This is a genomic window from Streptomyces sp. NPDC096136 (assembly GCF_044763325.1).
Classification (GTDB): domain Bacteria; phylum Actinomycetota; class Actinomycetes; order Streptomycetales; family Streptomycetaceae; genus Streptomyces.
Window position 1 is genome coordinate 1 of the sequence record NZ_JBIWFZ010000008.1, and the last position, 113,699, is coordinate 113,699.

General features: G+C 73.0%; 92 protein-coding genes, 1 tRNA gene and 1 riboswitch (1 of these 94 running past the window's edge). Of the genes, 37 read left to right on the forward strand and 56 right to left on the reverse strand.

Features of this window, described 5'->3' with window-relative positions; genetic code table 11:
* Nucleotides 1-825, reverse strand: an 825-nt coding sequence (locus ACIRBY_RS18400; RefSeq protein ID WP_403901655.1) for an adenosylhomocysteinase, incomplete at its 3' end; no start/stop codon positions are given.
* A gap of 392 nt (nucleotides 826-1,217) precedes the next feature.
* Here ACIRBY_RS18400 and lepB point away from each other — a divergent pair.
* A complete protein-coding gene (lepB, locus tag ACIRBY_RS18405; RefSeq protein ID WP_403901656.1) occupies nucleotides 1,218-1,961 on the forward strand; it encodes a signal peptidase I in 744 nt (247 codons plus the stop codon).
* Nucleotides 1,962-2,070: 109 nt separating this feature from the next.
* On the opposite strand, the gene ACIRBY_RS18410 is transcribed toward lepB, so the two are convergent.
* The 6 genes from ACIRBY_RS18410 to ACIRBY_RS18435 form a co-directional block, all read right to left on the reverse strand.
* A complete protein-coding gene (locus tag ACIRBY_RS18410) occupies nucleotides 2,071-3,021 on the reverse strand; it encodes a cation diffusion facilitator family transporter (RefSeq protein ID WP_403901657.1) in 951 nt (316 codons plus the stop codon).
* 75 nt (nucleotides 3,022-3,096) lie between these two features.
* Complete coding sequence (gene manA, locus ACIRBY_RS18415) at nucleotides 3,097-4,269, reverse strand: mannose-6-phosphate isomerase, class I (RefSeq protein WP_403901658.1); 1,173 nt, start codon at nucleotides 4,267-4,269, stop codon at nucleotides 3,097-3,099.
* A gap of 45 nt (nucleotides 4,270-4,314) precedes the next feature.
* Nucleotides 4,315-5,448, reverse strand: a complete 1,134-nt coding sequence (locus ACIRBY_RS18420) for an SIS domain-containing protein (RefSeq protein WP_403901660.1) — start codon at nucleotides 5,446-5,448, stop codon at nucleotides 4,315-4,317.
* 53 nt (nucleotides 5,449-5,501) lie between these two features.
* Nucleotides 5,502-5,687 carry a Trm112 family protein gene (locus tag ACIRBY_RS18425; protein WP_403901662.1) on the reverse strand — a complete coding sequence of 62 codons (186 nt, stop codon included), beginning with the start codon at nucleotides 5,685-5,687 and terminating at the stop codon, nucleotides 5,502-5,504.
* Nucleotides 5,688-5,916: 229 nt separating this feature from the next.
* Complete coding sequence (locus ACIRBY_RS18430; protein ID WP_403901664.1) at nucleotides 5,917-7,287, reverse strand: phosphomannomutase/phosphoglucomutase; 1,371 nt, start codon at nucleotides 7,285-7,287, stop codon at nucleotides 5,917-5,919.
* Between the two features lie 78 nt (nucleotides 7,288-7,365).
* Nucleotides 7,366-7,740, reverse strand: coding sequence for a DUF3499 domain-containing protein (locus ACIRBY_RS18435; RefSeq protein ID WP_042818885.1), 375 nt, complete (start codon nucleotides 7,738-7,740; stop codon nucleotides 7,366-7,368).
* Nucleotides 7,741-7,957: 217 nt separating this feature from the next.
* Here ACIRBY_RS18435 and ACIRBY_RS18440 point away from each other — a divergent pair, with 217 nt between their 5' ends.
* Entirely contained in the window at nucleotides 7,958-8,434 is a 477-nt protein-coding gene (locus ACIRBY_RS18440) for a metallopeptidase family protein (protein WP_403901665.1), read from the forward strand.
* A 29-nt stretch (nucleotides 8,435-8,463) separates the two neighbouring features.
* Here ACIRBY_RS18440 and ACIRBY_RS18445 read toward each other — a convergent pair whose 3' ends face one another.
* From ACIRBY_RS18445 to ACIRBY_RS18455, 3 genes are all read right to left on the reverse strand, one after another.
* Entirely contained in the window at nucleotides 8,464-9,951 is a 1,488-nt protein-coding gene (locus ACIRBY_RS18445) for a DUF5719 family protein (protein WP_403901666.1), read from the reverse strand.
* Nucleotides 9,948-13,565, reverse strand: coding sequence for a glycosyltransferase (locus ACIRBY_RS18450; protein WP_403901667.1), 3,618 nt, complete (start codon nucleotides 13,563-13,565; stop codon nucleotides 9,948-9,950). The genes ACIRBY_RS18445 and ACIRBY_RS18450 overlap by 4 nt, the downstream gene beginning before the upstream one ends.
* A 256-nt stretch (nucleotides 13,566-13,821) precedes the next feature.
* Nucleotides 13,822-14,085, reverse strand: a complete 264-nt coding sequence (locus ACIRBY_RS18455) for a WhiB family transcriptional regulator (protein ID WP_403901668.1) — start codon at nucleotides 14,083-14,085, stop codon at nucleotides 13,822-13,824.
* Between the two features lie 649 nt (nucleotides 14,086-14,734).
* On the opposite strand from ACIRBY_RS18455, the gene ACIRBY_RS18460 reads away from it, so the two are divergent.
* The 3 genes from ACIRBY_RS18460 to ACIRBY_RS18470 all read left to right on the forward strand — a co-directional run bounded on the left by ACIRBY_RS18460 (nucleotide 14,735) and on the right by ACIRBY_RS18470 (nucleotide 17,609).
* Nucleotides 14,735-15,289, forward strand: a complete 555-nt coding sequence (locus ACIRBY_RS18460; RefSeq protein WP_403901670.1) for a cysteine dioxygenase — start codon at nucleotides 14,735-14,737, stop codon at nucleotides 15,287-15,289.
* A gap of 68 nt (nucleotides 15,290-15,357) precedes the next feature.
* Nucleotides 15,358-16,317, forward strand: a complete 960-nt coding sequence (gene cofD, locus ACIRBY_RS18465; protein ID WP_403901671.1) for a 2-phospho-L-lactate transferase — start codon at nucleotides 15,358-15,360, stop codon at nucleotides 16,315-16,317.
* A complete protein-coding gene (locus ACIRBY_RS18470; protein ID WP_403901672.1) occupies nucleotides 16,314-17,609 on the forward strand; it encodes a coenzyme F420-0:L-glutamate ligase in 1,296 nt (431 codons plus the stop codon). Before cofD ends, ACIRBY_RS18470 begins: the two co-directional genes overlap by 4 nt.
* Nucleotides 17,610-17,651: 42 nt before the next feature.
* Here ACIRBY_RS18470 and ACIRBY_RS18475 read toward each other — a convergent pair whose 3' ends face one another.
* Both ACIRBY_RS18475 and ACIRBY_RS18480 read right to left on the reverse strand, forming a co-directional pair.
* On the reverse strand, nucleotides 17,652-18,644 hold the full coding sequence (locus tag ACIRBY_RS18475) for a DNA-3-methyladenine glycosylase family protein (RefSeq protein WP_403901673.1): 993 nt from the start codon (nucleotides 18,642-18,644) through the stop codon (nucleotides 17,652-17,654).
* Nucleotides 18,645-18,724: 80 nt separating this feature from the next.
* Entirely contained in the window at nucleotides 18,725-20,143 is a 1,419-nt protein-coding gene (locus ACIRBY_RS18480) for a peptidoglycan recognition protein (RefSeq protein ID WP_403901675.1), read from the reverse strand.
* 140 nt (nucleotides 20,144-20,283) lie between these two features.
* Here ACIRBY_RS18480 and ACIRBY_RS18485 point away from each other — a divergent pair, with 140 nt between their 5' ends.
* From ACIRBY_RS18485 to ACIRBY_RS18500, 4 genes are all read left to right on the forward strand, one after another.
* Nucleotides 20,284-21,033: a TIGR03089 family protein gene (locus ACIRBY_RS18485; RefSeq protein WP_403901676.1), complete on the forward strand. Its 750-nt coding sequence runs from the start codon at nucleotides 20,284-20,286 to the stop codon at nucleotides 21,031-21,033.
* 258 nt (nucleotides 21,034-21,291) lie between these two features.
* Nucleotides 21,292-22,548, forward strand: a complete 1,257-nt coding sequence (locus tag ACIRBY_RS18490; RefSeq protein ID WP_403901677.1) for an LCP family protein — start codon at nucleotides 21,292-21,294, stop codon at nucleotides 22,546-22,548.
* A gap of 222 nt (nucleotides 22,549-22,770) precedes the next feature.
* Entirely contained in the window at nucleotides 22,771-24,516 is a 1,746-nt protein-coding gene (locus ACIRBY_RS18495; RefSeq protein WP_403901679.1) for an LCP family protein, read from the forward strand.
* Nucleotides 24,517-24,671: 155 nt separating this feature from the next.
* Complete coding sequence (locus ACIRBY_RS18500) at nucleotides 24,672-26,384, forward strand: LCP family protein (RefSeq protein ID WP_403902028.1); 1,713 nt, start codon at nucleotides 24,672-24,674, stop codon at nucleotides 26,382-26,384.
* Between the two features lie 80 nt (nucleotides 26,385-26,464).
* On the opposite strand, the gene ACIRBY_RS18505 is transcribed toward ACIRBY_RS18500, so the two are convergent.
* Nucleotides 26,465-27,490: a glycosyltransferase family 2 protein gene (locus ACIRBY_RS18505; protein ID WP_403901680.1), complete on the reverse strand. Its 1,026-nt coding sequence runs from the start codon at nucleotides 27,488-27,490 to the stop codon at nucleotides 26,465-26,467.
* A 261-nt stretch (nucleotides 27,491-27,751) separates the two neighbouring features.
* Between ACIRBY_RS18505 and ACIRBY_RS18510 the strand changes: the two genes are divergently transcribed.
* Complete coding sequence (locus ACIRBY_RS18510) at nucleotides 27,752-29,149, forward strand: LCP family protein (protein ID WP_403902029.1); 1,398 nt, start codon at nucleotides 27,752-27,754, stop codon at nucleotides 29,147-29,149.
* A 100-nt stretch (nucleotides 29,150-29,249) separates the two neighbouring features.
* Here the strand turns inward: ACIRBY_RS18510 and ACIRBY_RS18515 are convergent, their stop codons facing one another.
* From ACIRBY_RS18515 to ACIRBY_RS18525, 3 genes are all read right to left on the reverse strand, one after another.
* Nucleotides 29,250-30,776, reverse strand: coding sequence for a glycosyltransferase family 39 protein (locus ACIRBY_RS18515; protein WP_403901681.1), 1,527 nt, complete (start codon nucleotides 30,774-30,776; stop codon nucleotides 29,250-29,252).
* Nucleotides 30,773-31,984, reverse strand: coding sequence for an acyltransferase family protein (locus tag ACIRBY_RS18520; RefSeq protein ID WP_403901683.1), 1,212 nt, complete (start codon nucleotides 31,982-31,984; stop codon nucleotides 30,773-30,775). Before ACIRBY_RS18520 ends, ACIRBY_RS18515 begins: the two co-directional genes overlap by 4 nt.
* 116 nt (nucleotides 31,985-32,100) lie before the next feature.
* Complete coding sequence (locus tag ACIRBY_RS18525) at nucleotides 32,101-32,640, reverse strand: acyl-CoA thioesterase (protein ID WP_403901685.1); 540 nt, start codon at nucleotides 32,638-32,640, stop codon at nucleotides 32,101-32,103.
* Nucleotides 32,641-32,747: 107 nt separating this feature from the next.
* On the opposite strand from ACIRBY_RS18525, the gene ACIRBY_RS18530 reads away from it, so the two are divergent.
* Together ACIRBY_RS18530 and ACIRBY_RS18535 are read left to right on the forward strand one after the other, a co-directional pair.
* Nucleotides 32,748-34,130 (forward strand): LCP family protein, encoded by a 1,383-nt coding sequence (locus ACIRBY_RS18530; protein ID WP_403901687.1) that lies wholly within the window; start codon nucleotides 32,748-32,750, stop codon nucleotides 34,128-34,130.
* Between the two features lie 189 nt (nucleotides 34,131-34,319).
* The gene (locus ACIRBY_RS18535) at nucleotides 34,320-35,468 is read left to right on the forward strand and encodes an acyltransferase family protein (protein WP_403901689.1); all 1,149 of its coding nucleotides are present in this window, start codon (nucleotides 34,320-34,322) and stop codon (nucleotides 35,466-35,468) included.
* Between the two features lie 73 nt (nucleotides 35,469-35,541).
* Here the strand turns inward: ACIRBY_RS18535 and ACIRBY_RS18540 are convergent, their stop codons facing one another.
* The gene (locus tag ACIRBY_RS18540) at nucleotides 35,542-36,351 is read right to left on the reverse strand and encodes a polyprenol monophosphomannose synthase (RefSeq protein WP_042812864.1); all 810 of its coding nucleotides are present in this window, start codon (nucleotides 36,349-36,351) and stop codon (nucleotides 35,542-35,544) included.
* Between the two features lie 24 nt (nucleotides 36,352-36,375).
* Nucleotides 36,376-37,458, reverse strand: coding sequence for a sugar phosphate nucleotidyltransferase (locus tag ACIRBY_RS18545; RefSeq protein ID WP_390690452.1), 1,083 nt, complete (start codon nucleotides 37,456-37,458; stop codon nucleotides 36,376-36,378).
* A gap of 745 nt (nucleotides 37,459-38,203) precedes the next feature.
* Here ACIRBY_RS18545 and ACIRBY_RS18550 point away from each other — a divergent pair.
* From ACIRBY_RS18550 to ACIRBY_RS18575, 6 genes are all read left to right on the forward strand, one after another.
* Nucleotides 38,204-38,461, forward strand: a complete 258-nt coding sequence (locus tag ACIRBY_RS18550; RefSeq protein WP_331798277.1) for a hypothetical protein — start codon at nucleotides 38,204-38,206, stop codon at nucleotides 38,459-38,461.
* Nucleotides 38,436-38,966, forward strand: a complete 531-nt coding sequence (locus tag ACIRBY_RS18555) for a DUF6879 family protein (RefSeq protein ID WP_344332682.1) — start codon at nucleotides 38,436-38,438, stop codon at nucleotides 38,964-38,966. Before ACIRBY_RS18550 ends, ACIRBY_RS18555 begins: the two co-directional genes overlap by 26 nt.
* Nucleotides 38,967-38,992: 26 nt before the next feature.
* Entirely contained in the window at nucleotides 38,993-39,841 is an 849-nt protein-coding gene (locus tag ACIRBY_RS18560; RefSeq protein ID WP_403901692.1) for a helix-turn-helix domain-containing protein, read from the forward strand.
* Between the two features lie 302 nt (nucleotides 39,842-40,143).
* Nucleotides 40,144-40,356 (forward strand): hypothetical protein, encoded by a 213-nt coding sequence (locus ACIRBY_RS18565; RefSeq protein WP_403901693.1) that lies wholly within the window; start codon nucleotides 40,144-40,146, stop codon nucleotides 40,354-40,356.
* A gap of 277 nt (nucleotides 40,357-40,633) precedes the next feature.
* Nucleotides 40,634-40,858, forward strand: a complete 225-nt coding sequence (locus ACIRBY_RS18570) for a DUF397 domain-containing protein (RefSeq protein ID WP_403901695.1) — start codon at nucleotides 40,634-40,636, stop codon at nucleotides 40,856-40,858.
* Nucleotides 40,859-40,938: 80 nt separating this feature from the next.
* On the forward strand, nucleotides 40,939-41,406 hold the full coding sequence (locus tag ACIRBY_RS18575; RefSeq protein WP_403901696.1) for a hypothetical protein: 468 nt from the start codon (nucleotides 40,939-40,941) through the stop codon (nucleotides 41,404-41,406).
* Here ACIRBY_RS18575 and ACIRBY_RS18580 read toward each other — a convergent pair.
* A complete protein-coding gene (locus tag ACIRBY_RS18580; protein ID WP_403901697.1) occupies nucleotides 41,316-41,939 on the reverse strand; it encodes a hypothetical protein in 624 nt (207 codons plus the stop codon). The two genes, ACIRBY_RS18575 and ACIRBY_RS18580, sit on opposite strands and share 91 nt — an antisense overlap.
* Before the next feature lie 134 nt (nucleotides 41,940-42,073).
* Between ACIRBY_RS18580 and ACIRBY_RS18585 the strand changes: the two genes are divergently transcribed.
* Nucleotides 42,074-43,249, forward strand: coding sequence for a tyrosine-type recombinase/integrase (locus ACIRBY_RS18585; RefSeq protein ID WP_403901699.1), 1,176 nt, complete (start codon nucleotides 42,074-42,076; stop codon nucleotides 43,247-43,249).
* A 191-nt stretch (nucleotides 43,250-43,440) separates the two neighbouring features.
* Here the strand turns inward: ACIRBY_RS18585 and ACIRBY_RS18590 are convergent, their stop codons facing one another.
* Nucleotides 43,441-44,598, reverse strand: a complete 1,158-nt coding sequence (locus ACIRBY_RS18590) for an acyl-CoA dehydrogenase family protein (RefSeq protein ID WP_365146144.1) — start codon at nucleotides 44,596-44,598, stop codon at nucleotides 43,441-43,443.
* A gap of 241 nt (nucleotides 44,599-44,839) precedes the next feature.
* Between ACIRBY_RS18590 and ACIRBY_RS18595 the strand changes: the two genes are divergently transcribed.
* Together ACIRBY_RS18595 and ACIRBY_RS18600 are read left to right on the forward strand one after the other, a co-directional pair.
* A complete protein-coding gene (locus tag ACIRBY_RS18595; protein WP_403901701.1) occupies nucleotides 44,840-46,183 on the forward strand; it encodes a UDP-glucose dehydrogenase family protein in 1,344 nt (447 codons plus the stop codon).
* 197 nt (nucleotides 46,184-46,380) lie between these two features.
* Nucleotides 46,381-47,598, forward strand: coding sequence for a glycosyltransferase 87 family protein (locus ACIRBY_RS18600; RefSeq protein WP_403901702.1), 1,218 nt, complete (start codon nucleotides 46,381-46,383; stop codon nucleotides 47,596-47,598).
* Here ACIRBY_RS18600 and ACIRBY_RS18605 read toward each other — a convergent pair.
* From ACIRBY_RS18605 to ACIRBY_RS18620, 4 genes are all read right to left on the reverse strand, one after another.
* Nucleotides 47,595-48,668: a dipeptidase gene (locus ACIRBY_RS18605; protein ID WP_403901704.1), complete on the reverse strand. Its 1,074-nt coding sequence runs from the start codon at nucleotides 48,666-48,668 to the stop codon at nucleotides 47,595-47,597. The genes ACIRBY_RS18600 and ACIRBY_RS18605 overlap by 4 nt on opposite strands.
* Before the next feature lie 182 nt (nucleotides 48,669-48,850).
* Nucleotides 48,851-50,029 carry a dipeptidase gene (locus ACIRBY_RS18610; protein WP_403901705.1) on the reverse strand — a complete coding sequence of 393 codons (1,179 nt, stop codon included), beginning with the start codon at nucleotides 50,027-50,029 and terminating at the stop codon, nucleotides 48,851-48,853.
* Nucleotides 50,026-50,553 carry a 5-(carboxyamino)imidazole ribonucleotide mutase gene (gene purE, locus ACIRBY_RS18615; RefSeq protein ID WP_403901706.1) on the reverse strand — a complete coding sequence of 176 codons (528 nt, stop codon included), beginning with the start codon at nucleotides 50,551-50,553 and terminating at the stop codon, nucleotides 50,026-50,028. The genes ACIRBY_RS18610 and purE overlap by 4 nt, the downstream gene beginning before the upstream one ends.
* Complete coding sequence (locus ACIRBY_RS18620; protein ID WP_403901708.1) at nucleotides 50,550-51,689, reverse strand: 5-(carboxyamino)imidazole ribonucleotide synthase; 1,140 nt, start codon at nucleotides 51,687-51,689, stop codon at nucleotides 50,550-50,552. The genes purE and ACIRBY_RS18620 overlap by 4 nt, the downstream gene beginning before the upstream one ends.
* A 232-nt stretch (nucleotides 51,690-51,921) precedes the next feature.
* On the opposite strand from ACIRBY_RS18620, the gene ACIRBY_RS18625 reads away from it, so the two are divergent.
* A complete protein-coding gene (locus tag ACIRBY_RS18625; protein WP_403901709.1) occupies nucleotides 51,922-52,455 on the forward strand; it encodes a GtrA family protein in 534 nt (177 codons plus the stop codon).
* Nucleotides 52,456-52,503: 48 nt separating this feature from the next.
* Here ACIRBY_RS18625 and ACIRBY_RS18630 read toward each other — a convergent pair whose 3' ends face one another.
* Complete coding sequence (locus ACIRBY_RS18630; protein ID WP_403901711.1) at nucleotides 52,504-53,769, reverse strand: ATP-binding protein; 1,266 nt, start codon at nucleotides 53,767-53,769, stop codon at nucleotides 52,504-52,506.
* 58 nt (nucleotides 53,770-53,827) lie between these two features.
* Nucleotides 53,828-54,505 carry a response regulator transcription factor gene (locus ACIRBY_RS18635; RefSeq protein ID WP_042812873.1) on the reverse strand — a complete coding sequence of 226 codons (678 nt, stop codon included), beginning with the start codon at nucleotides 54,503-54,505 and terminating at the stop codon, nucleotides 53,828-53,830.
* A 471-nt stretch (nucleotides 54,506-54,976) separates the two neighbouring features.
* Between ACIRBY_RS18635 and ACIRBY_RS18640 the strand changes: the two genes are divergently transcribed.
* Nucleotides 54,977-56,494 carry a peptide MFS transporter gene (locus ACIRBY_RS18640; protein ID WP_403901713.1) on the forward strand — a complete coding sequence of 506 codons (1,518 nt, stop codon included), beginning with the start codon at nucleotides 54,977-54,979 and terminating at the stop codon, nucleotides 56,492-56,494.
* A gap of 72 nt (nucleotides 56,495-56,566) precedes the next feature.
* On the opposite strand, the gene ACIRBY_RS18645 is transcribed toward ACIRBY_RS18640, so the two are convergent.
* From ACIRBY_RS18645 to hutU, 8 genes are all read right to left on the reverse strand, one after another.
* Nucleotides 56,567-57,931 carry a hypothetical protein gene (locus tag ACIRBY_RS18645; RefSeq protein WP_403901715.1) on the reverse strand — a complete coding sequence of 455 codons (1,365 nt, stop codon included), beginning with the start codon at nucleotides 57,929-57,931 and terminating at the stop codon, nucleotides 56,567-56,569.
* Complete coding sequence (locus tag ACIRBY_RS18650; protein WP_403901716.1) at nucleotides 57,928-59,067, reverse strand: hypothetical protein; 1,140 nt, start codon at nucleotides 59,065-59,067, stop codon at nucleotides 57,928-57,930. The genes ACIRBY_RS18645 and ACIRBY_RS18650 overlap by 4 nt, the downstream gene beginning before the upstream one ends.
* A complete protein-coding gene (locus ACIRBY_RS18655) occupies nucleotides 59,064-60,083 on the reverse strand; it encodes a hypothetical protein (RefSeq protein ID WP_403901717.1) in 1,020 nt (339 codons plus the stop codon). Before ACIRBY_RS18655 ends, ACIRBY_RS18650 begins: the two co-directional genes overlap by 4 nt.
* A 15-nt stretch (nucleotides 60,084-60,098) precedes the next feature.
* Nucleotides 60,099-60,773, reverse strand: coding sequence for an LPXTG cell wall anchor domain-containing protein (locus ACIRBY_RS18660; protein ID WP_403901718.1), 675 nt, complete (start codon nucleotides 60,771-60,773; stop codon nucleotides 60,099-60,101).
* Nucleotides 60,774-60,938: 165 nt separating this feature from the next.
* Complete coding sequence (gene hutI / locus ACIRBY_RS18665; RefSeq protein WP_403901720.1) at nucleotides 60,939-62,117, reverse strand: imidazolonepropionase; 1,179 nt, start codon at nucleotides 62,115-62,117, stop codon at nucleotides 60,939-60,941.
* A 26-nt stretch (nucleotides 62,118-62,143) separates the two neighbouring features.
* Nucleotides 62,144-63,484 (reverse strand): formimidoylglutamate deiminase, encoded by a 1,341-nt coding sequence (locus tag ACIRBY_RS18670; protein WP_403902031.1) that lies wholly within the window; start codon nucleotides 63,482-63,484, stop codon nucleotides 62,144-62,146.
* Nucleotides 63,484-64,674, reverse strand: a complete 1,191-nt coding sequence (locus tag ACIRBY_RS18675) for an allantoate amidohydrolase (RefSeq protein WP_403902033.1) — start codon at nucleotides 64,672-64,674, stop codon at nucleotides 63,484-63,486. The genes ACIRBY_RS18670 and ACIRBY_RS18675 overlap by 1 nt, the downstream gene beginning before the upstream one ends.
* Nucleotides 64,675-64,799: 125 nt before the next feature.
* Nucleotides 64,800-66,464, reverse strand: a complete 1,665-nt coding sequence (gene hutU / locus ACIRBY_RS18680; RefSeq protein ID WP_403901721.1) for a urocanate hydratase — start codon at nucleotides 66,462-66,464, stop codon at nucleotides 64,800-64,802.
* Nucleotides 66,465-66,568: 104 nt separating this feature from the next.
* Between hutU and ACIRBY_RS18685 the strand changes: the two genes are divergently transcribed.
* The gene (locus tag ACIRBY_RS18685) at nucleotides 66,569-67,933 is read left to right on the forward strand and encodes a diaminopimelate decarboxylase (protein ID WP_403901722.1); all 1,365 of its coding nucleotides are present in this window, start codon (nucleotides 66,569-66,571) and stop codon (nucleotides 67,931-67,933) included.
* A 28-nt stretch (nucleotides 67,934-67,961) separates the two neighbouring features.
* Here the strand turns inward: ACIRBY_RS18685 and ACIRBY_RS18690 are convergent, their stop codons facing one another.
* Nucleotides 67,962-68,804: a MurR/RpiR family transcriptional regulator gene (locus tag ACIRBY_RS18690; RefSeq protein ID WP_403901724.1), complete on the reverse strand. Its 843-nt coding sequence runs from the start codon at nucleotides 68,802-68,804 to the stop codon at nucleotides 67,962-67,964.
* 472 nt (nucleotides 68,805-69,276) lie between these two features.
* Nucleotides 69,277-70,659 carry a cystathionine beta-synthase gene (locus ACIRBY_RS18695; RefSeq protein WP_403902035.1) on the reverse strand — a complete coding sequence of 461 codons (1,383 nt, stop codon included), beginning with the start codon at nucleotides 70,657-70,659 and terminating at the stop codon, nucleotides 69,277-69,279.
* A gap of 125 nt (nucleotides 70,660-70,784) precedes the next feature.
* Between ACIRBY_RS18695 and ACIRBY_RS18700 the strand changes: the two genes are divergently transcribed.
* From ACIRBY_RS18700 to ACIRBY_RS18710, 3 genes are all read left to right on the forward strand, one after another.
* A complete protein-coding gene (locus ACIRBY_RS18700; RefSeq protein ID WP_403901725.1) occupies nucleotides 70,785-71,792 on the forward strand; it encodes an SGNH/GDSL hydrolase family protein in 1,008 nt (335 codons plus the stop codon).
* A gap of 152 nt (nucleotides 71,793-71,944) precedes the next feature.
* Nucleotides 71,945-73,165 carry an acetyl-CoA C-acetyltransferase gene (locus tag ACIRBY_RS18705; RefSeq protein WP_403901727.1) on the forward strand — a complete coding sequence of 407 codons (1,221 nt, stop codon included), beginning with the start codon at nucleotides 71,945-71,947 and terminating at the stop codon, nucleotides 73,163-73,165.
* Between the two features lie 328 nt (nucleotides 73,166-73,493).
* Nucleotides 73,494-74,324 (forward strand): hypothetical protein, encoded by an 831-nt coding sequence (locus ACIRBY_RS18710; RefSeq protein WP_403902036.1) that lies wholly within the window; start codon nucleotides 73,494-73,496, stop codon nucleotides 74,322-74,324.
* On the opposite strand, the gene ACIRBY_RS18715 is transcribed toward ACIRBY_RS18710, so the two are convergent.
* Nucleotides 74,308-74,652: a hypothetical protein gene (locus ACIRBY_RS18715; RefSeq protein ID WP_403901728.1), complete on the reverse strand. Its 345-nt coding sequence runs from the start codon at nucleotides 74,650-74,652 to the stop codon at nucleotides 74,308-74,310. The genes ACIRBY_RS18710 and ACIRBY_RS18715 overlap by 17 nt on opposite strands.
* A gap of 101 nt (nucleotides 74,653-74,753) precedes the next feature.
* On the opposite strand from ACIRBY_RS18715, the gene ACIRBY_RS18720 reads away from it, so the two are divergent.
* On the forward strand, nucleotides 74,754-74,984 hold the full coding sequence (locus tag ACIRBY_RS18720) for a DUF4287 domain-containing protein (RefSeq protein WP_403901729.1): 231 nt from the start codon (nucleotides 74,754-74,756) through the stop codon (nucleotides 74,982-74,984).
* A gap of 100 nt (nucleotides 74,985-75,084) precedes the next feature.
* On the opposite strand, the gene ACIRBY_RS18725 is transcribed toward ACIRBY_RS18720, so the two are convergent.
* Complete coding sequence (locus ACIRBY_RS18725) at nucleotides 75,085-75,939, reverse strand: Bax inhibitor-1/YccA family protein (RefSeq protein WP_403901730.1); 855 nt, start codon at nucleotides 75,937-75,939, stop codon at nucleotides 75,085-75,087.
* A gap of 168 nt (nucleotides 75,940-76,107) precedes the next feature.
* Nucleotides 76,108-76,189: transfer RNA gene (locus ACIRBY_RS18730), tRNA-Leu, on the reverse strand.
* A 407-nt stretch (nucleotides 76,190-76,596) separates the two neighbouring features.
* Here ACIRBY_RS18730 and ACIRBY_RS18735 point away from each other — a divergent pair.
* Nucleotides 76,597-77,364 (forward strand): ABC transporter ATP-binding protein, encoded by a 768-nt coding sequence (locus ACIRBY_RS18735; protein ID WP_366450990.1) that lies wholly within the window; start codon nucleotides 76,597-76,599, stop codon nucleotides 77,362-77,364.
* A gap of 56 nt (nucleotides 77,365-77,420) precedes the next feature.
* Nucleotides 77,421-79,970, forward strand: a complete 2,550-nt coding sequence (locus ACIRBY_RS18740; RefSeq protein WP_403901731.1) for an ABC transporter permease — start codon at nucleotides 77,421-77,423, stop codon at nucleotides 79,968-79,970.
* Between the two features lie 97 nt (nucleotides 79,971-80,067).
* Here the strand turns inward: ACIRBY_RS18740 and ACIRBY_RS18745 are convergent, their stop codons facing one another.
* The 9 genes from ACIRBY_RS18745 to ACIRBY_RS18785 form a co-directional block, all read right to left on the reverse strand.
* Nucleotides 80,068-81,444 carry a class I SAM-dependent methyltransferase gene (locus tag ACIRBY_RS18745; RefSeq protein ID WP_403901732.1) on the reverse strand — a complete coding sequence of 459 codons (1,377 nt, stop codon included), beginning with the start codon at nucleotides 81,442-81,444 and terminating at the stop codon, nucleotides 80,068-80,070.
* A 230-nt stretch (nucleotides 81,445-81,674) separates the two neighbouring features.
* Nucleotides 81,675-83,060, reverse strand: a complete 1,386-nt coding sequence (locus ACIRBY_RS18750; RefSeq protein ID WP_403901734.1) for an NAD(P)/FAD-dependent oxidoreductase — start codon at nucleotides 83,058-83,060, stop codon at nucleotides 81,675-81,677.
* 559 nt (nucleotides 83,061-83,619) lie between these two features.
* On the reverse strand, nucleotides 83,620-84,561 hold the full coding sequence (locus tag ACIRBY_RS18755) for an exopolyphosphatase (protein WP_403901735.1): 942 nt from the start codon (nucleotides 84,559-84,561) through the stop codon (nucleotides 83,620-83,622).
* Nucleotides 84,558-85,142 (reverse strand): DUF501 domain-containing protein, encoded by a 585-nt coding sequence (locus tag ACIRBY_RS18760; RefSeq protein ID WP_403901736.1) that lies wholly within the window; start codon nucleotides 85,140-85,142, stop codon nucleotides 84,558-84,560. The genes ACIRBY_RS18755 and ACIRBY_RS18760 overlap by 4 nt, the downstream gene beginning before the upstream one ends.
* A 51-nt stretch (nucleotides 85,143-85,193) precedes the next feature.
* Complete coding sequence (locus ACIRBY_RS18765) at nucleotides 85,194-85,682, reverse strand: septum formation initiator family protein (RefSeq protein ID WP_042812168.1); 489 nt, start codon at nucleotides 85,680-85,682, stop codon at nucleotides 85,194-85,196.
* A 90-nt stretch (nucleotides 85,683-85,772) separates the two neighbouring features.
* Nucleotides 85,773-87,059, reverse strand: coding sequence for a phosphopyruvate hydratase (eno, locus tag ACIRBY_RS18770; protein WP_366450809.1), 1,287 nt, complete (start codon nucleotides 87,057-87,059; stop codon nucleotides 85,773-85,775).
* 418 nt (nucleotides 87,060-87,477) lie between these two features.
* The gene (locus tag ACIRBY_RS18775; RefSeq protein ID WP_403901738.1) at nucleotides 87,478-88,215 is read right to left on the reverse strand and encodes a transglycosylase family protein; all 738 of its coding nucleotides are present in this window, start codon (nucleotides 88,213-88,215) and stop codon (nucleotides 87,478-87,480) included.
* A 2-nt stretch (nucleotides 88,216-88,217) separates the two neighbouring features.
* A riboswitch (cyclic di-AMP (ydaO/yuaA leader) is annotated at nucleotides 88,218-88,386 on the reverse strand.
* 274 nt (nucleotides 88,387-88,660) lie between these two features.
* On the reverse strand, nucleotides 88,661-89,737 hold the full coding sequence (locus ACIRBY_RS18780) for a transglycosylase family protein (RefSeq protein ID WP_403901739.1): 1,077 nt from the start codon (nucleotides 89,735-89,737) through the stop codon (nucleotides 88,661-88,663).
* Nucleotides 89,738-89,864: 127 nt separating this feature from the next.
* Nucleotides 89,865-91,139, reverse strand: coding sequence for a cytochrome P450 (locus ACIRBY_RS18785; protein ID WP_403901741.1), 1,275 nt, complete (start codon nucleotides 91,137-91,139; stop codon nucleotides 89,865-89,867).
* A gap of 121 nt (nucleotides 91,140-91,260) precedes the next feature.
* On the opposite strand from ACIRBY_RS18785, the gene ACIRBY_RS18790 reads away from it, so the two are divergent.
* Nucleotides 91,261-92,463, forward strand: a complete 1,203-nt coding sequence (locus tag ACIRBY_RS18790; RefSeq protein WP_403901742.1) for a globin domain-containing protein — start codon at nucleotides 91,261-91,263, stop codon at nucleotides 92,461-92,463.
* 80 nt (nucleotides 92,464-92,543) lie between these two features.
* Here the strand turns inward: ACIRBY_RS18790 and ACIRBY_RS18795 are convergent, their stop codons facing one another.
* Nucleotides 92,544-93,593: a nucleoside triphosphate pyrophosphohydrolase gene (locus ACIRBY_RS18795; protein WP_403901743.1), complete on the reverse strand. Its 1,050-nt coding sequence runs from the start codon at nucleotides 93,591-93,593 to the stop codon at nucleotides 92,544-92,546.
* 28 nt (nucleotides 93,594-93,621) lie between these two features.
* Nucleotides 93,622-94,248 carry a SurA N-terminal domain-containing protein gene (locus ACIRBY_RS18800; RefSeq protein ID WP_403901744.1) on the reverse strand — a complete coding sequence of 209 codons (627 nt, stop codon included), beginning with the start codon at nucleotides 94,246-94,248 and terminating at the stop codon, nucleotides 93,622-93,624.
* Between the two features lie 177 nt (nucleotides 94,249-94,425).
* On the opposite strand from ACIRBY_RS18800, the gene ACIRBY_RS18805 reads away from it, so the two are divergent.
* Nucleotides 94,426-96,852, forward strand: a complete 2,427-nt coding sequence (locus tag ACIRBY_RS18805; RefSeq protein ID WP_403901746.1) for a YfhO family protein — start codon at nucleotides 94,426-94,428, stop codon at nucleotides 96,850-96,852.
* A 90-nt stretch (nucleotides 96,853-96,942) separates the two neighbouring features.
* Here the strand turns inward: ACIRBY_RS18805 and ACIRBY_RS18810 are convergent, their stop codons facing one another.
* Nucleotides 96,943-98,460: a serine/threonine-protein kinase gene (locus ACIRBY_RS18810; protein WP_403901747.1), complete on the reverse strand. Its 1,518-nt coding sequence runs from the start codon at nucleotides 98,458-98,460 to the stop codon at nucleotides 96,943-96,945.
* Nucleotides 98,457-99,131 (reverse strand): hypothetical protein, encoded by a 675-nt coding sequence (locus ACIRBY_RS18815; protein WP_403901748.1) that lies wholly within the window; start codon nucleotides 99,129-99,131, stop codon nucleotides 98,457-98,459. Before ACIRBY_RS18815 ends, ACIRBY_RS18810 begins: the two co-directional genes overlap by 4 nt.
* 281 nt (nucleotides 99,132-99,412) lie before the next feature.
* Here ACIRBY_RS18815 and ACIRBY_RS18820 point away from each other — a divergent pair, with 281 nt between their 5' ends.
* Nucleotides 99,413-100,111: a hypothetical protein gene (locus ACIRBY_RS18820; protein ID WP_403901749.1), complete on the forward strand. Its 699-nt coding sequence runs from the start codon at nucleotides 99,413-99,415 to the stop codon at nucleotides 100,109-100,111.
* Between the two features lie 67 nt (nucleotides 100,112-100,178).
* On the opposite strand, the gene mfd is transcribed toward ACIRBY_RS18820, so the two are convergent.
* Nucleotides 100,179-103,712: a transcription-repair coupling factor gene (gene mfd / locus ACIRBY_RS18825; protein WP_403901750.1), complete on the reverse strand. Its 3,534-nt coding sequence runs from the start codon at nucleotides 103,710-103,712 to the stop codon at nucleotides 100,179-100,181.
* A 281-nt stretch (nucleotides 103,713-103,993) separates the two neighbouring features.
* Between mfd and ACIRBY_RS18830 the strand changes: the two genes are divergently transcribed.
* Nucleotides 103,994-105,478: a DUF2079 domain-containing protein gene (locus ACIRBY_RS18830; RefSeq protein WP_403901751.1), complete on the forward strand. Its 1,485-nt coding sequence runs from the start codon at nucleotides 103,994-103,996 to the stop codon at nucleotides 105,476-105,478.
* Nucleotides 105,479-105,632: 154 nt separating this feature from the next.
* On the opposite strand, the gene ACIRBY_RS18835 is transcribed toward ACIRBY_RS18830, so the two are convergent.
* Together ACIRBY_RS18835 and ACIRBY_RS18840 are read right to left on the reverse strand one after the other, a co-directional pair.
* The gene (locus tag ACIRBY_RS18835; protein WP_403901753.1) at nucleotides 105,633-108,206 is read right to left on the reverse strand and encodes an ABC transporter permease; all 2,574 of its coding nucleotides are present in this window, start codon (nucleotides 108,204-108,206) and stop codon (nucleotides 105,633-105,635) included.
* A complete protein-coding gene (locus tag ACIRBY_RS18840) occupies nucleotides 108,203-108,979 on the reverse strand; it encodes an ABC transporter ATP-binding protein (protein ID WP_403901755.1) in 777 nt (258 codons plus the stop codon). Before ACIRBY_RS18840 ends, ACIRBY_RS18835 begins: the two co-directional genes overlap by 4 nt.
* A 376-nt stretch (nucleotides 108,980-109,355) precedes the next feature.
* Between ACIRBY_RS18840 and ACIRBY_RS18845 the strand changes: the two genes are divergently transcribed.
* The 3 genes from ACIRBY_RS18845 (at nucleotide 109,356) to ACIRBY_RS18855 (ending at nucleotide 112,764) form a co-directional block, all read left to right on the forward strand.
* Nucleotides 109,356-110,945, forward strand: coding sequence for an MDR family MFS transporter (locus ACIRBY_RS18845; protein ID WP_403901757.1), 1,590 nt, complete (start codon nucleotides 109,356-109,358; stop codon nucleotides 110,943-110,945).
* A 74-nt stretch (nucleotides 110,946-111,019) separates the two neighbouring features.
* Complete coding sequence (locus ACIRBY_RS18850; protein WP_403901759.1) at nucleotides 111,020-111,916, forward strand: hypothetical protein; 897 nt, start codon at nucleotides 111,020-111,022, stop codon at nucleotides 111,914-111,916.
* Nucleotides 111,916-112,764, forward strand: coding sequence for an alpha/beta fold hydrolase (locus ACIRBY_RS18855; protein WP_403901760.1), 849 nt, complete (start codon nucleotides 111,916-111,918; stop codon nucleotides 112,762-112,764). The genes ACIRBY_RS18850 and ACIRBY_RS18855 overlap by 1 nt, the downstream gene beginning before the upstream one ends.
* A 106-nt stretch (nucleotides 112,765-112,870) precedes the next feature.
* On the opposite strand, the gene ACIRBY_RS18860 is transcribed toward ACIRBY_RS18855, so the two are convergent.
* A protein-coding gene (locus ACIRBY_RS18860) for a cellulose-binding protein (protein ID WP_403901761.1) crosses the window boundary here: on the reverse strand, nucleotides 112,871-113,699 show its 3' portion. 59 nt of this gene lie beyond the right edge of the window; the window shows 829 of its 888 coding nt (coding positions 60-888); the start codon falls outside the window, past its right edge; its stop codon occupies nucleotides 112,871-112,873.

Genomic DNA, 113,699 nt, shown 5'->3' on the forward strand with positions numbered 1-113,699 from the left:
CTCCGCACAGCCCTTGCCCACGTCGCCGTAACCGCACACGACCGCGACCTTGCCGCCGATCAGCACGTCGGTGGCACGGTTGATGCCGTCGATCAGCGAGTGACGGCAGCCGTACTTGTTGTCGAACTTCGACTTCGTCACCGCGTCGTTCACGTTGATCGCCGGGAACAGCAGGTCACCGGACTGCATCATCTCGTACAGGCGGTGGACACCCGTCGTGGTCTCCTCCGTCACGCCGCGGATCTCGGACGCCAGCTGGGTCCACTTCTGCGGGGTCTCGCCGAGGGTGCGGTTGAGCAGGGTGAGGATGTGGCCGTACTCCTCGGAGTCAGCCGTGGACGGGTCCGGGGCCGCGCCGGCCTTCTCGAACTCGACGCCCTTGTGGACGAGGAGGGTGGCGTCGCCACCGTCGTCGAGGATCATGTTCGGGCCGCCGGTGGGGGTGTTCGGCCAGGTCAGCGCCTGCTCCGTGCACCACCAGTACTCCTCCAGCGTCTCGCCCTTCCAGGCGAAGACCGGAACGCCCTGCGGGTTCTCCGGGGTGCCGTTCGGGCCGACGGCGATGGCGGCGGCCGCGTGGTCCTGGGTGGAGAAGATGTTGCAGGAGGCCCAGCGGACGTCGGCGCCGAGCGCGACCAGGGTCTCGATCAGGACGGCCGTCTGCACGGTCATGTGCAGGGAGCCGGTGATGCGGGCGCCGGCCAGCGGCTGCGCCTCGGCGTACTCCCGGCGGATCGACATCAGGCCCGGCATCTCGTGCTCGGCCAGGGTGATCTCCTTGCGGCCGAAGGCGGCGAGGGAAAGGTCGGCGACCTTGAAGTCCATGGGTGCTGCTCCTCATGGGTCGAGAGGTGGGTACGGCTGAGCCGCGCACGGGCGAGCCGGTGCGCCGAGCACAGTCCGCCGCGGGGCCCTCTCTCCCCTCGGCCGGTCGCGAGGACCGCCCGACCGCCATCAGCAGCGACGCCTGACACTGATGACGAATCTACACCGGTGGGCGCGGCCTCCCCCAGCCCGCAGGGGAAGGAGTACCGCTCGGTTTCCGGACCGCACGACGGAGTGTTCGGGGCCTTTCGGACTTTTGATCACCTCCTCGTCGGCGGCGTGCGGGCAGTGTCCGAATCGGTATGTGCGGACTTGGTGCACCAGGGCCCCGGCGGCGTCCGCCGTGCCGGCGTCGACCTACGATGCAAGGCAGGTACATCGGAAGGGACGAAATGACACACAGGCCAGGGCGCAGGCGCGGGATCGCGGCGATCGTCCTGCTGGTGCTCGGGGCGGTCATCCTGGGAGGGGTGTCGGCGGCGAAGGCCGTCAACCCTCCGGCGCGCTACTCGGAGGGCAGGGCGGCCGGCTGGCAGATGGCGCCGACCTACACCGACGGGGAGAGCATCTACCTGGAGCCGGTGGCCGCAGGGAAGCTGCGCCGGGGTGACATCGTCCTCGCGTCCGTTCCGTGGTCCTTGCAGAAGACGCAGATGAACCGGGTCATCGCCGTGGCCGGGGACCGCATCCGCTACAAGCCGAGCAGCAAGATCGCCGGCCAGTACCGCCTGGTGCTCAACGGGGAGGCGCTGGACGAGCCGTACCTGGAGCAGTGGAAGAACCCGTCGGCGGTGGCCTTCGACGTGACGGTGCCCGAGGGGTCCGTGTTCCTGATGGCCGACAACCGGATGAACTCGGACGGCTCGCAGTACGCGAACAACGGGCCGGTCGCGGCGGACAGGGTCGTCGCCAAGGTCGTGATGTACCCGATGGCGAAGCTGGCCGTGTGGGGGCAGCTGGCCGGTGTGCTGGTGATGGTGGTCGGCGCGGTGCTGGCGTTCACGGCCCGGCGGGCGGGGCGGCGGGCCCGGGCGGAGGCCGCCGTCCCCGCTCCGGCGGCCGCGCCCGTGGCCGTGGCGGCCGCGCCGGCCCAGGCTACGGCGGCGTCCGGTGAGCGCGCGGACGCGCCGTCGTAGCGTCCCCTCCGCAGGGGCGGAAGACGGGTGAAGGCCCCCGCGGCTCGTGATGAGCCGCGGGGGCCTTCGTGTGCCCGGTACCGGTCCGGCCGGTCAGCCGTCGGTCTTGTCAGCCGTCGGTCCCGGCCGCCTTGGAGGCCTTCGCGGCCTCGGGGTTGTAGATGTCCGGCTCCAGGTAGATCACGCGGGCGATCGGGACGGAGGCACGGATGCGGGCCTCGGCGGCGTTGATGGCGTTGGCCACCTCGGTCGCGGTGTCGTCGTGCTGGACGGCGATCTTGGCGGCGACCAGGAGCTCCTCGGGGCCGAGGTGCAGGGTGCGCATGTGGATGACGCCGGTGACGGTGTCCCCGTCGACGAGCGCGGCCTTGATCTTCTCGACCTCCGCCGCGCCGGCGGACTCGCCCAGGAGCAGGGACTTGGTCTCCAGGGCCAGGACGACGGCGATGACGATCAGCAGGGTGCCGATGCAGACGGTGCCGATGCCGTCCCACACGCCGTTGCCGGTGAGGAGGGCGAGGCCGACGCCGAACAGGGCGAGGACGAGGCCGATGAGCGCGCCGAGGTCCTCCAGCAGGACCACGGGGAGCTCGGGCGCCTTGGCGCTCTTGATGAACTGGCCCCAGGACTGCTGGCCGCGGGTCTCGTTCGACTCCTTGATCGCGGTGCGGAAGGAGAAGCCCTCCGCGACGACCGCGAAGACGAGCACGCCGACGGGCCAGTACCAGGCCTCGATGGGGTGCGGGTCGTGGATCTTCTCGTAGCCCTCGTAGAGGGCGAACAGGCCGCCGACCGTGAAGAGGACGATGGAGACGATGAAGGCGTAGATGTAGCGTTCGCGCCCGTACCCGAAGGGGTGTTGCGGGGTGGCCTCGCGCTTCGCCTTCTTGCCGCCGAGCAGCAGCAGGCCCTGGTTGCCGGAGTCGGCGACCGAGTGGACGCTCTCCGCGAGCATCGACGAGGAGCCGCTGAAGAGGAATGCCACGAACTTGGCCACAGCGATGGCCAGGTTGGCGGCGAGTGCCGCCACGATCGCCTTGGTGCCGCCCGACGCGCTCATGGGTGCTGGATGTCCTTTCCTGGCCACTGGCTACGGCCGCACATTGTTGCAGCTGCCCGTGCGGCCGTTGCCGGGTCAGACGACGACGGTGGCCCGGAAGACGGTGCCGTTTCCGGACAGTTCGACCGTTTCGCCCGCCGGGACGAACACCGACTCGCCCGGAACCAGGGCCAGTTCGCCGGTCCGCGCCGAACGCGCCGTGCACTGCCCGGCGGTGCAGAGCAGGATCTGCGGGGTGGTGTCCGGGAGGGCCTGGGCGGCGCCGCCGGGGGCCAGGGCGAAGCGGGAGAGGCGGAACTCGTCGATGGGGGTCTCGTAGACCTCCTCGCCGTCGGCCTCGGGGCGCAGGACGCCGGGGGCGCTGGGCTCGAAGACGACGACCTTCAGCAGCTCCGGGACGTCGACGTGCTTGGGGGTGAGCCCGCAGCGCAGGACGTTGTCCGAGTTGGCCATGAGTTCGACGCCGAGGCCGTCGAGGTAGGCGTGCGGGATGCCGGCGCCGAGGAACATGGCCTCGCCGGGCTGGAGCCGCACGTGGTTGAGGAGCATGGCCGCGATCACGCCCGGGTCGCCGGGGTAGTCGTGGACGAGGCCGGCGTACGGCGCGTACGGGCCGCCGAGGCGCTCGGCGGCGGCCGCGGTCTCGGCGACGGTGTGGGCCGTCTCCGCGCGGTCGGCGCCGAGGACGGCGGTGAGGACCTCGCGCAGGGCCGCCTCCTCGGGGTGGGCGCGCAGGAGGTCGACGTACGGCTTCAGGGAATCGACGCCGAGGCCTTCGAGGAGGTCGGCGGCCTCGGTCGGCGGGCGGAAGCCGCACAGGCCGTCGAAGGGGGTGAGGGCGCAGATGAGTTCGGGCTTGTGGTTGGCGTCCTTGTAGTTGCGGTGGCCCGCGTCGATGGGGACGCCGCGCCGCTCCTCGTCCTCGAAGCCTGCCTTGGCCTGGGCGAGGTCGGGGTGGACCTGGACGGAGAGGGGGGCGCCGGCGGCGAGGACCTTCAGGAGGAACGGCAGGGACGGGCCGAACTTCGCGACGGCGGCGGAGCCGAGCTCGCCCTCGGGGTCGGCGGCGATGACGGCCGACAGGGTGGTCTCGCCGGCTCCGCGGTCGAGGCGGGAGGGGGCTCCGGGGTGGGCGCCCATCCACATCTCGGCCTGGGGCTCACCGGTCGGCTCGACCCCGAGGAGGGCCGGGATCGCGGTGGTGGATCCCCACGCGTAGGGGCGGATCGTGTTCGTCAGGCGGTCCATCGTCGTCTTTCTGGATCTGGTGCGGTGCGGGCACGGGTGTGTGCCTCAGCTCTGTCCCCGGGACGCCAGCGCCAGGTAGGCGGTGGCGAAGTCGGTGACGGCGAGGAGTTCGGCGAGCTGTTCCAGTTCTCCGCCCTCCTCCGGTTCGAGCTCGCTGATGGCCGTGTCGTGGCTGAGGGCGAGCTCGCGCGCGGCCGGTGCGGCGGTGAGCCCGCCGGTGGGCCGGTCGCGCAGCAGTACGACGCGGGCGCGCAGGGCCTGGGGCTCCTCGACGCGGTCGCGGAAGAAGTCGTCGGGGTCGGCTCCGGCGGCGAAGGAGCCGGCGAGCAGCACGCCGTGCCGGGGCAGGGCCTCGGGGAGGTCGGCGGCGAGCGCGGGGCGGCCGGCGAGTTCGGCGAGGGTCGCGGCGAAGCGGCGGCCGGCCGGGCCGGCGCCGGTTCCCTCGCTCCAGATGAGGGGGAGGGAGTCGGCGAGTTCGGCGGCGAGGGTCTTGGCCGGGTTGGAGTACGTGGCGATCGCCGGGCCGCAGCGTTCGGCGGTGCGGTCGAGGCGGTCGGCGACGCGCTGGAGGGTGTCGGGGGCGGCCGCGATCAGCCCGACCTTGTCGAGGAGCAGCAGCAGCGGGGTGAGCAGGGCCCACAGGGCGCCGGGTCCGGCGGCGGCGGATTCGTCGTACTCCTGGTACGGGGCCTTGGCCATCGGTACGAGGAGTCCGTGGGCGCCGTCGACGTTCTCGCTGAGCGGCGAGCGCTCGGGGGCGACGGCGACGACGGTGCAGCCGCGCCGGTAGGCCTGTTCGGCGAGGACGCCGAGGCCGGGTTCGGTGCCGTCGGTGGTGGCGATGAGCAGCAGGTCCACGGGGCCGGCCCAGCCGGGCAGGGTCCAGCGCAGCGCCCCGGAGGCGTGCGCGACGCCGGTGGGGTGGAGGCGGGTGACCGGGGCGGAGGCCCCGGCGAGGGCGCCGAGGAGGTCGGCGACGCCGGTGGCGGCGGTGCCGGGGCCGGCGATGAGCACGGCGCGGGGGCGGCCGTCGGGGCGCAGGTCCGCGAGGCCGGCCTCGGTGGCGTGCCGGGCGGCGGTGCGCACTCTGGCCCCGGCCTCGGCGGCGCCGCGGAGCAGGCCGCGGCGGTCGGCACGGGCGAGATCGTCCGGTGCGTCGAGGAGTGACTCGTCGAGCATGGGGGCCTCCGGCGGTGTTGACGGATCCAGGCTGGTCGAGCGGTGGGGCCGGGTCAGGCGGGGCGGCGGGCCTCGTCGACGAGGAGGACCGGGATGCCGTCGCGGACCGGGTACGCGAGGCCGCAGTCCTGGCCGGTGCAGACCAGCTCGGGGGTGGCCTCGTCCGCCGAGTTGTCCTGGAAGGGCGCGTGGCAGGCGGGGCAGGCGAGGATCTCCAGCAGGCCGGCTTCGAGCGGCATGGGGCGGTTTCCCTTCGGGGGTGCGGGTTGGGCGAGGTCAGCGTACCGCCGAGTCACCGGGCGTGCGGCTCGGCGGGGGGCCGGGGGCCTGGCGGGCTGTGCCCGGCCCCCGGGGCTGCGCGCCGGACCCGGTGCCTCGAACGCCGGCGGGGCTGGATTCGGGCTCCGCCGGCGGGGCCGGTTCTCGGGCGGCGGGGCGGGGCGCGCCCCGCCGCACCGAAGGGTGTCGCTAGGCGCGGACCAGGGCCAGGACCGCGTCGCGGATCTTGGCGAGGGTGGCCTCGTCGCGGGCCTCGACGTTGAGGCGCAGGAGCGGCTCGGTGTTCGAGGGGCGGAGGTTGAACCACCAGTCGGCGGCGGAGACGGTGAGGCCGTCCAGCTCGTCGAAGGTGACGCCCTCCTGGCCGGCGTAGGCGGCCTTGACCTCGGCGGTGCGGGCGGCCTGGTCGGCGACGGTGGAGTTGATCTCGCCGGAGCCGACGTAGCGGTCGTAGGAGGAGACCAGCTCGGAGAGCGGGCCGTCCTGGCCGCCGAGGGCGGCGAGGACGTGGAGCGCGGCGAGCATGCCGGTGTCCGCGTTCCAGAAGTCCTTGAAGTAGTAGTGCGCGGAGTGCTCGCCGCCGAAGATCGCGCCGGAGGCGGCCATCTCGGCCTTGATGAAGGAGTGGCCGACGCGGGTGCGGACGGGGGTGCCGCCGTTCTCGCGGACGACCTCCGGGACGGACCAGGAGGTGATCAGGTTGTGGATGATCGTTCCGGCGCCGCCGTTGCGGGCCAGCTCGCGGGCCGCGACCAGGGCGGTGATGGCGGACGGGGAGACGCCCTCGCCCCGCTCGTCGACGACGAAGCAGCGGTCGGCGTCGCCGTCGAAGGCGAGGCCGAGGTCGGCGCCCTCGGCCTTCACGCGGGCCTGGAGGTCGACGATGTTCTTCGGGTCGAGGGGGTTGGCCTCGTGGTTCGGGAAGGTGCCGTCCAGCTCGAAGTACATCGGGACGAGGTCGAGGGGCAGGCCGTCGAAGACGGTGGGGACGGTGTGGCCGCCCATGCCGTTGCCGGCGTCGACGACGACCTTCAGCGGGCGGATCGCCGTGAGGTCCACCAGGGACTTCAGGTGCTCGGCGTAGCCGGCGAGGGTGTCCTGCTCGGTGACGGTGCCCGGGACGGTGCCGGCGGGGATCGCGGGGGCGCCCTCGTCGGTCCACTTCTCGGCGAGCTCGCGGATGGTGGCGAGGCCGGTGTCCTGGCCCACGGGGGCGGCGCCGGCGCGGCAGAGCTTGATGCCGTTGTACTGGGCCGGGTTGTGGGAGGCCGTGAACATGGCGCCGGGCAGGTCCAGCTTGCCGGAGGCGTAGTACAGCTGGTCGGTGGAGCACAGCCCGATCAGCGTGACGTCGACGCCGCGGGCGGCCGCGCCGCGGGCGAAGGCGGCCGACAGGCCGGGGGAGGAGGGCCGCATGTCGTGGCCGACGACGATGGCGCTCGCACCGGTGACCTCGACGAACGCGGCGCCGAACAGTTCGGCCAGCGGCTCGTCCCACTCGTCCGGTACGACGCCGCGTACGTCGTAGGCCTTGACGATGTTCGAAAGATCTGCGGCCACTGCCTGCCCTCCTGAGGATTACGTGCGGTGGGGCAAACCTACCTTGTACGGAGAGTGGCTTTTCAGACGATCCGGGTGTCAGGAGTCGGGCGAGCGCAGGACGCGCAGGTGTCCGCGACGCGTCTCGCCGGGCGTCGGCGCGCTCCCGGAGGAGCCTCCCGCCTCGGCCGCGCGCTCCGGCGGACGGGCCGCCTCACGGACGGCGTTGGCCAGGGCTTCGAGGTCGTCGCCGCTGGGGCGGGACGGCCCGGAGCCGTCCGACAGGCGGACGACCTCCCAGCCGCGCGGGGCGGTCAGGCGCTCGGAGTGCTCGGCGCACAGGTCATAGCAGTGGGGTTCGGCGTAGGTGGCGAGCGGGCCGAGAACTGCGGTCGAGTCGGCGTAGACGTACGTCAGTGTGGCGACGGCAGGGCGGCCGCACGCGGTGCGCGAACAGCGACGTACAAGGCTCACGACGTTGGACGGTACCGCACTCTTGACCGGGCCGCGACGACTCGCCCCCCGGCCACTCCCCCGTGTCGTGTCCGCGGGGCGGTGACGAACAGGGGCACCGAGTCCGTAATGGTGCGCGATCTTGCCCGGATCGTTCGGGGCGCGACACCGCCGCGACACCAGGTCGTGACCGGATCGAGGCCGTGGCGCGCCCTTCCGCGCGGGCTACCCTGCCGGGGTGACGGACAGTTCGCTTCCTCCTCGCCCCGGATCCGACGCCCAGGCCCCCCGGGAGCCCAGAATCCGGCGGCGCGACCGGCACGGCCGCGGGATGCGCGGGCCGCTGGCCCCGCCCCAGGTGCCGCTGTCGGCGAGCCGGGCGGAGCTGTTCGGCGACCTCGTGCGGGATTCCGTGGAGCGGCTGGAGCGGCGCTGGCCGCAGCTGGACGAGGTGGAGTTCGTGATCGCGGACGTGCCCGGGCCGCCGGGCGGTCCGGACGCCGGCTGGAACGACGAGGCCGTGCCGCTGGGCGGGCTGGTGGAGGCCCGTGACGGGCGGCCGCCGCGGATCGTGGTGTTCCGACGGCCGGTGGAGATCCGTGCGAAGACGCGCGACGAGCGGGCACTGCTGGTGCACGAGATCGTCGTGGAGCAGGTCGCGGAGCTGCTCGGGCTCTCGCCGGAGACGGTCGACCCCCGGTACGGGCAGGACTGAGGTCCGCCGCGCCGGGGGCCGGCCACCGCTCAGCGGACCAGGATGGAGGGGTCCTCGACGGCCTTGGGGACGGAGACCCGCGAGCGGTCGTCCCCGAAGGTCTGGACGGTGAACATCGGGATCCCGTCCTGCGGCAGGGTCAGCGTGCGGGCCGCGTACACCGGGCCGCCCGAGAGGGTCTCGACGGTCAGCGCGTACGGGCCCTTGCCGCCGGCGGGGGCCGGGGTGGGGGCCAGCGCGCGGGTGGTGCCCGCCTTGAGCGCGAGTTCCTGGACGGCGGCCCTGCCTCCCTCGGTGCCCGGGGACGCGGTGATGCGGACCCTGGCGTCGGCGCCGGCGGCGGTGAGCGTCAGGGTCGTGGCCTTGTCCTCGGGGCGGTTGTCGGCGACGGTGGCCCGTTCCCCGGCCGGCGGGCTCGCCGGGATGAAGGCCACCTCCTGCTTGGCGCCCGTGCCGCGGACCACCCGCAGCGCCGCCACCACCGGGACGGGCTTCTTCGGGTCGGCGGGGGCCAGCAGCAGCGAGCCGGCCTCGCCGCGGGTGAGGTCGGCCAGCTCCAGGGAGGCGGTCATCCCGGCCTTGACGTGCAGCTGCTCCTTGCCCGCCGGGCTGATGGACCCGTTCGGGCCGGACAGCTTCACGGTCAGGTCGGCGTCGTCCTCGCCGGGGGCGAAGGCGACCAGCCGGACCGAGGCGGCGTCCGCCGGGATGCCGGGCAGGACCAGGGACCCGGCCGGGCCGGCGGCGGCCGGCAGCCAGTCGGAGCCGACGCCGTCCTCGGCGATCTGCGTGGAGGCCCCGACCCGGCCGGAGCTGGTCGTCACGTGCGCGGTGACGTCCGGGAGCTGGGCGTCGGCGGCCAGGGGGGCCAGCCACACCTTGGTGGTGGAGTGGGGTTCGACCGTGATGACGGGGTCGGCGGTGCCCGGCTTGGGCTTGAGCAGGCCTTCGGGGCCGTAGAGCTTGATGCCGACCTCGGCGACGGTGTCGTCGGGGTTGGTGAGGTGGACGTAGTCCTGGCGGCCCTTGGCGGTGCTGACGCCGGGGAACCAGAAGTCGGTGCCGGGCGCGGTGCAGGCGAGGCCGAGCAGGCCGCGCGCCTGGCCGACCGCGACCTTGGTGGTCTGCTGGGCGGTCCAGCCGGGGGCCATGGCGCCCTGGGCGGAGCCCGTCAGCGCGGGCGCCTCGGCGCCGGAGGCGGTGGCCGCGACCGGTGTGCCGGGCACCTTGGGCTCCAGGACGGCCTTGCCCTCCTTGGTGGCCAGCCGGGCGGAGCCCTTGCCGGCGGCTTTCCCGGGGGTCTGCGGGGTGACGGAGGTGTAGGTGGTGTCGGCGATGTCCGAGGAGCTGGGCGCCGGGCAGACCAGCACGGAGCGCTCCACGGGCATCCGGGCGGCGGCCGCGCGCCGGGCGTCGGCGGCCGGGGCCGCACCGGGAGCGGTGGCGAAGGCCAGGCCGCAGCCGGCGGCGAGGACCGCCGTCACGGCCGCGAGCGTCAGGGGGGCGCGCTGCTTCACGGCTGGTGGCTCCCGTCCGGACGCGGGTGGTGCTGTCCGTAGGTGTCGTACTGCTGGGGCTCGTACTCGTACGGGTAGGGCTGCTGCTGGTGCGGGAAGGGGTACTGCTGCCCGGGCTGGGCGTAGGTCCCGTCGTACTGCGGGTACTCGGGGTACGGCGGGGCCTGCGGGTACTGCGGCGCGCCGGGCGGCTGCTGCTCGTGGCCGGGCCCGTACGGGGGTTCCTGGGCGGGCTCGTACGCGTAGGGCTCCTGGTAGGCGTACGACTCCTCGCCGTACACCTGCTGGGCGGGGATCTGCGCGTACGGGTCGACGACGGCCTCGGCCGGGCCGGCCTCCGGCTCGGGTGCGGCGGCGGGCGCGCCCCGGCGGCGGGCCCGGCGGCCCTGGCCGGGCCCGCCGTCCGCCGCGGCGGGGGCGGCCTCCTCCGGGAGGTCGTCGTCGAGGCGGGCGGGCCGGCCCGGCAGGGCCATCACCAGCAGGACCACGGCGAGCAGGCCCTGCGCCCAGTGCCAGGCGTCCCGGGCCGCGGAGTCCTCGTGCACGAGGTCGAGCCGGCCGCCCTCCCGGGGCAGCTCGAAGCCCTGCGCCCAGCCGTCGACGGTGACGGGGGTGAGGGGCTTGCCGCCGAGGGTGGCCTTCCAGCCCGGGTCGGCGCGGTCGGCGACGCGCAGGGTGCGGCCCTCCTCGCCGGCCGGGATCTTCGCGTGGGCCTCGACGGGTCCGGCGTCGACGGCGATGGGGGCCTGGCCCTGCTTGGCGGGGACGATCGCGACGCGGGCGGGGAGGCGCTGGACCTCCCAGACGGCGGTGCCGTCGTCCTGGTGGTGCTGCTTGAGGCCGGGGGTGCCGTCGAGGATCTGCCGCAGCCCGGCGGGCCCGCCGGGCGGGATCATCACGTACCGCACGGCGAAGGCGCTGAGCTGCTCGGACTGGTCGGCGCCGGAGCCGGAGACCAGGCTGGAGACGGCCTGGGTGAGGCGGGGCTGGGCGCCCGCCCCGGCGAGGACCTCGGCGTCGCCGAGGAGGACGCCCCCGCCGCGGACCAGGGTGTAGGAGACGGTGGCGGGCGAGTCGCCGCCGAGGACGAGGGTGCGGGTGCGGTTGCTGTCGTCGGACTGGGCGGCGACGAAGGCCGGGACCCGCACGGGGTCGCGGCGTCCGATCGGGCCGTCGGCGCCGGCGACCGTCCAGACGGCCGCCGCGAGCAGCGGTCCGGCGGCCGCGGCGAGGGCGGTGAGGGCGGCCAGCGGCTGGCGCCAGCCGAAGCTGCGGGCCGCGACGCGTTCCCGGGCGCCGTCCGCGCCGATCACGGCGGCCGCGATCAGGCCGAGCCCGTAGAGGAGGGTGCCGGGGCCGGCCCAGCCGGTGCGGTTGAGGAGGACGGCGAGGAGCAGCCCGGCCAGGGCCGCGGTCCAGGCGGTGGCGAGGGCCGGGCGGCGGTCGGCGCGGAGCAGGGCGGCGAGGGCGGCGAGCAGGGTTCCGGCGAGGAGGAGCCCGCCTGCGGTGCCGGGTCCGCCGGGGTCGGCGGTGAGCAGGCCGAGGGGGGTGGCGGAGCCGCTGCCGTAGGGGAGCCCGGCCTCGCGCAGGAGGCGTTCGGGGTGGGTGAACAGGCCCAGGGACCAGGGTGCGAGGACGAGGACGGGGACGGCGAGGGCGGCGAGCAGCCGGGGGGCGTACGTCTTCCAGCGCGCCCGGCGCACCAGCAGCGCGCCGGCGGCGAGGGCGGCGGCGAGCGGCCAGACGACGGGGGTGAAGGCGGCGGCCAGGGTCAGCAGCAGGGTGTGCGTCCACACCGCGCGCCAGGTGCCGGGGGCGTCGCGGTCCGCGAACCCGAAGGCGGTGACGGCGGAGCGGGCCAGCAGGGGCAGGAGGACGGCGAGGACGGCGGTGCCCAGGCGGCCCGCGGCGAGGGCTCCGGTGACGGCGGGCAGGAAGGCGTAGGCGACGGCGGCCCACGCGCGCAGCAGCCGGGACTCGACCAGCGGCCGGGAGGCGAAGTAGGCGGTGAGGCCGGCGAGCGGGACCGAGCAGACGAGCAGCAGGGCCAGCGCGGCCTTGGTGGAGCCGAACAGCAGGGCGGAGAGGGCGGCCAGGACGGCGAGGTAGGGCGGCGCCCCGGCGGTGGTGCCGGTGCCGGCGGGCTGCCAGTCGGTGGTGTAGCGGTGCCAGAGGTCCAGGGCGCTCGCGGGGGCGGGGAGCAGGGCGCCGCCCATGAGGCTGCCGCCGCCGACGAGGGCGCGGCACGCGGCGAGGGAGACCAGCAGGAGCAGGGCGAAGAGGACGGGGGCGGGCCTGCGGGCGATCCGCTTGAGCCGGGAGAACTGCTCGATCTCCAGGTAGTCGGCGTCGTCGCCGCCGGGCCCGGACTCGACGGCGCCGCCGTGCCGTCCGGTGGGGGCGGTGTCGGTGTCGCGGCCGGAGCCGAGGTAGGCGGCGAACTGTTCGGCGCTCGCCCGCAGGGTGGCTCCGGGCGGGGGGAACAGGGGCCGCAGTTCGGCGGCGGGCACGGTGCTGCGGCGGGCCTTGCGGGCGGCGAGGATGCGGCCGGGGCGCAGCAGGGTGGCGAGCAGGCCGGTGAACTCGGCGGCGGCCTGGGCGGGGGCCTTGCCGACGAGGTAGCCGAGGGTGCGCAGGAGGGTGCCGAGGACCAGGCGCAGCAGGACGTAGGGCAGGGCGCGGCCGGGGGTGTTGGCCAGCAGGGTGTGGACGGCGCCGGCCTTGTCGACGCGGTGGGGGTCGACGGCGGAGCGGCCGGCGCAGTCGACGGTGCGGCGCTCGCGGGCGGCGGCCTCGGCGTGGCGCAGGACGGCGTCGGGGGCGACGAGGACGGTGTGGCCGGCGCTGTGGGCGCGCCAGCACAGGTCGACGTCGTCGCGCATGAGGGGCAGGCGGCGGTCGAAGCCGCCGAGGTCGTCGTAGACGTCGCGGCGCACGAGCATGCCGGCGGTGGAGACGGCGAGGACGGGTCGGACCTGGTCGTGCTGGCCCTGGTCCTGTTCGCGGCGGTCGAGGCCGGTCCAGCGGCGGCCGCCGCGGGCGATGGTCACGCCGGCTTCGAGGAGCTGCTTGCGGTCGTACCAGCCGCGGAGCTTGGGGCCGATGACGGCGGCTTCGGGGTTCTGGTCGGCGACGCGCAGGAGTTCGGTGAGGGCGTCGGGTTCGGGGGCGCTGTCGTCGTGGAGGAGCCACAGCCACTGGACGGGCTCGCCGTGGGGGAGGTCGGGGAGGTCGTAGGTGTCGTCGCGCCAGGTGCGGCTGACGGGGTCCCAGCCGCTGGGGCGCTTGAGGTAGGGCAGGTCGTCGGGGGTGAGGGTCCCGGCGGTGCGGGCGGCCTCGTCGACGGCGGCGCCGAAACCGGTGCGGCGGGCCAGGTGCAGGACGCGTTCGTCGCCGAGGGCCTCGGCGAGGAGGCGGGCGGACTCGTCGGCGCTGCCGGTGTCGGCGGCGACGTGGGCCTGCGCGGGGCGTTCCTGGGCGAGGAGTCCGGCGAGGGTCTGGGGCAGCCAGCGGGCCCCGTCGTGGGCGACGAGGACCGCGGTGACGACGTGCCGGGGGAACTCGGGGGTGGCGGCCGCCTGGTGGGAGACCGGCGAGTTGCTGTGCGGGGACATCGCGGTACGGGCCCTCCGGCCTGGGGATCCGGGGGTGGTGTGCCCTCGGAGGCTGCTGGACAGCGCCCCACACTAACGGCTGGGAAGGGGCGGGTCCGCCTCCTGCGGGGAAGGCCCTGAACGCGACGGTCCGCCTCCTGCGGGGAAGGTGCGGGAGGCGGACCGTTCGCTCTGTCTGCTGGGCTGTGCGGCGCTCCGCGGAGCGCGGTTGACCAGGTGGTCTGCGTGCGGTTCTGCGGGCCGTCGGGCGGCCGGGTCAGACCGCTGCCTTCTTCAGGCGGCGGCGTTCTCTTTCGGACAGGCCGCCCCAGATGCCGAATCGCTCGTCGTTGGAGAGGGCGTACTCGAGGCATTCGGAGCGGACCTCACAGGCGAGGCAGACCTTCTTGGCCTCGCGGGTGGAGCCGCCCTTCTCGGGAAAGAAGGACTCGGGGTCGGTCTGGGCGCACAGAGCGCGCTCCTGCCATCCGAGCTCCTCGTCCGCCTCCTCGACCAGCAGTTCCTGAAACAGCTCGGTCATGTGCGCCCCTCGCTCTGTCTGTGCGTCCCCGTGGTGTCGCCGTTACCCGGTCACCAGGTAACGACACGAGTGAAATTACAAGTGTGTGGCTTCTGCCCAGTCAAGCCGAGATCTGCTATTGGGCGCCTTATTCACTCTGCGGAACCAAACGTATGCAGAAAGTGTTCATATCGCCAAAAATCGTGACAGAAGCCACCGGCCCCGGCGAGCGACACCCTCTCCCCTGGGCCGACGCTTCACTCCGTGGAGGGGTTGCAATCCGGCCGAAGATGCGGTGCGGATCACATTCCGGTCACGACTTGGCGTCGAGAGGTTTGAGCGCGGCTCCCACTGGATCCGTGGAGCGGCACATCCCCCGGCACGGACTGCACAAACCTTTCTCCGCGCACAGTAACCGGATGAGGTGAAAGTTTCCGCTCAAAACGGACATTGGGTTGACAGTCCGGCCCTCGGCCCGGTCTCCTTGTCTCCATGTCAGCGCCCGCAGCCACCACCCGGACCCCCATTCGTGGGTTCCTGTGTGCTGCCCAGGTTCGCTGTTGCTGTTGCAGCTGTTGATGCCCCAGGAGCACCGCCTCCTCCGCGCACCGGCCACTCCCCCCACAGCAACCGCCCCGCACGACTGACACACGTCGAGGACACCCCCACGATGAACAGCGCCCCCGCCTCCAACGTCGCCTCCTCCACCGCCGCCTCCTCCGCCGCCCCCGCCGTCGTCGAGAGCGACCTCCAGATCGCCGGCGACATCCTCGCCGTCCAGCACCTCCTCCAGCCCGCCCGCGAACACCCGGCCACCGTCGCCGAGTTCGTCGGCCTCGCCCGCTCCATCGCCGAGGACCGCGCGAGCTGGGAGCACCTCGTCCAGTACGACGCCACCACCCGCTGGTACCACCGCCTGCGCACCGGCCCCGGCTATGAGGTCTGGCTGCTCAGCTGGGTCCCCGGCCAGGGCAGCGGCCTCCACGACCACGGCGCCTCCTCCGGCGTCCTGACCGTCCTCGACGGGGAGCTCACCGAGCACACCCCCCGCGGACGGCTCACCCACCGCGCCGGCGCCCAGCGCGTCTTCGCCCCCGGCTACGCCCACGAGGTCGTCAACGACGCCCTCGAAGGAGCCGTCAGCCTGCACGTCTACTTCCCCGGCCTCACCGAGATGCCGATGCACAGCTGCTCCCCGGCCCACCAGGAGCACGTCCCGGCCTGACGGCCCGGCCACCGCCCCGCGGCGGACGCCCGCGCCGGACGCCCCGCGGCTGCTGACAGACTGTCCGCATGCGCATTGTTGTTCTGGCCGGCGGTATCGGCGGCGCCCGTTTCCTCCGCGGACTGCTGTCGGCGGTCCCCGACGCGGACATCACCGTCATCGGCAACACCGGTGACGACATCCACCTGTTCGGGCTGAAGGTCTGCCCCGATCTGGACACGGTGATGTACACCCTCGGCGGTGGCATCAACGAGGACCAGGGCTGGGGCCGCACCGACGAGTCCTTCACCGTCAAGGAGGAACTCGCGGCGTACGGGGTCGGACCCTCCTGGTTCGGCCTCGGAGACCGCGACTTCGCCACCCACATCGTCCGCACCCAGATGATCGACGCCGGCTACCCGCTCAGCGCCGTCACCGAGGCCCTCTGCGACCGCTGGCAGCCCGGCGTCCGCCTGCTGCCCATGTCCGACGACCGCGTCGAGACGCACGTCGCCGTCAACGACCCGGAGACCGGCGAGCGCCGCGTCATCCACTTCCAGGAGTACTGGGTCAAACTGCGCGCCTCCCTCGACGCCGAGGCCGTCGTCCCCGTCGGCGCCGAGCAGGCCAAGCCCGCGCCGGGCGTACTGGAGGCCATCGCGGCCGCCGACGTCATCCTCTTCCCGCCCTCCAACCCGGTCGTCTCCATCGGCACCATCCTCGCCGTCCCCGGCATCCGCGAAGCGGTGGCGCAGGCCCCGGCGCCCGTCGTCGGCCTCTCCCCCATCGTCGGCGGCGCCCCCGTGCGCGGCATGGCCGACAAGGTGCTCGCCGCGGTCGGCGTGGAGTCCACGGCCGCCGCCGTCGCCCTGCACTACGGGTCCGAGCTGCTCGACGGCTGGCTCGTCGACACCTCCGACGCCGACGCGGTCGACGCGGTCACCGCCGCGGGCATCGCCTGCCGGGCCGTGCCGCTGATGATGACCGACCCCGCCGCCACCGCCGCCATGGCCCGCGCCGCACTGGACCTCGCCGGGCAGAGCCGGTGAGCACGCCCTCGTACGAGGTGCGCGCCCTCCCCGGGATCCCCGAGGTCCGGCCCGGCGACGACCTCGCCGCGCTGATCGCGGGCGCGGCGCCCGACCTGCGCGACGGGGACGTCCTGCTGGTCACCTCCAAGATCGTCTCGAAGGCGGAGGGGCGGATCGTACGGGCCGACTCCCGCGAGGAGGCCATCGACGCGGAGACCGTCCGCGTCGTCGCCCGCCGGGGCCCGCTGCGGATCGTCGAGAACCGGCAGGGCCTGGTGATGGCCGCGGCCGGCGTCGACGCCTCGAACACCGAGCCCGGCACCGTGCTGCTGCTCCCCGAGGACCCCGACGCCTCCGCGGCCGCCCTGCGGACCGGGCTGCGGGCGCTGCTCTCGGTCGACGTGGGCGTGGTGGTCACCGACACCTTCGGCCGGCCCTGGCGCTCCGGGCTCACCGACGTCGCCATCGGCGCGGCCGGGGTGCACGTCCTGGACGACCTGCGCGGCGGCACCGATGCCCACGGCAACCCGCTCAGCGCGACCGTCGTGGCGACCGCGGACGAACTCGCGGCCGCCGGGGACCTCGTCAAGGGCAAGGCGAACGGGCTCCCGGTGGCGGTCGTCCGGGGACTGGGGCACCTGGTGGGCGGCGCCTCCACCGCCCGGGACCTCGTGCGGGCACCGGCCGACGACATGTTCCGGCTGGGCACCTCGGAGGCCGTACGGGAAGCCGTCACGCAGCGCCGTACCGTCCGCGCCTTCACCGACGAGCCGGTCGACCCCGGCGCGGTGCGCCGCGCGGTGGCGGCGGCGGTGACGGCCCCGGCCCCGCACCACACGACGCCGTGGCGGTTCGTCCTGCTGGAGTCGGCCGCCGCCCGGCTGGAACTGCTGGACGCCATGCGGGACGCGTGGATCGCCGACCTGCGGCGCGACGGCAGGTCCGAGGAGTCCATCGCCCGCCGGGTACGGCGCGGGGACGTGCTGCGCAACGCCCCCTACCTGGTGGTGCCGTGCATGGTCACGGACGGCGCGCACGACTACGGGCACGCGCGGCGCGACGCCGCCGAGCGGGAGATGTTCGTGGTCGCCACGGGCGCGGGCGTGCAGAACTTCCTGGTCGCCCTGGCCGGGGAGCGGCTGGGCTCGGCGTGGGTGTCGTCGACGATGTTCTGCCGGGACGTGGTCCGCAAGGTGCTCGGGCTGCCGGAGGACTGGGACCCGATGGGGGCCGTCGCGGTGGGCCACCCGGCCGCGGCCCCCGCGCAGCGGCCGGGCCGGGCGGCGGAGGAGTTCATCGAGGTCCGGTAGGCCGGACCCGGACCCGCCCGTCGCCTCCCGCCCCCGCCCGTCTCAGAGACGGCTGATGTCGCTCCGGTACATGCGGGGGGCGCGGCGCGGCGGCGTGCGGCCGGCCAGCAGGACGAGGCGGGCCGCGCGGTGGCGCTGGCCCGCGTACGGGGCGAGGAGCTCCAGCATCTCGGCGTCGCCCGCGTCCCGGTCGCCCGTGAGGGCGTAGCCGATGATCCCGGGCAGGTGCAGGTCACCGGTGGTGACGGCGTCCGCGGCGCCGTTGCTGCGCTGGAGGGTCTCGGCCGAGGTCCACGGCCCGATGCCGGGCACCGCCTCCAGCCGTGCGGCGGCCTGCGGCAGCTCCATGGCGGCCGCCTCCTCCAGCCGGGCCGCCACCCGGGCGGCCCGCACGATGGTGGCGGAGCGCTTCGCGTCCACCCCGGCCCGGTGCCAGTCCCAGGAGGGGATCAGCGCCCAGTCCCGGGCGGAGGGCATCACGTACAGGCCGCCCGGCCCCGGGGCCGGCTCGCCGTGCCGGTGGACCAGGCGGCGCCAGGAGCGGTAGGCCTCGTCGGAGGTGACCTTCTGCTCCAGGACGGTCGGGATCAGCGACTCCAGGACCAGCCCGGTGCGGGTCAGGCGCAGGCCGGGCCGGCGGCGGTGGCTGGCGTGCACGAGGCGGTGGCGGGGCACGAAGGCGGAGGGGTCGTCGTCGGCGCCGAGCAGCGCCGGGAGCCCGTCGAGGACCCAGTCGGCCCCCGCCCCCCACGCCTCGGCCTCCGCCCCGTCGGGAGTGGCGGAGATCCGGAGGGCGGCGGGCCCGTCGGGGGTCCGCGTGGCCCGCCAGACCGACCCGTCGGGGGTGGTGCGGAAGGTGGGGTCGGCCGGCCCCCGGCGCAGGGGGCCGAGGACGAGCCCCAGGTCGACGGGCCGGCCGGGGCTCCAGGAACGCCGCTTCGCCCCGCCCCCGGCGGGCACCCCGGGCCCGGCGGGCACCGGCGTACGACCGGCGCGGAGGTCGGTACGGGTGAGGGGGTCGAAGCGTCCGGCCATGCTTCGAGGGTAGCGGCGGGGGGTGACGGCCGGGGCGGGCCCGCCCCGGCCCCTCGCGGGGGCGACGGCGGGCCCGCGCCCTACCGACCCTGGAGCTTGGCCGAGGCCGTGCGGGTCGGGGGGAGCTGGTTGTAGAGGAGGCGGCCCGGGCATTCTGTGGCGAAGCCGTCGCGGTGGCCCGAGATGACGTTCAGCTTGACGTTCGAGCCCTTCTTGTACCGGTTCCCGCCGCCCGACCTCAGGGTGGTCTTCGCCCGCGGGTCCGCCCCGAAGAGGCCGAGCTTCCAGGCCGTGAGGCGGGCCACCGCGTCCACCGCCGCCTTCGGCGGGGCCGCCGAGGAGTAGGTGCCGATCACCGCCACGCCCATGCTGTCCGCGTTGAACCCCATGGTGTGCGCGCCGAGCACCGGCTTGGCGACTCCGCCCGCCCGGCCCTCGTACACCGTCCCGCACTTGTCCACGGCGAAGTTGTAGCCGAAGTCCCGCCAGCCGCTGCTGACCACGTGGTAGCGGTACAGGCTGCGCAGCACCGCCGGGGCGTCCTTGCAGGCGTAGTTGTTGCCGGAGGCGGTGTGGTGGACGAAGGCGGCCTTGACCGTGCTCGTGTAGACGAAGCCCGGCTCGCGCAGGGACTCGTCCGCGCCCCAGCCGCGCCGGGTGACGATCCGCGGGCGCGGGCCGATGTACGGGCGGGCGGCCGCGGCGAGTCCGCCGTCGGCGGCGATCGCGTCGGCGGTGGAGTCGGCCTTGTTGAGGGCGCTGATCTCCAGTGCGCCGAGCGGGGCGTGCGGGACGTTCGCGGAGGAGGACTCCGCCGCGCCCATGGACAGCTCGGGGAGGGTGGCGGCGAGGTCGCCCTTGTCGTCGTCCGGGGGGAGGCCCGGGGAGGAGCCCGGGGACGCGCCGTTCTTGCCGTCCGGGGAGGACGGCGGTGCCGATCCCGGGTCGACGAGTTCGATGCGCAGGCCCGACGGGAGGCGGCCCGGGCGGGCGGCGGAACGGGTGGGGGCGGAGCCGTGCTCCGCCTGGACGCGGATCTCCACGCCGTCGGACGGGCCGACCCACAGCGGGGCGGTGGCGCCGCGGACGCGGCCGGTGCCGCGTTCCACCGCGTCGGGGTCGGCCGCGTGCTCGCCGTTGTGGGTGTCCACGTCCTGCCAGCCCGACCAGGCGCCGGTGGCCACGGAGCGGGTGCGGACCTGGACCCGGCCGGAGAGTTCCGCCGCCGCGTCGTCCCAGACGACCCCGACCAGGGAGAACGTCGTGACGTCGCGCGGAGCCAGGCCCCGGGTCTCGGGCAGGTCCGGGGAGGCGCTCATGCCGGGGACGCCGGGGATCCGGGCGGCGGTGGAGGGTCCGAGGGGGACGAGGGGCAGCGACTGGGTGGACCCCGGCACGACGGGGACCGCCTCGGCCAGGGCCGGAGTGGAGAGCGCGAGCGGCAGGGCCAGTGCGGCGGCCGTCACGACACCGATCGAGGAAGCAAGGAATCCGCGCATGGAAGCGATGCTGGGCACACCCACCGCGGAGCGCCATCGGAGAACTGACGCACCGTCCGACGGCGCGCCGGGCGCGCCTCCCCTGGACGGGCGAGCCGCCGGCCCCCGTACGGGGGAGGGGCCCGCGTACGCTGGGGCGGGTGAACGCCACTGACCGCACCCCTGCCGACCTGCTGCGATCCGCGCTCGCCGCCGATCCGGGCCGCCCGCTCGTCACCTTCTACGACGACGCCACGGGCGAGCGCGTCGAATTGTCCGTCGCCACCTTCGCCAATTGGGTGGCCAAGACCGCCAATCTGCTCCAGGGCGACCTGGGCGCCGAGCCGGGCGACCGGCTGGCCCTGCTGCTGCCCGCGCACTGGCAGAGCGCCGTGTGGCTGCTCGCGTGTGCCTCCGTCGGGGTGGTCGCGGAGATCGGCGGGGATCCCGGCGACGCCGACCTGGTGGTGAGCGGGCCCGACACGCTGGAGGAGGCCCGCGCCTGCTCCGGTGAGCGGGTCGCGCTCGCGCTGCGTCCGCTGGGCGGGCGGTTCCCGCAGGCGCCGGCCGGGTTCGCGGACTACGCGGTGGAGGTGCCGGGGCAGGGTGACCGGTTCGCACCGTTCGCGCCGGTGGACGCGGACGGGCCGGGGCTGGTGGTCGGCGGCGCGGAGCTGTCGTACACGGCGCTGGTCGGACGGGCCCGCGAGGACGCGGCGCGGCGGGGGCTCGGCGGGGGCGCCCGGGTGCTGTCGGGGCTGGGCTTCGACAGCTGGGAGGGGCTGTCGGCGGGGCTGTACGCGCCGCTGGCCGCGGGCGGCTCGGTGGTGCTGTGCCGCAACCTGGACCGGCTGGCGCCGGAGGCGCTGGCGCAGCGGGTCGAGAGCGAGCGCGTCACCCACACCGTCTAGCCCGCCGGCCGGTCCGGGCCCGCCCGACCCTGCCGGGCGCGGTTCGACCGCCCCCGTGCGCCGGTCGGAGGCCCGCCCCCGGAGGCTCGCCGGCGCCCCGGGTTCCGGCGATCTGTCACCCGCATGGGTCTAGACAGGCCCCCGCCCCCGGGCCGCGCGCCCCCGCCGGGGGGAGTATCGCAGCAGGCCGTGCTCACCCGTACGGCCCGTTGCCGGTGCGGCGCGGCCGTGGCGGTACGGCGAGGGGACGGTGCGCGAGTGAGGGACGGCGCGGGCATACCGGACGGCGCTGGAGCGGCCGCGGGCGGCGGAAGGCCCCCGCGCGGCCGCCGGCGGCGCCGGCTGCTGCGCTGGATCGGGCTCGGGGCCGTGCTGCTGGTCCTCGCGGGGACGGCGGCCGGCTGGTGGCTGTACGCGAAGCTCGACGGGAACATCACCGAGGACACCTCGGCCGCGGCCGAGCTGCGGCGCTACGAGCGCGAGCGACCGGCGCACTTCGCGTCCGGCGCCCAGAACCTCCTGCTGATCGGCTCGGACTCGCGCTCCGGCACGGGGAACGCGGGCTACGGGCAGGACGGCGGCACGCAGCGTTCGGACACCGTGATCCTGCTGCACCTGCCGGCCGACCGCCGCAGCGCGACGGCGGTGTCGATACCCCGGGACCTGATGACGGAGGTGCCGGAGTGCCTGGGGGCCGACGGCTCCCGCACCGGGGACCGGTTCGCGCAGTTCAACTGGGCCTTCCAGTGGGGCGGAGCCGCCTGCACGATCCGGACGGTGGAGAAGATGACCGGGATCCGGATCGACCACCACATGGTCGTGGACTTCGGCGGGTTCAAGAAGATGGTCGACGCGGTCGGCGGGGTGGAGGTCTGCCTGCGGCGGCCGGTGGACGACGCCGAGGCGCACCTGCGGCTGCCGGCGGGCCGGCAGGTGCTCCGGGGGGAGCAGGCTCTCGGGTTCGTCCGGGCCCGCTACAGCCTGGGGGACGGCAGCGACACCGAACGGATGGAGCGCCAGCAGGAGTTCCTCGGCTCGCTGTGGGAGAAGGTGAGCAGCAACGGGGTGCTGTTGAACCCGGGGAAGCTGTATCCGCTGCTGGACGCGGCGACCTCCTCGGTGACCACCGACCCGGGGCTGGCCTCGTTGCGCGGGCTGTACGAACTCGTCCGGGGCGTAAGGGACATACCGGCCGCCCAGGTCAAGTTCCTGACCGTGCCCCGTCGCCCGTACGCGGCCGATCCGAACCGGGACGAGCTGGTGGAGCCGGACGCGGCCCGGCTGTTCGAGCGGCTGCGGGCGGACCGGCCGGTGACGGTGACCGCTCCCGAATCGTCGCCGAGCCCGGATCCGGAGTCGACGCAGGCGTCGCCCGGCGGATCCGCGGAGGGCTCCGGAGAGGCCGTGGGCGAGGGTTCGGGCGGGCCGTCGCCGTCGGGAAGCGGAACCCCTGCGGCGCCCACACCGGCCCCCACCTTCACAGGAACCACCGCGGGCACGGCAGACTGCCGGTAAAGCAATCCAAAAGCCGGGGGCCCGGCCGAGCCGGATGAGCGCTTTGGCCCGTTATAGGGGGAGTGGATTTTGTCACCGGCATGGTTTGCGGCTGACCTGGCCGGATAAGGTGAGCGATCCGGTGCACCGGCTGTGAAGAGGCCGTGCACCAGCAGCCGGATCGTTGACCGCGCGCCTGGGGGGAGGCGCGTCGCGAAGCACCGACGGAGGATTCGAGCAACCGTGGATGCGCAAAGCCGTGGGCGGGCGGACGAGATCGACCCCGCCGACCAGTGGGTCCTCAATCCCCGCACTGGCAACTACGAACTGCAACTGGGCCGTTCCGCTGCGCAGCAGCGCGTGGCCCCGGCCCCCCGCAGACTGCGCAGATCCTCCGCTTCCACGGCCGCCGCCCCGGCGCCGGCCGCCCCCTCCCCCGCCGTTCCCAAGCCCCGGCGCGGCGAGGGCCCGCCCGGCGGGCGGCGCGGCGGCGGGCGCTCCCGCAAGGGGGGCGGAGCTCCGGACCGGCGCAAGCGGCTCCTGGCGGTCACCGGCGGCACCCTGGCGTTCCTGCTGGTCGGCGGCGGGGTGGCCTCGTACCTCTACTACGAGCACCTGAACGGCAACCTGAAGGTCATCGACACCGGCGGCGCGGGCGGCGGCTTCAAGAAGGACCAGCCGATCAACGTCCTGGTCATCGGCACCGACAAGCGCAGCGGCAAGGGCAACGAGGGCTACGGGGACGCCGAGAGCGTCGGCCACGCCGACACCACGATCCTCTTCCACGTCTCCAAGGACCGCAGCAACGCCACCGCGCTGTCGATCCCCCGCGACCTGATCACCGACGTCCCGGCCTGCCCGACGAAGATCGACGGCTCGGTCAAGGAGATCCCCGGCACCCGCGCCACCCGCTTCAACAACAGCCTGGGCCAGGAGGGCCGCGACCCCGGCTGCACGATGCGCACGGTCAAACAGCTGACCGGCCTCGACGTCGACAACTTCATGATGGTCGACTTCAACGCGGTGAAGAACCTGAGCACGGCCGTGGGCGGGGTGCCCGTCTGCCTGGCGAAGGACGTCAACGACCGCGATTCGAAGCTGAACCTGAAGGCGGGCGAGCACCGGCTGGAGGGCGAGCAGGCGCTGGCCTTCGTACGGACGCGGCACTCCTTCGGCAACGAGAGCGACCTGGACCGGATCAAGACCCAGCAGCAGTTCCTGGGTTCGATGATGCGCGAGATGAAGTCCAAGGAGACGCTGACCAGTCCGAAGAAGTTCTTCTCGCTGGCCGAGGCGGCGACGAAGTCGCTGACGGTGGACCAGGGGCTGGGCTCCATCGGCAAGCTCACCGCGCTCGCGGGCGAGTTGAAGGACATCAACCCCAAGAACGTCACGTTCACCACGCTGCCGGTGGTCGACAACCCGGCCGAGCCGGCGAACCGCAAGGCGACCGTCGTCGTGAACTCCGCGCAGGCGGACCCGCTGCTCCAGATGATCCGGGGGGACGTGTCCCTCACGGAGGTGGAGAAGAAGGAGCAGGCGGCCAAGGACGCGGCCGAGACCGACGCCAAGAGCAAGCAGGACGCGCTGCTCCAGGGGAACCGCGCCCCCGCCGGCGACATCCGGGTCGACGTGTACAACGGCGGCGGCCCTCCGGGGTCGGCGTCCACCACCCTGACGTGGCTGCAGAACAGCAAGGGCGTCTACAAGGCCGGCAACCACGGCAACGCCTCCGCCCGGCTGGCCGCCACACAGCTGGAGTACGCCCCCAACCAGGCCGACCAGGCCAGGGCGCTGGCCGACATGATGGGGCTGCCGGCCTCGGCCCTGAGGCCCGGCGCGGTCGACGCGGCGCCGAGGACCCCGATGAAGCTGACCCTGGGCTCCGACTTCAAGGAGCCCGGCACACCGCTCGGTGCCGCGGTCCCGCAGCAGGCGCCCGAGGGCGTCCAGCGGGTCGAGGCGGACAAGGCGGTCTGCGCCAAGTGACCGGCCGCCCCGGCGGACGCCGGCGCACGGGGCCGCGCAGAGGACCGGGCGGCCGTCGGGCCGCCCGCGGCACGTCCACAGACCGCCGATGGGGCGGTAGCCGGCAGGACCGGCACAATACCGACCAGTAAAGATTCTTGAGGGGGGTACGCGTGATGCACAGCAGCGTGCGGGGGGAGGGGGCGCCCGAGAAGGCCACCGACGGCATATCCGACGGCGGCAAGAAGAAGGCGTCCGGCGCGGTGCCCCCACCCCGGGAGGGTTCGGGCGGCAGCGCCCGGCCCCCGGGCGGTGGCATCCCCGTCCGCCGGCGCCGTCGGCGGGTGCTGTTCTGGGTGGCGTCCGTCCTGGCGTTCCTGATCCTGGGAACCTCGGCGGCCGGGTACCTCTACTACCGTCATCTCGACGGCAACATCCGCAGCGGGCAGCGCCTGAGCGGCGAGAGCGGCGTGGAGAAGACCCACGCCAACGCCAAGGGCCAGCGCCCGCTGAACATCCTGCTGATCGGCTCCGACAGCCGCAACAAGCCGGAGAACGTGGAACTCGGCGGCAGCCGCGACACGGTGGGCAACCCCCCGCTCGCGGACGTGCAGATGCTGCTGCACGTCTCGGCCGACCGGGAGAACGCGTCGGTCGTGAGCATCCCGCGCGACACCCGGGTCGACATACCCGAGTGCACGGACCCGAAGACCGGCGAGAAGTTCAAGAAGACCAACGCGATGATCAACGAGTCGCTCGGCCGCGGCGGCCCCGGCTGCACGCTGGCCACCTGGGAGAAGCTGACCAACGTCTACATCGACCACTGGATGATGATCGACTTCTCCGGTGTCGTGAAGATGGCCGACGCGGTCGGCGGCGTCCCCGTCTGCGTCAAGGACAACGTCTGGGACCGGCCGCTGCCCACCTCCGGCGGCGGCTCCGGCCTCAAGCTCCAGAAGGGCACGACCCGGGTCAAGGGCGAGCAGGCGCTCCAGTGGCTGCGCACCCGGCACGCGTTCAGCAGCGACCTGGGCCGGGCGCAGGCCCAGCACATGTACATGAACTCGATGATGCGCGAGCTCAAGAGCCAGAACGCCTTCACCGACGTCGGCCGGATCACGGACCTGGCCGAGGCGGGCACCAAGGCGCTGGAGGTCTCCGAGGAGATCGGCTCGGTCAAGAAGCTGTACAACCTGGCCATGCAGCTCAAGGACGTCCCCACCAACCGCATCACGATGACGACGATGCCGACCTTCCAGGACCCGCGGGACGAGAACCGGCTCATCGTGAACCCGGCGGACGCCGACCGGCTGTGGACGATGCTCCGCAAGGACATCGCGTTCGACAAGAACGGCGAGCCGCAGACCCCGCAGAGCCCGTCGGCCTCCCAGCCCGCCGCCGACGCCTCGCAGCCCGCCCCGGCCGGTTCGCAGCCGCCGGCGCAGCCGAACCAGCAGCCTTCGAAGGCCCCGGTCACCACCCCGGACAAGATCGCCGTCAACGTGGTCAACGGCACCGCCGCCGGCCAGCCGCTGGCGCCCCACCGGGCGAACGCGATCGCGGAGGTCCTGGTCTCCAAGGGCTTCACGGGGGCCAGGGCGGACAGCGCGCTGACCCCGGAGAAGACGACCGTGGTGCGCTACCCGACGCCGGACCTGGCGGACGAGGCGCAGAGCGTGGCGGCGTCCCTGGGCGTTCCGAACACCGCGGTGCAGCAGTCGGCCGACGTCTCGAAGATCACCCTGGTGGTGGGAGCGGACTGGCGCGAGGGCAACGCCTACCCGCAGCAGACCCCGCCGGCGGCCGGTGCGATCCCGGACACCGCCGACGCGATCAACGGCTCGGACACCGGCGCCTGCATGGAGGTCTACAAGCCGTACCGCTGGTAGCCGTCGGCCCGGCCCATGTGCGAGGGGGGGTGGCCCGGTCCGTACCCACGGACCGGGCCACCCCCCTTCGCGCGGGTGCCTCAGACCGGGGAGGGCTCGCGGCGCACCGACGGGCGGCGGCTGGCGATGACCTTGCGGGCGAGCGAGCGCGGGCTGGTGAGGAAGCCGTAGCCCCAGCACATGTGCATGGTCGCGAGGGCCACGGGGATCCGCGCCCGGGCCCTGGGCGACAGCCCCTTGCCCGCCGGGACGGAGCCGGCGGTGATCGCCGCGAGGTAGCCGGCCGGGACGGCGAACGCCCACGGGGTGACGGCGACGCCCGCGACCGCCCCGGCCGCGATCGCGCAGAGGGCGGTGGGCGGCGCCAGGTAGCGCAGGTTGATCGAGCCGGCGTGGTAGCGGGCGACCACGTGCCGCCAGCGGCCGTAGTCCTTGTACTGCTTGGCCAGGGCCCGTACCGAGGGCCGCGGGCGGTACCGGACCTTCAGCTCGGGCGAGAACCAGATCAGCCCGCCGGCCTCGCGGATGCGGAAGTTCAGCTCCCAGTCCTGGGCGCGGATGAACTCCTCGTTGTAGCCGCCCTGCTGTTCGAGGGCCTCGCGGCGGAAGACGCCGAGGTAGACGGTCTCGGCCGGGCCGGCCTGCCCGCCGGTGTGGAAGGCCGCGTTCCCGACGCCGATCCTCGAGGTCATCGCGGCGGCGACGGCGTCCTCCCAGGCGTTCTCGCCCTCGGCGTGCATGATGCCGCCGACGTTCTGCGCGCCGGTCTCCTCCAGGAGGCGGACGGCGGTCGCGATGTAGTTCGGGGAGAGCATGCCGTGGCCGTCGACGCGGACGACGACCGGGTGGCGCGAGGCCTCGATCGCCGCGTTGAGGGCGGCGGGGGTCCGTCCGGTGGGGTTGGGGACGGTGTGGACGCGCGGGTCTTCGCGGACGAGTTCGGCGGCTATCTCGTCGGTGCGGTCCGTGGACGGGCCGAGGGCGATCACCACCTCCATCTCACCCGCGTACTCCTGTCCGAGGATGTGCCGGACGGAGTCGCGCAGATGGCGCTCCTCATTGAGCACCGGCATGATCACCGAGACTGCGGGCTGCTGGGCGGGCATGTCGTCCTTCGCGTTCGGGTATCGGTGTCACGTTACCGCGTACGGGGGACACGGGTGCGCGGCGGACGGACCGTACGGACAGATGCTGATCGTATGGATCTACTGTTCCGATGAATCTGCCCGACGTACCGGGAGGTGTCCCCCGTGCCCCAGCCGCACCGCCCCACCCGGCCCGCCGGGCCGGCCCAGCCGCAGCGCGCACGGAAGGGCGGCGGGCGCGGCGGGACGGCCCGCGGCCGGCGCGACCGGCCCCGGTGGGGCGTGCGGATCGCGGCCGGGTTCTCCCTGGTGGTACTGGGGTCCGGGGCCGTCGGGCACGCCGTGATGACCGGCCTGGACACCGGCATCGAACGGGTGGACCCCTTCAAGGACATGAAGAACCGTCCGCAGGCCGGGCACGGGGTGAACTTCCTGCTGGTCGGCACCGACGGCCGGGACAAGATCACCCCGGAGGAGAAGCGCGAGTACCGCCTCGGCGGGGAGCCCTGCCACTGCACGGACACGATCATGCTGGTGCACCTGTCCGCCGACCGGCAGCGGGCCAGCGTGGTCAGCCTGCCCCGCGACAGCTACGCCGAACTCCCCGCGCACCAGGACCCGGTCACCGGCAAACCCCACCGGCCGCACCCCGTGAAGCTCAACGCGGCCTACGCCGAGGGCGGGCCGAACCTGACCGTGCGGACCGTCGAGGACCTGACCCGCGTCAAGATCGACCATTACCTGGAGGTCGACTTCACCAGCTTCATGCGGACCGTCGACGCGATGGGCGGGGTCGAGATCTGCACCGCCAAGGCCCTCAACGACCAGAACACGGGCCTGCACCTGCTGCCCGGCACCCACCGCCTCACCGGCGGCCAGGCCCTCCAGTACGTCCGCTCCCGCCACGTCGACGGGGCCTCCGACCTGGGCCGGATGCAGCGCCAGCAGCGGTTCGTCGCCGCCCTGATCAAGCAGGCCACCGGCGGCGGGGTGCTGCTCAACCCGGTGAAGTTCAAGGAGGTCAGCTCCACCCTGCTGGGCTCGGTGCGCGCCGACAAGGACTTCGGCTCCGAGCAGATGCTGGCGCTGGGGCAGGCGATGCGCGGGTTCACGCCCTCCTCGTCCGAGTTCGCCTCCGTCCCCATCGGGGACGCCTCGTACCAGGTCAAGGGCATCGGCTCGACGGTCAAATGGGACGACCACAAGGCCGCCCAGCTCTTCGAGTCCCTGCGCGAGGACCGCCCGCTGGCCCCGCCCCGCCCCGGCCGGCCCGCGGACCGGCCGGCGGCCCCCGCGACGCCGACGGCCGTCCCGGTCGACGTGCCCCCGCAGCAGATCCGGGTACAGGTGGAGAACGGCACCCGGATCGACGGGCTGGGCGGACGGGTGGACGCGGCCCTGCGCGCCACCGGCTTCGACACCACCGGCACCCCGGGCAACGGCACCGGCCGCGACGTCCGGCGCACGGTGATCTCGTACGACCCGCGCTGGGACCGCTCCGCCCGCACGGTGGCCACGGCCCTGCCCGGCAGCGAGCTGCGCGCGGTCGCCGGCCAGGGCCGGACGGTGCTGGTGATCGCCGGATCCGACTACGGCAAGGTCGTGCCGGTGCGGTCCGAGGACCCCTATCAGGGCGAGTTCGGCGTGGTCACCGGCGACCAGGTGGTGTGCGGGAAGTAGCGCCCGCGTCCGCAGCCGGGCGGAAGCCGGCGTCCCCGCACGCGCCGGGGCGGAAGCCGGCGCCCCCGCCCCGCGCGCCCGCCCGCCATCGCCCGGGCCGCTACTTGACCCGCTCCAGCAGGGAGACCTCCAGGCCGCGCACCGTCCTGCTCTCGGCCACCCGGTAGTGGGCCGCCAGCGCGTCGGCCTGCTCCTTCGGGAGCTTGTGGTACGGGTTCTTCGTGCCGCTCCAGGTCACCACCCACACCCGCTGGGTGGAGCCGAGGCAGCGCACGGGCTGCGCGCACTCCCGGGGGAACAGGTCGTCGCTCGCCACCGCCGAGCGCTCCGCGAAGACGTCCCTGAGCCGGACGTTCTCCGGCAGGAAGTACTCCACCTGGAAATCGATCATGAACACGCGGTCGCCGCCGCGCACGGGCACGAACCCGTCCCCGGGCCGGTAGCCCTGGGAGATGACCCGCGCCGCCGCCCCGCCGTCCAGCCCGACCCTGGCCCACTCGGTGCGCAGCTGCCGCTGGTCGGGGAGGCCGAGGAGGACCACCGCGGCCAGGGCGAGCGCGCCGACCGCCCGCGGCCGCAGCGCGGCCAGACCGGCCGCCGCGAGCACCGCCCACGCGGGCAGGGTGAACAGGACGTAGCGGTCGATGAAGTACGAGGTGCTGCCCTGCGAGACCACCCAGGCCGCCAGGATCGGGGCCGCCCCCGCCAGGAGCAGCTCCACCGCGGGACGCCGGCCCCGGCTCCAGGCGAGCGGCAGCAGCGCCACGGCGGCGACGGCGAGGCCGATCGTCGGGGAGCCGAACAGGTTGTTCCAGAGGTCGGCGATGCCGCGCAGGTGCGGGGTCTTGATCCAGCCGATCTGGCGGCCCGCCTGACGCTGCCCCAGCAGCACCAGCGGCACCACCGGCACCAGGGCCACGGCCACCGTCACCGCGAAACCGACGAGGGTGCGCCCCGTGCGCTCCCGCCACCAGCGCAGGAGCACGATCAGGCCGTGCGGCAGCAGGAAGAGCAGCGAGACGACGTGGAACAGACCGGCCGCCGCCACCGCGAGCGCGTACGGCGCCCAGCGCCGCGGGAGCGGCCGCTCCAGCGCCCGCAGCAGCAGCCAGGTCGCGGCGCTGACCGCCAGCACGACGAAGGCGTACGAACGCGCCTCCTGGCCGTAGCGGGAGACGGCGGGCAGGAAGGCGAAGAGCAGACCGGCGAAGACGGCCGTCCGGCGGTCGAAGAGCCGGCGGGCCGTCAGCACGGCGAAGGCCGCCGCGCCGGCCATGGCCAGCGCCGACGGGAGGCGGAGCATCGCGGTGGAGTCCCCGAAGACGGAGACCCAGCCGTGCAGCAGCAGGTAGTAGAGGCCGGACACGGCGTCCACGTGACCCAGCATGCCGACCAGCTCGCCGGTGCTGCGCGTGGCGGCGTTCCAGCTCGCCAGCTCGTCCCGCCAGGGCTGCGCCCGCCCGATGCCGACGCAGGCGACGGCGAGGGTCAGCAGGGCGGCCCAGAGCCAGTCGGGGACCGGCAGCCGGCGGGGGGCGACGGGCCCTTCGGCCGGCCCGGTGCGCCGGCGGCCGGCCGGATCGTCCGTTTCGGCCGGGGAGACGGGCGACGTGCGTGCGGAGGTCATCGGGTGGCGGCGCCTTCTGCGGGGACGGCAGACGGCTCGGTGGTCGCGGCGCGGCTGCGTACGGGCGGGTCGGACTTGGGCAGGGCCAGGCCGGGGGCGTCCAGCATCCGCCGCATGAGGGCGGACAGGGGCCGTTCGGCATAGCGGTGCACGAGCCAGGAGAGCAGGAGGACGGCGCCGAGGGCGGCGGCGAGGGTCGGCCAGACGCCCGCCCCCTGCAGCCGGATCCAGCGGATCAGCGCGAAGCCGATCTCCTGGTGCAGCAGGTACACGGGATAGGTGAGGGCGCCGGCGGTGGTGAGCCACTTCCACTGGATCCGGTCGAGCGCGCCCATCGCCGCCGCCAGTACGACACCGAAGGCGAACAGGCAGAAGACGGTCATGACCCCCCAGTCGAGCGGGTGCATCACGCCGTACTTGAAGCTGGCGCCCGTACCCAGCAGCTGGTGCTGGGCCACCAGGAAGGAGAACCCGACCGATCCGAGGAGCAGCCAGTTCGCCCCGAAGCGGTAAATCAGGTACATGACCACGCCGGCGATGAAGTACGGCGCGTACTCGGGCATGACGAACAGTTCGAGCAGCTTGTTGTCCGAGCCGCGGCCCACCACCGACAGGATCATCCAGATCCCGCAGAAGCCCAGCACCCGGCGGTAGGTCAGTCCGAACACCACGACGAAGGCGAAGAGCAGGTAGAAGCGCAGCTCGACCCAGAGGGTCCAGTAGACGGGGTCCACCTCGGCCACGCCCAGCGGCTGCTGGAGCATCGTCATGTTGGACAGGAAGTCCGTCATGTTCAGGTGCGCGCGCGTCGGCCGGGCCGTCGCGGCGTAGTTGACCACCAGGCCGGTCAGCAGGATCGCGACCCAGTAGGCGGGGAAGAGGCGCACCACGCGCGAGGTGAAGTACTGACGGGGCGTCCGGCCCCAGCAGGACATGCAGATGACGAAGCCGCTGATCAGGAAGAACAGCTGGACGCCCAGGAAGCCGTAGGCGCTGACCTGCTGCAGGCCCGGCATCAGCTTCTCGGGGGTGCCGAGCCACACCGTGGGATAGCGGTTGACGCCGGTCCAGTGGAAGGCGACCACCATCAGGGCGGCCACCAGGCGCAGGCCGTCCAGGGCGCGGAGCCGCGGCCTGCGGGACGCGGAGGCGGGCGGGCGCTGCGGCTCCGCTCCCGGTGTCCGCGGGGACGGTATGGGCTTCGACATGGTGGGCGCATCTCCGCAGCAGGGACAGAGGGGGGGGGCCGCGCCGCCGTCCGTGCACCGGGCGGTCGGACCTCAGCCGTGGAGTCTACGGGGGGCCGCAGCCACAGCCGAATGGATCATTCCTCATCGAACCCCTCGGCGATGCGCCGCGCGCGCAGTTCCTTGATGGCCTGGCGGCGGGCGAGGCGGTGCGTGCGGCGGATCTGGGCCTCCTGGTAGCGGCGCTCGTCCTGCTCGGTCTCCGGGATCACCGGGGGGACCTGCCGGGGCTTGCCCTCGGGGTCCACCGCCGTGAAGACGAGGTAGGCGCTGCCGACCTGGGTGGCGGGGGTGGATTCGTTCCACCGCTCCGCGAGGACCCGTACGCCGATCTCCATCGAGGAGCGGCCGGTCCAGTTGACCTGCGCCCGGACGTGAACCAGGTCGCCGACGCGGACGGGGGCCAGGAAGGCCATCTCGTCCATGGAGGCGGTGACGGCGGCCCCGCCGGAGTGGCGGCCCGCCACGGCGCCGGCCGCGTCGTCCACCAGCTTCATGATCACTCCGCCGTGCACGGTGCCGAGGAGGTTGGTGTCGGCCGCGGTCATGATGTGGCTGAGGGTGGTCCGGGACGCCGAGATCGGCTTGCCCTCCGGTGCCTCCGGTATCTGTGTCATGCAGCCACCTTAAGTGCGGCCCGGAGGCATCAGGTCTGCAACAGCCCCGGTACGAACACCCCACCTGGGGTGTCCTGCGACACTCCCGGGCGGGCATCCTTGTGCGCATGAGTGACTGGGACGGCTTTGGCGGCGAGCGCGACGCGCGCGGCCGCCGCGATGACGGGTACGGGCGCGGCAGCGGGCAGCCGCAGCCGGAGGGGGCGCAGCGGATGCGCCACGTCCAGCGGCAGCCGCAGGCTCCCCGGCCTCCCCAGTCGCAGCCCCGTCCCGGGCAGCGCCCCGCGCGCCCGCCGGTACCGCCGCAGGCTCCGCCGCCGGGCGGCCGCCCGGGTTCCGGCTACGGGGTGCCGCCGCAGCAGGGGCAGGGCCCCGACGCGTCGTACGACAGCGGGTACAACACCGGCCAGGTCTACGGGCGCCCCTCCGGCCCCGGCGGCCCCGGCGGCTCCGGGCGTCCCGCGGGTCCCGGCGGTCCGGGCCGACCCGGCGGCCCCGGGCCCGTCCGCACCGTCGACTGGCGCAAGCGGATCAAGATCGGTTCGATCGTGCTGGTCTCCGCGCTGGTGGTGACCACGGTCGGCACCTACTTCTGGGCCGACTCCAAGGTCCGCCGCGAGGTCGACCTGTCCAAGGTGATCGAGCGGCCCAAGGAGGGCGACTGCACGACGTACCTCATCGTGGGCTCCGACAGCCGCGAGGGCATGTCCGACGAGGAGAAGAAGAAGCTCCACACGGGCTCCGCCGAGGGCAAGCGCACCGACTCGATGATGGTCCTGGCCAAGTGCTCCAGCGGGAACACGATGGTCTCGCTGCCGCGCGACTCGGACGTGGAGATCCCCTCCTTCGTCGGCTCCCAGTCGGGCAAGAAGTACGCCGGCACCGGCAAGCGGACCAAGCTGAACGCCGCGTACGCGGACGACGGGCCGGAGCTGCTGGTGCGGACGGTCGAGTTCAACACCGGCCTGCGCATCGACCACTACGCCGAGATCGGCTTCGCCGGCTTCGCCAACATCGTGGACGCGCTGGGCGGCGTGGAGCTGGACATCGAGAAGGGCTTCAAGGACGAGAAGTCCGGCGCCGACTTCAAGGCGGGCCGGCAGACCCTGAACGGCGAGCAGTCCCTGGCCTTCGTCCGCACCCGCTACGCCTTCGCCGAGTCGGACCTGCAACGGACGAAGAACCAGCAGAAGTTCCTGTCGGCGCTCGCCAGCCAGGCCGCCACCCCGGGGACCGTCCTCAACCCCTTCTCCCTGTACCCGGTGATGGGCGCCGGCCTGGACACCCTCATCGTCGACAAGGACATGTCGCTGTGGGACATGGGCGAGATGTTCTTCGCCATGAAGGGCGTCAACAGCGGTGAGGGCGTGTCGATGAACATGCCGATCTCCGGTCAGCGGGGCGGCAACCTCGTCTGGGACAAGCCGAAGGTCCAGCAGTTGGTCAAGGAGATCCAGAACGACCAGAAGGTCACCGTCAAGGGGCAGTGAGCGGCTCGCCGGACGGCCGCTGAACGGGTGAGGGTGTCGCGCATCCCCCCTCGGGCACTGTGGACAGTGCGATGGTTTTCTCGTAAGACTGTTGCGGCCCGACCGCCGGGGGGATACCGCGGCCGGGCCCGTGTTCCGGCGCGGCCTTCGACTGATCGGGCATGCGTCCGTCCTGCCCGTGGAGCCTTCATGTCCCTGCACCCGTCCCCGCGCGTCCTCGAAGAGCGACGGGAAGACGGCGACAGACCCCCCTTCCCGCCCCTCGTACCGGAACAGTCGCGGCCGCCCGCGCCGGGAGCGGGACGCCGGCTGCGCGTCCTGGACGGGCTGCGGATCCTCGCCGCGGTGCTGGTGCTCTTCCACCACTACACCCGTCAGGACGTCTGGGGCCGCGACGCGTTCGGCTGGCTGACCGTCGTCGGCCGCTACAGCTGGATGGGCGTCGAGCTGTTCTTCATGATCAGCGGCTTCGTCATCTGCATGTCGGCCTGGGGGCGCCCGCTGGGCTCCTACCTGCGCAGCCGGGTGGTCCGCCTGGCCCCCGCGTACTGGTTCTGCGTCCTGGTGACGATGGGCGTGCTGCTGTCCTTCGGCAAGCCCTTCGGCGGCGCCGGGCCGGGCCTCAGCCAGATCCTGACGAACCTGACGATGGTGCAGACCCCGCTGGGGGCCGCCCCGTTGGACGCCTCGTACTGGACACTGTGGTCCGAGGTCCGCTTCTACCTGATCTTCGCGGTGGTCGCCTGGACCGGGCTGACCTACCGCAAGGTGCTGAACTTCTGCTGGATCTGGACCGTCGCCTCGCTGCTCGCCCCGAGCTCGGGCCTGCCGGTCCTCGACGTCCTGGCCAACCCGGACTACTCCCCGCTGTTCATCTCCGGCATCTGCTTCTACCTGATCCGGCGCGAGGGGCCGCGGGCGGGAGAGCCGTGGGCGCTGCTGGTGTTCTCCTGGCTGCTGATGCAGCGCTGGCTGAACGACATCGTCCACTGGAACACCGTCAAGGGCGACCGGCTGTCCTGGGAGATGTGCCTGCTCGTCATCACCCTGTGCTACGTGGTCATGGCCGCCGTGGCCCTGGGGTGGCTGGACCGGATCGACTGGCGCTGGCTGCCGGCCGCGGGAGCCATGTCGTACCCCCTGTACCTGCTGCACCAGCAGGCCGGCCTGACCATGCTGCGGCAGTGGCACCGCGACGTCGAGCCGTGGACGCTGATGCTGTCCGCGATGGCCGTGATGCTGCTGGCCTCCTGGCTGATCCAGCGCTTCGTGGAACGCCCGGTGGCCCGCCGGCTCAAGCGCTTCCTGGAACGCCGTCCGGCGCCCGCCAGGTCCTGACGCCCCGCCGGACACGGCGGAAGGGGCGCCCCCGGCCGGGGGCGCCCCTTCCGCTCGCGGTCCGTGCGACCGCCTACTTCTTGCCCGCCGCGGCGCGGAGCTTCCACGGCATCGCGATGGACTCCAGCTGCACGGCCAGGTTCATCTTCGACTCGCCGACGGTGCGGTCCTCGAAGTGGATCGGGACCTCCATCACCTGGAAGTTGCGGCGCAGGGCCTTGTACTTCATCTCCACCTGGAAGCTGTAGCCGGCGCTGCCGATCGACGCGAGGTCGATCGCCTTCAGCGCGGCCGCGCTCCACAGGTTGAAGCCGCCCGTGATGTCGCGGACGCGGGTGCCGAGGATGGTGCTCGCGTAGGCGTTGGCCCAGCGGGAGAGCAGCTTGCGGTGCGCGCCCCAGGCGTTGGACAGGGTGCCGCCCGGCACGTAGCGGGAGCCCACGACGAGGCCGGCGCCGGTGGAGCGGGCCACGCCCAGCATCTCGGCGATCTTGCCGGCCGGGTGGGAGCCGTCCGCGTCCATCTGGAGCACGTACTCGGCGCCGTCCTCGACGGCCTTGGCCATGCCGGCCGCGTAGGCGCGGCCGAGGCCGTCCTTCGCGGTGCGGTGCAGGACCGACATGCGCGGCTTGCCGTCCTCGGTGAGGTAGCCCTCCGCGAGCTCGTCGGCGATCTTGCCGGTGCCGTCGGGCGAGGAGTCGTCGACGATCAGCAGGCGCAGGCCCGGCTGGTCGAGACCCATGAGCAGCTCCACCATGCCCGGGAGGTTGCCCGCCTCGTTGTAGGTCGGCATGACCACGGTGAGGGGGGTGTGCGCCCAGGTGTCGGGGAGCTTGGTGGTGGCAACGTCGGTCTTGCGGGGAGTCTGCTGCTCGCCTATCACAGGGTTATGCCTCACTGAAGTTGGTCACCGGTCGGAGGAGAAGCGGACGGCTGCGTCGGGCAGTTCGGCCTCGCACCACACCCGCACCCCCGCGCGAAGTTCGTTGTCAGCCCCTACGACGGCACCGTCACCGATGACGGCACCGGTCACGACGGTGCGCGAACCCACCGAGGCGCCGGCGCCGATGAGGCTGGCGTTCACCACCGTGTCCGCGCCGAGGATCGCGCCGTCCAGCACGATGGAGCCCTGGACGACAGCGCCCGATTCGATCCGGGCGCCGGCACCCACCACGGTACCGCCCGTCAGCTTGGCGCCTTCCGCCACCTGGGCACCGGGGAGGACGAGGGCCTCGCCGCGGGGGCCGGGGACGGCCGGGGAGGAGACGATGCCGCGCACGAGGTCGGCGGAGGCCTGGACGAAGGACTCCGGCTTGCCGAGGTCCAGCCAGTAGGTGTCCTCGGTGACGCCGTGCAGCTTGGCACCGGAGGCCAGGAGGCCGGGGAAGGTCTCGCGCTCGACGGATACCGGCCGGCCGGCCGGAATGGAGTCGATCACGCTGCGGCGGAAGACGTAGCAGCCGGCGTTGATCTGGTCGGTGATGATCTCTTCGGGGGTCTCGGGCTTCTCGGTGAAGGCCAGCACCCGCCCGTCGGCGTCGGTCGGGACCAGGCCGAAGGCGCGGGGGTCCTCGACGCGCACGAGGTGGAGGGAGACGTCGGCGTCGGCCGCCTGGTGCGACTCGACCAGGCCGGCGATGTCGAGGCCGGTCAGGATGTCGCCGTTGAAGACGAGGACGGGGGAGTCCGGGCCGCCGGTCAGGCGCTGGGCGGCGTTGCGGATGGCGCCACCGGTGCCGAGGGGCTCGTCCTCGACGACGTACTCGAGGGTGATGCCGAAGTCGGATCCGTCGCCGAAGTAGGGCTCGAAGACCTCGGCGAGGTAGCAGGTGGCCATCACGATGTGCGTGACACCGGCGGCGGCGGCCCTGGCTATCTGGTGGGCGAGGAACGGGACGCCCGCTGCCGGAACCATCGGCTTGGGGGTGTTCACCGTCACGGGGCGCAGACGCGTCCCCTGCCCGCCGACCAGCAGGATCGCTTCCGTCATTTTGTTCTCTCCCCAACCGGTTCAGGCGTACGAAGCTTCAAAGTTAGCCCATCCTGCACGGTGCAAAGCCCGGTGGAGCCCCGCCCGGCCCGCCTCCGGCAACGTTCCGGTTACGGCGGGTTGCGCACGATGCGGGTACAAGGCCCCCGGCCCGTCCCCTATATACGGGCCCCACGCACCGCTGCGGGGCGAAGAGCCCCTGCTCAGCCCCGGAACCCGGGCCGCCGGATCCACCGCCTCCCGGCACCCCGCCGGCCGGCCCGGTCCGTGCCCCCTCCCACGGCAGCACGCCCCCCACCAGCGGCGCACACGGCGGGCGGCCCCACCCGCTGGATCGGAATCGTTACAAAGGAACCCTTCGCATTCATCGCCCGGACGCCCGCGGTCCGCGGTCGGGCGCAAGCACGACAAGGCCCGCGGCTTGATGCCGGGGGCCTTGTCGTTGGGATGGAGCGGGTCGGGCGCGTTACGGCAGGTTGCGGGCCATGACGATCCGCTGGACCTGGTTCGTGCCTTCGTGGATCTGGGTGCTTTACGGCACATCCGCCGCTGACCTGCACGGACACCCCCTCTGTAGGGGGTGTCCCCAGGATTCCCCCATGATCACCGGCCTGTCTCTCCTGGTCAGGCCGCTTCGGTGTCTGCCACCCGTCCTACGGGGCTCCGGCGGCCCCCTTGACGTCCCAGCGGTGCAGGGATGACGCTCGTGCAAGTTGGCGTAAGCCACTCGACGCCGGAGGCAGTCATGGCACTACGGTTCATCGGGATCGATCCAGACACCGGGCAGCAGGGCTCCCCCACCGTATGGGTGGACGAGGAAAAGGCGGAGCTGGTGCTCCAGGGCTGGAAGCCAGACGAAAAGCTAGAGGCGGAGTGCGCCGCGTTCGAGGCTCCCGGCCACGCTCCGGGCATCCCTCCGCACGAAGCCGTGATTCGGATTCCGGCCCGTATGGTGCCGATGCTCAGGAAGGCGTGCGATGTCGCAGAACGAGCCGGGCTTTAACGAGCTGCTGGCAGCAGCCAAGCACTCGGCGGTGCACCTCGAGCTGCGTGACTCGTACGGCGTCGGGGATGAGGCCGAGGACTTCGAGACCTGGAAGCGCACAGGGCAGCGAGACATCGACCCGGCGTCCGCCTACTGGACGCCGTGGGTTGATTTGATTCGCAGCACCGTGGCCCGAGGTGTGACCGTCCGCCGTGCCCGCGTCGTATCGGAACCGGTAACGGATTACATCCGGTACGAACACGCCGGCACCGTGGTCAACCTTCACGCCGGGGAGCAGGTCCGCTGGCTGCCCAGGCGGCAGGCTTCGGATATCGCGCTTCCCGGAAACGACTGTTGGGTGTTCGACGGAGAGATCGTGCTCTTCAACCACTTCTCCGGGGACGGGAACTGGTCCGAGCCTGGCTGGGAGGTTCGTTCCGAGCCCGCCGTGGCACGACTGGCCTCGACTGCGTTCGAGGCAGTCTGGGAGCGCGGTATCCCGCACGAGAAGTACACGGTCTGACCTGACGGAAAACGAAGAGCCCACTCATGTCTGCGTCCCCCTCCTCCAGCGCCCAGGCCGCCCGTGAAGCCATCGCCGCCCGCCTCGGGGGCCTACGTAAAGACGCGGAGCTAACCGGGCATGAGTTGGCTCTTCGGTGTGGCTGGAGTCCCGCGAAGTCATCACGCATCGAGCGGGCCAAGACTCCTGCGTCGGCCGCCGACATCCGCGCCTGGTGCAAAGCCTGCGGAGCAGAAGACCAGACAGACGACCTGATCGCGGCGAACCGGCAAGCCGACCAGATGTACGTCCACTGGCAGAAGCTGCACCGGCACGGCATGCGCCGGGCGCAGGAGGAGGTCGTCCCCCTATACGAGCAGACCCGCCATTTCCGCGTGTACTGCTCGAACGTGGTGCCGGGCATGCTCCAGACCGAGGCGTACGCGGCAGCTCTGCTATCAACCATCGCCGCCTTTCAAGGCACCCCTGACGACTCGCAGACGGCGGCAGCATCCAGAATCGAACGCTCACACGTGCTCCATGACGGCAACCACCGCTTCGCTCTGCTGCTGGAAGAAACGGTGCTCCGCTATCGCATTGGCGACGCTGCCGCCATGGCTGGACAGCTCGGCTACCTGCTGACTGTCATGGCGCTTCCGAACGTGAGCCTCGGGGTAATCCCATTCACGGCCCAGCGGCTTGTCTGGCCCCTGGAAGCCTTCTATCTCTTCGACGGCCGCCAAGCGAGCGTGGAGCTACTCACGGCCGCAGTGAACGTCACGGCACCCAGCGAGGTTGCCACGTACGCCAAGGCGTTCTCCGAGCTGTCCAAGCTCGCTGTCTACGGTGCACCCGCCCGGGCTCTGATCTCGGATGCGATCACGTCGCTCGGTTAGTTCGCGTGCAAGCTCGTGCAAGACCGTGGCCCGCTCCGTTCCCTGCTTCTAGGGTCATTCCATCGACCTCGAAGGCGATCGGGAGGGCGCGGCGTGATGAAGACGGAACCGAATCGGTGGCAGGAAACACCGGTGGTGCTGCCGATGCGGGCGGAACGGCCTCGGCCTCGGCCCGTACGGGGTTGCCCGGAGTGCGCCCGGCTGGGCCAGCTTCGGAAGGCGGCGGAGCTGGAGGGCGACGGCACGACGGTGGCCGACTGCAACATCCTGCTCCGGATACACGGGACCGGGCACTGATGGACATGCAGACGTGGAGAGACGCGAGGACTCAGGCTACGAACGCGGCGGAGTCCATACGCGCGGCGCTCGCCGCCCTGGGAGTGCCCGAGAGCGCCTGGGGCAGCGCCCGGCCCGTGGTGACGCACAACGGGCATGCGTACGTGCACCTGGGCATGATCCGGGCTGATGCGGTCGAGCAGATCGCAGAGGCGCTGCGAGTGCCCTCGGCTCCCTGAGCCAATCACAGGATCCTGTCACCGCTGCCCTCCCGGCGGGAGGCAGGTAGTCCCCCGATCGACAAGCCGTTGAGCAGAGACAGGACGTGTCTCGCCTGGGTTGACGTGCCCAGGCTCCGGCCCGGTCCGCCCCCTGACTGGGGTGCCGCCCTGGGCGGTGAGGGCAACCGCTTCGGCCCCAGGGAAGCCGAAGCACCCATTGGAGACTTCCGTCCGTCGCGGGCGGGGGACGGCCGGCTCTCGTTCGGCCGTACAGCAGATCAGGAAGGGCACGACGATGACCGACCTGTACGGGCTCCCCATCGAGGGAGCCGAGTTCTCGAAGGCGTGCGGCGGCAGCACGCACCCGGACGGCGAGGCGTGCGTGACGCTCGCCAAGATCGGCCCGGACGCGTGGGCCATGGGTGACAGCAAGCGGCCGGGCGCTGAGCCGCTGCGGTTCATCACGGCGGAGCTGAACGCGGCGGGCATCGACCCCGCGCGGTTCGACCTCTCCGCCTGATCCCTGAGCACCACTTGACTGGCGGCCCCGCCCACACGCCGACGGGCGGGGCCGTCGCCATTCCCCGAAACGGAGCGGCAGTGCACCACCACGGTTACGCATGGGTCGGAGAAAAGAAGGCGTTCGACAACGAGAGCATCCGGCGACCACCGCCGGAGCACGCACCGCCCGTGGGTATCGACGAGGCGTTGACGGAGCGCTACCGCAACGCGGTGGCCGACTTCCCAGCAACGGGCGTCCCTCCGATCCAAACCGCTCACTGGCTGACGAAACCGGCCTCCCAGGTGCGGGGCACCTGGGAGGAGCCGAAGGAGGCTGGGGAATGGCTCGGGCTCCAGTTGGCGGAGTTCGCACCCCGGTTCGCATCGGAGGCCGATCGGGAAGTGACTCGGCTGGTCCTGTTGGTGAAGGCTGCGGTGGAACGGCTGACCTGGGGTGGGGACGTGTCCCCGGGGCACTACCTCAACGGCACCGTCTTCCATTCGGTCGCGCTGGTGTCCTGCTCCCCGAACCGTTCCAGTCCCGAACTGTCCTGCCCTCTGGAGTAAGGGCTTGCCATGGAGTCCAGTACCGCCTTGGCTTTGTCGGTCACCTCTCCCCCGGCCTTGCCCGCCAGGGTGCCCAGGTAGCCGTCCCGCCGCGCCTTCTTCAGGTGGTCCTTGATCGTCTCTGGGCGACGCTCGATCAGTCGGGCAAGCCACGGAACCGGCGCCGGGGCCCCGCTCTCGGCCATGGCGGCGTACGCCGCAGCGAGCATTGCCAGGTATCGCTCCGAGACGCCTTCAGCCGCCAGGAGGCGGCCAGCAGCCTCCGCCGAGGCGTCCAGCGTCCGCGTGACGTCCTCAAGGGTCTGTTGGGCCTTCGGCGCCATCTTGGCCAAGTTCATCGCAGCCGCGATGTCGAGCCTGCGGAGCACGGTCGTGGAGATGCCGCGCACGACATCGCGGGGCTCGGCGTCATCGGCCGGCTCCACCGTCATGCGCTGTGGGCCTCCCGTAATCGGCCCCACAGGCCACCACATCCGGATCACCCAACCCCCTTGCTGCTGGGTGATCTCGAATCCGCTCTCGTCTGCTCGCACACCCCGACCATACACCACTCGGAGTGGTCCACCCCGTGTTGACAACCCAGGGTGGACCGTGTGCAGACTGAAGCCAGGGGCTGGCCACGGCAGTGGGGGCGGGCCCATCCACGACGAGAAGGGCCGGCTCAGACGTGGCAAGGGCATGGGTAGCGCGATCCAAGGACGACCCGAGGAAGCGGACGACGTTCTGGTACGACCAGGACGGAAAGCAGCGGCAGAAGTCGTTCGAGACCAAGAAGCGCGCCGACGACCACCGGAAGCGGAAGGAGCAGGAGCTAGACGCCGGGACCTACCTGGACGACAAGCTGGGGAAGCAGCCCGTGACGGCGGTCTGGGAGCAGTGGACCAATCAAAGGAAACTGGAGAACAGCACCAAAAAGCAGTACCGCTCGATCCAGAACACAACCCTGGAACCGTTCTTCAAGGCCCGCTCCATCGTGTCCCTGAAGGTCGCGGACATCGAGCAGTGGATGTTGTGGATGGAGCAGGATCGGAAGCTGTCGGCCCGGACCCGGCGCCAGCGGTTCTCGTTCTTCTCCGGAATGATGGATTGGGCTGTCGTCAACGAGATCATCGGGCGCAACCCGTGCAAGAAGATCAGGCATGCGGGCAGCCGTGCCAAGGAGATTCGCGAGCACAAGACCAACGCCCGGCGGCTGACGACTCGGGAAGTCCTGGCGATGCTCAACGCGGCCCCGCCCCGGTACCGGGCGATGCTGTGGCTCATGGCGGGGTGCGGCCTGCGGATCGGAGAGGCCATGGCGGTCTCCCGCGATCAGATCGACTTCCAGGCCGAGGTCCTGCGCGTTGACTTCCAGATCGCGGAGGACGGCGAATCCGAGTCCGGCAAGAACAGCGCTCTACAACGACGGCACATCAAGGCCCGGGACGAGGAGGAGCCTGGGCGCATCGTGCCGCTCCCGCCGAACGTGGCGTTCGAACTGCGCAGGCACATCAAGAACCACGGCATGTGGGGACCGGAGCGCCTGCTGTTCCCCAACGTGACCCGCACCGGGTACGTGTACGCCTCGTACTTCTACCGGCAGATCTGGCTGCCCGCCCTGACGAAGGGCGAGGTGCCCTACTGCAAGCCGCACTCCATGCGGCACTACTACGGATCCCGGCTGCTCTACGCGGGCGTCCCTGAGAACGACGTGGCCGACTGGATGGGGCACAGCGGCACGGACGTGCTCCGCGAGCACTACCACTACATTTTCGAGGGAGCCGAGCAGCGCGGACGCGCAGCCATCGCGACCATGCTGAGCCCCGGCGCGGACGACCCCACCGAGCGGACCGAAGTCGCCTGACCCAACCCATACGGAAGACCCCCGGCATCATGCCGGGGGCCTCGTCGTTTATACAGGTCAGCACCCGTTCCGCGCCCGATGTCCCGCCCAGGATTTCCCCAGCATGACGTCCAGGAGAGACCCGGAACGGACCGGAAGCCGATCACGGCTCCCGGAGCACCGCAGATAGCCTCTGACCTGTGAAAACCCTGCTACGGAAGGTTCCTCGCCATGACGATGCGCTGGACCTGATTCGTTCCTTCATAAATCTGGGTGATCTTCGCGTCGCGCATCATGCGCTCGACCGGGTAGTCGCGGGTGTAGCCGTAGCCGCCGAGGAGCTGGACCGCGTCGGTGGTGACCTCCATCGCGACGTCCGAGGCGAAGCACTTGGCCGCGGCGCCGAAGAAGGTGAGGTCGGAGTCGACGCGCTCCGACTTGGCGGCCGCCGCGTAGGTCAGCTGGCGGGCGGCCTCGATCTTCATGGCCATGTCCGCGAGCATGAACTGGACGCCCTGGAAGTCGCCGATCGGCTTGCCGAACTGCTTGCGCTCCTGGACGTAGCCCTTCGCGTAGTCCAGGGCCCCCTGGGCGATGCCGAGGGCCTGGGCTGCGATGGTGATGCGGGTGTGGTCGAGGGTCTTCATCGCGGTGGCGAAGCCGGTGCCCTCGGCGCCGATCATGCGGTCGGCGGGGATGCGGACGTTGTCGAGGTAGACCTCGCGCGTCGGGGAGCCCTTGATGCCGAGCTTCTTCTCCGGGGCGCCGAAGGAGACGCCCTCGTCCGACTTCTCGACGACGAAGGCCGAGATGCCCTTGGAGCGCTTCTCCGGGTCGGTGACGGCCATGACCGTGTAGTAGTCGGAGACGCCCGCGTTGGTGATCCAGCGCTTGACGCCGTTGAGCACCCAGAAGTCGCCGTCGCGGACCGCGCGGGTCTTCATGCCGGCCGCGTCGGAGCCCGCGTCGGGCTCGGAGAGGCAGTACGAGAACATCCCGTCGCCCTTGGCCAGCGGGCCGAGGTACTTGGCCTTGAGCTCCTCCGAGCCGGAGAGGATCACCGGGAGGGAGCCGAGCTTGTTCACGGCCGGGATCAGGGAGGAGGAGGCGCAGACGCGGGCCACCTCCTCGATCACGATGACCGTGGCGAGGGCGTCGGCGCCGGCGCCGCCGTAGGTCTCGGGCACGTGGACGGCGTGCAGGTCGTTGGCGACGAGGGCGTCGAGGGCCTCCTGCGGGAAGCGGGCCTCCTCGTCGACCGCGGCCGCGAACGGGAGGATCTTCGCCTCGCAGAGCGCGCGGACCGACTCGCGGAGCATGTCGTGCTCCTCGGCCGGGCGGTACAGGTCGAAGTCGGCAGAACCCGCCAAGATCTTTCACTCCCCAGGTGCGGCGCCGAGTGACGTTCCGACGGCGGTGTGCCACCGGAAGGCGTTCGGCGCGGGATGCTAACTACCGTTAAGTAACCCAAATTCTAGTTCCCGGCCCCGGCACAGCGATATGTGGCGCGTACGTGAGCTGCGTGACAGCCGGACACTCCTGGGAACGTCCCCCGAGACCGGCCCGACTATGCTCGGGGGCCGCACACGGCCCCGCACCTCTGGAGCTCCCATGGCCCCCCTCAAGATCACCGTGATCGGCACCGGCTACCTGGGCGCCACGCACGCCGCGGCCATGGCCGAGCTCGGCTTCGAGGTACTGGGGCTGGACGTGGTGCCGGAGAAGATCGAGATGCTGGCCTCGGGCCGGGTCCCCATGTACGAGCCGGGGCTGGAGGAACTGCTCGCCCGGCACGTCGCGGGGCTGCCGGGGTCCACCGGGCGGCTGCGGTTCACCCGGTCCTACGCAGAGGTCGGGGACTTCGGCGACGTGCACTTCGTGTGCGTGAACACCCCGCAGAAGCACGGCGAGTACGCCTGCGACATGAGTTTCGTGGACGCGGCCGTGGAGTCCCTGGCCCCGCACCTCACCCGGCCCGCGCTGGTGGTGGGCAAGTCCACCGTGCCGGTGGGCTCGGCCGAGCGGCTCGCCGGAAAGCTCGCCGCACTGGCTCCGGCGGGCGCGGACGTGGAGCTGGCGTGGAACCCGGAGTTCCTGCGCGAGGGCTTCGCCGTGCAGGACACCCTGCACCCCGACCGGATCGTCGTCGGCGTCCGCGGCGAGCGCGCCGAGAAGCTGCTGCGGGAGGTGTACGCGACGCCCATGGCGGAGGGGAGCCCGCTGGTGGTGACCGACTTCCCGACGGCCGAGCTGGTGAAGACCGCCGCCAACTCCTTCCTGGCGACGAAGATCTCCTTCATCAACGCCATGGCCGAGGTGTGCGAGGCGGCCGGCGGCGACGTCGTCAAGCTGGCCGAGGCCATCGGCCACGACGAGCGGATCGGCGCCAAGTTCCTGCGCGCCGGCATCGGTTTCGGCGGCGGCTGCCTGCCCAAGGACATCCGCGCCTTCATGGCCCGGGCCGGCGAGCTGGGCGCCGACCAGGCGCTGACCTTCCTGCGGGAGGTCGACTCCATCAACATGCGCCGCCGCGGCCACATGGTCGAGCTGGCCCGCGAGGCCGTGGGCGGATCGTTCCTGGGCAAGCGGGTCGCCGTGCTCGGCGCCACCTTCAAGCCCGACTCGGACGACGTGCGCGACTCCCCCGCGCTGAACGTCGCCGGGCAGATCCACCTCCAGGGCGGCCAGGTCACCGTCTACGACCCCAAGGGCATGGACAACGCGCGGCGCGTCTTCCCCACCCTCGGCTACGCCGACTCCGCGCTCGCCGCCGCCCGCGGCGCCGAGGTCGTCCTGCACCTCACCGAGTGGCGCGAGTTCCGCGAGCTCGACCCCGCCGAGCTGGGGGCGGTCGTCACGGACCGGCTCGTGCTCGACGGGCGGAACGCCCTGGACCCGCTCCGCTGGCGCGCGGCCGGGTGGACCTACCGGGCCATGGGGCGCCCGCAGGCGTAAGGGACTTGGGGGGCGCACGGGCCGACCAGGGCGTATACCGGTACCCACTTTTGAAGGATCTCAGTCAAAGAAGTGGAATAAATGACTGGGTAGACTTCGGGCCGATGACCACGACCAGCAGCCCCACAGCCCACCCCACCGCATCCGCGACGGCGGCGCCCGCCACGCGTGGCCGGTGGGGATCCTTCGAAGCAGCCATGCGAGGACGCGGCGCCCTGCTGGGCATCGCGGGCTTCTGGCTGGCCTCCAGGGCGGCGATGCTCTGGATGCTCGTCAACGACTTCTTCAGCTCGAACGTCGTCCGGGTGGAGGTCACCGCGACCTACCACAACTGGTACAACGTCCTCGTCCACTGGACGCTGCCGCACAACGACATCATGTGGCAGTACCCGCCGGCGGCCGCGGCGATCTTCCTCTCCCCGGACCTGCTGCCGTTCCTCACCTACTTCCAGGCCTTCGTCGCCCTGACGGTGCTCTGCGACGGCGTGGTCCTGCTCGGTCTGATCCGGGCGGCGCGGCGCGGCGACGGCAGCATGGCCGGTGCGCTGGTGTGGCTGGTGACGCTGCCGATGATGATGGCGACGCCGTTCGCCCGCTACGACATCCAGGTCACCCTGCTCGCGGTCTTCGCGCTGCTCGCGATGCGCCATCGTCCCCGGGTCGGCGGGGTCATCGCCGGTATCGGGGCGATGGTCAAGGTGTGGCCGCTGCTGACCCTGCTCGGCACCCCGCGCGGCAAGTCCACGCGGGACGCCTTCGTCGCGGCGGCGCTCTCCGCGGCGGCGCTGCTGGCGGTGTTCGCGCTGCTGTTCAAGGACACGCTGGGCTTCCTGGGCAACCAGGGCGACCGCGGCGTGCAGATCGAGTCGCTGGGCGGTTCGGCGCTGATGGCGGCGCGGCTGGTGGACCTGTGGCCCGGCAAGGTCAACTTCCAGTACGGGGCCTTCGAGTACGTCGGCCCGTACGTGTCGAGCATCGCGCGGGCCTCGCTGGGGCTGACCGTGGTCGGCTTCCTGCTGCTCCTGCTGTGGCGCGTGAAGGCCAACCGCTGGTCGAGCGCGACGCCGTTCGACGCCGCGCTCTGCGCGATCATGGTCTTCACGGTCACCAGCCGCGTCATCAGCCCGCAGTACATGATCTGGCTGCTGGGCCTCGCGGCCGTCTGCCTGACGTCGAAGAACACCACCCAGCGACCGATCGCCTGGCTGCTGGTCGCCGCGAACGCGCTGACCACGCTGATCTTCCCGATCTGCTACGGCTCCGACATCCTCACCAACAGCACGCTGGGCACGGTCCTGCTCTGCACGCGCAACGGCCTGCTGCTCTACGCGACGGTCTGGTCCGGCGTCCGGCTGTGGAAGGCGACCGTGCTGCCGAAGTCGGCGCTGCGGCAGCTGGAGTCGCAGGCCGCCTAGGGCGTGGGGCCCCGGTGCTGTGCGGCACGGGCGGTGAATTCCGCCTCGCGCAGCACCCGCTGGGCGTTGCCCCAGGTCAGCAGGGTGATGTCGGCTTCCGACCAGCCCCGTTCCAGTAGTTCCGCGATCAGCCGCGGGTAGCCCGAGGGGTCGGTGAGTCCGGCCGGCCTCGGGCTTCCGCGTTCGGCGCCGAAGGCGGCGCCGAGGCCGACGCCTTCCGGGCCGGCGAGGGCCCGTACGTGTTCCACGTGGTCGGCGACGGCGTGCAGGGAGTCGCCGGTGCGCTCGGTGTCGAAGGTGACCATCGCGAGGCCGCCGGCCGCGCGCAGGGCGAGCAGGACCTCGTCGGTGACGTTGTCCGGGTGCGGGTTGAGCGAGGCCGCGCCGGTGTTGGAGATGATCACCGGCGCCTTGGAGGCCGCGGTGAGCTGGCAGGCGGCGGCGGGCGTGCAGCCCGTCAGGTCGATGAGCATCGCGAGCCGGTTCGCTTCTTTGACCACCTCGTGGCCGAAGGCCGTCAGGCCCTCGTCGGCCCAGGGTGCTCCGGCGGGGGCGATGAGGCGCACGCCGAGGGCGTGGAAGGCGCGCAGTGCGCCGAGGGAGCCGGTGAGGGTGCTGCCGGGGACGGGGCCGAGGAACGAGGCGATGCGGCCCCGGTTGCGGGCGTCGGCCATGTCGTCGGCGGTCAGCGCGAGGTACAGGCTGTCGGAGTAGCGGCGCATCAGGGCGCGGGCCGCGTCGATCTGTTCGAGGGTCTCGCACACGGCCTGGGCGCAGGAGTCCGCGCGGGGCGGGCCGGGCGGCACGAGGAGGGTCCAGAACTGGGCGCCCACTCCCCCGGCGCGCAGCCGCGGGATGTCGGTGTCGACGCCCGTGTCCGGGGTGTCGATGTCGTGGTACGGGCTCTGGCGCAGGGTCCAGACGAGGGTGTTGCAGCCGTCGGCGACGGGGTGCACGGCGAGCAGCGCGGCCGCGCGGTCCAGGGATCCGCCCGCCATGAGGGGGGCGGTGACGGGGACGTCGTCGGCTCCGACACCCACGGAGTGGGGTTCATCCTGCAGGTCGGCCATGGCATTCGCTCCGGTCTCGGCGGCAGCAGGGAGACATGGGGCCACCGTGACACGGGGGGTGGCGGTGCCGCCCGGCGAATGGGGCGTTCGGGTGTACCCCGTATACGGGACGGGGGCGGGGCCGGGGTGTTCCCCCGGCCCCGCCCCCGTTCCGGCCTTGTGCGCCGGTGTCCGCGTGGGGGCTAGAGCACCGCGTTGGACGGACCTCGGGTGGCCGACAGGTCGCGGGCGACGGCTTCGGCGTCGCGCAGCGCCCGTACCGCGTTGGACCAGGTCAGCTTGGCCAGGTCGGCCCGGGACCAGCCGCGGTGCAGGAGCTCCGCGATCAGGTTCGGGTAGCCGGAGACGTCGTCCAGCCCGGCCGGGGTGAAGGCGGTGCCGTCGAAGTCGCCGCCGATGCCGATGTGGTCCACGCCGGCGACCTCGCGCATGTGGTCGAGGTGGTCGGCGACGGTGGCGGCGGTGGCCACCGGGCGCGGGCGCCCGGCTTCGAAGGCCCGGTGCAGGGCCATCGCCTCGGGGGTGGTGTCGAGGTGGTGGAAGCCGTGGGAGCGCAGGTTCTCGTCCGCGGCCAGGGTCCACTCGACGGCGGCCGGGAGGATGAACTTGGGTACGAACGTCGCCATCGCGACGCCGCCGTTGGCGGGCAGCTGGGCGAGGACGTCGTCGGGGACGTTGCGCGGGTGGTCGCAGACCGCCCGTGCCGAGGAGTGCGAGAAGATCACCGGCGCGGCGGAGACGGCGAGGGCGTCGCGCATGGTGGTGTCGGCGACGTGCGAGAGGTCGACGAGCATGCCGATGCGGTTCATCTCGCGCACCACCTCGCGGCCGAACTCCGCGAGGCCGCCGTGGCGGGGTGCGTCGGTCGCCGAGTCCGCCCAGTCGATGGTGTCGTTGTGGGTGAGCGTCAGGTACCTCACGCCCAGCCGGTGCAGGGCGCGCAGGGTGGCGAGCGAGTTGTTGATGGAGTGGCCGCCCTCGGCGCCCATGAGGGAGGCGATCCTGCCGTCGGCGCGGGCCGCTTCCATGTCGTCCGCCGTGAGCGCCCTCGCCAGGGCGCCGGGGTGGCGGTCGATGAGCTGGTCGACGGCGTCGATCTGCTCCAGGGTGGCGCTGACGGCCTCGTCGCCCGCGAAGTCGGAGCGGACGTAGACGGACCAGAACTGTGCGCCGACCCCGCCGGCCCGCATCCGGGGGATGTCGGTGTGCAGGTGCGCCGACTGGTCGCCGGCGATGTCCCGCCGGCCGAGGTCGTAGCGCACCTGCTCGCGCAGGGCCCAGGGCAGGTCGTTGTGGCCGTCGGCCACGGGGTGCTCGGCGAGGAGCTCCCGGGCCTGCGCGAGCAGGTCCGCCGCGCTCACTTGCCGAACCCGAAGGATTCCGCGCCCGCGACCTTGGCGCGCAGCCGCTTGCCCTTCTCGGTGGCCTGGTCGTTGAGCTCCTGCTGGAACTCCCGCATCCGGCCGAGCAGCTCGGGGTCGTGCGCGGCGAGCATGCGTACGGCCAGCAGGCCGGCGTTGCGGGCGCCGGCGACGGAGACGGTGGCCACGGGGACCCCGGCGGGCATCTGGACGATCGACAGGAGCGAGTCCATGCCGTCGAGGTACTTCAGCGGGACCGGCACGCCGATGACGGGCAGCGGGGTGACGGAGGCGAGCATGCCGGGCAGGTGGGCGGCCCCGCCCGCGCCGGCGATGATCGCCTTGAGGCCGCGGTCCGCGGCCTGCTCCCCGTACGCGACCATCTCGTGCGGCATCCGGTGGGCGGAGACGACGTCGACCTCGTAGGGGATCTCGAACTCGTCCAGGGCCTGGGCGGCGGCCTCCATGACCGGCCAGTCGGAGTCCGAGCCCATGACGATGCCTACGACGGGGGAGGTGCTCATTCCGTGATCGTTCCTCTGAGGTAGCCGGCTGCGTGACGTGCGCGCTCCAGCACATCGTCAAGGTCGTCGCCGTAGGTGTTGACGTGGCCGACCTTGCGGCCGTGTTTCACGTCCTTGCCGTACATGTGGATCTTGACCTGCGGGTCGTGGGCCATGCAGTGCAGGTACGCCGCGTACATGTCGGGGTAGTCCCCGCCGAGGACGTTGGCCATCACGGTCCAGCGGGCCCGGGGGCGCGGGTCGCCCAGGGGGAGGTCCAGGACCGCGCGGACGTGGTTGGCGAACTGGGAGGTGACCGCGCCGTCCTGGGTCCAGTGGCCGCTGTTGTGCGGGCGCATGGCCAGTTCGTTGACGAGGATGCGGCCGTCGGTGGTCTCGAACAGCTCCACGGCCAGGTGGCCGGTCACGTCGAGTTCCTTGGCGATGCGCAGGGCCAGGGCCTGGGCCTCGCCCGCGAGGGCTTCGGAGAGGTCGGGGGCGGGGGCGATCACCGTGTCGCAGACCCCGTCCACCTGGATGGACTCGACGACGGGGTAGGCCACGGCCTGGCCGTGCGGGGAGCGGACGATGTTGGCCGCGAGCTCGCGGACGTAATCGACCTTCTCCTCCGCGAGGACCGGGACGCCCGCCTTGAACGGGGCCTCCGCGTCCTCGGGCGTGCGGACGAACCACACGCCCTTGCCGTCGTACCCGCCGCGCACCGTCTTGAGGATGACGGGGAAGCCGCCCACCTCTTGCGCGAAGGCCGCCGCGTCCGCCGGATCGCTCACGATCCGGTGGCGGGGGCTGGGCGCGCCGATCTCGTCGAGCTTGGCGCGCATCACCCCCTTGTCTTGTGCGTGCACCAACGCGTCGGGCCCCGGCCGGACGGGGATGCCGTCCGACTCCAGGGCCCGGAGGTGCTCGGTGGGGACGTGCTCGTGATCGAAGGTGATCACGTCGCAGCCGCGCGCGAAGGCGCGCAACGTGTCCAGATCGCGATAGTCGCCGATGACGACGTCGCTCACGACCAGGGCCGCCGAGTCCTGGGGGGTGTCACTGAGGATCTTGAATCTGATGCCGAGGGGGATACCCGCCTCGTGGGTCATGCGGGCGAGCTGACCGCCGCCGACCATGCCGACTACCGGGAACGTCACCTCTCCAGGGTATCCGCCGGTATTCCGCCATACGGACGCAGGCCTGGCGCGGACCCGCCGGTCGGGCCCGGAGGCCTTGTGTGCGTTGTGTCGCAAGGGTGCCGGGGCGCGAACGGGCCCCCGGGGTGACACTTAACATGGTGGGGTTGACGGGATCGGGTGACACGCCCAGCGGGACGCTGACGGCTCACTCCGCGACCCACACGACGACTGACAGGGACTGAACCATCACATGAGCACGCCGAACGCAGTACCGCTGTCCGAGCGCTTCCGCGGCATCGCCCGGGAAGTCGTCAAGTTCGGCGCGGTCGGCGGCGCGGGCGTCCTGGTCAACTTCGGCGTCTTCAACCTGCTGCGCGCCACCACGGACCTGCAGACGGTCCGCGCGAACGTGATAGCCATCGTGGTCGCCATCATCACGAACTACGTGGGGTTCCGCTACTTCACCTACCGTGACCGCGACCTGGGCAGCCGCCGCCGCGAGATGATCCTGTTCGTGCTGTTCAGCGTGATCGGCATGGTCATCGAGAGCGGTGTCCTCTACGTCGCCACCTACGGCTTCGGCCTGGACAGCTCGCTGCAGAACAACGTCTTCAAGTTCTTCGGCATGGCGGTGGCGACGGTCTTCCGGTTCTGGTCCTACCGGACGTGGGTCTTCAAGGCCCTGCCCACGGACGCCGCGCCCTCGCTGGTCGTGGAGCAGCGCGACGGGCACGAGGCGCCCGTCGCCACCCGCACCCCGGAGCCGGCGGCCAACCAGGGCTGACGGCCGGCCGGGGGCGAGGACCGGCCGGGGCCGGCGGCCGCGCGGCCGTCACCTGACGGTCCGCTCCGGCTCCGCGCGCTCCGGGGCGGTACGGCTGAGGAAGAGCGCGAACACCGGCGGCTGACTCTGGAGGAGCTCCAGGCGGCCGCCGTCCGCTTCCGCGAGGTCCCGGGCGACGGCCAGGCCGATGCCGGTGGAGTTGCGGCCGCTGATGGCCCGCTCGAAGATCCGGTTGCCCAGGTCGGGCGGGACGCCGGGGCCCTCGTCCGTGACCTCGATGACGGCCTGGTTGCCGGTCACGCGGGTGCGCAGGGCGACCGTGCCGCCGCCGTGCATGAGCGCGTTCTCCACGAGGGTGGCCAGGACCTGGGAGACCGCACCGGGGGTGCCGACGGCCCGCATGCCGGTCTTCCCGGAGCGCACGATGGCCCGGCCGGCGCTGCGGTAGGCCGGCCGCCACTCCTCCACCTGCTGCTTGACGACCTCGTCGAGGTCGAAGGGGACGGCGGAGCCGGTGCGGGGGTCGCGGGAGTTGGTCAGCAGCCGCTCGACCACGTCCGTGAGCCGCTCCACCTGGGTGAGGGCGATGGTCGCCTCCTCCCGCACGGTCTCCAGGTCGTCGGTGACCGTGATCTCCTCCAGCCGCATCGACAGGGCGGTGAGGGGGGTGCGCAGCTGGTGCGAGGCGTCGGCGGCGAGGCGCCGCTCGGCGGTGAGCATCCGCCCGATCCGCTCGGCGCTGGAGTCGAGCACGTCGGCGACCCGGTCCAGCTCGGGGACCCCGTAGCGCTTGTGCCGGGGCCGGGGGTCGCCCGAGCCGAGCCGCTCGGCGGTCTCGGCCAGGTCGGTCAGCGGGGAGGCCAGCCGGTTGGCCTGGCGCACGGCGAGCAGGACGGCGGCGACGACGGCCAGCAGGGCCACCGCGCCGACCACGGCCAGGGTGCGCCCGACCTCCCGGGTGACGGTGGAGCGGGACTCCTCGACGACCACCACCTCGCCCTGCTCACCGCGCGCGGTGCCCCGGATGACGTTGTCCTCGATGCGGTCGCCGACCTCGACGGGCGGCTGTCCGGGGACGGTGATGCGGGCGTACGTGCCGACGTCCAGCTGTTCGGACAGCGAGCCGGCGTCGACCTTGCGGTGTTCCAGGGCGTCGGCCTCGACGACGCCCAGCAGGCGCAGCGCCTCGGAGCCGATGCGGTCCTGGGCGCTGCTGGTGATGGTCCGGGTCTCCACGATGACGAGGGAGACCCCGAACACGGCGATCACGACGAGGACCACGGCGAGCGTGGAGTTGATCAGACGGCGGCGCATGCCTAGAGCATGCCCTAACGGGCGAACGCGCTCCGTCGGCCGGCGGCGCCGGCCCGCGTCAGCTCTTCTCGAAGCGGAAGCCGACGCCCCGGACGGTGGCGATGTAGCGGGGGTTGGCGGCGTCGTCGCCCAGCTTCTTGCGCAGCCAGGAGATGTGCATGTCGAGGGTCTTGGTGGAGGACCACCAGGTGGTGTCCCAGACCTCGCGCATCAGCTGGTCGCGGGTGACGACCCGGCCGGCGTCGCGGACCAGGACGCGCAGCAGGTCGAACTCCTTGGCGGTGAGCTGGAGCTCCTCCTCCCCCATCCAGGCGCGGTGGGACTCGACGTCGATGCGCACGCCGTGGGTGGCGGGGGCCTGGGCGGCGTCGTTGGCGCCGCGCCGCAGCAGGGCCCGGACGCGGGCCAGCAGTTCGGCGAGGCGGAAGGGCTTGGTCACGTAGTCGTCGGCGCCGGCGTCCAGGCCGACCACCGTGTCCACCTCGTCGGCCCGGGCCGTCAGGACCAGGATGGGGAAGCCGTGGCCCTCGGCGCGCAGTCGCCGGGCCACCTCCAGGCCGTCCATGCCGGGCAGTCCCAGGTCCAGGACGACGAGATCGACGCCGCCCTGCAGTCCGGCCTCCAGGGCGGTGGGGCCGTCCTCCCGGACCTCGACCTCGTAGCCCTCCCGGCGCAGGGCACGGGCCAGGGGTTCCGAGATGGATGCGTCGTCCTCGGCGAGCAGTACACGCGTCATGTGGGTGATGGTAGTCCGCGGCGGGTGAAAGGAGGCGCCTGCCTGCATACCCCTCTCGAACTGGGGTTATGAACTACTACCGACCTTCGAACTTGACGGATCGGTTCCCTCCTTCCCTGTGATCCATATCTCAAGCCCTTCCATATGCATCGGGGCCCTGTCGTATGGTGGCGGAACGCCCGATGCACTACCGAGGGGACATTTGCGCTCAAATCCGAGCCAAGAACCTCAAATTCTGCTCTGGTCGGCATCGTCCGGCCCAGATGACAGTGAATGACCTATGGGCCGGGCCCTGCGCGCGAGGATGCGCGGAGGGCGTGGATCCCGGTTACGACTGCCCCATCGCCCCGTCACACCGGGGAACGAGACCCCAGGGCGTGGGGAGGGACATCCGTCGCCGGTGCCGGCCGCCCCCCACCGGGCGCTCAACAGCTCACGAAGCCAAGCGTCCCGAGCAAGCAAGGATCGACCATGGCTTCCAGCCTGACGAAGGACTCGGCGTCCCCGGCCGCCGAAAAGACCTTCTTCGGCCACCCCCGTGGCCTGGCCACTCTGTTCATGACCGAGATGTGGGAGCGCTTCTCCTACTACGGCATGCGCGCCCTCCTGGTCTACTACCTGGTCTCGGGCGGCGCCGACGCCGCCACGGGCAGCCAGGGCGGCGGTCTGGCCATGACCGCGGCGACGACCACGGCCATCTACTCCGTCTACGTGTCCATGGTCTACCTCATGGCCATGCCCGGCGGATGGTTCGGCGACCGCGTCTGGGGCGCCCGCAAGACGGTTGCGATCGCCGGTTTCGTGATCATGGCTGGTCACCTGTCCCTGGCTCTCCCCGGCCAGGCGATGTTCTTCGTGGGTCTGGTCCTGGTCGCGGCCGGTTCCGGTCTGCTGAAGGCCAACATCTCCACGATGGTCGGTCACCTGTACGACGGCCCGGACGACCCGCGCCGTGACGGTGGCTTCACCCTGTTCTACATCGGCATCAACCTCGGTGCCTTCGTCGCCCCGTTCATCGTCGGAACGGTCGGCAAGGAGCACAACTGGCACCTGGGCTTCGCCCTCGCCGCCGTCGGCATGGCCCTGGGCCTCACCCAGTTCCTGATCGGCACCAAGCACCTGAGCCCGAAGAGCAGCCAGGTCCCGAACCCGCTGACGCCGGAGGAGCGCAAGGCCGTCCTCACCAAGGTCGTCCTCGCCGTCCTGGGCATCGCCGTCTTCTACGGCGCCGTGGTCGCCCTCGGCGCCTACACGCTGAACTGGGCCCTGGTCCCGCTGACCCTCGCCGGCCTGCTGATCCCGATCGCCGTCCTGGCGCGCATCAAGCGCGACAAGGACCTGTCGGGTGCCGAGCAGTCGAAGATGACCGCCTACATCTGGTTCTTCATCGCCGCCGCCGTCTTCTGGATGATCTACGACCAGGGTGGCTCCACGCTGTCCCTGTTCGCGGACGACAAGACCGCCGACACCGTCTTCGGCTTCGGCTTCTCCGCCACCTGGTACCAGTCGCTCAACCCGCTGTTCGTCATGGCGCTGGCCCCGGTCTTCGCCTGGCTGTGGCTGTGGCTGTCCCGCAAGAACCAGGAGCCGAACACCATCGTGAAGTTCGCGATGGGCCTGGTCCTGATCGGTGCCTCGTTCTTCGTCTTCATCGTCCCGATGGGCATGGCGACGGGCGACACCAAGGTCTCCCCGATGTGGCTCGTCTCGATCTACATGATCCAGACCATCGGCGAGCTCTGCGTCTCCCCGGTCGGCCTCTCGGTCACCACGAAGATGGCGCCGCAGAAGTACGCCTCCCAGATGATGGGTGTCTGGTTCCTGGCGGTCACCGCCGGCGACTGCACCACCAGCCTCCTGTCCATCGGTGGCGTCGACCTCAACGGCACGTGGGTGATCGGCTTCCAGGCCGCCGCCGCGGCCCTGGCCGGCTTCGCGGTGTACACGTACCGCAAGAAGGTCCAGGCGCTCATGGGCGACGTGCACTGACGCACCCCGAGCGGTAGGTGAAGGCCCGGCACACCGGAAGGTGTGCCGGGCCTTCGTCCGTTCCCGTGCGGGCTACCTCGTGCCCCGCAGGCGGCGCCAGGGGGTGAAGGTGAAGACCGCGGCGCCGAGCAGGATCACCGTGCCGGCGACCAGGGCCAGGGCCCGGACCCCGCCGTCGTCCTGGGCGCCGGTCTCGGCGAGGCCCCCGGCGGCACCGGACGAGCCGGAGCCCGAGGAGGCCGAGCCGGTGGTGGCGGAGCCGGAGCCGCCGGGCTGGGCGGTGGTGTCCAGCTCCAGGGAGACCCCGCTGGCGGCGGCCTTGCAGGGCACGTTGATCGGGGTGGAGCCCGGGGCCATCGTGACGTCGATCGTCAGCTGGTCGGGGCTGAGCGTCACCTTGCCCGACTTACCGGGCTTGTAGGTGCCCGTCATGTCGCTCAGGCTGACCGGCGCCTTGTCGGGGATCGGCTCGGCGTTGGCCGGGCCGGTGACCTTGACGGTGCCGCTGTCGGCGCCGCCGAGCCTGATGTCCATCGAGGGCTTGAGCGCCCCGGCCGGGAGGGCCATGGGGCTGGCCATCGCGCCCTTGGCGGTCTTGACGGTGAGGGCGTAGTCGCCGCCGTTCTTCTTCGCGCTGATGGTCACCGGTGTCTTGATCCCGCCGGGCACCACCGCGCCGCAGTCGTAGGAGACCTCCACCGCCTTGCCAGGGAAGTCGGTCTGGCCGCCCGAGCCGCCGGTGGTGGAACCGCCCGTCGCGCTGCCGCCGGTGCTGCCGGCGGTCGTGGAGCCGCCCGTGGTGGAGCCGCCCGTCGTGGCGCCCGTGGTGCCGCCGGTGGTGCCGCCGGTGGTCGTCGAGCCGGTCGTCCCGCCCGTCGTCCCGCCGGTGCCGCCGCCGCCCGAGACGTCGATGACGGCCCCGCCCGTCACCGCGCCCACCGGGGCGCACTTGGTGACGAAGGTGCCGAAGGGGAAGGTCACCGCCACCTCGTACCTGCCGGGGGTCACGGTGATCCTGCCGGCCTTGGTCAGCTTCAGCTTGCCCTTCATGACGGACATGACCATGGGGGCCTTCTTGGGGATCTCCGGGTTCTTCTTCTCCCCGACGACCTTGACCTCCCCTCCCCCGTCGCCGGCGGTGAGCCAGCCGGTGGGCTGGACCGAGTCCTTGGGGATCACCATCAGGTCGGTGTTGTTCGAGGCCGGCTTCACCGTCTCCCACGAGACGTCGACCTCGTCGCCGACCTTGGCCGTGGCCGGTGCGGTGATCCGGGCGGTGGTCTCGCCCTCCACCGGGTCGCCGCCGCCGGCCGGCGGCACGCACCTGACCTTGAACGTGGTGTCGGCGGCCTGGGCGGGGGAAGCCGCCACGGCGACACCCGCGCCGCTGAGCAGCAGCGCGACCAGGGCCGCGCTCGCCCTCCGTTGGGTCTTCACTGGGGTCCCTTCGTCGTCGGACTGTGATCGGACGGTGCGGACGTCTGCGGGGGCCGCGGCTGCCGGGGCCGCGGGGGGTCCGGGGTGAACCACGGCAGGACCGGTGCCGGGGGCCCGGGGGGCCCGGCCGCGCCGGCCTTCGGGAGGCGGGCGGTCACCGCCGAGGCGGGGTCCGCGGCCGGGTCCGGGGCCGGTTCGGCCGCCCGGTGGCGGCCGGGGGCCCCGGGGCGGGGGCGGACCCGGTCGACGACGGCCATGCCCAGCCGGAAGAGCGCCGTCGGGACCACGACCAGCAGCAGGCCCCAGAACAGCAGCACCCCGTACGGCCGGGCCACGCCCCACGGCTGGGTGGCGAGGACGGTCTCCCCGTACTTGAGGGAGACCGTGTAGTCGCCGTGGGCGCCCGCCGGAAGCTCCACGTCCAGGCCGACCTCCGCCTTGCCGCCGGGCGGGATGGTGCCCTTCCAGCGGGCCTCCTCCCACTGCGGGGCGAACACCCCGTGCGCGGTGCCCAGCTGGAAGACGGGGTCCTTGACGGGCGCCGAGCCGAGGTTGCCGACGGTGGCGGTCAACCTGCGCGACGGCGGGGCCCCGAACCAGGTCAGCACCCCGTCCCCGCCCTTGAGGCGAACACCCGTGAGCATCGCGAGCCGGGCGCTCCCGGACTCGGCGGGCAGGTCGGCCACCGGATGGCCGGTGATCTTCAGCGGGACGGCGACGGTGGACCGGTCGCCGTTGACCGAGGCCACGTCGACCACGCAGGGGCAGGGCTTGGGCGGTGCCGCGACCGGCAGCCGGGCCGTGAACCGGCCGTCGTCGGCGACCGTGACGGCCACCCCGTCGGCGTTGGCGCAGCTGTTGGTGCCGCCGATCATGTTCTGGCCGCAGACCAGCAGCATGACCAGGGTCCTGGCCGGCCATCCGGTGCCGGTGGCGCTGAGCTCGGTGCCCGGGGCGGCCTCTTGGAGGGAGAGCGCCACGGCGGGCCTGCCCGCGGCGGAGGCGGCGGCCGGAGCCGGAGCGGCCGGGAAGGCCGGAGCCGCGGCGGCCGGGGCCGCGGGCAGCAGGGCCAGGGCGAGGGAGGCCAGGGCCGCCACGGCGCGGGATGCGGCCCTCGGGCCGGACGTGCGGCTCACCTGGGCGCTCCCGTCAGCTCGGGTTCGGACGCGGCCGGGGCGCTCGGGCCCCCGGCCGGCTCGTGCGGCGCTCCGCGCGGCTTCCCGCGCCACCGCCCGGGCGGGCCGCGCCGCAGGACCCGTACGAGGACCAGCGCGGCCGCGCCGAGGAGCAGCAGGCCGGCTCCGGCCCGGGCGGCGCTCCCCCCGGGCGCCAGCCAGGCCGTGGCGGTGGCGGTGGCCGGGGCGGCGCCGGGGGCGGTGGCGGTGAGCCGGAGGGAGACCCGGTCGAAGGCGGGCGCGCCCGGCCAGGGCTCGGTCAGGGTGATCCGCCCGCCGGGCAGCAGCTCGACCGGCAGGGCGCGGGCCCGGCGCGGGTCGCGGGCCCCGCCGAGGGCGCGTTCGGCGTGCAGGGCGAGCGCGGGGGTGAGGGCGACGTTGCCCCGGTTGACGAGGGTGTACGCGATGGTGGTGGCCGCGCCCCGGCCGCGTACCGAGACGTCCTCGACGGTGAGGGCCGCCAGCACCGGACCGCCGACCCGCACGTCGACCCGTACCCCCGCCTCGCGGCCGCCCTCGGCGGCGACGACGGCGGCGGGGTGGTCGCCGGGCGGGGCGGAGGGCGGGACGGTCACGGTGAAGGGGACCACGGCGCGGGTGTGCGGAGGGAGCGTGACGGTGGCGGCCGCGCCGAAGCTGATCCAGGCGCCGGCGCCCCGGGTCTCCCGGGCGGGACGGACGGCGAAGGCCCCGTCGGGCGTGTTGTGGGCGTCGGCCCCGCGCAGGGTGACGGTCCGCTCCCGGTCGCCGGTGTTGGCGAGGGCGAGGCGGTCCTCCAGCACGGCGGCGGCGGGGCCGGCGAGGTAGAAGGAGGGGCGGCGGTCCGCGGCGGCACCGGAGGCCGGCTCGGCGGTCCAGCCGGGCTCGTCCGCGGCGGCGGGGGACGCGGGCAGGGCGGCGGCGGCCAGCAGCAGGAGTGCGGCGAGCCGCCCGAGGACGCGGGGCGTGAGCGTGCGGGGCGTGAGGGCGTGGAGCACGGGCGGGCGCTCCGTTCAGGCCGGGGTCCGCCGGGCCCGTCGGCCGCGCCGGGTCAGCCAGAGCATCCCGGCGGCGCCGGAGAGGGCCACGGTGGCGCCGAGGGTGCCGAGGGCGAGGGCGGAGTCGGCGGGCCCGGTCTGCGGGAGGGTGTCCTCCCCGGAGGGCTGCTGCGCGCCGGCGGCCGCCGTCACGTCGAGCTCCAGCGAGGGCTTGGGGCTGTTGCCGGGGGTACAGGTGGTGGTGGTCCCCATGGCCTTGATGGTGAGGACGCCGGCGGTGAAGGCGACCTTGCCGCTCTTCCTCGGGGTGTAGGTGCCCGACAGGTCCGAGATCTTGATGGGGGTGTTGGCGGGCGCGGCCTCCGGGTTCGGGGGGCCGGTGACCGGTATCGAGGCCTGTTCCGCGCCGTCGGCCGTGATGACGGCGCTGGGGTTCATCGCCCCCTTGCCGAGCTCGATGGGGCTGGAGGAGACGCCCTTCTGGAAGGACATCGTCAGCTTGTAGCCGTCGCCCTCCTTGACGGCCTTGATGTCGATGGGCGAGACCGCCGACTTGTCCCCGATGGGGGTCTGGCACTTGTACTCGACGTCGACCACGTCGGCGTGGGCCGCGGGGGCGGCGAGCAGTACGGCGGATCCGGCCAGCGCGGAGGCCAGCGCGAGCGCGGTGGAGCGTTTCCGGTCGGACACCTTCGTCTTCCCCTCGGGCCACGGAACGGCTTACTGACGCCATGTCAGATTGGTGGCTCAAGGTACGCCCGGGACCTTGCGGAGGGAAGACAAAGGACGATCCGGCCTGGAAGGCCCGGTGGGCGGCCCGCCGGGCCGCGCCCGGGCCGCGCCGCGGGCGGGGCGTCAGGCGGCGCGCACCCCGCGGTTCCAGACGGCGGACACGAGCGGGACGCCCGGCCGGTAGGCGAGGTGGACGTGGCTGGGGGCGTCGAGGAGGGCCAGGTCGGCGCGGGCGCCGGGCACCAGGCGGCCGATGTCCGAGCGGCGCAGCGCGCGGGCCCCGCCGGCGGTGGCCGACCACAGGGCCTCGTCGGGGGTCATGCGCATGTCCCGGACGGCGAGGGCGATGCAGAACGGCATGGAACTCGTGTACGAGGAGCCGGGGTTGCAGTCCGTGGACAGGGCGACCGTCGCGCCCGCGTCGATGAGGCGGCGCGCGTCGGGCCACTGGGCGCGGGTGGAGAACTCGGCGCCGGGCAGGAGGGTGGCGACGGTGGTGGCGGACGCCTGGGCGAGGGCGTCCACGTCGGCGTCGGTGAGGTGGGTGCAGTGGTCGGCCGAGGCGGCCTCCAGCTCCACGGCCAGCTGCACGCCGGGGCCGTAGGAGAGCTGGTTGGCGTGGACGCGGGGGATCAGGCCGGCGGCGGCGCCGGCGGTGAGGATCGCGCGGGCCTGGTCGCCGTCGAAGGCGCCCTTCTCGCAGAAGACGTCCACCCAGCGGGCGTACGGGGCGCAGGCCGCGAGCATCTCGCCGGTGACGAGGTCGACGTAGCCGGCCGGGTCCTCGGCGTAGTCGGGGGAGACGATGTGCGCGCCGAGGTAGGTGACCTCGTCGGTGTGGGCGGAGGCGATGCGCAGGGCGCGGGCCTCGTCGGCGACGGTGAGTCCGTAGCCGGACTTGGTCTCGAAGGTGGTCGTGCCCTGGCGGAGGGCCTCGTCGAGGTGGCGGACGAGGTTGGCCTCCAGCTCGGCGTCGGTGGCGGCGCGGGTGGCGGCGACGGTGGTGCGGATGCCTCCGGCGGAGTAGGCGCGGCCGGACATGCGGGCGTTGAACTCCGCGGTGCGGTCGCCGGCGAAGACGAGGTGGGAGTGGGAGTCCACGAAGCCGGGGATGACGGCCCGGCCCTTCGCGTCGAAGGACGCGTCGGCCGCGGGGGCCTCGTCGGCGGCCCCGACCCAGGCGATCCTGTCGTCCTCGATGACGAGGGCGGCGTTCTCGATCAGGCCGAGGGGGGTGCCGTCGCCGAGGGCGGGGTCGTTGGTGACGAGGCTGCCGATGTGGGTGATGGCGGTGGTGGTCATGGTTCCTCTCGGAGGGTTTCCGGGCGTCAGCCCCGGACGGCGGCGATCGCTGCGGACAGGGCTCCGGCGACGTCCCCGACCAGGGTGTGGACGCCGTCGCGGACCACGTGGCGGCCGCCCACCACCGTGTGGCGGACGTCGGCGGCCGAGGCCGCGAAGACCGCCGTCTCGGCGCCGAGCCGCGGCAGCGGGCCGGCCGTGCGGACGGTGTCCAGGGCGAGGGTGGTGAAGTCCGCGAGGGCGCCCGCCTCCAGGCGGCCCGCGTCGGGGCGGCCCAGGGCGGCGTGGCCGTCGGCGGTGGCGGCCGTCAGCAGGGCGTTCGCCGTCCAGTGCCCCCGGGTACGGCTGCGCAGGCGCTCGTTGAGCTCCATCGCCCGCGCCTCCTCCAGCAGGTCGATCACCGCGTGGCTGTCGCTGCCCAGGGACAGCGGGCTGCCCGCGCGCTGGAGCGGGACGGCCGGGCCGATGCCGTCGGCGAGGTCGCGTTCGGTGGTCGGGCACATGCAGGTGCCGGTGGCGGTGCCGCCCAGGAGGGCGATGTCCCCGTCCGTCAGGTGCGTGTTGTGGACGCCGGTGGTGCGCGGGCCCAGCACGCCGTGGTCGGCGAGGAGCTGCGTCGGGGTGCGCCCGTGCGCCGCCAGGCAGGCGTCGTTCTCCGCCGTCTGCTCCGACAGGTGCACGTGCAGCGGGGCCTGGCGCTCCTGTGCCCAGGCGGCGACGGTGGCCAGCTGGTCGGCCGGGACGGCCCGTACGGAGTGGACGGCCGCGCCGATCAGCGCGTGCTCCCGGGGCTTGAGTCCGCAGACCCGCTCGGCCCAGGCCTCGGCGGTGCCGTCGGAGAAGCGCCGCTGGTGCGCGTTGGGTGCCTCGCCGAAGCCGGAGGCCAGGTAGGCGGTGTCGAGGAGGGTGATGCGGATGCCGACCGCCGCGGCCGCCTCGATCAGGGCCTCGCCCATCGCGTTGGGGTCGGCGTACGGGGTGCCGCCGGGGGCGTGGTGGACGTAGTGGAACTCGCCGACGTTCGTGATGCCGGCCAGCGCCATCTCCGCGTACACGGCCCGGGCGAGGTCGAAGTAGGTGTCCGGGGTGAGGTTCTGGGCGACGCCGTACATGACCTCGCGCCAGGTCCAGAAGGTGCCCGAGCCGACCTGGACGGTGGAGCGCAGCGCCCGGTGGAAGGCGTGGGAGTGCGCGTTGGCCAGGCCCGGGACGGTCAGGCCGCGCAGCACCTCCGCGCCGGGGGGCGGGGCGTCGGCCCCGGTGCGCACCTCGGCGATGCGGCCGCCGGCGGTCACGCCGAGGACCACGCCCGGCTCGACGCGGTCGCCGAGCCAGGCGTGTTCCAGCCAGTACGTCTTCTGCGCGATCAGCGACACGCCAGACCTTCCAGTACGTCGGCGAGGGCGAGGACTCCGGCCGTGCAGTCGTCCTCGGCGGCGAACTCGCGCGGGGAGTGGGACACGCCGGTGGGGTTGCGTACGAACAGCATCGCGGTCGGGACGGCGGCGGAGAGGATTCCGGCGTCGTGTCCCGCCCCGGTGCCGAGGACGGGGACGGCCCCGCCGAGGATCCGGTTCAGCTCGTCGCGCAGGGCGTGCTCGAACTCGACGACCGGGGTGAAGGACTCCCGGACGACGTCGAGGTCGATGCCGTCCCGGTCGGCGTGCTCGCGGGCGGCCTTCTCGACGGCGGTGACGACCGTGTCGAGGGTGGCCTGGTCGGCGGCCCGGGAGTCGAGCCAGCCGCGGACGAGGGAGGGGATGGCGTTGACCCCGTTGGGCTCGACGGAGATCTTCCCGAAGGTGGCGACGGCGCCGGCGAGGGCGGCCTCCTGGCGGGCGGCCAGGACGGTCGCCGCGTACGTGAGCATCGGGTCGCGGCGGTCGACGAGGCGGGTGGTGCCGGCGTGGTTGGCCTCGCCGTGGAAGTCGAAGCGCCAGCGGCCGTGCGGCCAGATGGCCGAGGCGATGCCGACCCGGTCGCCGGAGAGGTCCAGGGCGCGGCCCTGTTCCACGTGCAGCTCGACGAAGGCGCCGATGCGGGCGAGCCGCTCGGGGTCGGCGCCGATGGCGTCGGGGTCGTGGCCTGCCCGCTCCATCGCCTGCGGGAGGGTGGTCCCGTCGGCGTCGCGGAGCTCGTACGCCTTCTCCTTGGTCAGCTGTCCGGCCGCGAGGCGGGAGCCGACGCAGGCGAGGCCGAAGCGGGCGCCCTCCTCGTCGCCGAAGTTGGTGATGGCGAGGGGGCGGGTGGGGGCCGCGCCGCGGGCGCGGAGCTCGTCCAGGGCGGCGAAGGAGGAGACCACGCCGAGGGGGCCGTCGAAGGCACCGCCGTCGGGGACGGAGTCCAGGTGGGAGCCGGTGACGACGGCGTCGCCGGCCAGGGGGTCGCCGAGCCAGGCCCACTGGTTGCCGTTGCGGTCGACCTCGTAGGCGAGCCCGCGGGACTCGGCCTGGGCCCGGAACCAGGCACGGCAGTCGGCGTCGGCCCCGGTCCACGCGAAGCGGCGGTAGCCGCCGCTGTCGGCGTGCCGGCCGATGGGGCGCAGCTCGTCCCACATGGCGTGGAACGAGGCGGGACCGCCCCCGCCGCGCGGGGCGGCGGGGGCAGCTGCGGGGGCGGCGGGGCGGGCGCCCGGGGCGGAGCCCCGGGACGCCTCGCCCGCGCCGGTGGCGCCGGAGGGGGTCACGCCTGGTCACCCTCGCGCATGGGGACGCGGACGCCGCGCTCGTCGGCGACCGTCTCGGCGATGTCGTAGCCGGCGTCGACGTGCCGGATGACGCCCATGCCGGGGTCGTTGGTGAGGACGCGGCGGATCTTCTCCCCGGCGAGCTTGGTGCCGTCGGCGACGGTGACCTGGCCCGCGTGGATCGAGCGGCCCATGCCGACGCCGCCGCCGTGGTGGATCGAGACCCAGGAGGCGCCGGAGGCCACGTTGACCATGGCGTTGAGCAGCGGCCAGTCGGCGATCGCGTCGGAGCCGTCGAGCATGGCCTCGGTCTCGCGGTACGGGGAGGCCACCGAGCCGCAGTCGAGGTGGTCGCGGCCGATGGCCAGCGGGGCGGCGAGGGTGCCGTCGGCGACCATCTCGTTGAAGCGCTCGCCCGCCTTGTCGCGCTCGCCGTAGCCGAGCCAGCAGATGCGCGCCGGCAGGCCCTGGAAGTGGACCCGCTCGCCGGCCATCTTGATCCAGCGGTGCAGGGACTCGTTCTCGGGGAAGAGCTCCAGCATCGCCTTGTCGGTCTTGGCGATGTCCGAGGCCTCGCCGGACAGGGCGGCCCAGCGGAAGGGGCCCTTGCCCTCGCAGAACAGCGGGCGGATGTAGGCGGGGACGAAGCCGGGGAAGGCGAAGGCGCGGTCGTAGCCGGCCAGCTGGGCCTCGCCGCGGATGGAGTTGCCGTAGTCGAAGACCTCGGCGCCGGCGTCCATGAAGCCCACCATGGCCTCGACGTGCCTGGCCATGGACTCGCGGGCGCGGGTGGTGAAGCCGGCCGGGTCCTTGGCCGCGTACGCCGCCATGTCGTCGAAGTCGACGCCCACGGGGAGGTAGGAGAGCGGGTCGTGGGCGGAGGTCTGGTCCGTCACGATGTCGATCGGGGCGCCCTCGGCGAGCATCTGCGGGAGCAGCTCGGCGGCGTTGCCGAGGAGGCCGATGGAGAGCGGCTTGCGGGCGTCGCGGGCCTCGACGGCGAGCTGGAGGGCGTGGCGCAGGTCGTCGGCCTTGACGTCCAGGTAGCGGTGCTCGATGCGGCGCTCGATGGCGCGCGGGTCGACGTCGATGCAGATGGCGACGCCGTCGTTCATCGTCACGGCCAGCGGCTGGGCGCCGCCCATGCCGCCGAGGCCGGCGGTGAGGGTGATGGTGCCGGCCAGGGTGCCGCCGAACTTCTTCGCGGCGACGGCGGCGAAGGTCTCGTAGGTGCCCTGGAGGATGCCCTGGGTGCCGATGTAGATCCAGGAGCCGGCCGTCATCTGCCCGTACATGGTCAGGCCGAGGTGCTCCAGGCGGCGGAACTCCTCCCAGTTGGCCCAGTCGCCGACCAGGTTGGAGTTGGCGAGCAGGACGCGCGGCGCCCACTCGTGGGTCTGCATCACGCCGACCGGGCGGCCGGACTGGACGAGCATGGTCTCGTCCTGCTTGAGGGTCTGCAGGGTGCGGACCATCGCGTCGAAGGAGCGCCAGTCGCGCGCCGCCTTGCCGGTGCCGCCGTAGACGACGAGCTTGTCGGGGTGCTCGGCGACCTCGGGGTCGAGGTTGTTCTGCAGCATGCGGAGGGCGGCCTCCTGCTGCCATCCCAGGGTGCTGAGCTCGGTGCCTCGCGCGGCCCGTACGGGGCGGGGTCCTGACATGGCGGTGCCTCCTCCGAATGTTGGTCAATCTATTCACATCCTGTCGTCTTGAATAGATCCAGTCAACAGCTGCGCGCGAGTCCGCCGGATGATGGGATGGCGCCATGGACGCCTTACGGGACGAAGCCGCGCACCGGGACGCCGACGCACGGGACGCCGCCGGGCGCCGCGACCGGGCCGTGCGGGCCGCCGTGGAACAGGGGCTGCTGGACTCCGAGCCGCTGGTCTGCCTGCTGGACACCGCCGGGATCCGGGCCTCCGCCGCCGCCCTGACCGGCGCCTTCGCCGCCGTCACGGCCCCGGGGACACCCGTGCTGCACGCCTTCGCGGCCAAGGCCGCCCCGCTGGTGCCCGTCCTGCGGCTGCTCGGCGCGTGCGGCCTGGGCTGCGAGGTGGCCAGCCCCGGCGAACTGGCGCTGGCCCGGGCCGCCGGGATCCCGGCGGAGCGGACGGTGCTGGACTCGCCCGCCAAGACCGCCGGGGAGCTGCGCGAGGCCCTGGCCCTCGGGATCGCCGTCAACGCCGACAACCACCAGGAGCTGGAGCGGCTCGACGCCCTGGTCGCGGCGGCCCCGACCCGCTCCCCGGTCGGCGTGCGGATCAACCCCCAGACGGGCGCCGGCGCCATCGACGCCCTCTCCACCGCCACCGCCACCTCGAAGTTCGGCATCGGCCTGCGCGACCCGGGCGCCCGCGAGCGGCTCGTACGGGCCTACCTGGACCGGCCGTGGCTCACCCGGCTGCACACCCACTCGGGCTCGCAGGGCCTGCCGCTGGCGCTGATCGCCCAGGGCGTGCGGGAGCTGCACGCCCTGGCCGAGGAGATCAACGCCGCCGCCGGACGCCGCCAGGTCGACACCCTCGACATCGGCGGCGGCCTGCCGGTGAACTTCGCCTCGGACGAGGAGGCCCCGACGCACGCGGAGTACGCCGCCGCCCTGCGCGGGGCCGTCCCGACCCTGTTCGACGGCTCGTACGGGCTGGTCACCGAGTTCGGCCGGTCGCTGCTGGCCAAGCACGGCACGGTGCTGGCGCGCGTCGAGTACACCAAGGCCACCGGCGGCCGCCCGATCGCCCTCACCCACGCCGGGGTGCAGGTGGCCACCCGTACGGTCTACGCCCCCGCGGCCTGGCCGCTGCGGATCCTCGCGTACGACGCGAAGGGCGCCCCGAAGACGGGCGCCCCGGTGGCCCAGGACGTCGCGGGCCCGGCCTGCTTCGCCGGGGACCTCCTGGCCACCGCCCGGGAGCTGCCCGAGCTGGCCCCGGGCGACCTGATCGCCGTACCGGACACCGGGGCGTACTTCTTCACCGCCCACTACGGCTACAACAGCCTGCCGCGCCCCTCCGTCCACGGCTTCACCGCCGACGCGCAGGGCCGCGTCCGCTTCAGCCGGGCCCGCCCGGCGCAGACGACCGGACAGCTGGTGGCGGAGGCGGGCGGCGCCTTCCGGGACGCGCTGCTCTAGCAAGTGCGGCGGGCCGGCCGGCCCGGGGTCACTCCACGAACAGGCCGCGCGCCGCGGCCCGCGCGTCGAAGGACTCCAGCCGGGCCTGCGCGTCCGGCAGCGCGTCCGCCATGGCCTCCAGCAGCACCCGGCCCAGCAGCATCGGCGCGCACGCCGTGTCGAAGGCCAGCCCGGTGCCGACCGGCGCCGGGATCAGCAGGTCCGAGTACCGGGCGACGGGCGCGAACGCCGAGTCGGCCACCGTCACCGTCGTCAGCCCGGCCGCCCGGGCGTGCTCCAGGGCCTCCAGCACCTCGCGCGGATGGCGGGGCAGGGCGAAGCACAGCAGGGCCGAGGCCCCGGCGGTGGCCGCCGCGTCGATCCGGTCGGCGAGCATCGAGCCGCCCTCGTCGAGGAGCCGCACGTCCGGGTGGACCTTGGCGGCGAAGTAGGCGAACCCGCGCGCCTGCGAGGACGCCGCCCGCAGCCCCAGGACCGGCAGCGGGGACGACCCGGCGAGCAGCCGGCCCGCCTCCTCCACCGGCGCCGGGTCCGCGAGCATCGTCGCCAGCCGCCGCAGGTTCTCGATCTCGCCCGCGACGGCCTGCTGGTACTCGTTGTACGACTCCTCGCGCACCGCCCGCGGCGGCTCGGCCGGGGCCACCTCGCGCAGGTGGCGCCGGAGCGCGGGATAGCCGTCGAAGCCCAGGGCCACGGCGAACCGGGTCACCGACGGCTGGCTCACCCCGGCCAGCTCGGCGAGTTCCACGCTCGACAGGAAGGGCACCTCCGCCGCGCCGCGCACCATGCAGTGCGCGATCCGCCGCTGGGTCGGCGTCAGCCGGTGCCCCTCGAAGAGCTTCTGCAGCCGTGCCGCCGGGCTGTCGTTCATCGCCGTCCCCTCCGTCCGGGCGAGATATTCAGTCAGGGTGCACTCTGCATGTGGTTATGCAGCTCGGCAAGCCGGTGCCCGTGATGTGAGAGGGGGGCCGCCGCGCGGAGGGTCCCGGGCGGGCCGCCGCACGGCGGGGGGCGGGCCGGAGGAAGGGGTCGGCGGGGCCGCCGGCACCCCCGGGTCGGACCGGGGGGCGGGACGACGGCGGCCCCACCGGGGACACGGGCCGGGTCAGGGCCGTCCGCGTCCTGGGGCGTCGGCGCGCTCCGGGAGCCGCTCCGGAGGTGCGCTGACGCCGCACTCGGTGCCGGCCGGGGCCCGGCCTCCCGGACTGACCCGCCGACAGGACCACTGTGCCGGTGCCGTGTTAAGCGGGTGCTGCCGCCACATGTCGGGACCGTACCGTTTGCGCCAAGGGCCGGGATCGGCCACGCACGGGCCCCGGCCGCCGACCCCGGCGCGCCCGGGCCTACTTGGCGTTCTTCGCCAGGAAGGCGAGCAGGTCCTGACGGCTCACCACGCCGGTCGGCTTGCCCTCGACGAGGACGATGGCCGCGTCGGCCTCGCCGAGCACGGACATCAGTTCGGAGACCGGCTCGCCGGAACCGACCTGCGGCAGCGGCGCGCTCATGTGCTTCTCCAGGGGGTCGCCCAGCGAGGCGCGCCCGGCGAAGAGGGCGCCCAGCAGCTCCTTCTCCACGACCGAGCCGATGACCTCGGCGGCCATGACGTCCGGGTGGCCGGCGCCCGGCTTGACGATCGGCATCTGGGAGACGCCGTACTCGCGCAGGACGTCGATGGCCTGGCCGACCGTCTCCTCGGGGTGCATGTGGACGAGCGACGGGATGCCGCCCTCCTTGTCCGCGAGGACGGCGCCGATGCGCGCGGCCGGACCGGCCTCCTCCAGGAAGCCGTGGCCGGCCATCCACTCGTCCGAGAAGATCTTGCTGAGGTAGCCGCGGCCGCTGTCCGGCAGCAGGACGACGACCACGTCGTCCGGGCCCAGCCCCTCGGCGGCGCGCAGCGCGGCGACGACCGCCATGCCGCAGGAGCCGCCGACCAGCAGGCCCTCCTCCTTGGCGAGCCGGCGGGTCATCTGGAAGGAGTCCTTGTCGGACACCGCGATGATCTCGTCGGTCACGTTCGGGTCGTAGGCGGTCGGCCAGAAGTCCTCGCCGACACCCTCGACGAGGTACGGGCGGCCGCTGCCGCCGGAGTAGACGGAGCCCTCGGGGTCGGCGCCGATGACCTTGACCTTCCCACCGGACACCTCCTTGAGGTAGTTGCCCGTACCGGAGATCGTGCCGCCCGTGCCGACGCCGGCGACGAAGTGGGTGATCTTCCCGTCCGTCTGCTCCCACAGCTCGGGACCGGTGGTCTCGTAGTGCGAACGGGGGTTGTTCGGGTTGCTGTACTGGTCCGGCTTCCAGGCGCCGGGCTCGCGCGCGAGGCGGTCGGAGACGTTGTAGTACGAGTCCGGGTGCTCGGGGTCGACGGCGGTCGGGCAGACCACGACCTCGGCGCCGTACGCGCGCATGACGTTGATCTTGTCCATGGACACCTTGTCAGGGCAGACGAAGATGCACTTGTAGCCCTTCTGCTGGGCCACGATGGCGAGTCCCACGCCGGTGTTGCCGCTGGTGGGCTCCACGATGGTGCCACCGGGCTTGAGGGCACCGCTCTGCTCGGCGGCCTCGATCATCCGGACGGCGATCCGGTCCTTCACCGAACCGCCGGGGTTGAAGTACTCGACCTTGGCAAGCACGGTGGCCTGCAGGCCTTCGGTCACGCGGTTGAGCTTCACCAGCGGGGTGTTGCCGACGAGGCTGATCATCGAGTCGTGGAATTGCACCATGTTCTCCAAGAAGGGGACTCCACGGGTTCTCCGGGAGGTCCGGCCAGAGTATGCGGAAAGGGATTGGCCGACCGGCAGTACGGGGCAGGAAGGTCAACACGACCGAGGAGGTGGCCTGAGAGGTGTCCAGGGCGAGAACGGCCCGCCGGATCGCGGCGGGGGCAGCGTACGGCGGGGGCGGACTCGGGCTGGTCGGAGTGGCCGCGGTGGGGCTGGTGCTCGCGGAGGTGCAGTTCGCCAAGCGGACGGTGGGGACGGGCCTGCCGGACCCGCCGCGCGCGGACGGCCTGTACGGGAGCGAGTTCGGCGGGCCGGAGCTGAGCCCGGGGCCCCTGCGGATGGCGATGCTGGGCGACTCGACGGCGGCCGGCCTGGGCGTGCGGCGGGCCCGCCAGACGCCGGGGGCGCTGCTGGCGTCGGGCCTGGCGGCGGTGGCGGAGCGGCCGGTGGAGCTGCGGAACGTGGCCCTGTCGGGGGCGAAGTCGGACGACCTGGACCGCCAGGTGTCGCTGCTGCTGGACGGGGACCGGCCGGCGCCGGACGTCTCCGTGATCATGATCGGGGCGAACGACGTGACGCGGCGGATGCCGCTCACGCAGTCGGTGCGGCTGCTGACGGGCGCCGTGCGGCGGCTGCGCCTGGCGGGGTCCGAGGTGGTCGTCGGCACCTGTCCCGACCTGGGCACGATCGAGCCGGTGTACCAGCCGCTGCGGTGGATGGCGCGCCGGGTGTCGCGGCAGCTGGCGGCCGCGCAGACGATCGGGGTGGTAGCGCTGGGGGCGCGGACGGTCTCGATGGGGGACATGCTGGGGCCGGAGTTCGCGGCGAACCCCCGGGAGATGTTCGGCCCGGACTCCTACCACCCCTCCGCGGAGGGGTACGCGACGGCGGCGATGGCCGTCCTGCCGACGCTGTGCGCGGCGCTGGGGGTGTGGCCGGAGTCGGACCGGCTGGACGTGTCGCGCAACGAGGACATGCTGCCCGTGGCGCAGGCCGCGTCCGCGGCGGCGGGCGAGCCGGGCACGGAGGTCACCGCGGGGCGCGGCCCGTGGGCGCTGCTCAAGCACCGGCGCCGGCGCCGCCTCCCGGCGGACGCCGTCCCGGAACCGGCGTCCCCGGCGCCCTCCTGACGCGGGGCGGACGTTTCCCCCTCCCCGGCGCCGGGGAGGAGGACACCCCGGAGCGACGGGCATCACACGCCCGCCCCGGTGACCCCGACCGTACGGGGCGGTAACTTCGCTTGCGGTCCCGCAACGACGCACGCACACCCCTTGGAGTCCCGATGCCCGAAGCCGTCATCGTTTCCACCGCCCGCTCTCCCATCGGGCGCGCCGGCAAGGGGTCGCTCAAGGACGTCCGGCCGGACGACCTGACCGCCACGGTCATCCAGGCCGCCCTGGCCAAGGTCCCCGGGCTGGACCCGCGCGAGATCGACGACCTGATGCTCGGCTGCGGCCTGCCCGGCGGGGAGCAGGGCCACAACCTGGCCCGCATCGTCGCCGTGCAGATGGGCATGGACTACCTGCCCGGCACCACGATCACCCGTTACTGCTCTTCTTCCCTGCAGACCTCCCGCATGGCGCTGCACGCCATCAAGGCCGGCGAGGGCGACGTCTTCATCTCGGCCGGCGTCGAGACCGTGTCGCGGTTCGCGAAGGGCTCCTCCGACGGCCTGCCGGACACCCACAACCCGCTCTTCGCGGACGCCGAGGCCCGTACGGCCGCCGTCGCGCAGAGCGAGGGCAGCGACTGGCACGACCCGCGCCAGGACGGCCTGGTCCCCGACGCCTACATCGCCATGGGGCAGACCGCCGAGAACCTGGCCCGCCTCAAGGGCGTGACCCGCCGGGACATGGACGAGTTCGGCGTGCGCTCGCAGAACCTCGCCGAGGAGGCCATCAAGAACGGCTTCTGGGCCCGCGAGATCACCCCGGTCACCACCCCGGACGGCACGGTGGTCAGCAAGGACGACGGCCCGCGCGCCGGCGTCACCCTGGAGGGCGTGGAGGGCCTCAAGCCGGTCTTCCGCCCCGACGGCCTGGTCACGGCCGCCAACTGCTGCCCGCTGAACGACGGCGCCGCCGCCCTGGTCATCATGAGCGACACCAAGGCGCGGGAGCTCGGCCTGACCCCGCTGGCCCGGATCGTCTCCACCGGCGTGACCGCCCTCTCCCCCGAGATCATGGGCCTGGGCCCGGTCGAGGCCTCGAAGCAGGCGCTGAAGCGGGCCGGGCTGACCGTCGGCGACATCGACCTGTTCGAGATCAACGAGGCCTTCGCCGCGCAGGTCATCCCGTCCTACCGGGACCTGGAGATCCCCCTGGAGAAGCTGAACGTCAACGGCGGGGCCATCGCCGTCGGTCACCCGTTCGGGATGACCGGTGCCCGGATCACCGGCACCCTGATCAACAGCCTCCAGTTCCACGACAAGCAGTTCGGCCTGGAGACGATGTGCGTCGGCGGCGGCCAGGGCATGGCCATGGTCATCGAGCGCCTCAGCTGAGACCCGGAACACAGCGCGCAGAGTGAGGGGTTCGGCACTGCTCCAGCCGGGCCCCCAGCTGCCGCAAGGGATCCTCTAGATCCATACGGTGTACTGACATCAGGTCTAATCCCGTCGCGGCCGACCTGTGACCGAATCTCCCCCAGGATGTGACCTTTGTCCTGGGGGATCGGTATTTGCCCAGGTCAGACGTCATCCCCCTAGGGCCTCCAGGACGAAAGACCTGTCCAATTCATGACGTAATGCACTGCACGCCATTCCCAGCACAGGACAAGCTGATGTAGGAAGTCGGGGGATCGAATCAATCAGGAGTTAGTCAGTGAGCGCCATGTCTCTTGCCCTGCTGCTGACCACGGCCGCTGCCACGGCCGTGGGCGCTGCTGCGCTGCACGCCGTACACGGACTGCGCAAGCAGGTGTCGGCCCTGCGCGATGAGCTCGCCCTGCCGGCCCACGCCCGCGGCGCGAGCGTCCCGCACGCCCGCAGCGCCGCCGAGTCCCCCGCCGCCGAGATACGAGCCGCCGTGGCCGCCGCCCTCGCCGAGGAGCGCGAGCGCGAGCTGGCCGAGGCGCGGGCCTTCTGGGCCGCGCAGGAGGCCCGCGACGCCGCCGACGCCTCCCCCCGCTTCGCGGGGGACACCCCGACCTCCCTGCTGGGCGGGCTGACCGGGCTGGGCGAGGACGGCCCCGTCTTCCTGCCCCGGCAGGCGGACCTGGTCGGCCTGGAGCCGGTCCTGGGCGACGACCTCGCCGACGAGTACCCGGAGGACTCGGCCGAGCTGGCCGCGGCCCGCCGGCGCCACCCCTCGCACCCCGACTTCGTCCCGGTCCAGCCGCACCCCGGCGCCGACCACGAGCGCACCGTCAGCCGCCTGGAGGAGCTCGCGGAGGCCCGTACGGCCCTCGCCGACGTCCGCCCGGGCCCGCTGGGCACGCTCGACGTGTACGTCTTCACGGACGGCACCACGCTGTGCATGACCCCCGGGCACCGGGAGACCGCGGAGCGCCTCGCCGAGGCCCTGCGCTCGGGCACGGCCCCGGTCCTGCTGGGCGGCTCGGGCATCTCCGGCGCCTACGCGCTGACCTTCTCCTGCGGCGACTCCGAGGACCCCGACAGCAACGTCTACATCCTCGCGGACCGGGTCATCGCATCGCTCTGACTTCCACCCGCTCCACCAGCGCCACGGCCTCGTCCAGCATCTCGGACGGGGCCTTCGCGCCGTTCGGGCCCGCGGCGCGCAGCGCCTCGGCCAGGTCCAGCCCGGCCACCGCCAGCTGGTCCCCGACGACGAACACGCCCTCGTCGGGCATCAGGCGCGCCGGAGCCGACCCCGAGGGGTCCTCCAGCCGCTGCGCCGCCGCGGCCAGCTCACGGGCCAGCTCCAGGGCCTCCGCGGCGGCCCCGCGCCGGAGCCGGCTCTGCGGGGCGGCCCGCAGCCGGTCGGCGAAACGTTCCACGGCGGCCGTCAGGGGCGAGGTATCGAGCACCCGGCCGACCTTACGCGCCGCCCGGGCACCATTGCCAACGGGCGAACTCTCCGGCACGGTGCAGTGAAGGGAACAGTACGGCGATACCCCCGGAGGCGCCCATGTCCGTTGAGTTCTCCGAGCAGACCCACCGCAACATGATCGACAGAATCCCCCAGACCACCGGTCGTGAGATCTCCGACTGGCTCCGCACCGTCGACGAGGGCCCCTCCCTCCTCCGGTTCGAGGAGAAGGTCAACTGGCTGCTCGGCGCGCACCAGCTGTCGCACGGCCAGGCGAAGGCGATCGTCCACGAGTACGGGCTGCGCAGAGCGGCCCGCCGGTTCGGCTGAACCCCGGCCCCCCCTTCCGCGCACACCCCCGAGATGCGGGAAGGCCCCGCGAGCGTCGCTCGCGGGGCCTTCCCCGTACCGCACGTCCCTGCCGGTGGGACTAGTCGTCGCCGGAGAGGATCTGGAACAGGCGCAGCAGCTCCAGGTAGATCCACACCAGGGTCATGGTGAGGCCGAAGGCCGCCAGCCACGCCTCCTCGCGCGGGGCGCCGTAGGTCACGCCGTCCTCGACCTGCTTGAAGTCCATGGCGAGGAAGCAGGCGCCGAGGACCACGCCGACGATGCCGAAGACGATGCCGAGCGGGCCGCTGCGGAAGCCGAGGCCGTCGCCGCCGCCGAAGAGCATGAACAGCGAGTTCGCCAGCATCAGCAGGACGAAGCCCAGGGCCGCGGCCATCACGAAGCCGGTGAAGCGGCGCGTGACGCGGATCCAGCGCATCTTGTAGGCCACCAGGACGGCGGCGAAGACGCACATCGTGCCGAGGACGGCCTGGATGACCACGCCGGCGCTGAGGTAGTAGCTGGTCGCCGCGGAGATGATGCCGAGGAAGAAGCCCTCGAACGCCGCGTAGGCCAGGATGATGCCCGGGGAGGGCTTGCGCTTGAAGCTCTGGACCATCGCGAGGACGAAGGCGACGAGCGCCGCGCCCACACCGATGCCGTAGGACTTGCCCAGGTTCGCCGGGTCGACGGGCAGGGCGAGCCAGGCGATGGTCGCGGTGACGATCAGCGTGCCGAGCGTCATGGCCGTACGGCTCACGACGTCGTCGATGGTCATCGTGGTGCCGCGGGCCGGCGCCGCCGGCATGCCCGTGTTCGGGTCGATGGCGTAAGGATTCGTCGCGTACGGGTTGGTCGCGGTCCCGGCCTGCGCGTAAGCCGCGTCGAAGCCCGCGTGGCCGCCGTTGTCGCGGCTGAACCCCCGTCGCGAGAAGACCGGGTTACTGCTCCTCATCTCACTCCTCCATGGCCGCCGGGCGCGGCCTTGCGTCAAGGGTAATGCGTTCGCAAAGAAAGCACCCTACTGCTGGAGGAGGATCTTAGGAGAAGGCGCGGCGAAGCGCCGGGGATAAACGGAGGGACCCCGGGGGTGGCGTACGGGAGCGCGGCGCGGCTGCGGAAGTGCCCGGAGCCGGACTTGAACCGGCACGGCCCGAGGGCCAGCGAGGTTTAAGCTCGCCGTGTCTGCATTCCACCATCCGGGCAGGGCGCAGCGGGCCCCGTGGCAAAGCCTTGAACGCTGCGGTGAGCCTATCCGTAACACCCCGCCCGCCAGCGGCACGTCTATCCGATGTTGTCTGATTTTATTGGTGATTGAGTGGGCGTCAGAAGCGATAAGTCACGGTGGGCAGCGCTGAGGACGACACCGTGCCCCGCCTCGGGAATGACGTGATTTCGCTGCCCCGCGCCACCCCGGGCCACCCCGCCCCACCGGCCCGTCTCCGGGGCTCCCGTCATACCAGAGGAGGAGACGACCACCCCCCTGGTCAGACTCCAGTGGGCCGTCGAACGGGCACCTCGGCTGATCCCCCGGGGGTAAGGACGCGGTGAGGATGGAAGGGTCCCCGCCACCGCGCAGCAGACCCGCTCGACAGGAGTCCCCGTGACCGCCATGAACTACGCCCCGCAGCACACCGCCCAGGCCGTGGCCGCCCGTGCCACGCAGCTCTCCAAGGTGTACGGCCAGGGCGAGACCCAGGTGGTCGCGCTGGACAACGTCTCCGTGGACTTCGGCCGGGGCCAGTTCACCGCGATCATGGGCCCCTCCGGCTCCGGCAAGTCGACCCTGATGCACTGCGTCGCCGGCCTGGACACCTTCTCCAGCGGCTCGGTCCGCATCGGCGACACCGAGCTCGGCAGCCTCAAGGACAAGCAGCTGACCCAGCTGCGCCGCGACAAGATCGGCTTCATCTTCCAGGCGTTCAACCTGCTGCCGACCCTGACGGCCCTGGAGAACATCACGCTCCCCATGGACATCGCCGGCCGCAAGGCCGACAAGCAGTGGCTGGACACCGTCGTGGACATGGTCGGCCTCTCCGGCCGCCTCTCCCACCGCCCCACGCAGCTCTCCGGCGGCCAGCAGCAGCGCGTGGCCGTCGCCCGCGCCCTGGCCGCCCGCCCCGAGATCATCTTCGGCGACGAGCCCACCGGAAACCTCGACTCCCGCTCCGGCGCCGAGGTCCTCGGCTTCCTGCGCAACTCGGTGCGCGAGCTCGGCCAGACCGTCGTGATGGTCACCCACGACGCGGTCGCCGCCTCCTACGCGGACCGCGTCATCTTCCTCGCCGACGGCCGCATCGTCGACGAGATGCACGCGCCCACCGCCGACGGCGTGTTCGACCGGATGAAGGCCTTCGACGCCAAGGGCCGCACCAGCTGATCGGTCACTGATCACCGAAGCCACGAACAGACTTCCAGCCCAGGACTGATAACCCCATGTTCCGTACCGCCCTGCGCAACGTCCTCGCGCACAAGGCCAGGCTGCTGATGACGGTCCTCGCCGTCACCCTCGGCGTCGCCTTCGTCTCCGGCACCCTCGTCTTCACCGACACCCTCGGCAAGGCCCTCTCCGGCCAGTCCGCCAAGAGCTACGACGGCATAGCCGTCTCCGTCACCTCGTGGGGCCCCTCCCGCACCGACGACGGCACCAAGGAGGGCGAGCCCGGCATCAGCCAGCAGACCCTGGAGAAGGTCAAGGCCGTCAAGGGCGTCGACACCGTCTCCGGCCGCGTCTCCGGCTTCGCCGGCGTGGGCGACGAGAACGGCAGGCTGATCGGCTCCGGCTGGGCCAACAAGGGCTCCAACCACGCCCCCGTCAAGGACGGCAAGGACCCCCGCTACACCTTCACCGACGGCGCCGGCCCGGCCAAGGACGACCAGATCGCCCTCGACAAGGAGACCGCGGCCAAGGGCGGCTACAAGGTCGGCGACAAGGTCCGCGTCGCGACCAACGGCCCGGTCAGGGAGTTCACCCTCACGGGCGTCTTCACCACCGAGGACGGCGCCGTCAACGCCGGCGGCAGCCTGGTCCTCTTCGACACCAAGGTCGCCCAGGAGCTCTACCTCCAGCCCGGCTTCTACGACGAGCTCGCCGTCACCGCCAAGGCCGGCACCTCCGCCGACCGGCTGCTCGCCGACATCAAGCCGCTGCTCGACGACAAGCACACCAAGGCCCAGACCGGCAAGGAACTCGCCGCCCAGCAGGCCAAGGACATCGAGAAGCAGATGAGCAGCTTCAGCACCATGCTGCTCGCCTTCGCCGGCATCTCCCTGTTCGTCGGCGTCTTCCTGATCTACAACACCTTCACCATGCTGGTCGCCCAGCGCACCAAGGAGCTGGCCCTGCTGCGCGCCGTCGGCGCCAAGCGCGGCCAGGTCATGCGCTCGGTGCTCGCCGAGGCCCTGGTCATCGGCGCCACCTCCGCCGCGATCGGCCTGGCCGCCGGCATCGGCCTGGCGGTCGGCATGCGCTCCCTGATGGATTCCATCGGCGCCAAGATCCCGGCCGGCGACCTCGTCATCGCCCCGGGCACGGTCGTCGCCGCCCTGCTCATCGGCGTCGTCGTCACCACCGTCGCCGCGCTGCTGCCGGCCTGGCGCACCGGGCGGATCGCCCCCGTCGCCGCCATGGGCAGCGCCCACCTCCCGGCCACCGCGAAGTCCCTGGTCGTGCGCAACGTCCTCGGCTCGCTCATCAGCCTCGCGGGCATCGGCGTGGTCTTCCTCGGCGTGTCCATGGGCGGCGACGGCCGCATGGTCATCGGCGGCGGCGCGGGCCTGATGCTCATCGGCATGATCGTGCTGCTGCCGCTGCTGTCCCGTCCGGTCATCGGCGCCGTCCGCCCGCTCCTGCAGAAGGTGTTCGGCGTCCCCGGCAAGCTGGCCGCGCAGAACGCCGTGCGCAATCCCCGCCGCACCGCCGTCACCGCCGCCTCCCTGGCCATCGGCCTCACCCTGGTCACCACCCTGTCGGTGCTCGGCGTCACCATGGGCACCGCCGTCGACCGGATGAGCACCGACAAGCTGAAGGCCGACTACAAGGTCTCCATGGCCGGCGGCATCGGCGGCCTGGACAAGTCCGTGGCCGAGACCCTGGCCAAGGCTCCCGGCATCAAGGCGGTCTCCCCGCAGGCCGACGGCTACTTCAAGATCGGCGACAGCTTCCGCTCGGCCTCCGGCGTCAACCCGGCCACCATCGGCGAGCTGCTGAACATCGAGGTCACGGCCGGCTCCCTGGGCAGCCTCGGCAAGGGCGAGGTCGCGGTCGCCGAGAGCACCGCGAAGAAGCAGAACCTCACCGTCGGCTCCACGCTCCAGGCCCGGTTCGAGGACGGACAGAAGAGCGACCTCCGGATCGGCGCCGTCTACAAGGACCTGGAGGGCCTGCTCTCCCCGTACGTCCTCGACAACCGGATCCTGAGCGCGCACACCGACCAGCAGTACGTCCGCGAGGTCTACGTCAACGCCACCGCCGGCGACTCCAAGGCGGGCCAGCAGGCCGTCATCGACGCCCTCGGCAAGAACCCGGCGATGACCGTCGCCACCCGGCAGGACATGCGCAACGAGATGGGCGGCATCATCAACACGATGCTGAACGTCATGTACGGCCTGCTCGGCATGGCGCTGATCATCTCGGTGCTCGGCGTGGTCAACACCCTGGCGATGTCCGTCTTCGAGCGGACCCAGGAGATCGGCATGCTGCGGGCGATCGGCCTCGACCGCGCCCGGGTCAAGAACATGATCCGCCTGGAGTCCGTGGTGATCTCGCTCTTCGGCGCGGTCCTCGGCATGGGCATCGGCCTCTTCCTGGCCTGGGCCGTGGGCACCACCGTCGCCAAGTCGGTGCCGAACTACGAGCTGGTCCTCCCCTACGGCCGCCTCGGCGTCTTCCTCCTGCTGGCCGCCGTCGTGGGCGTGCTGGCCGCCATGTGGCCGGCCCGCAGCGCCGCCCGGCTGAACATGCTGACCGCCATCAAGACCGAGTAGTCCGGGAGCGGACGGGAACACGGAAGGGCCCCGGGGCGCATCGCCCCGGGGCCCTTCCCGTTCCCGTTGCCGTTCCCGTTGCCGCAGGCGTACGGGGCTACGCGCCGCCCCAGGCCCGGGAGCGCAGCGGCATCCCCGAGAGCCCGCGGCCGCCCGGCTTGACGGCCAGGATCTGGTTGACCCCGAGGCGGGCGTGCTCGAAGCCCAGCGCGGAGGCCGCCATGTAGAGCAGCCAGACCCTCGCCCGGCCGGGCGAGGTGAGCCGCACGGCCTCGTGCCAGTGCTCCTCCAGCCGCGCCACCCAGGCCCGCAGGGTCAGCGCGTAGTGCTCGCGCAGCGCCTCCACGTCGCGGACCTCGAAGCCGGCCTTCTCCAACTCGCCCACGGTGGAGCCCACCGGGGAGAGCTCGCCGTCGGGGAAGACGTAGGCGTCTATGAACTCGTCGATCTCGTACGCCGCTTCGTCGGGCTCCGGGGGCCGGCCGATCTGGTGGTTGAGCAGGCGGCCGCCGGGGGCCAGCAGCGCGTGCAGGATGCCCGCGTACTCGCGGTAGCGCTCGGAGCCGACGTGCTCGGCCATGCCGATCGAGGAAATCGCGTCGTACGGGCCGTCCTTGACGTCCCGGTAGTCCTGCACGCGGATCTCGATCCGGTCGGTCAGGCCCTCCTCGGCGATCCGCTTGCGGGCGTACGCGGCCTGTTCCCGGGAGAGCGTGATGCCGGTGACCCGGACCCCGTACTCGCGGGCGGCGTGCAGGGCCATGGAGCCCCAGCCGCAGCCGACGTCGAGGAGGCGCTGCCCGGGCTTGAGGTCGAGCTTGCGGCACACCAGGTCGAGCTTGTCCCGCTGGGCGTCCTCCAGCGTGCCGTCCCCGGTCCAGTAGGCGCACGAGTAGACCATCGAGGGGCCCAGCACCCGCTCGTAGAAGGCGTTGCCCACGTCGTAGTGGTGGCTGATGGCGTGGCGGTCGCGGCTCTTGGAGTGGCGCAGCCCGCCCTGGCGGACGGCCTCCTCCGGGGGCGGCGCGGGCCGGGTCCACGGGCGGGACAGGGCCACGAGCTCGCGCACCGCGGCCCGGGCCGCCGGGTCGCGCAGCAGCGCCGCGGTGCCGGCGGCGCCCGGGGCGCGCGCGGCCAGGTGCGGGCGCAGCGCGGCCAGTTTGGCCAGGCCGGAGCGGGGGCGGCGGGCGGGGGCGGGCGCGGGCTCGCGCTCCCAGACCAGGCCGGCCACCTTGTCCAGCGTGTCGAACAGGTCGCCGTCGATGGTGAGGTCACCGGACACCCAGGCCCGGGCGAGGCCCAACTCGCCGGGCTTCCACAGCATGTGGCGCAGGGCGCGCCGGTTGTTGAGGACGAGGACGGGGCCGGCGGCGGGGCCGGCCTCGCTGCCGTCCCAGGCCCGTATGCGGACGGGCAGGGGGGCGCCCAGCAGGGTTTCGGCAAGGGCTGCCAGCCGCGGCGCGGCGTCGGTCATCGAGGCACCTCCAAGGTGTTCCGACCAACCGGCTACCCATATCCGAACGGGGCCATTCTCCGCCGAATCACACCTGGACCGCACCTTGAGCCCCCCTTGACCGGGCCGTGCCCCGGAGCCCGCACGGGGGCTCGCGGCCGGGTCCGGACACGCCGAAGGGGCCGCCCGCACCACGGATGGCGGGCGGCCCCTTCGGGGTCGTGCTCAGGAACCCGGCGGAGTGCTCCGGGTCAGGAGGCCTTGGCCTTCGCGGCCGGGGCAGCGGCGGCGGCCGGGGCCGGCGCCGGCTTGGCGGCCTCGTAGAACTCCTCGCGCGGGCTTTCCAGGGCGCCGAGGGCGACGACCTCGCGCTTGAGGAACATGCCGAGGGTCCAGTCCGCGAAGACGCGGATCTTGCGGTTCCAGGTCGGCATGGCCATGCCGTGGTAGCCACGGTGCATGTACCAGGCGAGACGGCCCTTGAGCTTGATCTTCATCTTGCCCATGACGATCATCGCCACGCCCTTGTGGAGGCCGAGGCCCGCCACCGCACCCTTGTTGGAGTGCTCGTACTCCTTCTGCGGGAAGCCCCGCATGCCGGAGACCACGTTGTCGCCGAGGACCTTGGCCTGGCGCAGCGCGTGCTGGGCGTTCGGCGGGCACCAGGCGTTCTCGACGCCGGCCTTGCGGGAGGCGACGTCCGGGACCTGGGCGTTGTCGCCGGCGGCCCAGATGTAGTCGGTGCCCTGGACCTGGAGGGTCGGGGCGGTGTCCACGTGGCCGCGCGGGCCGAGCGGCAGGCCGTAGCGGGCCAGCGCCGGGTTCGGCTTGACGCCCGCGGTCCACACGATGGTGTTGGAGTCGACCTCGAGGCCGTTCTTCAGCACCACGTGGCCGTCCACGCAGGAGTCCATGGACGTGTTGAGGTAGATCTCGATGCCGCGCGACTCGAGGTGCTCCTTGCCCCAGGTGCCGAGCTTGGGCCCGACCTCGGGAAGGATCTTGTCGGCCGCGTCGACCAGGATGAAGCGCATGTCCTCGCGCTTGATCGTGGAGTAGTACTTCGCGGCGTCGCGGGCCATGTCCTCGACCTCGCCGATCGTCTCGGCGCCGGCGAAGCCGCCGCCGACGAAGACGAAGGTGAGGGCCTTGCGGCGGACGTTCTCGTCCGTCGTGGACTCCGCCTTGTCGAGCTGCTCGAGGACGTGGTTGCGCAGGCCGATGCCCTCCTCGACGCCCTTCATGCCGATGCCCTGTTCGGCGAGGCCGGGGATCGGGAAGGTGCGCGAGACGGCGCCGAGCGCGATCACCAGGTAGTCGAAGGGCAGCTCGTACGCCTCGCCGACGAGCGGCGTGACGACGGCGACCTTGCGGTCCTGGTCGATGGTGGTGACCCGGCCGGTGAGAACCTCAGCCTTGGGCAGCACGCGTCGCAGCGGGACGACGACGTGCCGAGGCGAGATGCTGCCTGCGGCCACTTCGGGGAGGAAGGGCTGGTAGGTCATGTACGAGCGCGGGTCGACGACCGTGACGGTCGCCTCGCCGTAGCGCATCTTCTTCATGATGCGCTTGGCTGCGTACAGGCCTACGTACCCACCTCCTACAACGAGGATCCTGGGACGCTCCGTGGTGCTCATGAGATGAGTATCCAGCACCCCAAGGGGTGATGCTCGTGAGCCCCTTCACAAGGAGCTGGGAGACCTCTGCTACACTGCGCGCCCCGCGTGACCCAGATCATGGCGCGCAACGGGAACCACGGTGTAACGGGATTCGTTGTTCACCCGCCCTGAACTGGCCTCCAAGGCCTCAACCGGACTGGACCACCGGGTTTCGTCCTTACCTCTGATACGAAACCCGTGGCGTCCGCGCATCGCACAAACAGGTGCTGAAACGGCCCTGCGACCCTCAAGAACCCCTCGAAGGGCCCCCTTGTTGACGCCGGTGACCCTTTTTCCTTGTGAAGAACTTCACGAACCTGATGCGCGGGAGGGCCTTTTCGGCCTCCCGGGAGCCCCCGCACTGCCCTCGCACTGCCCCCGCACCGGGCGTGCTCCCCCGCCCCACCAGCCACTCATCGGGTGGAACCCGATATTCGGCCACAGGCCCGGACGACGACCGCCGCAGGAACGGCCTCGAACGGCTCGAGGGGGCGTCCGGACCCGGACGCCCCCTCGTACATCCCCGCCGGTGGACCGGTCAGGCCGCGGACCAGGCGATGCCGTCGAGGATGTCGTGCTCGGAGACCACGACCTCGGTGGCGCCGGTGCGCTCCATGATCGCGAGGAGGACCAGGGCGCCGGCGCCGATCACGTCGACCCGGCCCGGGTGCATCACCGGGATCGCCGCGCGCTCGGCGTGGGGTGCCGTCAGCATCCGCCCGCTGATCTCGCGGACCTGCTCGTAGGAGATCCGGGAGTGGTGGATCCGCTCGGACTCGTACGCGTCCAGGCCCAGGGCGATCGCGGCGACCGTGGTCACCGAGCCGGCCAGGCCCACCAGGGTGCGCGCCTCGCCCAGCGGGACCGTGGCGGCGGCCAGGTCCAGGGCCGCCTCGATGTCGGCGCGCATGGCGGCGATCTGCGCGGCGGTCGGCGGGTCGGTGACCTCGCCGTCCACCACCAGGTGGCGCTCGGTCATCCGGACGCAGCCCACGTCGACCGAGCGGGCGGCGCGCACGTGCTCCTCGCCGACGACGAACTCGGTCGAGCCGCCGCCGATGTCCACCACCAGGAAGGGCTTCTCCAGGTGCGCGGCGCCGGTCAGCTCCTTGGTGGCGCCGGTGAAGGAGAACTCCGCCTCCTGCTCGCCGGAGATCACCTCGGGCTCCACGCCCAGGATGTCCAGCACGCCCCGGACGAAGTCCTCGCGGTTCTCCGCGTCGCGCGAGGCCGAGGTGGCCACGAACCGGACCCGCTCGGCACCCAGCTCCTTGATCACCGCGGCGTACTCGCGGCAGGCCGCGAAGGTGCGCTCCAGCGCCTCCGGGGCCAGCCGGCCGGTCCGGTCCACGCCCTGGCCCAGCCGGACGATGGTCATCCGGCGGTCGAGCTCGACCAGCTCGCCGGTGGCCGGGTCGCAGTCGGCGACGAGGAGGCGGATGGAGTTCGTACCGCAGTCGATGCCCGCGACCCGGGTCATGCGGACCCCTCCTGCGGCTGCCCGGCCTTCGTCTCCTCGTCCTTCTGCTCCTCGTCCTTCTTCTCGCCGCACGGGGTGACGCAGGCGCCCTTGGCCCACCACTCCGGCAGCATCGCCAGGGCCTCGTCGCCGAAGGGGTTCACCCCGGGGCCGGCCGCCAGCGAGTGGCCGACCAGCACGTGCAGGCACTTCACCCGGTCCGGCATGCCGCCGGCGCTCGGGAAGCCCTGGAGCACCTCGATGGCGTCACGGCGCTCGATGTAGTCCTCGTGCGCCCTGCGGTACGCGGCGGCGAGCTCCGGGTCCTCGGCCAGGCGGGCCTGCATCTCCTTCATCACGCCGTTGGCCTCCAGCGTGCCGATCGCGGAGGCCGCGCGCGGGCAGGTGAGGTAGTACAGCGTCGGGAAGGGGGTGCCGTCGGGGAGGCGCGGGGCCGTCTCGACGACGTCCGGCTGGCCGCAGGGGCAGCGGTGCGCGATGGCGCGCAGCCCGCGCGGCGGGCGGCCGAGCTGCTGCTGGAACGCCTCGATGTCGGCGTCGGTCGGCTCGGTCCGGTCGGTCTGGGGCGGGGGCGTCTGCATGCCTGGAGGAAGTCTCTTCGTTCGGTCGTACGTGACGGTCTTGAGGGTGGTTCAGTCGCCGGGGCGGTCGGCCTTGTCGACGCCGTCCCAGACGTTGGAGTACCAGGGGCGGTCGGACCCGCCCTGGCCGCCGCGGCGGTGCTCCGCGGCCGCGGCCCCGGGGTCGGTCATGATGTAGCCGATCTCCCCCGGGCGCAGGAAGTGCAGGTGCCTGCGCGCCTGCTGCTCCGCGTAGGCGGGGTCCTGCCAGCGCGCCTTCTCGTCGCGGAGCTGTTCGAGGCGCTTGCGCGCGGTGGCGGCCGCCCGCTGCTGGTCCGCGATCTCCGAGCGCTGGGACACGTACTGGCGCATCGGATACGCGAGGGCGACGACCAGCGTACAGAGGACGAGCACCAGCAGCGCCGCCCGGCCGGTGAGCCGGCTGCGGCGCACCTGCCGGCGGGACTGCGAGCGGTAGACGTGGGCCGCGGTCCGCTCGCCGAGCTGCCGCAGCCTGGTCGCCGTGGAGAAGGTGGAGAACCGATCCCGGTTCCCGGCCATGGGTCCGCCTCCCCTGGTGCGCGCTACGCAATACGTCCCCGCACACGGTACGGGACCGAGTGCGGGGACGTAGGGAGGCTAGGCGAGGACTCAGCCCTTGAAGCGCGGGAAGGCGCTGCGCCCGGCGTACACCGCGGCGTCGTCGAGGATCTCCTCGATGCGCAGCAGCTGGTTGTACTTGGCGACGCGGTCCGAGCGGGCCGGGGCGCCGGTCTTGATCTGGCCGCAGTTCACCGCGACGGCGAGGTCGGCGATGGTGACGTCCTCGGTCTCGCCGGAGCGGTGGGACATCATGCACTTGAAGCCGTTGCGCTGGGCCATCTCGACGGCGTCGAGGGTCTCGGTCAGCGAACCGATCTGGTTCACCTTGACGAGCAGGGCGTTCGCGGAGCCCTCCTCGATACCGCGGGCCAGGCGCTCCGGGTTGGTGACGAAGAGGTCGTCGCCGACGATCTGGACCTTGGAGCCCAGGCGGTCGGTGATGGTCTTCCAGCCGGCCCAGTCGTCCTCGAACAGCGGGTCCTCGATGGAGACGAGCGGGTACGCCTCGACGAGCTCGGCGTAGTAGTCGGTCATCTCGGCGGCCGAGCGGGACTGGCCCTCGAACTCGTACTTGCCGTCCTTGTAGAACTCGGACGCGGCGACGTCGAGCGCGAGCGCGATGTCCTTGCCCGGGGTGTAGCCGGCCTGCTTGACGGCCTCGATGATGAGGTCGAGCGCGGCGCGGTTGGACTCCAGGTTCGGGGCGAAGCCGCCCTCGTCGCCCAGGCCGGTGGACAGGCCCTTGGCGTGCAGGACCTTCTTGAGGGTGTGGTAGACCTCGGCACCCCAGCGCAGCGCCTCGGAGAAGGACTCCGCGCCGATCGGGGCGATCATGAACTCCTGGATGTCCACGTTGGAGTCGGCGTGCGACCCGCCGTTGAGGATGTTCATCATCGGAACGGGCAGCAGGTGCGCGTTCGGACCGCCGAGGTAGCGGAAGAGCGGGAGGTCCGAGGCCTCGGACGCGGCGTGCGCGACGGCGAGGGAGACGCCGAGGATGGCGTTGGCGCCGAGGGAGCCCTTGTTGTCGGTGGCGTCGAGGTCGAACATGGCCTGGTCGATCAGGCGCTGCTCGGTGGCGTCGTAGCCGACGAGCTCCGGGCCGATCTGCTCGATGACCGCGAGGACGGCCTTCTCGACACCCTTGCCCATGTAACGGTTGGGGTCACCGTCACGGAGCTCGATGGCCTCGAAGGCACCGGTGGAGGCGCCGGACGGAACGGCAGCACGGCCGGTGCTGCCGTCGTCGAGGCCCACCTCGACCTCGACCGTGGGGTTGCCTCGGGAGTCCAGGATTTCCCGGGCTACGACGACGTCGATGGACGGCACGAGCATCTCCTTCTGGGATGTGACGCTGGGTGTGCGGTGGCGTGGGGCCTGGGACGGCCTCGCCGACTAGAGCCTAACCGGCTCCGGGCGGTCGGCCAGCCGACCGCCCGGGTCCTGGGACGAAAAAGGGGCCGAATACCCGCCTTCCAGGACATAGGACCCGGGAAAAGTCGAGCCTGGACGGTCCGCTGACGCGCCATGCCCTCCGGCGGCGCGGGCGCCCGGGCCCCGGCGCCGGGCATGCGGGGGCGCGGGCCGGGCGTGCGGGGCCCGGTCCGTGCGGCGCGCGGGCGCGGCCCGGACATGACGACGCCCGGCGCGCAAAAGGGATGCGCGCCGGGCGTCGATGCCACGGGCCGTGCCGGGGGTGGTGCCCACCCGCGCACCGGCCCCGGGGGCCGGCGTGCGGGTGTTACGCGGGAGTTCAGCTGAGCTTCAGCTTCTGGCCCGGGAAGATGAGGTCGGCGTCCTTGACGGTGTCCTTGTTCAGGTCGAAGAGCTTCTGCCAGCCGCCCTTGACGCCGTTGGCATCGGCGATGGTACCGAGGGTGTCGCCCTCCTGGACCGTGTAGGAGCCGTTGCCGGTGGCCGGGGTGCCGGTCTTCGGCGCGGACGGCTTCGCCGGGGCCGGCTTGGACGGGGTCCAGTTGCCGGAGCCGGAGCCGGTGCTCTTGGTCTCGGTGTCGGCCTTCGGGGTGGAGGGCTTCGCCGGGGCGGGCTTGGCCGGGGCCGGCTTGGTCTCCGGCTTCGGCTTGGCCGGGGTGGTGGTCGAGCCGCCGCCGTTGTAGGCGGAGTTGGACAGGCCGACGCCGCAGGACGGCCAGGCGCCCTTGCCCTGGCCCTTGAGGACCTTCTCGGCGATGGCTATCTGCTGCGACTTGCTGGCCTGGTTGGCCTGCGCGGCGTACGCCTTGCCGCCGTACGCGGCCCACGTGGAGGCGGAGAACTGGAGGCCGCCGTAGTAACCGTTGCCGGTGTTGATGGACCAGTTGCCGCCGGACTCGCAGGAGGCGACCTTGTCCCACTCCGAGACCGTGGCGGCGCTGGCGGAGCCGGCGGCCATCAGCGGGGCGGCGACGGCCACACCGGCGACACCGGCGAGCGTGACGATGCGGACGGCCTTGGAGCCGCGGCGGTGCTTGCCCTTGCCGGAAAGCAGCATGGAGTTCTCCTCACCGACGCCTTCGAGGTGAGCTGTCGGGTTCGGGCGGATGAGTTGCCCGGTCGCGCAGTTGCGCGTCTTCACCCCTAGCCGGTACGCGGACCGTCTCTCAACGGCCTTTCCCGGCACCTACCTTGGTTCCCCCGCTCCTGCCAACGGCGCTTGCGCGACGACTGTTCCCTCCGGCCGCCGGCAGGATTCGGCGATGCGGTCGAAGGAGCCCGCGGTGGCGGGCGACTCAGAAGGTAGGCAGGTCTCTCCCCGATGTTCAACGTGTGATTTTGGGGAGAAACCGGCCTACTTGCCTTCCTTCGGAGTGCGTTTGCGCAGGTCGGAGCGGGGTTTGCGGAAGTTCCGGAATGAGACACGCCAGTTGTCCGGAAGAGATGCATGTCTCACTTGCCGATAACGGACATTCAACCCTTATTGGGTGCCCGAACTACCCCTATTTCTTGGTTAGATCCAGGTTCTGGCCGGGCTTGATGAGGTCCGCGTCCGTGCCGATGACCTGCTCGTTGGCCTTGTAGAGGGCGCTCCAGCCCCCCTTGAGGCCGTTGGCGTCCGCGATGGCCGCGAGGTTGTCGCCCGGCTTCACGGTGTACACGGGCTCCGCGGCGGCGGCTGACGCCGTGCCAGGGGCCGCGGGCACCTCGATCGCGGCGGGGCCGCGGTGCTTGCCGTTGCCCTCCGATGCGCCGGAAGCGGGAGTGGCCGAAGGGGAGGGAGTGGCGCCCGGGGTGGCCGGGGCCGTCGGGTCGACCGGGGCGGTCGGGGTGCCCGGGGCCGTCGGATTGGCCGGGTTGCCCTGGTTGTTCGAGTTGCCCTGATTGCCCTGGTTCCCCTGGCCGTTCCCGTTGCCCTGGCCGTTGCCCGGGTTCGCCCCGCCGGTGGGCGGGACGGTGGGGCCGGTGGTCGGGGTGGGCGGCACGGGGTAGTCCGGCTCCGGCATGACGGGCAGTCCGCTGGTGGCACCCAGCGGGTAGTCCGGCAGCACGCTCGGGCCGGGCGCGCCGGGCGCCGGGGTGGGCGCCCCGAAGTCCGTGGAGGACTTCCCCTTGCCGGTGTCGGGCACCGAGAAGTCGGGCCGGACCGGGCTGGGCGCGACCGGCCCGGGGGTCTTGCCCGTGTCCACGTCGGGCTTCGGCCCGTTCTTGGACAGCCCCGCCGAGGCGGAGCACAGCGACCACGCCTCGGGCCCCTGGGAGTCCAGCACGCGCTCGGCGACGGCTATCTGCTGCGAGCGGCTCGCCAGGTCGGGACGCTCCGCGAATTCGAGCCCGCCCGCGTTCTTCCACTGGTCCAGGGTGAACTGGAGGCCGCCGTAGGTCCCGCCGCCGGAGTTGGCGCTCCACGTGCCGCCGCTCTCGCAGTCGGCGACCTTGTCCCACGTCGCGGTGTCGGCCGCGCTCGCGCCCGTGGCGGCGAGCAGCGGCAGTGCCAGCGCGGAGCCGGTGACTCCGGCGGTGACGACGATGGCGGGGACCTGACGGGGTCGTCTGTGGCGGCCGTTCCCGGGAAGCATGTGCCTGCACCTTTCGTATAACGGCGGGGTAACGGCAGAACCTAGCCCCCTTCGAACGGATGTCACAAGTTGGGCCGAAGACTGAATTCCGGTCAGTTCCGCCGCCCCGCCGGGCTTCGCCCGCGCCTCAGGCGTTCGGAACTGTGAAGCGGACGGGGAGGGTGCGCAGCCCCCGCATGATGAGTCCGCCGCGCCAGCGCAGGTCCGTAGGGGGAACGGCAAGTTCCAGATCCGGCAGACGCTTCAGCAAAGTCGCGAGCGCCGTCTGGCCTTCCAGGCGGGCGAGCGGGGCGCCCAGGCAGTAGTGGATCCCGTGGCCGTATCCGAGGTGCTGATTGTCACTCCGCGAGAGGTCGAGCGCGTCCGGGTCGGCGAAGCGCGCGGGGTCGCGGTCGGCCGCCGCGAGGACCACCAGGACGGGGTCGCCGACGGCGATGTCCTGCCCGCCGAGGGTCAGCGGCCGGGTGGCGAACCGCCAGGTGGCCAGCTCCACCGGGCCGTCGTAGCGCAGCAGCTCCTCGATCCCCGTCTCCAGCAGGGCGGTCTCGCCCGCCGCGAGGGAGTCCTGGAGGAGGGAGCGCTGGTCGGGGTTCATGAAGAGGGAATGGACGCCGTTGCCGATGAGGTTCACGGTCGTCTCGAAGCCGGCGAAGAGCAGGATGAAGGCCATCGCCGTCGCCTCGGCCTCGGTGAGGTGGTCGCCGTGGTCGCTCGCCCGGATCAGGTCGGAGATGAGGTCATTGCCCAGATCATCCCGCTTCCGGTGGATCAGTTCCCCGAGGTAGGTGCGCATCCGCTTCACCGACCGGGCGACCCCGCCGCGCGGACCGCCGCCGTGGCGGATCATCATCCCGGCCCAGTCGCGGAAGTCGTCCTGGTCCTCGCGCGGTACGCCGAGCATCTCGCAAATGGCGTAGATGGGGAGCGGGAAGGCGAACTCGTGGATGAGGTCCGCCTCCCCCTTCCCCGCGAACTGATCGATGAGGTGGTCGGTCAGCTCCTGCACGCGCGGGGTGAACTCCGCGACGCGGCGCGGGGTGAAGGCCTTCGACACCAGCCGGCGCAGCCGGGTGTGGTCCGGCGGGTCGATGTTGAGCAGGTGGGTCATCAGCTCCGCCTTGCGCTCCCCGGGGATCCCGGTCTTGCCCTTGGCGTGCGCCGGCTCCGCGTGGTGCGCCGGGTTCTTGCTCAGCCGCTGGTCGGCGAGGGCCTGGCGGGCGTCGGCGTACCGGGTCACCAGCCAGGCCTCGACCCCGCTGGGGAGCTGGGCGCGGTGCACCGGGGAGTGCTCGCGCAGCCAGGCGTAGGCGGGGTAGGGGTCGGTGGCGAACTCCCAGTCGAAGAGGGTCGGCGCCGGGGGGACGGAGGGGGCGGGCGGGGTGTCGGGAGTCTGCTCGTGCACCCGTCGACGGTATCCCGGCTCGCTACCGGCCATCCCTTATGGCCGGTTCGTCGCGGCTGTCCGCAGATCGGCCATCACTTGACGGCCGCTTGTCGGACATTCCTACTTCCGTCCTGTGGATGTGAGGATCTTGAAAAGCAGCTTCGCGGTGGTGGAGAGACGGGCCGAGCACGCGGTCAAGTTCTTCTACTCCCACCTCTTCTGGCACAACCCCGGGATCCGCCGGCTCTTCCCGGACTCCTCCGAGGACATGGAGCGCCAGCGCGACCGCCTCTTCGCCGCACTCACCCATGTCGTCTCCCACCTGGAGGGCGAGACCCTCCTCCCCTATCTCCGCGACCTCGGCCGCGACCACCGCAAGTTCCTGGTCGGCCCCGAGCACTACGCCGCCGTCGGCGCCAGCCTGCTCGCCGCCCTCGCCGCGACCTCCGGAGCGGCCTGGACCCCGGAGGTCGAGAAGGCCTGGAGCGAGGCCTACCAGGTGATGGCCGACGCCATGACGGCCGGCGCGGCCGCGAGCGAGGACCCGCCCTGGTGGGACGCGGAGGTCGTGCGCCACCTCCGGTACGGGCAGGACATCGGCGTGCTGACGCTGGCCCCGCACGCCCCGCTCCCCTACCGGCCCGGCCAGTACGTCAGCGTGAGCAGCGAGCGGGTCCCCACCGCCTGGCGCACCTACTCCCTCGGCAACGCCCCCCGCCCCGACCACACGGTCGACCTCCACGTCAGCCGGATCGAGGGCGGCCGGCTCAGCACCGCCCTGGTCCGCGAGATCCGCGTCGGCGAGGCGCTGCGGCTCGGCGCCCCGGCCGGACGGCTGACCCTGCGCCGCGCGGACCGGCCCGTCACCCTCATCGCCGCCGGAACCGGCTGGGCCCCCGTCCGGGCCATGCTGGAGGAGCTCGCGCAGCACCCTCCCGATCAGGACGTACGGCTCTTCCTGGCCGCCCGGGACGCCGCGCACCTCTACGACCGTCCGTGGATCGACGCGTACGCCGCCGCCTTCCGCTGGCTCGGCGTCACCTACATCACCCCCGCCCCCGGCCGCCACCGCAACCAGGCCACCGCCCGGCTGGCCACCGCGCTCGGCAACCGGGCCCTGTGGCCGGAGCAGGACGTCTACCTGAGCGGCCCGCCCGTGTTCATGGAGGAGACGGCCCTCCTGCTGAAGGAGCTCGGGGCCCGCCCCGACCGGCTCTTCCACGACGCCGTCCCCGTCACCGGCGCCGCCCGGGGCGAGCGGCCGCTGGGCTTCGGCGAGTGGTTCCTGCACCGCCCGGCCCCGCACTGGCACAACCCGTCGGACCGCGCCCCGCGCGGCTGATGCAGGCACAAGGCACCGGACGCGCACGGGAGGGGCCCGAAGCCGCCGGGGTCACTCCGCCGCGCCCTCCGCCGCCGGGGTCACTCCCCCACGCCCTCCGCCGCCCGGATCGCGTCCCGGTAGACGCGGGCCGCCGCGCGCAGCGCCGTCTCGGGGTCGGTCCCCGCCGCCTCCGCGCGCGCCGCCAGCTCCAGCAGCTCGTACCCGACGCCCTCGCCCCGCGGCAGCTCCACGGGCACCCCGCCCGTACGGGCCCGGCCCGCGAGCTTGGCCGCGAGCGCCAGACCGGGCTGGCCCAGCGGGATCCCGTCGGTGACCGACTCCCGCTGCTTCTCGACCGCCTTGGTCGCCTGCCAGTGGGCACTGACGTCCTCCGGCGACTCGGCCGTGGCGTCCCCGAAGACATGGGGGTGGCGGCGGACCAGCTTGTCGACCAGGTCGCCTGCGACGTCGTCGATGGAGAACGCCTCCGCCTCTTCCCCGTCGTCCGGGCCGCCGCCCTCCTCGGCGATGCGCGCGTGGAAGACCACCTGGAGCAGGACGTCGCCGAGCTCCTCGCGCAGCGCGTCCCGGTCGCCGTCCTCGATCGCCTCCACCAGCTCGTACGCCTCCTCGATGGCGTACTTCACCAGCCCCTCGTGGGTCTGCCGGGAGGTCCACGGGCAGTCCCGGCGCACCCGGTCCATGACCTGCACCAGGTCGAGCAGCCGCGCGCCCGGCAGGTCGTACGAACCGGGCAGCAGCTCCAGGTCCGGCATGGCCACCCGGCCCGAGCCGGCGAGCCGGGCCAGGCCGTCGGTCAGCCGCCGGTCGCCCTCGCCGCCCGGGATCACCACGATGGTGCGGCCCCCGGCGCAGGCATCGACGAGAGCGTGTGCGTCGGGGGCCTCGTGCGCCACGTCCACCCCGGCTTCGCGCAGGTACGGAAGCTGCGGGTGGCCCGGGTCCGCGCACAGCACCCGGTCCGCGGCGTGCAGGGCCTGCCAGGCCGGCCAGGACAGCAGCCCGGGGGCGACCCGGTGGCTGGCGCTCAGCAGGACGATCCGCCCGGCGTCCCCCGCGCCCTCCGCGGAGGCGGCGGCGGAGGTGTCGGCGGGTTCGGGGGCGGGTGCGGAGGTGTGGTCGGTCACCCTCCGAACCTACCCCCGCCCCGGGGCGTCAGGCTCCGGCGGGGGCCGCCTGCTCGGGCATCGTCCTCTGGGTGATCCACGGGGTCTGCTGGTCGCCGAGCAGGATCTGCTTCTCGTCCCAGCGGCCGTAGCGCGGGTTGACCTCGATGTGCAGGGCCCGCGCGGCCTCCCCGAGCTTGACCAGGGCCTTGTCCTGGCTGCCGTAGTGCGCGAAGAGCTTGTCGCGCAACAGCTTGAAGCGGGTGTCGGCGTCGATCTGGTCCGGGGCCAGCTGGGCCTGCTCCAGCGCCGCCGCGGCCAGCGCCTTCTCGCCGCCGACCTGCTGGAGCTGCGCCTTGCGGACGTCCTCGATCTCCTTGGGGCTCACGCCCAGGCCGGCGTCGTCCGCCGCCCGCTCCAGCACCGCGGTCTGGATCATCTTGTTGAGTTTGAGCCGCTCCAGCCCGGCGGTCGCCCCGATCAGGCGGGCCCCCTGCTCGGAGCGGTTCTGCGCGGCGCGCACGTCTTTCACCTGCGCCTGGAGCGCGGTGGTGGTGATGCGCTCGCCGCCGACGACGGCCGCGGTACCGGGACGGGTCCCGCCCGAACAGGCGGCCAGCAAGGGGGCCGCCGCGAGCAGGGCGACGGATACGGAGAGCGCTGTGCGACGGTGCAAAGGAGCCTCCAGGGCCGGGGGATTGTGCGTCGGTGCACAAGGCCGTGCGGTGATCGATGGTATGCAGTCGGAGTGGCCCGAGCCACTGCTTCGACCAACGATTCCCGGGGTGTTGGGGGTGCGCGTTCACCCCCCGGCTACCGCCGGGCCCGACGCTCCTGCGAAGGTCGCCTCACCATGTCGACATCGCAGCTCGCTCCGCACCACAGTCCGGAGCGCCCCGCTCCGGCCCCCGTCCGCCGCTTCCGGCGCCGTCCCGGACTGCTCGGCTCGGCGTTCGCCGCCCTGGTCACGGCCGTGGCCGTGTGCTCCGGGGACGCCGTCGCGCGGGTCTTCCCGTACGGGCCCCGCCACCGCAGCGTCAACGACCTCGGCAACCAGTTCGTGCCCTTCCACGCGCACCTGTGGGACCTGCTGCACGGGCGGGCCCGGGGCGGACTCCTGTTCAACTGGCAGTCGGGGTACGGCACCGGCTTCCTGCCCGACCTGGGCACGTACCTGTCGAGCCCCTTCGCCCTGCTGGTCGGGCTCTTCCCGCGCCACGACATCGACCTCGCCGTGTACGTGGTCACCGTCCTCAAGATGACGGCCGCGGCCGCCGCGATGGCCTGGCTGCTGCGCACCCAGCGGCCGGGGCCGTGGTGGGCGGCGGGCCTGCTGGGGGCCTCGTACGCGCTGTGCGGCTGGTCGGTGATCGAGGCCTCCTACAACCCGATGTGGCTGGACGGGCTGATCTCCTTCCCGCTGCTGTGCCTGACCGGGGAGTGGGCGCTGCGCGCGCGGCGGCCGCTGCTGGGGGTGCTGGTGGTGGCCGTCTCCTGGACGGCGAACTTCTACACCGCCTACATGGCCACGCTGGGCGCGGCGCTGGTGCTCGTGGTGCGGGTGGTGCTGACGAGGGAAGGGGTGCGGGAGCGGGCCCGGGTGGTCGGGCGGGCGGCGGTCACGACGGCGCTCGGCACGGCCCTGACGGCGCCGCTGCTGGTGCCGCTGTTCCTGAGCTCGAAGCAGGCCTATCCGGGGTGGTCCAAGGAGTTCTCCCCGGTGCCCTGGTCGGACCTCTTCGCACGGCTGATGCCGGCCACGTACTCCTTCGGCTCCCCCGCCCTGTTCGTCGGTACGGGGACCCTGCTGCTGGTGACGGCCCTGCCCTTCCACCGGGCGCTGCCGCTGCGCACCCGGCTGTGGTGGGCGGGGCTGGTGGCGGCGGTGCTGCTGTCCCTGCAGTGGGCGCCGACCCATCTGGCCTGGCACGTCTTCGCGACGCCGAACGGCAGCCCGTACCGGCAGACCTTCGTGCTGGCCGGGATCGCGGTGATCGCCGCCTGGACGGGGCTCGCGGCCGGGCTCCCCGGCGCACGGGCGCTGGCGGCCGGGGCCGGCGTCCTGGCGGCGGCCGCCGCCTGGGCGGCCGGCAGCGCGCTGTCCACGGGCTGGGGATACGTCCTGTTCTGCGGCGGGCTGGCCCTGGCGGCGGGCGCCTGGTGGGCGCTGCGCCACCGGCGGCTGCTGCTGCCGGCGGCCGCGGTGCTGGCGGCGGCGCTGGTGGCGCAGGCCGCCGCGACCACGGCGTACGGGCACAAGGGCAAGCTGGCGGGGCTGGACGACTACCCGTCCTGGGGCCGTGCGAACACCTCGCGCGAACGGGCGCTGACCCGGGCCGACGGCTGGCCCGCGTACCGCACCGACGCGGGCCGGCCCGCGCTGTCGGGCAACGACCCGCTGCTGCTGGGCGGCGAGGGCGGCTCGTACTACAGCAGCCACACCCCGGACGTGCTGACCCGCACGATGGCGGCGCTCGGCGCCGGCTGGACCTCGCGCGGACGCAGCGTGCAGAGCCTGGACAACCCGGTGACGGACGCCCTGTTCTCGGTCGGGGCGCGGCTGAAGGCGGACGGGAAGGTGGTCCGTGCGGAGGCGCTGCCGCTGGTCACCGTCCGGCCGGCGGGCCCGCCGCCGGAATTCGGCGAGTCCCCGTTCGCCAACCAGGAGCTGCTGCTGGGCGCGAAGGTGTACGAGGAGCCGGTCGCGCCCGGGGTCTGCCGGTCGGGCACCGACCCCTTCCTGTGGGCGCCGGAGTACAGCGGCTCGGCCAGCCTCGCGGACGGCCGGCCCTCCCGGATGAACGGGACCCAGCCGAAGAACCGTGCGGCGCTCCAGCCGCTGGGCCGCTCGCACGGGCCGTCCTCCCAGCTCGTCTTCGACCGCCGGGCCCCCGACCGGTGGACGCTGGGCTGCCTGGACCGCTCGAAGCTCACGGCGGCGGTGGCCGCGCTGCGCACCTCGGCCGCCACCTCGGTACGGGTGTCCGACGCGGGCCTGACCGCCACCCTGCCGGCCGGCAGCACCGGCACGGCGGTCGTGGCGGTCCCGGCCGTCGCGGGCTGGAGCTGCGAGGGGCGCCCGGCCGGGTCGCGGCTGGGGCTGCTGGCCGTGCCCCTGGACGACCGCACGACCACCCTGCACTGCGGATTCACCCCGCCGGGGCTGCTCCCGGGCGCGGGGCTGGCGGGGCTGGCGGCACTGGCGGTGGCCGCGCGGGCGGTCCTCAGGCGCCGTCCGGAGCACCTGGCGGGGCTCCGGCGCCTCGTCCGGCGCGGCTGAGGGGGCCGCCGGACGGCGCGGTCGAGGCCGGTCAGCCGGCCTGAGCGGCCGACGGGGGCCGCCGCCCGGCAGGGCTGCGGTCCGGCGCGGTCAGCGCACCTGGCCCAGCCACTGGAGGGTCCGGCGGATCTCCACCGGGAGGGGGTGCGCCGGGCCGTGCACCCGGTCGGCGTCGTACAGGAGCCGGACCAGGGTGTCGTGGGCCGCCGGGCGGTCGCCGAGGGAGAGCAGCAGGTGCGCAATCCGGCGGCGGACCTCCAGCGGCAGGCCCGGATCCGGGTTGGCGTAGTGGTTCTCGAACAGCGGCAGCAGCGAGCGGTACTCGGCGAGGGCCGCCCCGGCGGCGCCGAGCTGCTCCAGGCACTGCGCGGCGTCGTAGCGGAAGCGCAGCGCCTGCGGGTCACCGGCCGGGAACTCGTCGGCGAGGCGGCGCAGTTCGGGCAGGGCCCGGCGGTACTGGCCGTCGTCCATGAGCGTGGCGGCGTACTGCTTGCGCAGGCTGCGCACCACCGGGGAGTGCTCCCCGTGCTCGGCCTCGGCCGCCGGGAGGATGCCGCCGAGGATGTCCACGGCCTGGGTCAGGCGCCCCTGGTCGAGCAGCTTGCGGGCCTCGTCGACGGCCCCGGGGATGTCCGGGCGGGGCGGGGCCGGCGGCACGGCCGGCATGGGCGGGACGGCGGCGGCCTGACGGTCCGGCCAGGGCGCCTGGGGGCGCAGGAAGGGCCGGGTCGGGTCGAGCGGGCCGGTCAGGGTGCGGCTGCCGGGGGCCGGGAGGAGCGGCGCGAGGGCCTCGTAGACCTCCTGCGCGGAGCCGGGCCGGTCCTGCGGGTCCTTGGCGAGGAGGCGCATCAGCAGCGCCTCCAGCTCCTGCGGGACGTCGGGGCGCCGGTCGCGTACGGGGGCCGGGGGCTCGTAGAGGTGGCGGTGCAGGACGCCGAGGGCGGTGGTCCCGGCGAAGGGGACGGTGCCGCTGAGGAGTTCGTAGAGCAGCACGCCGAGGGCGTACAGGTCGGTGTACGGGCCCACGGCGCCGCCCATGGCCTGTTCGGGCGCCATGTAGGCGGGGCTGCCGATGGGGGAGCCGGTGCTGGTGAGGCGGGTGGTGTCGGTCTCCATCACGGAGGCGACGCCGAGGTCCAGGACGAGGACGGTCCCGTCCGGCCGGACCATCACGTTGCGGGGCTTGAGGTCCCGGTGGACGATCGGCACCGCGTGCACGGCGGACAGCACCGCACACAGCTGCGCGACCACCGCGACCGCCCACGGCCAGGGGTACGGGTCGTGCTCGGCGAGGTGGTCGGCGAGGTCGGAGCCCTCGACGTAGCCCATGACGAGGTACAGCTCGTCGCCGTCGCTGCCCGCGTCGTGGACCGTGACCAGGCCGGGGTGGTCGACCTGGGCCGTGACCCGGCATTCGCGCACGAAGCGGCGGCGCAGCTCCTCGGCGACCGTTCCGGGGCCGGCCACCTTGTCGGGGCGCAGCAGCTTGACGGCGACGCGGCGGTCCAGGCGCCGGTCGTAGGCCGTCCACACCTGGCCCATGCCGCCCTGGCCGAGGACGGTGGCGAGCTGGTAGCGCTCGCCGATGAGCCGTTCGCTCCCGGTCACTGCTGCGGGTCCTGGATCGCCGTGCTGTTCGGGTCCTGGTACGGGCCGCCGGGCTGCGGGGGCCGGGGCGGGGTCTGCGGGGTCTGCGGGGTCTGCTTGCGCAGGAGTTCGCTGAGCTCGTCGAGTTCCGCGCGGACCTGCCCGATGCGCGGGGGCTGGACGGGGGCGGGGGCCTGCTGCGGCGGGACGGCGGGCCGGACGGGCGGGTAGCCGTAGGAGGGCCGGGTCTGCTGCGGGGGCTGGTGCTGCTGCGGCTGGGCGTACGGGGACTGGTGCGCCGGGTACCAGGGCGCGGCGCCCGCCGCCGGGGGCAGGGCGGCCTTCGCCTCGTGGTGCTTGATGTCCGCGACGATGTAGTACACGCAGACGGCGAAACCGGTGAAGATCGAGCCACCGGCGCCGAGGTTGCCCTGCCAGCCGTTGGTCTCCGCCGTCGGGTCGAGCTCGATGAAGGTGATCCACACGACCGACAGCACCCCGCCGAGCACCAGCAGCACCCAGTCGCGGGACTTGCGGGTGAGCAGGGCGATCCGCAGCAGCGAGCCCCAGGCGAAGAACCCGCAGGTGAGCAGCGGCAGCGCCGTGAACAGCACGCGCAGCGTCATCGCCGGCCCGGACAAGGGGCGGTGGCCGTGGGGGCCTTGCTGCGGCGGGATGCCGGGGCCGTGCATCGCTGCTCCTGACGGGCCGTGCGGAAAGGGTGACGGCTGGAAGCGTATACAGCGTTTCCGGCCGCCCGTGAGGGTATGCGCGCAACCGTTGCAGGGTCGCAGCACGCACGGCCCCGGGGGCGGTCCGCGGGCGGCCGGGAGTCGGCCGGGGGTGACGCCGCCGTCCGACGGACCGTCGCACGGGCCCTGGACGAGCTGCTCCACCGTCCCTCCTGACTCCTGCGGCTACGCTCTGATCCCTTGATCGATCCCATGGGGGGGGACCCGTCATGCGCACCCGCATGCCCAGAACCACGACCACGGCCGCGCTCACCTGCGCGGCCCTGCTGACCGCCGCGGCCACCGCCTGCGGCCCGAAGTCCGACGACGCGGCGCCGAAGCCCCCGGCATCCGCCCCGGCCCAGGCCCCGCTCACGGGCGGCGACCCGGCCGCCGTGCTGCGCGCCGCGTACGAGGAGACGCAGCGGGCGGACTCCAAGACCGCGGTCATCTCGCGCCGGATCGGCGCACGCGAGATCACGGCGCGTCTGACCTTCGAGGGCGACGGCAGCTGCTACGGCGAGGTCAAGGTCAACCGCCACGGGACGGGGGAGATCCTCGTGAACGACGCCAGGGTCTCCCTGAGGGGCGACGCCGGCTTCCTCCAGGACCAGTTCGGGGACCTGCCCGCCAAGTCCCCCGACACGGCGGACGGCTGGATCGACCTGAGGCCGGGCGACCCCTCGGTCGCCCACCTCCTGACCCTGTGCAAGGACGGCTCCCCCGCCCTCGCCTTCCCGGCGGAGCGCACGGGCCTGCACCGTGGCCCGGACACCTACCTGAACACCAGGCCGGTCGCCGTGCTCCTGTCGAAGGCCCCCGACGGCACCGAGATCACCGACCACGTCTACCTGGACGGCACGCCGTACCTCCTCGCCCACTGGGAGAACGGCCCGGCCCCGACGAGCGTCGAGTACAAGAACGTACAGCAGGCCGGCTGACCGGACCCGCCCCCCACGGGGGCCGCCCGCGCCGGGTGCGCGGGCGGACCCCGTGGGGGGCGGGCGGTTACGAGCCGAGGACCGTGGTCAGGAACTCGCCCGTCCAGGCCAGGAGTTCTCGGCCGACCAGGGGCTTGCCGCCGACGCGGGCCGTCTTCGGGCGCGGGACCAGCACCTGCGAGGTGGCCGGCTTGAGGACCGTCCCCGGGTAGAGGCGCTTGAGGCGCAGCTCCTGGGATTCGCGCAGTTCCACCGGGCCGAAGCGGATGTTGGGGCCCTGGAGGGTGATGTCCCCGACCCCGCAGGCCCGGGCCAGCATCCGCAGCCCCGCCACCAGCAGCAGGTTCTCCACCGGCTCCGGCAGCTTGCCGTAGCGGTCGGTGAGCTCCTCGCGCACGGCCTTGATGTCGGCCTCCGAGGTCGCCGAGGCGATCGCCCGGTAGGCCTGGAGGCGCAGCCGCTCGCCGGGCGCGTAGTCGTGCGGGACGTGCGCGTCGACCGGCAGCTCGATCTTCACCTCCAGCGGGGGCTCCTCCTCCGCCCCGCCCTCGACCGCGGCCCGGTAGTCCGCGACCGCCTCGCCGACCATGCGGATGTAGAGGTCGAAGCCGACGCCCGCGATGTGGCCGGACTGCTCGCCGCCGAGCAGGTTGCCCGCGCCGCGGATCTCCAGGTCCTTCATCGCCACGTACATGCCCGCGCCCATCTCGGTGTGCTGGGCGATGGTGGCCAGGCGCTCGTGCGCGGTCTCCGTCAGCGGCTTCTCCGGCGGGTAGAGGAAGTAGGCGTAGCCGCGCTCGCGGCCGCGGCCGACGCGGCCGCGCAGCTGGTGCAGCTGGGAGAGGCCGAAGTTGTCGCCGCGCTCCACGATCAGGGTGTTGGCGTTGGAGATGTCGATGCCCGACTCGACGATCGTCGTCGAGACGAGGACGTCGAACTTCTTCTCCCAGAAGTCCACGACCACCTGTTCCAGGGCCTGTTCGGACATCTGGCCGTGGGCGGTGGCGATCCGTGCCTCCGGCACGATCTCGCGCAGCTTCGCGGCCGCCCGGTCGATGGACTCGACCCGGTTGTGGATGTAGAAGCACTGGCCCTCGCGCAGCAGCTCGCGCCGGATGGCCGCGCCGATCTGCTTCTCCTCGTACGGGCCGACGAAGGTGAGCACCGGGTGGCGCTCCTCCGGCGGGGTGGTGATCGTCGACATCTCGCGGATGCCGGTCACCGCCATCTCCAGGGTGCGCGGGATCGGCGTCGCCGACATGGTGAGGACGTCGACGTTGGCCCGGAGCTTCTTCAGCTGCTCCTTGTGCTCGACGCCGAACCGCTGCTCCTCGTCGACGATGACCAGGCCCAGGTCCTTGAACTTCGTCTCCTGCGAGAACAGGCGGTGGGTGCCGATGACCACGTCGACCGAGCCCTCCTTGAGGCCCTCCAGGGTGGCCTTGGACTCGGTGTCGGACTGGAAGCGCGACAGCGCCTTCACGTTGACGGGGAACTGGCTGTAGCGCTCGGAGAAGGTCCCGAAGTGCTGCTGCACCAGCAGGGTGGTGGGGACGAGGACGGCGACCTGCTTGCCGTCCTGCACCGCCTTGAAGGCGGCCCGGACGGCGATCTCGGTCTTGCCGTAGCCGACGTCGCCGCAGATCAGGCGGTCCATGGGGACGGACTTCTCCATGTCCTCCTTGACCTCGGCGATGGTGGTGAGCTGGTCGGGGGTCTCCGCGTACGGGAAGGCGTCCTCCAGCTCGCGCTGCCAGGGGGTGTCCGGGCCGAAGGTGTGGCCGGGCGCCGCCATGCGCGCGCTGTACAGCTTGATCAGGTCGGCGGCGATCTCCTTGACGGCCTTCTTCGCCCGCGCCTTGGTCTTCGTCCAGTCGGCGCCGCCGAGCCGGTGCAGGGTCGGGGCCTCGCCGCCCACGTACTTGGTGACCTGCTCCAGCTGGTCGGTGGGGATGTACAGGCGGTCGCCGGGCTGGCCGCGCTTGGCCGGCGCGTACTCGACGAGGAGGTACTCGCGGGTGGCGCCCTGCACGGTGCGCTGCACCATCTCGATGTAGCGGCCCACGCCGTGCTGCTCGTGGACGATGTAGTCGCCGACCTCCAGGGTGAGGGGGTCGATGGACTTGCGGCGCCGGGTGGGCATTCGGCCGAGGTCCTTGGTGGCGGTGCGCTGGCCGGTCAGGTCGGTCTCGGTGAGGACGGCCAGCTTCAGCGCCGGGTCGACGAAGCCGGTGTCGAGCGAGCCGCAGGACACGTGGACGATCGAGGGCTCCAGGGCCCCCAGGTCGGCCTCCAGGCGGGCCGCGATGCCCTCGCCGCCGAGCACCTCGACGGTACGGGCGGCCGGGCCGTGGCCCTCGGTGAGGTAGACGGTGTGCCAGCCGTCGGCGATCCAGCCCTTGGTGTCGGCGAGCGCCCGGGCGGTGTCGCCCCGGTAGGCCTCGGCGGCGTGCATGCCGAGCTTGAGGGTGTCCGAGGCCAGGTCGGCGTCGTCCGCCGCGAAGGGGGACACCGACCACCACATCATGCCCAGCTCGCGGGCGTGGTCGCGGACGTCGGCGATGCCGCGCAGCGAGGCCGCGCCGACGTCGATGGGGGCCTGGCCGCCGCCCGCGGTGGCCGCCCAGGAGGCCATCAGGAACTCCTGGCTGGTCGCCACCAGGTCGGCGGCCCGGGTGCGGACCCGCTCGGGGTCGCACACCACGGCCATGGACCCGGCCGGCAGGACGTCGAGGAGCAGCTCCATGTCGTCGACGAGGACCGGGGCGAGGGACTCCATGCCCTCGACCGCGATCCCCTCGGCGATCTTGTTCAGCAGTTCGCCGAGCTCCGGGTGCTCCTCGGCGAGGGCCGCCGCGCGCTCGCGCACCTGGTCGGTCAGGAGCAGCTCGCGGCAGGGCGGGGCCCACAGGCCGTGCTCGGCGATCTCCAGGGAGCGCTGGTCGGCGACCTTGAAGTAGCGGATCTCCTCGACGTCGTCGCCCCAGAACTCCACGCGCAGCGGGTGCTCCTCGGTGGGCGGGAACACGTCGAGGATGCCGCCGCGGACGGCGAACTCGCCGCGCTTCTCCACCAGCTCGACGCGCGCGTACGCGGCCGCCGCCAGGGCCTCGGTGACCGCGCCGAGGTCGGCGGTCACGCCCTGGCGCAGGCTGACCGGCAGCAGGTCGCCCAGCCCCTTGACCTGCGGCTGGAGCACGGAGCGGATGGGGGCCACGACCACCGAGACGGGGCCGGCGGCCGGGTCGTCGGCGCTGGGGTGGGCGAGCCGGCGCAGGACGGCGATGCGGCGGCCGACGGTGTCGCTGCGCGGGCTGAGGCGCTCGTGCGGCAGCGTCTCCCAGGACGGGTAGTCCACGACCTCGTCGGGCGGCAGGAGGGAGCGCAGCGCGGCGGCGAGGTCCTCCGCCTCCCGCCCGGTGGCGGTCACCGCGAGCACGGTCCGCCCGGTACGGCGGGCCAGCGCGGCGATCGCGAAGGGCCGGGCGGCGGGCGGGCCGACGAGGTCCACGTGCATGCGGTTGCCGTCCCCGGCCGCGGTGACCGCCTCGGCCAGGGCGGGGTCCCGGGTGACGGCGTCGAGCAGTCCGTGCAGGCTCATGAAAGCGGCTTTCCATCCGGTGGAGGGGCGGGCGGGGCAACGCGAAGCACCCGACACGTGAACGGGCCGGGGGTTCCCACCCTATGCCGCGGGTGTGTCACCCGCGCGCGGGATCCGGGCCGTGTACGGGTCCCGTACGGGTCGTCCGCGGGTCCCGTACGGGTCGTCCGCGGGTCCCGTACGGGTCGTCCGCGGCGCGTCCACCGGCGCGGGGGCCGCGGGCCCCGTCGGGGGCAAGGGGCGGAGGCTGCGCTTCCGCACCCGGATGGCAGTCTGTCCCGATGCCCATGACCGCAAGCCCGCCCGACGGCGCCGCCGCGCCCGCCGCCTCGGCCACCGCCACGCCGGCCGCGGCGGAGGCCGTGGCGCCGGCCCTCGCGCGGGGGAGCGCGGGGCGGCGGGACCGGGCCGCCGCACGGGCCCGGGCGCGGGCGCCGCACGCGCTGGCCGCCGCGCTGTTCTGCGCGTACGCCGTGCTCTCCGTGACCCGCCACCGGCGGATGGAGGAGAACTCCTGGGACCTGGGCATCTTCGAGCAGGCCGTCCGGGCCTACGCCCACCTCCGGGCTCCGGTGGCGGACCTGAAGGGGCCGGGCGCCATCGTCCTCGGCGACCACTTCAGCCCCGTCGTCGCGCTGATCGCCCCGCTCTACCGGCTCTTCCCCGGCCCGGTCACCCTGCTGGTGGTGCAGGCGGCGCTGTTCGCGCTGTCGGCCCTGCCCGTCACCCGGGCCTCGGTCCGGCTGCTCGGTCCGGCCCGGGGGCTCGCGCTCGGGGCGGCGTACGGGCTGTCGTGGGGGATCCAGCGGGCCGTCGACTTCGACTTCCACGAGATCTGCTTCGCGGTGCCGCTGCTCGCCTTCGCCCTGGAGGCGCTGCTGGCGCGGCGGTGGCGGGCCGCCCTGGCCTGGGGGCTGCCGCTGCTGCTGGTCAAGGAGGACCTCGGGATCACCCTCGCCGCCCTGGCGCTGGTGGTCGCCCGGCGGGCCCGCCCCACCGACCGGCGGGCGGCACGGCTCGCCGTCGCCGTGGCCGTGGCCGCGGTGGCGGCCGCCGTACTGGTGTTCACGGTGGTGGTCCCCGCCTTCGCCCCCGACGGGTACGCCTACTGGGAGAAGGTCGGCGGGCCCGGCGGCGCCCTGCGCGGCCTGGGCACCAAGCTCACCACCCTGGCGTGGGTGCTGGTCCCCACCACCGGGCTGCTGGCGCTGCGCTCCCCGCTGCTGTGGGTGGCCGTGCCGACGCTGGGCTGGCGGTTCGCTTCGGCGGACCCGCACTACTGGTCCACCGACTGGCACTACAGCGCCGTGCTGATGCCGGTCGCCGCGCTGGCGCTGGCCGACTCCCTCGACGGCGCCCGGCGCAGCCCCCGGCCGTGGGTGCGCGCGTACGCCCACCAGCTGCCCGGCGCCCTGCTCGCCGCCGCGCTCGCGCTGAGCGCCACCGGCCTGCCGCTGGCCCGGCTCGGGGAGCGGGCCACGTACACGAAGCCCGCGCGGGTCACCGCGGTCGAGCGGCTGCTGGCGCGGATCCCGGACGGGGTGGCGGTGGAGGCCGACTACCCCGCGCTGACCCGGCTGACGTCGCGCTGCCGGGTGTTCTGGATCGGCGGCACGCAGGGGGTGCGCCCGGCCTACCTGGTCTTCGACAACGCCTCCGGCTGGGCCGGGGACCCCCTCGCGTACGCGGGGCGGCTGCACCCGGGGTCGCGGTTCGTCCTGGCGGGCGAGGCGGACGGGGTGGTCCTGCTGGAGCGGCAGCTGTAGCGGCGGGGCCCCGACGCGACGCGCCGGTCCCGGGCCGCCCTCTCGGACGGTCCGGGACCGGCGCGTTCCCCCGTGCTCCCCCGTGCTCCCCCGCGGGATCCCCGTACCTCCCCCGTGGGGATCCCCGCTCCCTCCCCCGTACGACCGCCGGCGGCTACTCGCTGGCGATCGCGTTCAGAACGTTCATCCGCCCCGCCCGGAACGCCGGGACCAGTGCGGCGAACAGGCCCACCAGGGCCGAGCCGGCGAACACCGCGATGATCGTCGGCCAGGGGATCTCCAGCACCTTCAGGCCCTGGAGGGCGAGGAGCCGCTGCGCCGTGGCGCCCCAGCCCATGCCCAGCCCCAGGCCCAGCAGGGCGCCGAAGAGGGCGATGACCACCGACTCCAGGCGGATCATCCGGCGCAGCTGGCGGCGCGAGAGGCCGATGGCGCGCATCAGGCCGATCTCACGGGTCCGCTCGACCACCGAGAGGGCCAGGGTGTTCACGACGCCCAGCACCGCGACGATGATCGCCAGGGCGAGGAGGCCGTAAACCATGTTGAGCAGCTGCCCGACCTGGTCCTTGAGGTCCTTCTTGTAGTCGGTCTGGTTGAGCACCTTGTACTGCGGGTACTCGGCCATGGCCGCCTTGAGCGCCGTGTAGGCGCTGTCGGCCTGCCCCTTCTCGGCCTTGGCCAGCAGCATGAACGGGCGCGGCAGCTGGTCGGCCGGCAGGTTGGCCTCGGCGGTGGCGGTGCTGACGTACTTCACGCCCTTGTCGAGGTTGCCCTCGTCCGAGGTGATCGCGGCGACCTTCAGCTTGACGCTCTTCCCGCCGTTGAAGGCCACGCCCAGCTCGTCGCCGACCTTCACGTGGTGCTCGTCGGCGTACTTCGAGCCGACGGCCATCGCGCCGGGGGCGTACGCGTCCTTGTGCTGCCCGGCGACCGTCTTGCGGCGGACGTCCTGGGCGTAGGAGGGGTCGGTGGCGCTGAGCCGGTCCTGGGCGGAGGTGCCGTCCGGGGCGGTGATCCTCGCCTCGACCTCGCGGTAGGCGGTGACGTGGTCGAGGCCCTTGACCCCGCGCATGGCCTGCTCGGCCTGCGGCATCAGCGGCTGGCCGCCCTGGGAGGCGACGATGTAGTCCGCGCCGACCGTGCGGTCGAGCTCGTCGGTGGCGGAGGCCACCATCGAGGACCCGACCACCGACAGGCAGGCGACCAGCGCCAAACCGATCATCAGCGCGGCGGCGGTGGCGCCCGTACGGCGCGGGTTGCGCAGGGCGTTGCGCTCGGCGAGTCGGCCGACGGAGCCGAAGGGCCGCAGGACGGGCGCGGCGAGCACCCGGACCACGACGCCCGCCAGCAGCGGGCCGATCACGATGAAGCCGATGAGGCTGAACAGGACGCCGACGGCCAGCCACAGCGAGCCGGCGGAGGCCTTGTCGGCGGCCGCGGCGAGGAACAGGGCCGCTCCGCCGATGCCGGTGAGGACCAGGCCGAGGACGGCGCGGACCGCGCCGGCCTTGCGGTCGCCGGGGGTGCCGGCGTCGCGCAGGGCGGCCATCGGGGAGACCCTCCCGGCCCGGCGGGCCGGTATGTAGGCGGCGACGACGGTGACGACGGTGCCCAGGACCAGGCCGACGACCGGGGTGGTCCAGCGGACCGTCAGGTCGCCGGTGGACAGGTGCATGCCCATCTGGCCCATGAGCTTCATCAGGCCGACGGCCAGGCCGACGCCCGCCGCGACACCGGCGGCGGAGCCGACGACGCCGAGCAGGAGGGCCTCCAGCAGCACCGAGCGGTTGATCTGGCCCCGGTCGGAGCCGATGGCCCGCATCAGGCCGATCTCACGGGTGCGCTGGGCGACCAGCATCGAGAAGGTGTTGAAGATCAGGAAGATGCCGACGAGGAAGGCGATGCCGGCGAACCCGAGCATCACGTACTTCATGACGTCGAGGAAGCCCATGTCCTTCTTGTTGGCGGCCGTGGACTCCTTGGCGGTCTGCAGCTTGTAGGTGTCCGCGCCGACGGCGGCGGCCACGTTCTTCTTCAGCTGCTCGTCGCTGACGCCGTCCTTGGCGGTGACGCTGACGTGGGTGAAGGTGCCGGGCCGGCCGAGCAGCTTCTCCTGGGCGGTGGCGGTGTCGAAGTAGACGACGGCCGCGCCCGGGTTGGTGACGGTGAAGGAGGCGATGCCGCTGATCCTCGCCCGGACGTCGCCGGTGATGGCGATGGTGCGCAGCTCGTCGCCGAGCTTCAGGTGGTGCTTGTCGGCGGTGTCCGCGTCGACCATCATCTCGGTCGGACCGCGCGGGGCCCGGCCGGAGCTGATCTTCATGGACTTGAGCTCGCCGTCGGTCCAGTTGCCGGCGATGGTCGGGGCCCCCGTGGTCGACCCCATGTTCTCGTTCTTGGAGTTCACCACGGTGACGGCCGTCGAGATGACGCCGCCCTCGGCGGACTTGACGCCCTGGGCTCCGCGCACCTTCTCCAGGGCCGAGCCGGGCAGCACCTGCGGGCGGCCGCGGTTCGGGTCGTCCTCGCCGTCGGCGGCCTCCTTGGGGCTGACGGTGACGTCGGAGCTGGTGACGGCGAACAGCTTGTCGAACGTGGTGTTCATGGTGTCCGTGAACACCAGGGTCCCGCAGACGAAGGCGACCGAGAGCAGCACGGCGATGGCGGACAGCGCCATCCGGCCCTTGTGCGCGAAGAAGTTGCGCCGCGCGGTCTTCATGACGGTCACGAGGTCCGCCCGCGCGCGTCGAAGTCCTTCATCCGGTCCAGGACCTGGTCGGCGGTGGGCCCGTACATCTCGTCGACGATGCGGCCGTCGGCCAGGAAGACGACGCGGTCCGCGTAGGAGGCGGCGACCGGGTCGTGCGTGACCATCACGATGGTCTGGGCGAGCTCGTCCACCGACTGGCGCAGGAAGCCGAGCACCTCGGCGCCGGCCCGCGAGTCCAGGTTCCCGGTGGGCTCGTCGCCGAAGATGATCGCCGGGCGGGCGGCGAGGGCGCGGGCCACGGCCACGCGCTGCTGCTGGCCGCCGGACAGCTCGGTCGGGCGGTGCTTGAGGCGCCCGGCGAGACCGACGGTCTGCACGACCCGGTCCAGCCACTGCGGGTCCGCCTTGCGGCCGGCGATGTCCATCGGGAGGGTGATGTTCTCCAGGGCGTTCAGCGTCGGCAGCAGGTTGAACGCCTGGAAGATGAAGCCGATCTTGTCACGGCGCAGCTGCGTGAGCTTCTTGTCCTTGAGACCGGTGATCTCGGTGTCCTCCAGGTGGATCCGCCCGCTGGTCACCGTGTCCAGGCCGGCCAGGCAGTGCATGAGCGTGGACTTGCCGGAGCCGGACGGGCCCATGATCGCGGTGAACTGGCCGCGGTGGATGTCCACGTCCACGTGGTCGAGGGCGACGACGCGGGTCTCGCCGGAGCCGTACGCCTTGACGACCTGGCGCGCCCGGGCGGCCACGGAGCCGTGCCCCCCGCCGCTTCCGTGCCTGGTCTCGGTCATCGCCGTTGTCACGGTGTTCTCTCCCCTGTTGGTGTGCGTACTGCGTGCGTACCGCGTCCGTGCGTCGCCGTCGTGAAGTCTGCTGAACGGGGGGTGTCCGGCACCCTGGTGCCCGTCGCCGTATCCGCCGGGGGGTTAACCCCACCCCGCCCCGCGGCCCCGCCCATGTGAACCAGTTAAAGACGCGGACGGACCTTCGGCCTCCTCCGCCGGGACGAAAGTCCCCTGGGCCCAAATGGTGAGGGACCCCTAGGGGATGTCCGCCGTCCGACGGACCGGACGTAGGGGGCACGGCCCGGCACACCCCGCGTGAGATGGGGATTCCGCCCGGCGCACCCCGGTGAGAGGGTGTCTGCGCGGACGAAGGGGGAACACGGTGGAGACGGAGAAGAGCGGGGGCACGGCCTCCGGCGGGGAGCCGGCCGGCACCCCGGGAGGAAAGGTTTCGGCCGAAGGGGCGGAGGCCGGCATACCCGTCCAGGGCCGCCCCCCGGCGCGGGTCGTCGCGTCCCTGATGCTGTCCATGGCCCTGGTCGCCCTCGACACCACCATCGTCTCCACCGCCGTCCCCCAGATCGTCGGGGACATCGGCGGCTTCGCCGTCTTCTCCTGGCTCTTCTCCGGCTACCTCCTCGCCGTCACGGTCACCCTCCCCGTCTACGGCAAGCTCAGCGACACCTTCGGCCGCAAGCCCGTCCTGCTCTTCGGCACCGCCCTCTTCCTGGCCGGCTCGGTGCTCTGCGCCTCCGCCTGGAACATGGGCGCGCTCATCGCCTTCCGGATCGTCCAGGGCCTGGGCGGCGGCGCCCTCCAGAGCACCGTGCAGACCCTGGCCGCCGACCTCTACCCGCTGCGCGACCGCCCGCGCATCCAGGCCCGCATGACCACCGTGTGGGCGAGCTGCGCCCTCGTCGGCCCGGCCCTCGGCGGCCTCATCGCCGGATACGCGGGCTGGCGCTGGACCTTCCTGATCAACGTGCCGATGGCCGGACTCGCCCTGTGGCTGACCGCCCGCCACCTCGTCGAACCCCGGCGCGCCCCCGCCCGGCGCGGCCCGGTGGACTGGGCGGGGGCCCTCGGGATCTTCGCCTGCGGCGGGCTGCTGCTCTTCGCCCTGGTCCAGGGCGGGGTCGCCTGGCCGTGGCTGTCCGCCCCCTCGCTGGGGCTGATGGGCACGAGCGCGGTCCTGGCGGCGGTGGTGGTCCGGGTGGAGCGCCGGGCCGCGGACCCGATCCTGCCCGGGTGGGTGTGGCGCCGGCGGACCATCGCCGCCGTCAACCTGGCGATGGGGGCGCTGGGGCTGCTGATGGTCGCCCCGATGGTGTTCATGCCGACCTACGCCCAGTCCGTGCTCGGCCTCGGGCCGGTCGGGGCGGGGCTGGTGACGGCCCTGATGACGCTCAGCTGGCCGCTGTCGGCCGCCGTCTGCCAGCACGTGTACCGGCGCATCGGCTTCCGCGACACCGCCGCCCTCGGCATGGGGCTGGCCGCGGTGGTCCTGTTCGGCTTCCACCTGCTGCCGCATCCCGCGAAGACCTGGCAGCCGGCGCTGATCATGCTGTTGCTGGGGGCCTCGCTGGGCCTGTTCCAGCTGCCGCTGGTGGTCGGGGTGCAGTCCACGGTCGACTGGGCCGAGCGCGGCACCACGACGGCCTCCGTGCTGTTCTGCCGCACCGTCGGCCAGGCCGTGGGCGCCGCGCTGATGGGGGCGGTGGCCAACGCGACCGTCGCCGCCCGGCTGGCGCGGGAGCCGCTGCCGGGACTGCCGCACCGGCTGGACGACGTGTCGCGGGCCCTGGCCGAGCCGGGCAGCCTCTCACGGGCCGCGTCGGAGCACCTGCGGCAAGCCGTGGCGGCCGCGGTGGACCACATCTTCCTCGGCGCGACGGCCGCCGGGGTGGCCGCGCTGCTCGTCCTGCTGCTGGTGGCGCCCCGGAGGTTCCCCGTCCTGCCGGAACACGAATGACGACCGCTTGACAACTTGTCATGCCCTGCCTGGTTGGGTGAGGCTCTCCCCAGGACCGCATCCGGGGGGACGACATGGCATCCGCACTCTTCGCACTGGCGTTACTGGCCGCCCTGGCCGGACCCGTCGCACTGCGCCTGTACCGCAGGCCGGACTTCGTCACCGGACGCGACGGCCGGCTCTCCACCTCGACCACCCTGGCCCTGGCCTGGACCGTGATCCTGGTCTGGCTGCTGCTCGCCATCCTCGGCTACGGGCTGACGGCGGGCGGCGGGGTCGCCTGGTTCCGCGGCGAGCACGGCCCGCTCGCCTCCCTGACCCCGGTCTACCTCCCGCTGCTCGGCGGCCCGTACATCGCGCTGATCGCCGCCAAGACGGTCGTCGGGATCCGGGTGGAGAACGGCACCCTGGCCAAGCCGGCGCCCAAGCCCACCCCCGGCGGGCGCCGGCCGCTGCGGGAGCTGATCGCCAACGACAGCGGCCGCACCGACCTCGTGGACCTCCAGTACGTGGCCCTGAGCGCGGTCACCATGCTCTACGTCGTCCTCTTCTTCCTCTCCGACGTGGGCGGCGGCCTGCCCGACCTCCCCTCCGAGATCTGGGCCCTGACCGGCGCCCCGGCGGGCGCGTACCTGGTCAACAAGATGGCCACCCGCGGCAACCCGGTGATCACCCACGCCGCCGTCACCCAGGACGGCGCGCTCACGGTCGAGGGCGGCGGCTTCACCGACCCCCGCCTCACCCTGGACGACACCCCGCTCACCACCGTCCAGGACCCGGCGACCGGCACCCTCACGGCCACCCTGCCGCCGGACGCGAAACCCCCGTTCACCCTGGTGGTCACCTCCCGCGGCCTGCGCAGCGACCCCTACCACTGCGACACGGCCACCGCACCGGCCCCCGCACCGCCCGCCGCCCGGCCGGCGGACCGGGGCCCGACCGAAGCCACCCGACCCTCCGGAGACCTGTGATGATCGCGCACCGCACCGTCGACGTCGACGGCGTGACCGTGGCCTACCGCGAAAGCGGACCCGCCGACGGCCCCGTCCTGCTGCTCCTGCACGGCTTCCCCACCGCCTCGCACCAGTTCACCCGCCTGATGGACGCCCTCCGCGACACCCCGTACCGGCTGATCGCCCCCGACTACCCGGGCTTCGGCCGCACCGACGCCCCGCCCGGCTTCGCCTACGCCTTCGACCGCCTCGCGGACATCGTGGAGGGCTTCACCGACGCCCTCGCCCTGGACCGCTTCGCCCTGTACGTCTTCGACTTCGGCGCCCCCGTCGGCCTGCGGCTCGCCACCCGGCGCCCCGAACGGATCACCGGCCTCATCGTCCAGAACGGCAACGCCTACGACGAGGGACTCTCCGCCGCCGCCCGCGAGTTCGCCGGACTGCGGCGCGAGGTGCCGGGCAACGAGGAACGGGTGCGCCGGCTGTTCACCCCGGAAGGCACCCGCTTCCAGTACGAGACCGGAGTCGCGGACCCCGCCCTCGTCTCCCCCGACAACTGGACCCTCGACGTCCACTACCTCGGCCTGCCCGGCCGCACCGACGCCCAGGCCGACCTCGCCTTCGACTACGCCTCGAACTTCGCCCACTACCCGGCCTGGCAGGCATGGATCCGCGACTCGGCGGTACCGGTGCTGGTCGTCTGGGGCGCGGGGGACCCCTTCTTCACCCCCGCCGGGGCCAAGGCGTACCTGCGGGACGCGCCGGACGCCGACGTCCACGTCTTCGAAGGCGCCGGGCACTTCGCACTGGAGACCCACCTCGACGAGATCGCCCCGCTGATCGGCTCCTTCCTGACCCGCCTCTGACCGCTCCCGGCCGGGGCTGCGGCGCACCCCGGCACGCCGCAGCCCACGCCCCGCGCCGCCCTTCCACCGCTGCCCGGAAACGCCCGGCAGGGCAGGGGCGGCGCCCCTACCCCTCCGCCGGAGCCCGCCCCGTCAGGGCCGCCAGGCTGGAGCGGACGTGGTTCATGTGGGCCCGCATCTCCTCCTGCGCCTCCTCGTGCTCCCGCAGGATCCGCTCCGTCTCCCGCCCCACCCGCTCCTGCCGCACCCGCGCCTGCGCCACCAGCTCCGCCGCCCGCGCCTCCGCGTCCTCCTGGCCGTGCCGCGCCGACTCCTCCGCCTCCGCGAACCCCCGCCGCGCCTCCGCCAGCCGCGCCTGCGCGTACCGCTCCATCTCCGCGAGCCGCGCCTCCTGCTCCGCCTCCCGCGCCGCGGCCTCCCGCTCGGCCGCGTCCCGCCGCTCCGCCTGCTCCTGCTCCCGCTCCGCCAGCAGCGCATGCGCCCGCCGCCGCGTGTCCGCCAGCCCGGCCTGCGCGTCGGCCCGCCACTGCGCGGCCTCCTCGCGCGCCTTCGACCGCAGCCCGTCCGCCTCCCGCTGCGCCTGCAACAGCCCCTGCCGCGCCCGCACCTCGGTCTGCTCGCGCACCGCCTCCGCGTCGTGCCGCGCCAGCTCCGCCACCCGGTCCGCGTGCGCCTCCGCCGCGCCCGCCGCCTCCACCGCGTCCGCCCGCGCGTCGGCGCGCAGGACCTCCGACTCCTCCTCCGCCAGCGAAAGGATCCGCCGGGCGCGCTCGCTCAGCTCGTCGTAGGTCTGCGGCGCCAGCGCCGCCACCGCCGCACGCAGCCGCTCCGCCTCCTGCTCCATCTGCCGCGCCAGGACGGTCAGCCGCGCCACCCGTTCCCAGGCCTCGTCCCGGCTGCCGGCCAGCCGGGCGACGTACCGGTCGACGTCCTCC

What these genes read in the sequence shown, in the direction of transcription:
- ACIRBY_RS18855 (WP_403901760.1), top strand. Translation starts at nt 111,916, where the DNA reads ATGATCGCGCACCGCACCGTCGACGTCGACGGCGTGACCGTGGCCTAC.
- ACIRBY_RS18830 (WP_403901751.1), top strand. Translation starts at nt 103,994, where the DNA reads ATGCCCATGACCGCAAGCCCGCCCGACGGCGCCGCCGCGCCCGCCGCC.
- purE (WP_403901706.1), bottom strand. Translation starts at nt 50,553, where the DNA reads ATGAGCACCTCCCCCGTCGTAGGCATCGTCATGGGCTCGGACTCCGAC.
- ACIRBY_RS18525 (WP_403901685.1), bottom strand. Translation starts at nt 32,640, where the DNA reads ATGACACAGATACCGGAGGCACCGGAGGGCAAGCCGATCTCGGCGTCC.
- lepB (WP_403901656.1), top strand. Translation starts at nt 1,218, where the DNA reads ATGACACACAGGCCAGGGCGCAGGCGCGGGATCGCGGCGATCGTCCTG.
- ACIRBY_RS18685 (WP_403901722.1), top strand. Translation starts at nt 66,569, where the DNA reads ATGGACGCCTTACGGGACGAAGCCGCGCACCGGGACGCCGACGCACGG.
- ACIRBY_RS18475 (WP_403901673.1), bottom strand. Translation starts at nt 18,644, where the DNA reads ATGGCCGGACGCTTCGACCCCCTCACCCGTACCGACCTCCGCGCCGGT.
- manA (WP_403901658.1), bottom strand. Translation starts at nt 4,269, where the DNA reads ATGGACCGCCTGACGAACACGATCCGCCCCTACGCGTGGGGATCCACC.
- ACIRBY_RS18630 (WP_403901711.1), bottom strand. Translation starts at nt 53,769, where the DNA reads ATGCGCCGCCGTCTGATCAACTCCACGCTCGCCGTGGTCCTCGTCGTG.
- hutI (WP_403901720.1), bottom strand. Translation starts at nt 62,117, where the DNA reads ATGACCACCACCGCCATCACCCACATCGGCAGCCTCGTCACCAACGAC.
- ACIRBY_RS18535 (WP_403901689.1), top strand. Translation starts at nt 34,320, where the DNA reads ATGTCCCTGCACCCGTCCCCGCGCGTCCTCGAAGAGCGACGGGAAGAC.
- ACIRBY_RS18480 (WP_403901675.1), bottom strand. Translation starts at nt 20,143, where the DNA reads ATGCGCGGATTCCTTGCTTCCTCGATCGGTGTCGTGACGGCCGCCGCA.
- ACIRBY_RS18815 (WP_403901748.1), bottom strand. Translation starts at nt 99,131, where the DNA reads ATGCACGGCCCCGGCATCCCGCCGCAGCAAGGCCCCCACGGCCACCGC.
- ACIRBY_RS18625 (WP_403901709.1), top strand. Translation starts at nt 51,922, where the DNA reads ATGAGCACGCCGAACGCAGTACCGCTGTCCGAGCGCTTCCGCGGCATC.
- ACIRBY_RS18605 (WP_403901704.1), bottom strand. Translation starts at nt 48,668, where the DNA reads ATGGCCGACCTGCAGGATGAACCCCACTCCGTGGGTGTCGGAGCCGAC.
- cofD (WP_403901671.1), top strand. Translation starts at nt 15,358, where the DNA reads ATGCGCATTGTTGTTCTGGCCGGCGGTATCGGCGGCGCCCGTTTCCTC.
- ACIRBY_RS18850 (WP_403901759.1), top strand. Translation starts at nt 111,020, where the DNA reads ATGGCATCCGCACTCTTCGCACTGGCGTTACTGGCCGCCCTGGCCGGA.
- mfd (WP_403901750.1), bottom strand. Translation starts at nt 103,712, where the DNA reads ATGAGCCTGCACGGACTGCTCGACGCCGTCACCCGGGACCCCGCCCTG.
- eno (WP_366450809.1), bottom strand. Translation starts at nt 87,059, where the DNA reads ATGCTCGTGCCGTCCATCGACGTCGTCGTAGCCCGGGAAATCCTGGAC.
- ACIRBY_RS18520 (WP_403901683.1), bottom strand. Translation starts at nt 31,984, where the DNA reads ATGTCGAAGCCCATACCGTCCCCGCGGACACCGGGAGCGGAGCCGCAG.
- ACIRBY_RS18775 (WP_403901738.1), bottom strand. Translation starts at nt 88,215, where the DNA reads ATGCTGCTTTCCGGCAAGGGCAAGCACCGCCGCGGCTCCAAGGCCGTC.
- ACIRBY_RS18690 (WP_403901724.1), bottom strand. Translation starts at nt 68,804, where the DNA reads ATGAACGACAGCCCGGCGGCACGGCTGCAGAAGCTCTTCGAGGGGCAC.
- ACIRBY_RS18805 (WP_403901746.1), top strand. Translation starts at nt 94,426, where the DNA reads ATGTCGACATCGCAGCTCGCTCCGCACCACAGTCCGGAGCGCCCCGCT.
- ACIRBY_RS18545 (WP_390690452.1), bottom strand. Translation starts at nt 37,458, where the DNA reads ATGACGGAAGCGATCCTGCTGGTCGGCGGGCAGGGGACGCGTCTGCGC.
- ACIRBY_RS18460 (WP_403901670.1), top strand. Translation starts at nt 14,735, where the DNA reads ATGAACAGCGCCCCCGCCTCCAACGTCGCCTCCTCCACCGCCGCCTCC.
- ACIRBY_RS18505 (WP_403901680.1), bottom strand. Translation starts at nt 27,490, where the DNA reads ATGCCCGCCCAGCAGCCCGCAGTCTCGGTGATCATGCCGGTGCTCAAT.
- ACIRBY_RS18780 (WP_403901739.1), bottom strand. Translation starts at nt 89,737, where the DNA reads ATGCTTCCCGGGAACGGCCGCCACAGACGACCCCGTCAGGTCCCCGCC.
- ACIRBY_RS18550 (WP_331798277.1), top strand. Translation starts at nt 38,204, where the DNA reads ATGGCACTACGGTTCATCGGGATCGATCCAGACACCGGGCAGCAGGGC.
- ACIRBY_RS18555 (WP_344332682.1), top strand. Translation starts at nt 38,436, where the DNA reads ATGTCGCAGAACGAGCCGGGCTTTAACGAGCTGCTGGCAGCAGCCAAG.
- ACIRBY_RS18565 (WP_403901693.1), top strand. Translation starts at nt 40,144, where the DNA reads ATGCAGACGTGGAGAGACGCGAGGACTCAGGCTACGAACGCGGCGGAG.
- hutU (WP_403901721.1), bottom strand. Translation starts at nt 66,464, where the DNA reads ATGTCAGGACCCCGCCCCGTACGGGCCGCGCGAGGCACCGAGCTCAGC.
- ACIRBY_RS18745 (WP_403901732.1), bottom strand. Translation starts at nt 81,444, where the DNA reads ATGACCGACGCCGCGCCGCGGCTGGCAGCCCTTGCCGAAACCCTGCTG.
- ACIRBY_RS18560 (WP_403901692.1), top strand. Translation starts at nt 38,993, where the DNA reads ATGTCTGCGTCCCCCTCCTCCAGCGCCCAGGCCGCCCGTGAAGCCATC.
- ACIRBY_RS18760 (WP_403901736.1), bottom strand. Translation starts at nt 85,142, where the DNA reads ATGCAGACGCCCCCGCCCCAGACCGACCGGACCGAGCCGACCGACGCC.
- ACIRBY_RS18725 (WP_403901730.1), bottom strand. Translation starts at nt 75,939, where the DNA reads ATGAGGAGCAGTAACCCGGTCTTCTCGCGACGGGGGTTCAGCCGCGAC.
- ACIRBY_RS18595 (WP_403901701.1), top strand. Translation starts at nt 44,840, where the DNA reads ATGGCCCCCCTCAAGATCACCGTGATCGGCACCGGCTACCTGGGCGCC.
- ACIRBY_RS18675 (WP_403902033.1), bottom strand. Translation starts at nt 64,674, where the DNA reads ATGTGGGACGAGCTGCGCCCCATCGGCCGGCACGCCGACAGCGGCGGC.
- ACIRBY_RS18705 (WP_403901727.1), top strand. Translation starts at nt 71,945, where the DNA reads ATGCCCGAAGCCGTCATCGTTTCCACCGCCCGCTCTCCCATCGGGCGC.
- ACIRBY_RS18600 (WP_403901702.1), top strand. Translation starts at nt 46,381, where the DNA reads ATGCGAGGACGCGGCGCCCTGCTGGGCATCGCGGGCTTCTGGCTGGCC.
- ACIRBY_RS18410 (WP_403901657.1), bottom strand. Translation starts at nt 3,021, where the DNA reads ATGAGCGCGTCGGGCGGCACCAAGGCGATCGTGGCGGCACTCGCCGCC.
- ACIRBY_RS18735 (WP_366450990.1), top strand. Translation starts at nt 76,597, where the DNA reads ATGAACTACGCCCCGCAGCACACCGCCCAGGCCGTGGCCGCCCGTGCC.
- ACIRBY_RS18455 (WP_403901668.1), bottom strand. Translation starts at nt 14,085, where the DNA reads ATGACCGAGCTGTTTCAGGAACTGCTGGTCGAGGAGGCGGACGAGGAG.
- ACIRBY_RS18740 (WP_403901731.1), top strand. Translation starts at nt 77,421, where the DNA reads ATGTTCCGTACCGCCCTGCGCAACGTCCTCGCGCACAAGGCCAGGCTG.
- ACIRBY_RS18530 (WP_403901687.1), top strand. Translation starts at nt 32,748, where the DNA reads ATGAGTGACTGGGACGGCTTTGGCGGCGAGCGCGACGCGCGCGGCCGC.
- ACIRBY_RS18450 (WP_403901667.1), bottom strand. Translation starts at nt 13,565, where the DNA reads ATGTCCCCGCACAGCAACTCGCCGGTCTCCCACCAGGCGGCCGCCACC.
- ACIRBY_RS18720 (WP_403901729.1), top strand. Translation starts at nt 74,754, where the DNA reads ATGTCCGTTGAGTTCTCCGAGCAGACCCACCGCAACATGATCGACAGA.
- ACIRBY_RS18840 (WP_403901755.1), bottom strand. Translation starts at nt 108,979, where the DNA reads ATGACCGAGACCAGGCACGGAAGCGGCGGGGGGCACGGCTCCGTGGCC.
- ACIRBY_RS18420 (WP_403901660.1), bottom strand. Translation starts at nt 5,448, where the DNA reads ATGCTCGACGAGTCACTCCTCGACGCACCGGACGATCTCGCCCGTGCC.
- ACIRBY_RS18500 (WP_403902028.1), top strand. Translation starts at nt 24,672, where the DNA reads ATGCACAGCAGCGTGCGGGGGGAGGGGGCGCCCGAGAAGGCCACCGAC.
- ACIRBY_RS18570 (WP_403901695.1), top strand. Translation starts at nt 40,634, where the DNA reads ATGACCGACCTGTACGGGCTCCCCATCGAGGGAGCCGAGTTCTCGAAG.
- ACIRBY_RS18755 (WP_403901735.1), bottom strand. Translation starts at nt 84,561, where the DNA reads ATGACCCGGGTCGCGGGCATCGACTGCGGTACGAACTCCATCCGCCTC.
- ACIRBY_RS18820 (WP_403901749.1), top strand. Translation starts at nt 99,413, where the DNA reads ATGCCCAGAACCACGACCACGGCCGCGCTCACCTGCGCGGCCCTGCTG.
- ACIRBY_RS18515 (WP_403901681.1), bottom strand. Translation starts at nt 30,776, where the DNA reads ATGACCTCCGCACGCACGTCGCCCGTCTCCCCGGCCGAAACGGACGAT.
- ACIRBY_RS18635 (WP_042812873.1), bottom strand. Translation starts at nt 54,505, where the DNA reads ATGACGCGTGTACTGCTCGCCGAGGACGACGCATCCATCTCGGAACCC.
- ACIRBY_RS18425 (WP_403901662.1), bottom strand. Translation starts at nt 5,687, where the DNA reads ATGCCGCTCGAAGCCGGCCTGCTGGAGATCCTCGCCTGCCCCGCCTGC.
- ACIRBY_RS18765 (WP_042812168.1), bottom strand. Translation starts at nt 85,682, where the DNA reads ATGGCCGGGAACCGGGATCGGTTCTCCACCTTCTCCACGGCGACCAGG.
- ACIRBY_RS18750 (WP_403901734.1), bottom strand. Translation starts at nt 83,060, where the DNA reads ATGAGCACCACGGAGCGTCCCAGGATCCTCGTTGTAGGAGGTGGGTAC.
- ACIRBY_RS18640 (WP_403901713.1), top strand. Translation starts at nt 54,977, where the DNA reads ATGGCTTCCAGCCTGACGAAGGACTCGGCGTCCCCGGCCGCCGAAAAG.
- ACIRBY_RS18710 (WP_403902036.1), top strand. Translation starts at nt 73,494, where the DNA reads ATGTCTCTTGCCCTGCTGCTGACCACGGCCGCTGCCACGGCCGTGGGC.